General features: G+C 73.3%; 99 protein-coding genes and 1 pseudogene. 48 read left to right on the forward strand and 52 right to left on the reverse strand.

The features are described 5' to 3' along the window. Window positions 1-296: 296 nt before the first annotated feature. The gene (locus AB0B02_RS21635; protein WP_357303162.1) at window positions 297-674 is read left to right on the forward strand and encodes an RDD family protein; all 378 of its coding nucleotides are present in this window, start codon (window positions 297-299) and stop codon (window positions 672-674) included. Between the two features lie 63 nt (window positions 675-737). Here AB0B02_RS21635 and AB0B02_RS21640 read toward each other — a convergent pair whose 3' ends face one another. From AB0B02_RS21640 to lipA, 3 genes are all read right to left on the reverse strand, one after another. Beyond that, the gene (locus AB0B02_RS21640) at window positions 738-1,427 is read right to left on the reverse strand and encodes a DUF4191 domain-containing protein (RefSeq protein WP_281936818.1); all 690 of its coding nucleotides are present in this window, start codon (window positions 1,425-1,427) and stop codon (window positions 738-740) included. Window positions 1,428-1,516: 89 nt separating this feature from the next. Then, entirely contained in the window at window positions 1,517-3,181 is a 1,665-nt protein-coding gene (locus tag AB0B02_RS21645) for a DUF423 domain-containing protein (protein ID WP_357302854.1), read from the reverse strand. 60 nt (window positions 3,182-3,241) lie between these two features. Then, the gene (lipA, locus tag AB0B02_RS21650; protein ID WP_357302857.1) at window positions 3,242-4,231 is read right to left on the reverse strand and encodes a lipoyl synthase; all 990 of its coding nucleotides are present in this window, start codon (window positions 4,229-4,231) and stop codon (window positions 3,242-3,244) included. A gap of 413 nt (window positions 4,232-4,644) precedes the next feature. On the opposite strand from lipA, the gene aspS reads away from it, so the two are divergent. Next, window positions 4,645-5,931 (forward strand): aspartate--tRNA(Asn) ligase, encoded by a 1,287-nt coding sequence (gene aspS / locus AB0B02_RS21655; protein ID WP_357302860.1) that lies wholly within the window; start codon window positions 4,645-4,647, stop codon window positions 5,929-5,931. A gap of 57 nt (window positions 5,932-5,988) precedes the next feature. On the opposite strand, the gene AB0B02_RS21660 is transcribed toward aspS, so the two are convergent. The 3 genes from AB0B02_RS21660 to AB0B02_RS21670 all read right to left on the reverse strand — a co-directional run bounded on the left by AB0B02_RS21660 (window position 5,989) and on the right by AB0B02_RS21670 (window position 9,287). Continuing rightward, window positions 5,989-6,594 carry a lytic polysaccharide monooxygenase gene (locus tag AB0B02_RS21660; RefSeq protein ID WP_357302863.1) on the reverse strand — a complete coding sequence of 202 codons (606 nt, stop codon included), beginning with the start codon at window positions 6,592-6,594 and terminating at the stop codon, window positions 5,989-5,991. A 187-nt stretch (window positions 6,595-6,781) separates the two neighbouring features. Continuing rightward, the gene (gene lipB / locus AB0B02_RS21665) at window positions 6,782-7,423 is read right to left on the reverse strand and encodes a lipoyl(octanoyl) transferase LipB (protein WP_281936805.1); all 642 of its coding nucleotides are present in this window, start codon (window positions 7,421-7,423) and stop codon (window positions 6,782-6,784) included. A 52-nt stretch (window positions 7,424-7,475) separates the two neighbouring features. Continuing rightward, window positions 7,476-9,287, reverse strand: coding sequence for a DUF2079 domain-containing protein (locus AB0B02_RS21670; protein ID WP_357302866.1), 1,812 nt, complete (start codon window positions 9,285-9,287; stop codon window positions 7,476-7,478). 146 nt (window positions 9,288-9,433) lie between these two features. On the opposite strand from AB0B02_RS21670, the gene AB0B02_RS21675 reads away from it, so the two are divergent. After that, window positions 9,434-10,666 (forward strand): PHB depolymerase family esterase, encoded by a 1,233-nt coding sequence (locus AB0B02_RS21675; RefSeq protein WP_281936801.1) that lies wholly within the window; start codon window positions 9,434-9,436, stop codon window positions 10,664-10,666. A 33-nt stretch (window positions 10,667-10,699) separates the two neighbouring features. On the opposite strand, the gene AB0B02_RS21680 is transcribed toward AB0B02_RS21675, so the two are convergent. The 9 genes from AB0B02_RS21680 to lpdA all read right to left on the reverse strand — a co-directional run bounded on the left by AB0B02_RS21680 (window position 10,700) and on the right by lpdA (window position 20,435). Beyond that, complete coding sequence (locus AB0B02_RS21680) at window positions 10,700-11,599, reverse strand: TIGR01777 family oxidoreductase (protein WP_281936799.1); 900 nt, start codon at window positions 11,597-11,599, stop codon at window positions 10,700-10,702. Window positions 11,600-11,691: 92 nt separating this feature from the next. Continuing rightward, on the reverse strand, window positions 11,692-12,087 hold the full coding sequence (locus AB0B02_RS21685; RefSeq protein WP_357302871.1) for a type II toxin-antitoxin system VapC family toxin: 396 nt from the start codon (window positions 12,085-12,087) through the stop codon (window positions 11,692-11,694). Between the two features lie 16 nt (window positions 12,088-12,103). Further along, complete coding sequence (locus AB0B02_RS21690; RefSeq protein WP_107161628.1) at window positions 12,104-12,373, reverse strand: type II toxin-antitoxin system prevent-host-death family antitoxin; 270 nt, start codon at window positions 12,371-12,373, stop codon at window positions 12,104-12,106. Window positions 12,374-12,644: 271 nt separating this feature from the next. Further along, a complete protein-coding gene (locus AB0B02_RS21695) occupies window positions 12,645-13,655 on the reverse strand; it encodes an aldo/keto reductase (protein ID WP_357302875.1) in 1,011 nt (336 codons plus the stop codon). 4 nt (window positions 13,656-13,659) lie between these two features. After that, on the reverse strand, window positions 13,660-14,613 hold the full coding sequence (locus AB0B02_RS21700; protein ID WP_281936797.1) for an LLM class flavin-dependent oxidoreductase: 954 nt from the start codon (window positions 14,611-14,613) through the stop codon (window positions 13,660-13,662). A gap of 122 nt (window positions 14,614-14,735) precedes the next feature. Further along, the gene (locus AB0B02_RS21705) at window positions 14,736-15,614 is read right to left on the reverse strand and encodes an oxidoreductase (RefSeq protein ID WP_281936794.1); all 879 of its coding nucleotides are present in this window, start codon (window positions 15,612-15,614) and stop codon (window positions 14,736-14,738) included. Window positions 15,615-15,687: 73 nt separating this feature from the next. Next, window positions 15,688-17,025, reverse strand: coding sequence for a low temperature requirement protein A (locus AB0B02_RS21710; RefSeq protein ID WP_357302880.1), 1,338 nt, complete (start codon window positions 17,023-17,025; stop codon window positions 15,688-15,690). A 92-nt stretch (window positions 17,026-17,117) separates the two neighbouring features. Next, complete coding sequence (sucB, locus tag AB0B02_RS21715) at window positions 17,118-18,977, reverse strand: 2-oxoglutarate dehydrogenase, E2 component, dihydrolipoamide succinyltransferase (RefSeq protein ID WP_357302883.1); 1,860 nt, start codon at window positions 18,975-18,977, stop codon at window positions 17,118-17,120. Between the two features lie 66 nt (window positions 18,978-19,043). Further along, window positions 19,044-20,435: a dihydrolipoyl dehydrogenase gene (lpdA, locus tag AB0B02_RS21720; protein ID WP_281936789.1), complete on the reverse strand. Its 1,392-nt coding sequence runs from the start codon at window positions 20,433-20,435 to the stop codon at window positions 19,044-19,046. A 177-nt stretch (window positions 20,436-20,612) separates the two neighbouring features. Between lpdA and AB0B02_RS21725 the strand changes: the two genes are divergently transcribed. Continuing rightward, window positions 20,613-20,942 (forward strand): hypothetical protein, encoded by a 330-nt coding sequence (locus AB0B02_RS21725; protein ID WP_107161658.1) that lies wholly within the window; start codon window positions 20,613-20,615, stop codon window positions 20,940-20,942. Between the two features lie 75 nt (window positions 20,943-21,017). Here AB0B02_RS21725 and AB0B02_RS21730 read toward each other — a convergent pair whose 3' ends face one another. Further along, window positions 21,018-22,586, reverse strand: coding sequence for a leucyl aminopeptidase (locus AB0B02_RS21730; RefSeq protein ID WP_357302888.1), 1,569 nt, complete (start codon window positions 22,584-22,586; stop codon window positions 21,018-21,020). A 164-nt stretch (window positions 22,587-22,750) separates the two neighbouring features. Between AB0B02_RS21730 and gcvT the strand changes: the two genes are divergently transcribed. After that, entirely contained in the window at window positions 22,751-23,875 is a 1,125-nt protein-coding gene (gene gcvT, locus AB0B02_RS21735) for a glycine cleavage system aminomethyltransferase GcvT (protein ID WP_357302892.1), read from the forward strand. 10 nt (window positions 23,876-23,885) lie between these two features. Here gcvT and AB0B02_RS21740 read toward each other — a convergent pair whose 3' ends face one another. The 3 genes from AB0B02_RS21740 to AB0B02_RS21750 all read right to left on the reverse strand — a co-directional run bounded on the left by AB0B02_RS21740 (window position 23,886) and on the right by AB0B02_RS21750 (window position 28,025). Beyond that, window positions 23,886-25,175 carry a DUF2314 domain-containing protein gene (locus AB0B02_RS21740; RefSeq protein ID WP_281936782.1) on the reverse strand — a complete coding sequence of 430 codons (1,290 nt, stop codon included), beginning with the start codon at window positions 25,173-25,175 and terminating at the stop codon, window positions 23,886-23,888. A 62-nt stretch (window positions 25,176-25,237) separates the two neighbouring features. Next, complete coding sequence (locus AB0B02_RS21745) at window positions 25,238-26,011, reverse strand: adenosylcobinamide-GDP ribazoletransferase (RefSeq protein WP_281936780.1); 774 nt, start codon at window positions 26,009-26,011, stop codon at window positions 25,238-25,240. Continuing rightward, window positions 26,001-28,025: a bifunctional adenosylcobinamide kinase/adenosylcobinamide-phosphate guanylyltransferase gene (locus AB0B02_RS21750; protein ID WP_357302896.1), complete on the reverse strand. Its 2,025-nt coding sequence runs from the start codon at window positions 28,023-28,025 to the stop codon at window positions 26,001-26,003. Before AB0B02_RS21750 ends, AB0B02_RS21745 begins: the two co-directional genes overlap by 11 nt. 213 nt (window positions 28,026-28,238) lie before the next feature. Here AB0B02_RS21750 and AB0B02_RS21755 point away from each other — a divergent pair, with 213 nt between their 5' ends. Beyond that, window positions 28,239-28,439: a hypothetical protein gene (locus AB0B02_RS21755; protein WP_107159991.1), complete on the forward strand. Its 201-nt coding sequence runs from the start codon at window positions 28,239-28,241 to the stop codon at window positions 28,437-28,439. Then, entirely contained in the window at window positions 28,436-29,233 is a 798-nt protein-coding gene (locus tag AB0B02_RS21760) for a site-2 protease family protein (RefSeq protein WP_357302899.1), read from the forward strand. Before AB0B02_RS21755 ends, AB0B02_RS21760 begins: the two co-directional genes overlap by 4 nt. A gap of 88 nt (window positions 29,234-29,321) precedes the next feature. On the opposite strand, the gene AB0B02_RS21765 is transcribed toward AB0B02_RS21760, so the two are convergent. Further along, complete coding sequence (locus tag AB0B02_RS21765; protein WP_281936773.1) at window positions 29,322-30,320, reverse strand: aldo/keto reductase family protein; 999 nt, start codon at window positions 30,318-30,320, stop codon at window positions 29,322-29,324. A gap of 50 nt (window positions 30,321-30,370) precedes the next feature. Next, on the reverse strand, window positions 30,371-33,160 hold the full coding sequence (locus AB0B02_RS21770) for a WG repeat-containing protein (RefSeq protein ID WP_357302903.1): 2,790 nt from the start codon (window positions 33,158-33,160) through the stop codon (window positions 30,371-30,373). A gap of 2,747 nt (window positions 33,161-35,907) precedes the next feature. Here AB0B02_RS21770 and AB0B02_RS21775 point away from each other — a divergent pair. The 3 genes from AB0B02_RS21775 to AB0B02_RS21785 all read left to right on the forward strand — a co-directional run bounded on the left by AB0B02_RS21775 (window position 35,908) and on the right by AB0B02_RS21785 (window position 38,685). Next, window positions 35,908-36,759, forward strand: a complete 852-nt coding sequence (locus AB0B02_RS21775; RefSeq protein WP_308447823.1) for an ABC-2 family transporter protein — start codon at window positions 35,908-35,910, stop codon at window positions 36,757-36,759. A 100-nt stretch (window positions 36,760-36,859) separates the two neighbouring features. Beyond that, a complete protein-coding gene (locus AB0B02_RS21780; protein WP_281936767.1) occupies window positions 36,860-37,702 on the forward strand; it encodes an ABC-2 family transporter protein in 843 nt (280 codons plus the stop codon). After that, window positions 37,699-38,685: an ATP-binding cassette domain-containing protein gene (locus AB0B02_RS21785; protein WP_357302906.1), complete on the forward strand. Its 987-nt coding sequence runs from the start codon at window positions 37,699-37,701 to the stop codon at window positions 38,683-38,685. Before AB0B02_RS21780 ends, AB0B02_RS21785 begins: the two co-directional genes overlap by 4 nt. A gap of 25 nt (window positions 38,686-38,710) precedes the next feature. On the opposite strand, the gene AB0B02_RS21790 is transcribed toward AB0B02_RS21785, so the two are convergent. The 3 genes from AB0B02_RS21790 to nadA form a co-directional block, all read right to left on the reverse strand. Continuing rightward, window positions 38,711-39,319 carry a DUF3043 domain-containing protein gene (locus AB0B02_RS21790; protein ID WP_357302910.1) on the reverse strand — a complete coding sequence of 203 codons (609 nt, stop codon included), beginning with the start codon at window positions 39,317-39,319 and terminating at the stop codon, window positions 38,711-38,713. A 69-nt stretch (window positions 39,320-39,388) separates the two neighbouring features. Continuing rightward, window positions 39,389-40,744 (reverse strand): UDP-N-acetylglucosamine 1-carboxyvinyltransferase, encoded by a 1,356-nt coding sequence (gene murA, locus AB0B02_RS21795; RefSeq protein WP_308447822.1) that lies wholly within the window; start codon window positions 40,742-40,744, stop codon window positions 39,389-39,391. A 214-nt stretch (window positions 40,745-40,958) separates the two neighbouring features. Then, window positions 40,959-42,134: a quinolinate synthase NadA gene (gene nadA / locus AB0B02_RS21800; RefSeq protein WP_357302914.1), complete on the reverse strand. Its 1,176-nt coding sequence runs from the start codon at window positions 42,132-42,134 to the stop codon at window positions 40,959-40,961. A 43-nt stretch (window positions 42,135-42,177) separates the two neighbouring features. Between nadA and AB0B02_RS21805 the strand changes: the two genes are divergently transcribed. From AB0B02_RS21805 to AB0B02_RS21820, 4 genes are all read left to right on the forward strand, one after another. After that, complete coding sequence (locus AB0B02_RS21805) at window positions 42,178-43,338, forward strand: glycerate kinase (protein ID WP_357302917.1); 1,161 nt, start codon at window positions 42,178-42,180, stop codon at window positions 43,336-43,338. A gap of 136 nt (window positions 43,339-43,474) precedes the next feature. Then, the gene (gene erpA / locus AB0B02_RS21810; RefSeq protein ID WP_107159973.1) at window positions 43,475-43,846 is read left to right on the forward strand and encodes an iron-sulfur cluster insertion protein ErpA; all 372 of its coding nucleotides are present in this window, start codon (window positions 43,475-43,477) and stop codon (window positions 43,844-43,846) included. A gap of 173 nt (window positions 43,847-44,019) precedes the next feature. Further along, window positions 44,020-44,994, forward strand: a complete 975-nt coding sequence (locus AB0B02_RS21815) for a carbohydrate kinase family protein (protein ID WP_281936756.1) — start codon at window positions 44,020-44,022, stop codon at window positions 44,992-44,994. Continuing rightward, a complete protein-coding gene (locus AB0B02_RS21820) occupies window positions 44,991-45,554 on the forward strand; it encodes an AAA family ATPase (RefSeq protein ID WP_281936754.1) in 564 nt (187 codons plus the stop codon). Before AB0B02_RS21815 ends, AB0B02_RS21820 begins: the two co-directional genes overlap by 4 nt. A 40-nt stretch (window positions 45,555-45,594) precedes the next feature. Here AB0B02_RS21820 and AB0B02_RS21825 read toward each other — a convergent pair whose 3' ends face one another. Together AB0B02_RS21825 and AB0B02_RS21830 are read right to left on the reverse strand one after the other, a co-directional pair. Further along, entirely contained in the window at window positions 45,595-45,846 is a 252-nt protein-coding gene (locus tag AB0B02_RS21825) for a sulfurtransferase TusA family protein (protein ID WP_357302922.1), read from the reverse strand. Between the two features lie 56 nt (window positions 45,847-45,902). Further along, entirely contained in the window at window positions 45,903-47,054 is a 1,152-nt protein-coding gene (locus AB0B02_RS21830; RefSeq protein ID WP_357302925.1) for an aminotransferase class V-fold PLP-dependent enzyme, read from the reverse strand. Window positions 47,055-47,224: 170 nt separating this feature from the next. Between AB0B02_RS21830 and coxB the strand changes: the two genes are divergently transcribed. Both coxB and AB0B02_RS21840 read left to right on the forward strand, forming a co-directional pair. Continuing rightward, window positions 47,225-48,196 carry a cytochrome c oxidase subunit II gene (gene coxB, locus AB0B02_RS21835; protein ID WP_281936748.1) on the forward strand — a complete coding sequence of 324 codons (972 nt, stop codon included), beginning with the start codon at window positions 47,225-47,227 and terminating at the stop codon, window positions 48,194-48,196. Window positions 48,197-48,206: 10 nt separating this feature from the next. After that, the gene (locus AB0B02_RS21840; protein ID WP_281936746.1) at window positions 48,207-48,635 is read left to right on the forward strand and encodes a cytochrome c oxidase subunit 4; all 429 of its coding nucleotides are present in this window, start codon (window positions 48,207-48,209) and stop codon (window positions 48,633-48,635) included. A 178-nt stretch (window positions 48,636-48,813) separates the two neighbouring features. Here AB0B02_RS21840 and AB0B02_RS21845 read toward each other — a convergent pair whose 3' ends face one another. The 4 genes from AB0B02_RS21845 to AB0B02_RS21860 all read right to left on the reverse strand — a co-directional run bounded on the left by AB0B02_RS21845 (window position 48,814) and on the right by AB0B02_RS21860 (window position 51,678). Then, complete coding sequence (locus AB0B02_RS21845; protein ID WP_281936744.1) at window positions 48,814-49,020, reverse strand: hypothetical protein; 207 nt, start codon at window positions 49,018-49,020, stop codon at window positions 48,814-48,816. Window positions 49,021-49,138: 118 nt separating this feature from the next. After that, window positions 49,139-50,185, reverse strand: coding sequence for an anthranilate phosphoribosyltransferase (gene trpD / locus AB0B02_RS21850; protein WP_357302930.1), 1,047 nt, complete (start codon window positions 50,183-50,185; stop codon window positions 49,139-49,141). Between the two features lie 78 nt (window positions 50,186-50,263). After that, on the reverse strand, window positions 50,264-50,662 hold the full coding sequence (locus AB0B02_RS21855; RefSeq protein WP_281936740.1) for a hypothetical protein: 399 nt from the start codon (window positions 50,660-50,662) through the stop codon (window positions 50,264-50,266). Window positions 50,663-50,709: 47 nt separating this feature from the next. Next, window positions 50,710-51,678, reverse strand: a complete 969-nt coding sequence (locus AB0B02_RS21860) for a cytochrome c oxidase assembly protein (RefSeq protein ID WP_281938507.1) — start codon at window positions 51,676-51,678, stop codon at window positions 50,710-50,712. A gap of 126 nt (window positions 51,679-51,804) precedes the next feature. Here AB0B02_RS21860 and AB0B02_RS21865 point away from each other — a divergent pair, with 126 nt between their 5' ends. The 5 genes from AB0B02_RS21865 to AB0B02_RS21885 all read left to right on the forward strand — a co-directional run bounded on the left by AB0B02_RS21865 (window position 51,805) and on the right by AB0B02_RS21885 (window position 56,938). Continuing rightward, complete coding sequence (locus AB0B02_RS21865; RefSeq protein WP_281936738.1) at window positions 51,805-52,404, forward strand: heme-copper oxidase subunit III; 600 nt, start codon at window positions 51,805-51,807, stop codon at window positions 52,402-52,404. Window positions 52,405-52,476: 72 nt separating this feature from the next. Further along, the gene (locus AB0B02_RS21870; protein ID WP_107159950.1) at window positions 52,477-53,310 is read left to right on the forward strand and encodes a c-type cytochrome; all 834 of its coding nucleotides are present in this window, start codon (window positions 52,477-52,479) and stop codon (window positions 53,308-53,310) included. Window positions 53,311-53,377: 67 nt separating this feature from the next. Beyond that, entirely contained in the window at window positions 53,378-54,466 is a 1,089-nt protein-coding gene (locus AB0B02_RS21875) for a Rieske 2Fe-2S domain-containing protein (protein WP_357302936.1), read from the forward strand. Continuing rightward, window positions 54,463-56,094, forward strand: coding sequence for a cytochrome b N-terminal domain-containing protein (locus AB0B02_RS21880; RefSeq protein ID WP_357302939.1), 1,632 nt, complete (start codon window positions 54,463-54,465; stop codon window positions 56,092-56,094). Before AB0B02_RS21875 ends, AB0B02_RS21880 begins: the two co-directional genes overlap by 4 nt. A 169-nt stretch (window positions 56,095-56,263) precedes the next feature. Next, on the forward strand, window positions 56,264-56,938 hold the full coding sequence (locus tag AB0B02_RS21885) for a DUF4142 domain-containing protein (protein ID WP_281936731.1): 675 nt from the start codon (window positions 56,264-56,266) through the stop codon (window positions 56,936-56,938). A gap of 63 nt (window positions 56,939-57,001) precedes the next feature. Here the strand turns inward: AB0B02_RS21885 and AB0B02_RS21890 are convergent, their stop codons facing one another. The 5 genes from AB0B02_RS21890 to AB0B02_RS21910 all read right to left on the reverse strand — a co-directional run bounded on the left by AB0B02_RS21890 (window position 57,002) and on the right by AB0B02_RS21910 (window position 62,480). After that, complete coding sequence (locus AB0B02_RS21890) at window positions 57,002-57,289, reverse strand: Lrp/AsnC ligand binding domain-containing protein (RefSeq protein WP_107159942.1); 288 nt, start codon at window positions 57,287-57,289, stop codon at window positions 57,002-57,004. A gap of 52 nt (window positions 57,290-57,341) precedes the next feature. Continuing rightward, window positions 57,342-58,223: a sugar phosphate nucleotidyltransferase gene (locus tag AB0B02_RS21895; protein WP_357302942.1), complete on the reverse strand. Its 882-nt coding sequence runs from the start codon at window positions 58,221-58,223 to the stop codon at window positions 57,342-57,344. Continuing rightward, the gene (locus AB0B02_RS21900) at window positions 58,220-58,759 is read right to left on the reverse strand and encodes an NUDIX domain-containing protein (protein WP_357302945.1); all 540 of its coding nucleotides are present in this window, start codon (window positions 58,757-58,759) and stop codon (window positions 58,220-58,222) included. Before AB0B02_RS21900 ends, AB0B02_RS21895 begins: the two co-directional genes overlap by 4 nt. Before the next feature lie 49 nt (window positions 58,760-58,808). Continuing rightward, window positions 58,809-60,596 (reverse strand): HD domain-containing protein, encoded by a 1,788-nt coding sequence (locus AB0B02_RS21905; RefSeq protein ID WP_281936727.1) that lies wholly within the window; start codon window positions 60,594-60,596, stop codon window positions 58,809-58,811. Between the two features lie 126 nt (window positions 60,597-60,722). Continuing rightward, on the reverse strand, window positions 60,723-62,480 hold the full coding sequence (locus tag AB0B02_RS21910; RefSeq protein ID WP_357302948.1) for a DEDD exonuclease domain-containing protein: 1,758 nt from the start codon (window positions 62,478-62,480) through the stop codon (window positions 60,723-60,725). Window positions 62,481-62,606: 126 nt separating this feature from the next. Between AB0B02_RS21910 and AB0B02_RS21915 the strand changes: the two genes are divergently transcribed. The 4 genes from AB0B02_RS21915 to AB0B02_RS21930 all read left to right on the forward strand — a co-directional run bounded on the left by AB0B02_RS21915 (window position 62,607) and on the right by AB0B02_RS21930 (window position 66,916). Further along, window positions 62,607-64,004, forward strand: coding sequence for an NYN domain-containing protein (locus AB0B02_RS21915; RefSeq protein ID WP_281936723.1), 1,398 nt, complete (start codon window positions 62,607-62,609; stop codon window positions 64,002-64,004). A gap of 161 nt (window positions 64,005-64,165) precedes the next feature. Continuing rightward, window positions 64,166-64,393, forward strand: a complete 228-nt coding sequence (locus AB0B02_RS21920; protein ID WP_281936721.1) for a hypothetical protein — start codon at window positions 64,166-64,168, stop codon at window positions 64,391-64,393. A 142-nt stretch (window positions 64,394-64,535) separates the two neighbouring features. Next, entirely contained in the window at window positions 64,536-65,795 is a 1,260-nt protein-coding gene (locus AB0B02_RS21925) for a M48 family metallopeptidase (protein WP_281936719.1), read from the forward strand. Next, window positions 65,792-66,916 (forward strand): glycosyltransferase family 4 protein, encoded by a 1,125-nt coding sequence (locus AB0B02_RS21930; RefSeq protein WP_281936718.1) that lies wholly within the window; start codon window positions 65,792-65,794, stop codon window positions 66,914-66,916. The genes AB0B02_RS21925 and AB0B02_RS21930 overlap by 4 nt, the downstream gene beginning before the upstream one ends. Window positions 66,917-67,090: 174 nt before the next feature. On the opposite strand, the gene AB0B02_RS21935 is transcribed toward AB0B02_RS21930, so the two are convergent. Next, window positions 67,091-69,214 carry an MMPL family transporter gene (locus AB0B02_RS21935; RefSeq protein WP_357302954.1) on the reverse strand — a complete coding sequence of 708 codons (2,124 nt, stop codon included), beginning with the start codon at window positions 69,212-69,214 and terminating at the stop codon, window positions 67,091-67,093. A 151-nt stretch (window positions 69,215-69,365) separates the two neighbouring features. On the opposite strand from AB0B02_RS21935, the gene AB0B02_RS21940 reads away from it, so the two are divergent. Both AB0B02_RS21940 and AB0B02_RS21945 read left to right on the forward strand, forming a co-directional pair. Then, entirely contained in the window at window positions 69,366-70,670 is a 1,305-nt protein-coding gene (locus tag AB0B02_RS21940; protein ID WP_357302958.1) for a histidine kinase, read from the forward strand. Continuing rightward, the gene (locus AB0B02_RS21945) at window positions 70,622-71,290 is read left to right on the forward strand and encodes a response regulator transcription factor (protein WP_281936710.1); all 669 of its coding nucleotides are present in this window, start codon (window positions 70,622-70,624) and stop codon (window positions 71,288-71,290) included. Before AB0B02_RS21940 ends, AB0B02_RS21945 begins: the two co-directional genes overlap by 49 nt. Before the next feature lie 33 nt (window positions 71,291-71,323). Here AB0B02_RS21945 and AB0B02_RS21950 read toward each other — a convergent pair whose 3' ends face one another. From AB0B02_RS21950 to AB0B02_RS21975, 6 genes are all read right to left on the reverse strand, one after another. Then, complete coding sequence (locus AB0B02_RS21950; RefSeq protein WP_281936708.1) at window positions 71,324-71,524, reverse strand: hypothetical protein; 201 nt, start codon at window positions 71,522-71,524, stop codon at window positions 71,324-71,326. 87 nt (window positions 71,525-71,611) lie between these two features. Next, entirely contained in the window at window positions 71,612-73,285 is a 1,674-nt protein-coding gene (locus AB0B02_RS21955; protein ID WP_281938505.1) for a bifunctional diguanylate cyclase/phosphodiesterase, read from the reverse strand. Window positions 73,286-73,376: 91 nt separating this feature from the next. Further along, window positions 73,377-74,189 (reverse strand): SAM-dependent methyltransferase, encoded by an 813-nt coding sequence (locus AB0B02_RS21960; protein ID WP_281936706.1) that lies wholly within the window; start codon window positions 74,187-74,189, stop codon window positions 73,377-73,379. A gap of 197 nt (window positions 74,190-74,386) precedes the next feature. Beyond that, the gene (locus AB0B02_RS21965; protein WP_007072219.1) at window positions 74,387-75,055 is read right to left on the reverse strand and encodes a response regulator transcription factor; all 669 of its coding nucleotides are present in this window, start codon (window positions 75,053-75,055) and stop codon (window positions 74,387-74,389) included. Window positions 75,056-75,062: 7 nt separating this feature from the next. Next, window positions 75,063-76,757: a GAF domain-containing sensor histidine kinase gene (locus AB0B02_RS21970; protein ID WP_281936703.1), complete on the reverse strand. Its 1,695-nt coding sequence runs from the start codon at window positions 76,755-76,757 to the stop codon at window positions 75,063-75,065. Between the two features lie 14 nt (window positions 76,758-76,771). Continuing rightward, complete coding sequence (locus tag AB0B02_RS21975; protein WP_281936702.1) at window positions 76,772-78,571, reverse strand: long-chain fatty acid--CoA ligase; 1,800 nt, start codon at window positions 78,569-78,571, stop codon at window positions 76,772-76,774. Window positions 78,572-78,669: 98 nt separating this feature from the next. Between AB0B02_RS21975 and AB0B02_RS21980 the strand changes: the two genes are divergently transcribed. From AB0B02_RS21980 to AB0B02_RS22005, 6 genes are all read left to right on the forward strand, one after another. Next, window positions 78,670-79,125, forward strand: a complete 456-nt coding sequence (locus AB0B02_RS21980) for an SRPBCC family protein (protein ID WP_107159917.1) — start codon at window positions 78,670-78,672, stop codon at window positions 79,123-79,125. Between the two features lie 41 nt (window positions 79,126-79,166). After that, entirely contained in the window at window positions 79,167-79,874 is a 708-nt protein-coding gene (locus AB0B02_RS21985) for a hypothetical protein (RefSeq protein WP_357302965.1), read from the forward strand. Window positions 79,875-79,947: 73 nt separating this feature from the next. Beyond that, complete coding sequence (locus tag AB0B02_RS21990; RefSeq protein WP_281936697.1) at window positions 79,948-80,895, forward strand: ROK family glucokinase; 948 nt, start codon at window positions 79,948-79,950, stop codon at window positions 80,893-80,895. 1 nt (window position 80,896) lies between these two features. Beyond that, the gene (locus AB0B02_RS21995; RefSeq protein WP_281936695.1) at window positions 80,897-81,592 is read left to right on the forward strand and encodes an endonuclease/exonuclease/phosphatase family protein; all 696 of its coding nucleotides are present in this window, start codon (window positions 80,897-80,899) and stop codon (window positions 81,590-81,592) included. Between the two features lie 398 nt (window positions 81,593-81,990). Next, window positions 81,991-83,397, forward strand: a complete 1,407-nt coding sequence (locus AB0B02_RS22000; RefSeq protein WP_281936693.1) for an NAD(P)-binding domain-containing protein — start codon at window positions 81,991-81,993, stop codon at window positions 83,395-83,397. Then, window positions 83,394-84,218, forward strand: coding sequence for an alpha/beta fold hydrolase (locus tag AB0B02_RS22005; RefSeq protein ID WP_281936691.1), 825 nt, complete (start codon window positions 83,394-83,396; stop codon window positions 84,216-84,218). The genes AB0B02_RS22000 and AB0B02_RS22005 overlap by 4 nt, the downstream gene beginning before the upstream one ends. A gap of 15 nt (window positions 84,219-84,233) precedes the next feature. On the opposite strand, the gene AB0B02_RS22010 is transcribed toward AB0B02_RS22005, so the two are convergent. The 6 genes from AB0B02_RS22010 to AB0B02_RS22035 form a co-directional block, all read right to left on the reverse strand. Next, a complete protein-coding gene (locus AB0B02_RS22010; RefSeq protein WP_281936689.1) occupies window positions 84,234-85,652 on the reverse strand; it encodes a trehalose-6-phosphate synthase in 1,419 nt (472 codons plus the stop codon). A gap of 171 nt (window positions 85,653-85,823) precedes the next feature. Beyond that, window positions 85,824-86,657, reverse strand: coding sequence for a DUF308 domain-containing protein (locus tag AB0B02_RS22015; protein WP_357302973.1), 834 nt, complete (start codon window positions 86,655-86,657; stop codon window positions 85,824-85,826). Window positions 86,658-86,822: 165 nt separating this feature from the next. Next, on the reverse strand, window positions 86,823-88,073 hold the full coding sequence (locus tag AB0B02_RS22020; protein ID WP_357302976.1) for a site-specific integrase: 1,251 nt from the start codon (window positions 88,071-88,073) through the stop codon (window positions 86,823-86,825). After that, window positions 88,070-88,363: a hypothetical protein gene (locus AB0B02_RS22025; RefSeq protein ID WP_357302979.1), complete on the reverse strand. Its 294-nt coding sequence runs from the start codon at window positions 88,361-88,363 to the stop codon at window positions 88,070-88,072. Before AB0B02_RS22025 ends, AB0B02_RS22020 begins: the two co-directional genes overlap by 4 nt. 67 nt (window positions 88,364-88,430) lie before the next feature. Then, the gene (locus tag AB0B02_RS22030; protein WP_357302982.1) at window positions 88,431-88,835 is read right to left on the reverse strand and encodes a hypothetical protein; all 405 of its coding nucleotides are present in this window, start codon (window positions 88,833-88,835) and stop codon (window positions 88,431-88,433) included. Further along, entirely contained in the window at window positions 88,832-88,957 is a 126-nt protein-coding gene (locus AB0B02_RS22035) for a hypothetical protein (protein ID WP_357302985.1), read from the reverse strand. The genes AB0B02_RS22030 and AB0B02_RS22035 overlap by 4 nt, the downstream gene beginning before the upstream one ends. Before the next feature lie 481 nt (window positions 88,958-89,438). Here AB0B02_RS22035 and AB0B02_RS22040 point away from each other — a divergent pair, with 481 nt between their 5' ends. From AB0B02_RS22040 to AB0B02_RS22080, 9 genes are all read left to right on the forward strand, one after another. After that, complete coding sequence (locus AB0B02_RS22040; protein ID WP_357302989.1) at window positions 89,439-89,654, forward strand: helix-turn-helix transcriptional regulator; 216 nt, start codon at window positions 89,439-89,441, stop codon at window positions 89,652-89,654. After that, window positions 89,651-89,884, forward strand: a complete 234-nt coding sequence (locus AB0B02_RS22045; RefSeq protein ID WP_357302992.1) for a DNA-binding protein — start codon at window positions 89,651-89,653, stop codon at window positions 89,882-89,884. The genes AB0B02_RS22040 and AB0B02_RS22045 overlap by 4 nt, the downstream gene beginning before the upstream one ends. 194 nt (window positions 89,885-90,078) lie before the next feature. Then, window positions 90,079-91,401, forward strand: coding sequence for an AAA family ATPase (locus AB0B02_RS22050; RefSeq protein ID WP_357302995.1), 1,323 nt, complete (start codon window positions 90,079-90,081; stop codon window positions 91,399-91,401). A 210-nt stretch (window positions 91,402-91,611) separates the two neighbouring features. Further along, complete coding sequence (locus AB0B02_RS22055; RefSeq protein ID WP_357302998.1) at window positions 91,612-92,160, forward strand: hypothetical protein; 549 nt, start codon at window positions 91,612-91,614, stop codon at window positions 92,158-92,160. Between the two features lie 64 nt (window positions 92,161-92,224). Next, complete coding sequence (locus AB0B02_RS22060) at window positions 92,225-92,755, forward strand: hypothetical protein (RefSeq protein ID WP_357303001.1); 531 nt, start codon at window positions 92,225-92,227, stop codon at window positions 92,753-92,755. A gap of 278 nt (window positions 92,756-93,033) precedes the next feature. Beyond that, window positions 93,034-93,444, forward strand: coding sequence for a helix-turn-helix domain-containing protein (locus tag AB0B02_RS22065; protein WP_091059404.1), 411 nt, complete (start codon window positions 93,034-93,036; stop codon window positions 93,442-93,444). A gap of 70 nt (window positions 93,445-93,514) precedes the next feature. Continuing rightward, the gene (locus AB0B02_RS22070) at window positions 93,515-93,940 is read left to right on the forward strand and encodes a hypothetical protein (RefSeq protein ID WP_175441227.1); all 426 of its coding nucleotides are present in this window, start codon (window positions 93,515-93,517) and stop codon (window positions 93,938-93,940) included. A 286-nt stretch (window positions 93,941-94,226) separates the two neighbouring features. Then, window positions 94,227-94,505: a hypothetical protein gene (locus AB0B02_RS22075; RefSeq protein ID WP_357303006.1), complete on the forward strand. Its 279-nt coding sequence runs from the start codon at window positions 94,227-94,229 to the stop codon at window positions 94,503-94,505. 3 nt (window positions 94,506-94,508) lie between these two features. Further along, entirely contained in the window at window positions 94,509-94,835 is a 327-nt protein-coding gene (locus AB0B02_RS22080; protein WP_357303009.1) for a hypothetical protein, read from the forward strand. A 262-nt stretch (window positions 94,836-95,097) separates the two neighbouring features. Here the strand turns inward: AB0B02_RS22080 and AB0B02_RS22085 are convergent, their stop codons facing one another. Both AB0B02_RS22085 and AB0B02_RS22090 read right to left on the reverse strand, forming a co-directional pair. Then, on the reverse strand, window positions 95,098-95,646 hold the full coding sequence (locus AB0B02_RS22085; RefSeq protein WP_357303012.1) for a hypothetical protein: 549 nt from the start codon (window positions 95,644-95,646) through the stop codon (window positions 95,098-95,100). 153 nt (window positions 95,647-95,799) lie between these two features. Further along, complete coding sequence (locus tag AB0B02_RS22090) at window positions 95,800-96,012, reverse strand: AlpA family phage regulatory protein (protein ID WP_091059422.1); 213 nt, start codon at window positions 96,010-96,012, stop codon at window positions 95,800-95,802. Between the two features lie 157 nt (window positions 96,013-96,169). On the opposite strand from AB0B02_RS22090, the gene AB0B02_RS22095 reads away from it, so the two are divergent. From AB0B02_RS22095 to AB0B02_RS22105, 3 genes are all read left to right on the forward strand, one after another. After that, window positions 96,170-96,421, forward strand: a complete 252-nt coding sequence (locus tag AB0B02_RS22095) for a hypothetical protein (RefSeq protein WP_357303016.1) — start codon at window positions 96,170-96,172, stop codon at window positions 96,419-96,421. 107 nt (window positions 96,422-96,528) lie between these two features. Then, window positions 96,529-97,620: a hypothetical protein gene (locus AB0B02_RS22100; protein WP_357303019.1), complete on the forward strand. Its 1,092-nt coding sequence runs from the start codon at window positions 96,529-96,531 to the stop codon at window positions 97,618-97,620. Between the two features lie 274 nt (window positions 97,621-97,894). Further along, window positions 97,895-98,587 carry a lysophospholipid acyltransferase family protein gene (locus AB0B02_RS22105; protein ID WP_281936685.1) on the forward strand — a complete coding sequence of 231 codons (693 nt, stop codon included), beginning with the start codon at window positions 97,895-97,897 and terminating at the stop codon, window positions 98,585-98,587. Between the two features lie 3 nt (window positions 98,588-98,590). Here AB0B02_RS22105 and AB0B02_RS22110 read toward each other — a convergent pair whose 3' ends face one another. Continuing rightward, on the reverse strand, window positions 98,591-102,058 hold the full coding sequence (locus AB0B02_RS22110) for an adenylate/guanylate cyclase domain-containing protein (RefSeq protein ID WP_357303166.1): 3,468 nt from the start codon (window positions 102,056-102,058) through the stop codon (window positions 98,591-98,593). Window positions 102,059-102,197: 139 nt separating this feature from the next. On the opposite strand from AB0B02_RS22110, the gene AB0B02_RS22115 reads away from it, so the two are divergent. Further along, window positions 102,198-102,443, forward strand: coding sequence for a hypothetical protein (locus tag AB0B02_RS22115; RefSeq protein WP_357303023.1), 246 nt, complete (start codon window positions 102,198-102,200; stop codon window positions 102,441-102,443). Window positions 102,444-102,546: 103 nt separating this feature from the next. Here the strand turns inward: AB0B02_RS22115 and AB0B02_RS22120 are convergent, their stop codons facing one another. Further along, a complete protein-coding gene (locus AB0B02_RS22120) occupies window positions 102,547-103,239 on the reverse strand; it encodes a Crp/Fnr family transcriptional regulator (RefSeq protein ID WP_091059444.1) in 693 nt (230 codons plus the stop codon). A gap of 248 nt (window positions 103,240-103,487) precedes the next feature. Here AB0B02_RS22120 and AB0B02_RS22125 point away from each other — a divergent pair, with 248 nt between their 5' ends. Next, window positions 103,488-103,985, forward strand: coding sequence for a polyadenylate-specific 3'-exoribonuclease AS (locus AB0B02_RS22125; protein WP_281936680.1), 498 nt, complete (start codon window positions 103,488-103,490; stop codon window positions 103,983-103,985). 4 nt (window positions 103,986-103,989) lie between these two features. Continuing rightward, a pseudogene (locus tag AB0B02_RS22130) lies at window positions 103,990-104,227 on the forward strand (hypothetical protein); the annotation flags it as partial.

Below are 104,227 nucleotides of genomic sequence, written 5' to 3' on the forward strand. Positions count from 1 at the left end.
AGGTCACAGAAACGTACGTCGACGAACTTCACGTCCTCGTTGCTGAGGTATCGCAGGAGTTCCTCGGAATTGGCGAACACACGTCCTCCTGGCAGGTCCACTCCGGTGGCTGACTGTTGGCGACGCTATGGCCGGGCGGTTGCCCGGCCGTGTCTCCTCTGTTTCCGCCGTGTTACGTCGCTAGCGGAGCGTCATCGCCCGCGTATTATGCCCAGCCTTGCGCGCCTTGTCGGATTTTTCGATGGGCGTCGAGACGGCGCTACCCTGGCCGCGTGACCGATACCGCCGCCGCACCGGTGCCACCCGCCACCGATCCCGCCTTCACGCCCCCGAGCCTCGGCCGCCGGTTCGGCGCGCTGATCATCGACTGGGTGCTCTGCCTGATGGTCGCCCGGTCCTTCGCCGACCCGGTCCGCGACGGGTGGCCGCCGGTCCTGGTGCTGATCCTGGAGTACGGCTTCTTCCTCGGCCTCTTCGCCCAGACCCCCGGCATGTACCTGACCCGGCTGCGCTGCGTCGCCTGGGCCGACGGCGGCCGGATCGGGCTGGTCCGCGGGCTGCTGCGGGGCCTGCTGCTGTCCCTCGTCGTGCCGGCCCTGATCATGGACCAGCACCGTCGTGGCCTGCACGACCGGCTCACCGGCGCGGTCGTCACCGACGCGCCGCGCCGCTGACCGCACACGAAAAAGGAGCCGGCCCCGCGCAGGGCCGGCTCCTTCCTCCGCGTACGCCGGGAGTCAGCGCCCCCGGGTCTGCCGGAACGCGCCGCGCGCCGGCCGCATGTTCTTCGGGACCGCGCCCTTGGGCATCTGCGGCCGGGCGGTCAGCGCCTTGAGCCGCTTGTCGAGCGCGTTGACGTCCTTCGGCGAGAGGGACCGGGGCAGCCGCATCAGCGTCATCCGCAGCTTGCGGACCGGCAGCTCGCCCTCGCCCTGACCGATCACGTAGTCGTGCAGCGGGGCCGAGCCGATCACCTTGGCCAGCCGGCGCTTCTCCTGGCCGAGCAGGCCCCGGACGCGCTGCGCGTTCCCCTCGGCCAGCAGGATCACGCCGGGGCGGCCCACCACCAGGTGGACCATGTCCATCTGCGTGGTGGAGCTGACCGCCGGGGTGACCCGCCAGTCGCCGCGCATGCTCTCCATGATCTGCGCCGCCGCGCCGGGCTGCCCCTCGGCGGCGTTCATCATCGCCTTGTTGGACCGCAGGTTGAGCACGATCAGCACGGCGAGCAGGGTGAGCAGGATGCCGATGGGCAGGAAGAGCCAGCCCCAGGCGAGCACCGCGACCACGGTGAGCGCGAGCGGGATCAGCACCGCCGCCGCGGTCAGCGGCGCGAACCACTTGTCCTGCTTGGCGGTGAACTTGAACACCATCCCGATCTGCTTCAGCCGCTGGCCGAACGAGACCTTCTCCTGGGGCTTTGCCATGCCGCAGAGTCTAGTGGTCGGCGCTCGGCCGGTTGATCCGTGGCCACCCGTTCCGTGCGGACCGGTCACCTCGCGACCGCGCGGCCCGGTCAGCGGCGGGGCAGGTAGATCCGCCAGCCGTCGACGGTGACCACGTCGAGCGTGCCCGGTGCGGTGCCGAGCCGCCGGTCGAGCAGCGCGGCAAGTGGCGAGGCGTCCGGGGCCACCCAGCCCGCGTCCGGGTCCGCGGCGACGGCCCGCCGGTACGCCGGCAACCGATCGAAGCCGGGACGCAGCCGGTCGTCGACCACGGCGCAGACCACGTCCTCGCCGGTGGCGAACGCGATCCGGTTGCAGGTCCAGTAGCCGCCCCGCACGTGCCGGACACCGAGCGCGCCGAGCATGTCGACGAGCGCCCGGTGCCGGTCGGCCTCGGCGTGCACGGCGGGCGCCGCCCGGACGGTGTCCACGGTGGCGACCCCGCCGGTCCCGAGCACCCCCACCAGCACCACGACCGCCGCCGTCCCTACCGCCACGGCTCCGGCCGCAGCCGGTCCGGCGCGGTGGCGGGGCCCGACGAGCGGGCGGGCGGCCCGCCACAGGGGCCAGAGCAGGGCGGGTACGGCCACCGCGAGGCAGGACAGGTAACGGCTGCTCTCGACAGGTGTCCGCCCGGCCGCGTCGCTCACCGCGTACGCCGCCAGCACCGCCGCCGCGCCGGCCAGCAGCGCCAGCCGCACCCCGGCCGACACCCGGTGGGCCGGCGGGTCGCCGGGGCGGGGACGGGGGGAGGGCCCGTGATCCGGGACGACGGACGCGCGGCGGAGCGTGCGCCAGGCGGCGCACGCGGCGATCAGCAGCAGGACCGGGAAGACCGCCGCCCACCAGAGCTGCCACGGTGCGCAGTGACCGGGGGAGCAGAAGCCCATGGCCAGCGACGGGCCGAGGACCAGCCCGCCGTGCAGCCGCTCGGCCCAGCCCGCCGCCACGTCCGAGCCGCTGGCCCGCAGCACCGCGGTGAGCGGGTTGCGACCGTGGCGCAGGCTGTCCAGCACCATCGGCGCGGCGCCCAGCAGCAGCGCGCCGGCGAGCACCGCCCCGGCCCGGCCGGCCAGTTCCCGCCGTCGCCAGGCCAGCAGCAGCGCGCCGAGCGTCGCCACGTACGGCAGGATCAGCGGGTCGACCCAGAGCAGCACCCCGGCGACCAGCCCCCAGGCCGCCCAGCGGGGCAGTCGCGCGCCCGGCCCGCCGACGCACAGCCCGACCGTGAGCAGCGCCAGCGCCGCCCCGGCCGGATTCAGCTCCGGGTAGCCGCCACCGGCGATGAGCTGGTTCTTCACCACCCGGTCCGCGCCGAGCGCGAGCACGGCGACGACCAGCAGGGCGTACCAGCGGTCGCCGCCGAGCCGGCGGGTCAGCCGCCAGGACAGCAGCAGGAACAGCGCGTACAACGCCAGCGTGGGCAGCCGCAGCACCAGCACGGACGGCCCGGCGACCGCGACCAGCGGCGCGGCCAGGTACGCCTCCAGCGTGCCCATGTACGCCTGGCCGTAGAACCAGACCGGGAACGCGTCGCCCCGCGCGATGTGCAGGGCGGCCAGCCCCATGGTCGCCTCGTCGCTGTTGGTGGGCGGCGCGTCGGCGAGCAGCAGCGCCAACCGGTAGCCGACACCGATCCCGCCGATCAGCAGGGCGAGCAGCGTCGGCAGTCGGAGCCGCCGGGGCGTACGCGCCGGGTCGGCCTCGCGTGGCTCCTGGCGTACCCCGGCGGTCATGCCTGCGATCATGGCATCCGGCGGGTGGCCGGCGGTGGGTGACGCGGTCGACGGCCGGCCTCAGCCGGCGACGGCGATCCCCTCGCGGGCGGCGAGCGCCTGCTGGTAGAGGCGGCCGGCCCGGTACGACGAGCGGACCAGCGGGCCGCTCATCACGCCGGCGAAGCCGATCTCCTCGGCCTCCTCGCGCAGCTCGACGAACTCCTCCGGCTTGACCCAGCGGGTGACCGGGTGGTGCCGGGGGGTGGGGCGCAGGTACTGCGTGATCGTGATCAGCTCGCAGCCGGCCTCGTGCAGGTCGCGCAGCGCCTGGGAGACCTCGGCGCGCTCCTCGCCCATGCCGAGGATGAGGTTGCTCTTGGTGACCAGGCCATCGGCCCGGGCCTGCCGGATCACGTCGAGCGACCGCTCGTAGCGGAACGCCGGACGGATCCGCTTGAAGATGCGCGGCACGGTCTCCACGTTGTGCGCGAGCACCTCGGGGCGCGAGCCGAAGACCTCGGCGAGCTGCTCGGGCACCGCGTTGAAGTCGGGGATCAGCAGCTCGACGCCGCAGCCGGACCGCAGGGCGTGGATCTGCCGGACCGTCTCGGCGTAGAGCCAGGCGCCGCCGTCGGGCAGGTCGTCGCGGGCCACGCCGGTGATGGTCGCGTAGCGCAGACCCATCGCGGCGACCGACTCGGCGACCCGGCGCGGCTCGTCGGCGTCGAACTCGGCCGGCTTGCCGGTGTCGATCTGGCAGAAGTCGCAGCGCCGGGTGCACTGGTCGCCACCGATGAGGAAGGTGGCTTCCCGGTCCTCCCAGCACTCGTAGATGTTGGGGCAGCCGGCCTCCTGGCACACCGTGTGCAGCCCCTCGCGGGAGACGAGCCCGCGCAGCTCGGTGTACTCCGGGCCCATCTTGGCCTTGACCTTGATCCACGGCGGTTTGCGCTCGATCGGCGTCTCGGCGTTGCGCGCCTCGATCCGCAGCATGCGGCGCCCCTCGGGCGCGACCGTCGCGGTGGACGCGGGCTGCTGAGTCGTCGGCGCAGAATGCTCGATCGTCACAAAACCGAGCCTACGCCGGTCGGCGACGGTCGATGAACGTCAGGCGACGGCCGTCACGCCGGAAACGTTGTGACGCCGGACACGGATGCCGAAAAAATCCCCGTCACACCGGGGCGGTCGCGGTGCTAGCGTGCCGGGCAGAGCTGCGACGGAGCCGAGTAGCGGACCGACCGCCAGCCCAGAGAGCCGCCACCTGCTGCGAGGCGGTCTGGCGCCGGCCCCGCGAAGACCCTCCCGAGCTGCGGGAAGAACGGCGTCCGCGCCCAGTAGACCCCGCCCGGCTGGCCCCGGTGAAAAGGCGACGAACGAGGCCCCCGCTCCGGCGGGGGCGAAGGTGTGGTGGCACCGCGAGGTTTCCCGCTCGCCCACACCTCCCGGGGATCGCGTTGCGATTGATCGAGGAGGTAACCGCCGTGCAACGCATCCTGTCCACCGAACTCCCCGCCCAGGTCGGCGCGACCGTCCGGCTCGCCGGCTGGGTCCACCGCCGCCGGCTGCTCAAGTCGGTGGCCTTTCTGATCGTCCGCGACGCCACCGGGCTCGCCCAGGTGGTGGTCGCCGCGCCCGCCGTGCGCGCGCAGGTCGAGGCGCTCGGCGAGGAGACCGTCGTCGAGGTGGTCGGCACGGTGGTCGCGAACCCCGCCGCGCCCGCCGGGGTCGAGGTCGTCGAGCCGACGGTACGTCCGCTCGGCCCGCCCGCCGTGCCGCCCCCGTTCGACCTGTACCGGCCGGTGCTGACCGCGAGCCTGCCCACCCAGCTCGACCACGCGCCGACCGCGTTGCGTCATCCGACCCGGTCCGCCGCGCTGCGGATCTCGGCGGCGGCGGTGGCCGGCTTCCGGGCCACGCTCGACCGGCGGCGTTTCGTCGAGGTGCACACGCCCAAGGTGGTCGGCTCGGCCACCGAGAGCGGCGCGAACGTCTTCACGCTGGACTGGTTCGGCCGGCCCGCCTACCTGGCCCAGTCGCCGCAGTTCTACAAGCAGCTCATGGTGGGCGTCTTCGAGCGGGTGTACGAGGTGGGGCCGGTGTTCCGCGCCGAGCCGCACGACACGGTGCGCCACCTCGCCCAGTACACCTCGCTCGACGTGGAGCTGGGCTTCGTGACCGACCACCGGGACGTGATGGCCGTGCTGCGGGACACCCTCGCCGGGATGCTGGCGGGCGTCGCGGACCGGGCCGGCGGCGCGCTCGACACGCTCGGTGTGACGGTGCCGCAGGTGCCCGCCGAGATCCCCGCGGTGCACTTCACCGACGCGCTGGCGATCGCCGGGGCGCCGGCCGACGAGCCGGACCTGGCCCCCGCGCACGAGCGGGCGCTGGGGGAGTGGGCCCGGGCCGAGCACGGCAGCGACTTCCTGTTCGTCACCGGCTACCCGATGGCGAAGCGCCCCTTCTACACCCACCCGGACCCGGCCCGGCCGGCGTACTCGAACGGGTTCGACCTGCTGTTCCGGGGGGTCGAGCTGGTCACCGGCGGGCAGCGGCTGCACCGGTACGCCGACTACCGGGCCGCGCTGGCGGCCCGCGGCGAGCCGGTCGAGCCGTACGCCGGTTATCTGGACGCGTTCCGGCACGGCATGCCGCCGCACGGCGGGTTCGCGATCGGTCTGGAGCGGTTCGTCGCCCGGCTCACCGGCGCGGCGAACGTCCGGCAGGTGACCGCCTTCCCGCGCGACCTGCACCGCCTCACCCCGTGAGGCACGGCTCCGGCCCAGGAACACGGGTCCTGGGCCGGAGCGACGTGCGGTACGCGATCAGGTGAAGTTGACGTCACTGCACCACATGTACGCCTGGTCGAGGTGGGATGCCTGCCAGATGACGAACAGGATGTGGTGTCCGGTGTATCCGGAGGTCGAGACGTTGAAGCTGATGTTCTGCGACGGCGCGTACCGGCCGGTCTGCGTGATGTAGTCGAGGTTGCCCCAACCGAGCGTCTGGGTGGTCGGGTTGAACCCCTGCTTGCTGACGTAGACCTTGAAGTAGTCGGCGCCGTGGCTCGCCTGGTCGTAGAGCTGCACGGTGAAGTTGCGGCTGATGTTCGTGGTCTTCCACGCCCCGGGCCGGTTCAGGCTGTCGTTGCGGGACAGCGCGTTGCTGCACAGCTGCCCGTCGGGCGTGCGGGCCTGGAACTGCCCGCCGAGGCCGTCGCGCAGCGCGCTCATCCAGTTCCACATGGTGTCGGCGTTGGCCTGGAACGCCTGCCAACACATGGGGTCCTGCTGCTGCATGGCCGGGTTGGTGTGCTGGCTGCCCCAGGTCTGCCAGCACTTGTAGGCGCGGGTGGCCGGGCTGACGATCGTGCCGTGGGCCTGGGCGGCACCGGGCACGGCCAGGATGCCGGCGATCAGGGCGAGCGCCATGACGAGCGCGCGGACGGCTGATCGCGGTCGTCCGGATTGGTGGTGGGAACGCACGGTTACGTCCTCCTTCGGCGCATAGGATGGGAGTGGGAGCGCTTCCATGCCCAGCGTCGCATTTATGACTCTAGATATCAATGGTCATCTATATCTTTGTCCGCATTGATGGAGTCTGCGCAGGTGACAGCGGTCAGACCTGGGTCAGCGTGGGCAGGTGCCGCTCCACCACCGGCAGCACGTCGGCGACCGTGACCGGTCGGCCCAGCTCGGCGGTGAGCGAGGTGACCCCGGCGTCGCGGATGCCGCAGGGCACGATCCGGTCGAAGAAACCCAGGTCGCAGTCGCAGTTGATGGAGAAGCCGTGCAGCGTCACGCCCCGGGCCACCCGGATGCCGATGGCGGCCACCTTGCGGGCCGGGCCCCGGTCGTCCGCCGGCACCCACACGCCGCTGCGCCCCTCGACCCGGCCGGCGGTCAGCCCGACCTCGGCGCAGACGTCGATCAGGAGCTGCTCGGTGCGCCGGACGTACGCCACCACGTCGACCGGGTCGGGCAGGCGGACGATCGGATAGCCGACGAGCTGCCCCGGACCGTGCCAGGTGATCTTGCCGCCGCGGTCCACGTCCACCACCGGGGTGCCGTCCATCGGCCGGTCCCACGGCTCGGTGCGCTTGCCGGCGGTGTAGACGCTCGGGTGCTCCAGCAGCAGCACCGTGTCGCCCCGCTCGCCGGCCACCACTGCCTCGTGCAGCCGGCGCTGCTCGTCCCAGGCGGCCTGGTAGTCCAGCCGGCCGGCGAGGATGGCGGTCAGTCCGGAAGTCGTCACGCTCACCCGTCCAGCCTAGTCCCGTCGGCCCGGCCGCCGACCCGTGACGCTCGTCGCGTCACGCGCCGGGCACCCGCCACACCCAGACGTCCTCGACCCGTTCCGGCGGGCCGAGCAGCGCGGTGGCGGTGCGGCGCAGCGCCTCCTCGTCGACGTCGTACTTGGCGCCGTGCACCCGGTCGGCCAGCACCACCGCCCGCACCCCCCAGTACCGCAGGTCGGCCCGGGACTCCTCGATGCTGCCCTCGGTGATGATCGGCACCAGCCCGGTCCGCCCGGCCTGGTCCATCAGCGTGTCGAAGGTACGCGGCACCGGGCCGATCCGGCCCCGGCCGTCCGGGCCGCCCGGGCCGAGGAAGAAGCCGGCCGGGATGCGGAACTCGCCCTGCCGGTGGGCCAGCGCGTACGCCTGCCAGCGCTGCCCGTCCGGATAGACGTCGACGGTCAGCGGCAGCGGCGTGAGCACCCCGTCGGGCGGGACGTAGCGCTGCCAGGCCCCGGTGGTGACGAACGCCGGGACCGGCTCGCGGACGCTGGTCAGCAGCGGGGTGGGCAGCAGCGGCAGCAGCGCGGCGACGAACCCGACGACCCAGGCCGCGCCGGTCACCCGCCGCCGGGGCGGCCGGGCGCGCAGCGTGTCGATCGCGTACGCCAGCAGCAGCCCGATCACCGGCGCGACGACGAGCGCCAGCCGTGACGGCAGCGCCGCGTTGACCACCGGCAGGTTGTCCAGCACACCGAACGGCAGCAGTTGGTCGGTGCGCCGGCCGTTCCACTTCGCCGTCGGCCCCCAGGAGAGCACCGCGAAGACCACCGCGGTCACGCCGAGCGCGAGCAGCGTGGCCCGGAACGCCCGGTCGGCGCGTCGCCAGAGCAGGGCGAAGCAGGCGACCGCGAGCAGCAGCAGCGGCACGCCGAAGAACGAGTTCTCCTCGGTCGGGTTGGGCGCCAGCGACGTGCCGAACCCGGCCCAGCCGGCGAGCGACCGGCGCGGGTACGACAGGTACGCGGCGATGTCCTCGGAGTGGATCAGCGGGTCGAAGCCGGTGCCGTGGAAGCGCTGCGGCCCGGCGAAGTGCAGCCAGAGCGGGTACGCCAGCAGCACGCCGGCCACCAGCGCGGTCACCCCCAGCCCGGCCGCCATCCGGGGCAGCGCGGCCCGCGCCTCCGCGCGCCGGGCCGGGTGCAGCGCCCAGACCAGCAGGAACACGGCGAGCGCCAGCGCGGTGAAGAACAGCCCCTCGGCGGCGATCGAGAACGCGGCGGCCACCAGCAGGCCGAGCACGATCCCGCCGCTCACCGCGCGGCCGGGCCGGCGCAGCCGGAACACGCCCCAGATGAGCAGCGGCACCAGCCAGCCGGCGGTCCAGTTCAGGTGCGCGTTGGCGTGCGACACCATCGCCGGGCAGTAGGCGATGAACAACGCCCCCACCCCGGCGGCCAGCCGGCTGCCGACCAGGTGCCGGCTGAGCAGCCAGTACCAGGCCACCGCCGTGGCGGCCAGGTTGAGCGTGAGGATCACCAGGAACGTCGCGGGCGGCCCGACGAGGTACGTCAGCGGCGCGAAGACCGCCGCGTACACGGTGATCGAGGTGTTGACCGCGAGGTTCACCCCGTCCGGGACGTTGATCAGGTGGGTGAAGAGCGGGTTCTGACCGTGGGTCAGCGCGTGCCCGCCGAACGCCAGCAGCCACTCGAACAGCGCCTGGTCGCTGGAGTTGACGGTGATCGTGCGGGTGTTCGGGTCCCGCCACATGCCGCTGGTCACCCAGAGCGCAAGCGCGACCGCGGCGAGTGTCACCAGCAGGTCGGCGCGCCGGTCGCGGGCGGCGGTGGCGGGCGGCGGGTCGGCGACCGGGGAGGACGGCACGCAGCGGACGTTACCAACCGGACCCGGGCACACCGCCCGGACGGTGAATGTGTGACCGACAGCCATTCCCGTCGATGAAACACGGACGTAACGTTCCGGCAACTCGGAGAGTGACCCAGTTCACATTCCATGATCGGGAGGTCCCCGTGTCCCGCTCCTCATCCCTCATCACCCGTCTCGCCGGGGCGGCGGCCGGGGTCGTGCTGGCCGCGGCCGGCGTCCTGACCGCCGCGCTGCCCGCGCAGGCCGCCTCGCTGACCCAGGTCACCGGCTTCGGCTCCAACCCCGGCAACCTGGCCATGTACGCCTACCGCCCGGACGGCCTGCCCGGCAACGCGCCGGCCGTGGTGCTGCTGCACGGCTGCACCCAGAACGCCTCGACCTACTTCACCAACTCCGGCTGGCAGAAGTACGCCGACCAGTGGAAGTTCACGCTGATCGTGCCGCAGCAGCCCTCCGGCAACAACGCCAACTCCTGCTTCAACTGGTTCGAGACCGGCGACACCGCCCGGGGCCAGGGCGAGGCGCTGTCGGTCAAGCAGATGGTCGACTACGCGAGGACCAACTACGGCACCGACGCCGGCCGCGTCTACGTCAGTGGCCTCTCCGCCGGCGCGGCGATGAGCGCCGTCATGCTCGCCACCTACCCCGACGTGTTCGCCGCCGGTTCGATCATCGCCGGCATCCCGTACCGCTGCGCGACCAGCACCACAAGCGCGTTCAGCTGCATGAACCCGGGCGTGGACAAGAGCCCGGCGCAGTGGGGCGACCTGGTCCGCAACGCGTACCCGGGCTATTCCGGCAAGCGGCCCCGGGTGGCCGTCTGGCACGGCACCAGCGACTACACGGTCAACGTGGCCAACGCGACCGAGTCGCGGGACCAGTGGACCAACGTGCTCGGCGTGTCGACGACCCCGACCAGCACCTCGTCGCTTCCGGGCGGCACCAGCCTGGAGGTCTACGGCAGCGACCAGGTCCGCGTCTACCGGGTCTCCGGCATGGGCCACGGCACCCCGGTCGACCCGGGCTCGGCGGCGGACCAGTGCGGCACCGCCGGGGCGTACTTCCTGGACACCATCTGCTCGACGTACCGTGACGCGCTCTTCTTCGGTCTCGGCGGCGGCGGCACGCCGAGCCCGACCCCGACGGCGACCGCGACCGCCTCGCCCACCCCGACCGCGTCGCCCTCGCCGACGCCGACCACCGCGCCGGTCTGCGTCACCGCCAGCAACTACGCGCACGTCACCGCCGGCCGGGCCTACCAGTCCGGCGGGTACGCCTACGCGCTCGGCAGCGGCCAGCGGATGGGCCTCTACAACACGTTCTACACCACTGTGCTGAAGCAGACCGGGCCCGGCTACTGGGTCATCGGCTGCTGACCCGCCCGCCCGCGCCGCGCCGTCCCCGCCGGCTCACCCGGCGAGGGCGGCGCGCAGCGCGCCCGGCAGGTCCGGGTGGGTCCAGGTGAAGCCCGCCTTGCCGAGCACGCCCGGCAGCACCCGGGTGCTGGTGAGCGCCTCGTGCGCGAACCCGCCGAGCACGACCTGCAACGCCAGCGCCGGGATCGGCATGATCGCCGGCCGGTGCAACTGACGGGCCAGCTCCCGGGTGAACTCGGCGTTGGTGACCGGCGCCGGACCGACCACGTTCACCGGGCCGGCCACGTCGTCGCGGGCCAGCAGGAACGCGGTCGCGTCCAGCCAGTCCGGCATCGAGATCCACGGCACCCACTGCCGGCCGTTGCCCAGCTTGCCGCCGAGACCCAGCCGGAACGGCAGGAGCTGCGGCTTGAGCAGGCCGCCGTCGCGGTGCAGCGGCAGCCCGGTCCGCAACCGCACCACGCGTACGCCGGCGTCCTCGGCCGGCCGGGTCGCCGCCTCCCAGACGCGGCAGACGTCGGCGAGGAACCCCTCGCCGGCCGGCGCGTCCTCCTCCACCGTGCGGTCCCCGGTGTTGCCGTACCAGCCGACCGCGGAGGAGTTCAGCAGCGCCGCCGGCCGGTCCGCGGCGGGCAGGCCGGCGATCGTGATGGCGAGCGTGGAGGTGCTGTCCACCCGGCTGGTCCGGATCAGCTTCTTGTAGTCGTCGTTCCAGCGCTTGTCACCCACCCCCGCGCCGGCCAGGTTCACCACCGCGTCGGCGTCCGCGACCAGTTGCGGGTCGAGCTGCGCGGCGGACGGATTCCACTGCCGCTCGTCCGCGGTGCGCGGCGGGCGGCGGACCAGGCGGATGACCTGGTGCCCGTCGGCGGTGAGCCGGTCGACCAGTCGGGTGCCGAGGAAGCCGGACACGCCGGCCATGAGGATCCGCATACTCACATCTTCGGGTACGCGACGCGATCCGGATGCGTGGAGCGAAATCACTCACGCGTCACGCCCGCCGGACACCTGATCGAACCCGAACGTCAGCCGGACGGCCGACTGACTGGGCGAACAGCTACCAGCTCATCCAGCCCGACAAAGTCGGCGGGATTGGTGGTGTAGAGAGGAAGGGCGTTGGCATGCGCGACGGAAGCGATCATCAGGTCAGCCATTCGGCGGCGTGTCCCACGCCCGGCGGCACGCACGGCTGCTGAGATCAGACCGAAAGCCCGTGCTGCCTCCGCGTCGAACACAAGCGGCTCGAAAGTGGCCTCGACACGCTGCAACACACTCATCCGGCGGGCCCGCTCGCCGGGGTCGTCGGTGTGATGCGGGCCGGCCGAGAGTTCCGCAAGGGTAACCGCGCTGATCACCATCTCGTCGGGCAACTCCGACGCGACCAAGCCGCTCAGATGGATGACGATGTTGGTGTCGATCAAGCCCCGGACGGAGTTCTCACCAGTCACGACTGAGGAGATCCTGGTCGATCGCGGCATCGAGGTCAGCTCGCAGCCGTGCCTCGTCGAGTCTGGGGGCGCTGGCAAAGGTCGCGAGCACCTCGGCTCTGGGTACGAACATGCGCCGTCGGATCGGAATCAACCGCCCGATCGGCGTGCCGTTGCGAGTGATCGTGAAGGATTCGCCGCGCTCCACCCCACGCATGATGGCACCGGAGTCGTTTCGCAGCTCACGTTGAGTGATCTCTCGATGGGCGTGCTCAGCCACGTCGAAATCCTATCCCACAGTTGCTACAAAGTGCTACACAGTGCGTGGCGTCGCATGGGCGTGTCGCGCCCGCAGCCGAGACGTCTCGGCTGCGGTATGCCTCAGCGTCATAATCATGACGCTGAGGCATACCGGATTCGACGAGAAACGTCTCCCGTCCGCGACACGTCCGGCACCGGAACGGTCGCGCACTCCCCGGTGCGGCCCTCGATGGCCCCTGCGGGATGTCACCCCGGCCCGGGTGCCGGGCGCACTCGTCACCCTGCCGCACTCACGCGGTCGCCGGGGTGCTGCGCAGGTCGGCGAGGAGGCGCTCCACCTCGGCGAACGCGGCCTCCGGCAGCGGCCCGTGCGCCAGCGCGCCGAGGTTCTCCCCGGCCTGGTCGACGGTCCGGCAGCCGGGGATCGGCAGCGTTCGCGGGCTGCGGGCGAGCAGCCAGCCCAGCGCGCCCTGGGCGAGCGTACGACCGTCGGCGGTGAGCGCCTCCCGGACCCGGGCCACCCGGTCGGCCCACTCGGCGCGCGGGACGCCGTCGCTGAACCAGTCCAGCCACTCGGGCGCCACCCCGCGCACGTCGTCACCGCCGCGGGCGGTCGGCGCGTCCTGGTACTTGGCGGTGAGCAGGCCCATCGCCAGCGGGCCGCGGTTCAGGCTGGCCAGGTCGAACTCCGCGCAGACCGCGAGCATCGCGGCGTTGTCCCGCAGCACCGACTGGTCGTGCTGGATCGCCGCGCAGTGCGGGCCGGCCTCGGCGAACGCGCGCGCCGAGGCGGGGTCGTCGGTGCTCCAGCCGTACGCCCGGATCTTCCCCTCGCCGACCAGTTCCTCCAACGTCTCGACCAGATCCAGCGCCTGCGGCACCGGCAGGCCGCCCAGGTGCAGCTGGTAGAGGTCGACGTGGTCGGTGCCGAGCCGGCGCAGCGAGCCCTCCAGGCTGCGCCGCGCGTACCCCGGGCTGCCGTCCTCGCCGGCCGCCTGTCGGGTCGCCTCGTCCGAGGGATAACCGAACTTGGTGGCGATCACCGCCCGGTCCCGGCGGCCGGCGAGCGCCCGGCCGAGCACCCGCTCGCTGTGCCCGGCCCCGTAGTTGCTGGAGGTGTCGAAGAGGGTCGCGCCCAGCTCCAGCGCCCGGTGGATGGTGCGGATCGACTCGTCGTCGTCCACCTCGCCCCAGCCCAGGGGCTGGGTGCCCGCCCAGAGCGGGCCGCCGATCGCCCAGCAGCCCATGCCGATCGCGCTGACCTCGATGCCACTGCGGCCCAACCGTCGTGTCGTCGTCATGGAATCAGTGTCCTGTCTCGAGTGCGCTCGAAGTCGACCCGTTTTCGGCCAGCCGGGGCAGGAGCGGCGCGAGCGCGTCGACGGCGCCGGCGCGTACCACGAAGCGGGTGACGCCCCAGCGGCGCCGGTGCCCGGCCACCGCCGCCACGACCTCGTCGGCGGTCCCGATCAGCACGAACGGGGTGGCCAGCACCTCCGCCGGGGTGAGGCCGGTCTCGGCGGCCGTCTCGGCGGCGACCGCCTCGGCGTCGTCGGTGATCGCGACGTGCTGGACCAGCGCCTCCAGGGCCGGCGGCGTGTGCCGACCGGCGGCGCCGGCCGCCACGTGGGCGAGCTGCGCCTCGAGCTGGTCGGCCCGCCACCGCACCTCGTGCGCGTGCCCGTCCGCCAGCGTGCGTCCGAAGCCGGTCAGGCCGACCACGTCGGCGTGCGCGCCGGCCCACCGCAGCAGCGTGGAGTTGGCCGTGCCGAGGGTGAGCGGGATCCGGTCCTGGACCGGCCGCGGATCGTCGAGGCGGGCGGCGTGCGCGGCCAGCTCCGGCGTGTCGACGGTGACCTCCTCGCCGGCCAGCAGCGCCCGGACCGCCCCGGCCACCGCCAGGCAGCGGCGGACCCGCCCGGCGACGTCGGGGCGCTCGCGCCCGACCGCCCGCCACTCACCCGGCGTGTGCCCGGCGCCCAGGCCGAGCCGCGCCCGGCCGCCGGAGACCACGTCCAGGGTGGCCACATCGGCCGCGAGCAGCATCGGCTCCCGGACCCCGGCGTTCGACACGTACGAGCCGAGGCCCAGCGTGCCGGTCACCGCCGCGGCGGCGGCCAGCGCCACGAACGGGGCCGGGCCGAAACCCGGATGGTCGGCGGCCAGCAGCGCGTCGAAGCCGGCGGCCTCGACGGTGCGGGCCAACTCCACCCAGCTTGTCGCGTCGGTGGGCCGGGCCTGCACGGAGAAGATCGCCATCGGCCCAGTCTCCGGCCCCACCCCGCTTCCCACCGCACCCTTCTGCCCACGGCCGAAGATGTAAGGAGGGGCCCCTGCTTAACGCCTGGTGCATAACAGGGGGCCCCTCCTTACAACCAACCTCAGACCGCGTCGAGCCGCGCCAGGTCGGCGGCGGAGAGGCGGAGCGCGCCGGCCGCGACGTTCTGCGCCAGGTGCGCCGGGTCGCCGGTGCCCGGGATGGCGAGCACGTTCGGTCCCCGGGCCAGCGTCCAGGCCAGCCGGACCTGGGCGGCGGTGACGCCGTGCTCGCGCGCCACCGCGAGCACCTCCGGGTGCTCCTCGCCGGTGACCCCGGCCTCCCGCCCGCTGGTGGCGAGCGAGAAGAACGGCACGAACGCGGTGCCGTGCGCGGCGCAGTCCCGGATCAGCTCGTCGTGGATCCGGCGGTAGCCGAGGCCGTACGAGTTCTGCACGCAGACCACCGGGGCGATCGTGCGAGCCTCGGCGACCTGGTGCCGGCGCACCGCCGAGACGCCGAGGTGCCGGATCAGCCCGGCGTCGACCAGCTCGGTGAGCGCGCCGAAGTGCTCGGCCAGCGGTTCCGGCCCGTGCACCCGCAGGTTCACCACGTCCAGGTGGTCCCGGCCGAGCTGGCGCAGGTTCTCCTCGACCTGCCCGCGAAGCTGCTCCGGCCGGGCCGCCGGCAGCCACTCGCCGGACGGGTCCTTGCCCGGCCCGACCTTGGTCACGATGACCAGATCCTCCGGGTACGGCGACAGCGCCCGGTTGATCAGCTCGTTGGCCGAGCGCAACGGCGAGAAGTAGAACGCGGCCGTGTCGATGTGGTTGACGCCCAACTCGACCGCGCGGCGCAGCACGGCGACGGCCCGGTCCCGGTCGCTCGGGCTGCCGTCGGCGTTCGCGGTCAGCCGCATCGCGCCGAGGCCGATCCGGTTGACGGTCAGGTCACCGAGCTGCCAGGTGCCGGCCGCGTCGGCGTGGACGGTGTCGATGGTCATGCGGGTCCCCGTTCCTCGTGTCAAGGCCCCATGGTGGGCCCGAGCGGTGACACGCGGGCCGTCCGGAACCGGTTCAACCGCCGGGCCGCTCACCCTCGTCGGGCTGCTCGTGCCAGCGGGCCCGCCAGGCCGCCTCGTGCGCCTCATGGCTGGTCCGCTCCTCGAAGACGAGCTTCCGCAGCGCCTGTCGGCTCTCGCCGAAGACGATCACCTCGGCCGCCACCATGCCCACCGTGACGGCGGTCAACAGCGCCATCGCGATCAGGCCCGGCACCCGCTGCGCGACCGGGATCGCCGCGCCGAGCAGCAGCACCGTCGCGACCCGGGTCCAGCTCACCGTGCGCAACGTCCGCGCCTGGAACAGCATGTTGCCGCAGAGGTAGCAGGCCACCCCGCCGAAGAGCAGCGGCACGGCCGGCCAGTGCGCGGACTCGGTCGGCGGCACCCGCGGGTCGGCGATGTCGTGCACGATCATCTCGGCGCCGAGCGCGAACAGGATGATGCCCGCGATCATCGGCAGGAACAGGTACGCGTACGCGTCGCGGGCCATCGCCACCCGCGGCCCGTCCCGGGCGGCGTGCAGGGCGATCCGCGCGGCCGGCCCGATCATGTCGTAGTGCGCCCACCAGAGCGCCGCGGTGAAGAAGATACCGAGCACCGCCGCCACCACGGCCGGCCAGGTGGGCGGCTGCCCGAGCAGGTTGCTGCCCACGCCCACCGAGATGACCGACTCGCCCAGCGCGATGATCAGGATGAGGTCGTACCGCTCGGTCCAGTGCTCGGCCGAGGCGACGCCCCAGCCCCAGGTGCCGACGAGCATGCCGGTGCCGTACTGGAGCAGGACGACAGTGGCCCACAGCCCGTCCCGGACCACCGCCGCCGAGGCGAGCCCGTCGATCTTCGGCGGCACCAGCGCGGCGACCAGCAGCAGCGCGGTGCTGCCGATCGCCTCCGGGGCGAACCGCATCAACTGCCGGCGCTCGTTCGGGCTGTCCCGCACCACGTGCCGGTAGAGCAGCAGGTGCACCACGCGTAGCACGGTGTAGCTGACCGCCGCGACGATCGGTCCGGCCGCGTTGCCACGCGGGTCGCGGAACGCGTTCGGCAGCGACAACGCGAACGTGAACAGCGACGCCATGCCGACGGTCATGAGCACCGGGACGAAGCCCTCGCCGAGCCGGACCCGGGTGGCGACCACGCTGTGCACCACCCACGACCACCACAGCACGGCGAGCACCAGCAGCGCGTGCAGCAGCGCGCCGCCGGTCACCTGGAGCGCGGTGGCCCGGGTGATGATGAAGAACGAGAAGACGAAGACCAGGTCGAAGAAGATCTCGAACCGGTCCACCCGGGCGCCCGGGGCCACCGGCACCGCCGGCCCGAGGCGCCCCCGCCACCCGTACCCGCCCACCGGCCGAGTCTGTCAGCGTACGGTCCGCGCCGTGGCGGAAACGACGAAGGGGGTACGCGGCCGGTGCCGCGTACCCCCTGTCGCCTCGGGCGTCAGAGACCGAGTTCGGCCTCGAAGTTGCCGGCCTCCAGCCGCTCCTTGACCGCGGTCAGGAAGCGGGCGGCGTCCGCGCCGTCGATCAGCCGGTGGTCGTACGACATGGCCAGGTAGACCATCGACCGGACCGCGATGACCTCGCCCAGCTCCGGGTCGTTGACCACGACCGGGCGCTTCACCACGGCGCCCGTGCCGAGCATCGCCGACTGCGGCGACGGCACGATCGGGGTGTCGAAGAGCGCGCCCCGGCTGCCGGTGTTGGTCAGCGTGAAGGTCGCCCCGGCCATCTCGTCCGGAGTGATCTTGTTGGACCGGGTGCGCTCGGCCAGGTCGGCGATCCGCTTGGCGATGCCGCCCATGTTGAGGTCACCGGCGTTGTGGATGACCGGCACGAGCAGCCCGCGCTCGGTGTCCACGGCGATGCCGAGGTGCTCGGCGGCGGGGTAGGTGATGGTGCCGCCGTCCAGGTCCATGCTGGCCTGGATGATCGGGTAGGTCTGGAGCGCCTCGATGGCGGCGAGCGCGAAGAACGGCAGGAAGGACAGCTTCACGCCGTGCCGGGCCTGGAACGACTCCTTGGCCCGGGCCCGCAGCTTGGCGACCTTGGTGACGTCGACCTCGACGACCGTGGTCAGCTGCGCCGTCTCGTGCAGCGACTGCTGCATCCGCTTGGCGATGGTCGCCCGGATCCGCGGCAGCTTCTCCGTGGTGCCCCGCTTGGCGCTCGGCTGCGGCTTGGCGGCCGGCTGGGCCGGTGCCTTCGCGGCCGGCTGCTGCTCGGCGGCGGCCGGCGCGGCCTTGGCGGCCTTCGCCTTCTCGGCCGCCTCCAGCACGTCCTGCTTGCGGATCCGGCCGCCCACGCCGGTGCCGTTGACCGAGCCCAGGTCGACGCCGTGCTCGGCGGCGAGCTTGCGGACCAGCGGCGTCACGTAGCCGGCGGCCTCCTCGCCGCCGCCCTGGGCCGGGGCGGTCGGGCGCTGCGGCGTGGCGGTCGGCGCGGCCGGCTGGGCGGCCCGCTCCGCCTTGGCCGGCTCGGCGGCCTGCTCCGCCTCGGCGGACGGCTCGTTGTAGGACATGCCCGGGGTGGGCTCCTCGACCTTCGGCTCGGGCTTCGGCTCGGCCTTGGGCTCCGGCTTCGGTTCGGGCTTCGCCTCCGCCTTCGGCTCGGGCTTGGGCTCGGCCTTCGGCTCGGCCGGCGCGGCGCCGGCCGCCCCGACGATCGCGAGCACGCCGCCGACCTCGGCGGTCTCGTCCTCGGCGACCTTGATCTCCAGCACGGTGCCGGCGACCGGCGACGGGATCTCGGTGTCCACCTTGTCGGTGGAGACCTCCAGCAGCGGCTCGTCCACCTCGACGGTCTCGCCGACCTGCTTGAGCCAGCGCGTCACCGTACCCTCGGTGACGCTCTCGCCCAGGGCCGGCATGGTCACCGGGGTGCCCTCGCCGGACGACGCGGCGGGCTGGGCCGGCTCCTCGACGGCCGGCTGCTCGGCCTCGGCCCCGGGCTCCGCGGCGGCCTGTGCGGCCTGCTCCGGCTCGGGGCCGGTGCCCTCGGCGGCGGCGGTCGGCTCGGTGTCCGGCTCGACCTCCTCCTTCGGGGCGCTGCCCGCGTCCTCGCCCTCGCCGGCGATGACCGCCAGCTCGCTGCCGACCTCGGCGGTCTCGTCCTCGCCGACGACGATCCGGCTCAGCACGCCCGCCGCGGGGGACGGGATCTCCGTGTCGACCTTGTCGGTCGACACCTCGAGCAGGGGCTCGTCGACCTCGACGGTGTCACCCTCCTGCTTGAGCCAGCGCGTGACGGTGCCCTCGGTGACGCTCTCGCCGAGCCGGGGCATGGTGACCGATACCGGCATGTTCTCCAGACTCCTTCATTCCCCTGGTGGGATCATCGCCCGTCGCCGGACGCCGCGGTTGTCGTGTCAGGCGTGCGCGTGCAGCGGCTTGCCGGCCAGGGCCAGGTGCGCCTCGCCCAGGGCCTCGTTCTGGGTCGGGTGGGCGTGCACCAACTGCGCCACCTCGGCCGGGTAGGCCTCCCAGTTGTAGATGAGCTGCGCCTCGCCGATCAGCTCGCCGACCCGGGCGCCGACCATGTGCACGCCGACCACCGGGCCGTCGTCCACCCGGACCAGCTTCACGTGGCCGGCGGTCTTGAGGATCTGGCTCTTGCCGTTGCCGCCCAGGTTGTAGTTGTAGGTCTTGATCTTGTCGGCGCCGTACTGCTCCTTGGCCTTCGCCTCGGTCAGGCCGACCGACGCCAGCTCCGGGTCGCAGTAGGTGACGCGCGGGATGCCGGCCTCGTCGATCACGGCGGGGTTCTTCCCGGCGATCTCCTCGGCGACGAAGATGCCCTGCTGGAAACCGCGGTGCGCGAGCTGGAGGCCGGGCACGATGTCGCCGACCGCGTAGACGTTCGGCACGCTGGTGCGCAGCCGCTCGTCGGTCAGCACGTAGCCGCGGTCCATCTTGACGCCCTGCTCCTCGTAGCCGAGGTTGGCGGTGGTCGGGCCGCGGCCCACGGCGACCAGCAGCAGCTCGGCCTCGACCGTGTCGCCGCCCTGGATGGTCAGCTTGACGCCGTTGTCGGTCTTCTCGACCTTCTCGAACGGCTTGCCGACCTTGAAGTTGATCTTCCGCTTGCGGAACGCGCGCTCCAGCGCCTTCGACGACTCCTCGTCCTCGGCGGCGACCAGCCGGGGCAGCGCCTCGACGATGGTCACGTCCACGCCGAAGGACTTCCAGACGCTGGCGAACTCGACGCCGATCACACCGCCGCCGAGCACGATCGCCGACGACGGGACGCGGTCCAGGGTGAGCGCGTGGTCGCTCGTGATGATCCGCTCGCCGTCGACCTCCAGGCCGGGCAGGCTCTTCGCGTACGAGCCGGAGGCCAGGATCACGTTGCGGCCGGTGTAGCGCTTGCCGTCCACCTCGACCACGTTCTTGCCGACCAGCTTGCCGGCGCCGGCCACGAAGGTGATCTTCTTGGCGCTGCCCACCAGGCCCTGGAGGCCCTTGTAGAGGCGGGAGATCACGCCGTCCTTGTACGAGTTGACCGCCGCCATGTCGATGCCGACCAGCTCGGCCTTCACGCCGAACTGCTCGGACTCACGGGTCTGGTCGGCGATCTCGGCGGCGTGCAGCAGCGCCTTGGTCGGGATGCAGCCGTTGTGCAGGCAGGTGCCGCCGAGCTTGCCCTTCTCGATGAGCGCGACGGAGAGATCCAGCTGGGCGGCACGCAGCGCCGCCGCGTAGCCGCCGCTACCACCTCCGAGGATGACGATGTCGAAGGTCGTGTCGTTCGGCTCGCTCACATCCAACTCCCAGGTCGCGTCGCTGCATCGGGGGTTACGGCGGAGTAACAGGCACACCCCACCTCGGTCATCTTGTCACCACCCCGGCCCGAGCGCGTACCGAGGTGCCCAACGACACGTCGGCGGCACGTACCCTTGGCATCGTCTTCGATGACGTCCGGGGGAGGAGTGGGTCCGGTGGCGCTGTTCCGACGACGCAAGCGGGTGGCCGCGGTGAGCCGTGACCGTGCCGCCGAGCGCGCCGATCTGGACCATCTCGAGAACTTCGTCCGCACCCGACGGGGCGTCGAGGCGTTCCTGGAGCCACGGACGACGGTCACCGAGACCACCGTCATGCTGATCGCCGACGACGGCGAGTGGACCCGGCGGCGGGTCGGCAGCCCGGAGGACGCCCGGCGTTGGGCGCACCGGACCGCCATCCCGATCTACGACGTGCGGCTGATGGGCTACCCCCAGCGCATGCGCGACTACAACGAGCGCCGCAAGCGCCGTCCCGAGCTGTTCTGAGCGCCTCGGGCCGCAGGTGTCAAAAAGGGCCCCCTGTCATGCGGAATGCGTCAACAGGGGGCCCCTCCTTGCACCTCAGCCGTTGGCGGCTACGTCGTCGACCAGGTGGAGCAGGGTGCGGACCGGCACGCCGGTGCCGCCCTTGGCCCAGTAGCCGGTGGCCTCGCCGGAGTGGTAGCTGGGACCGGCGATGTCGATGTGCGCCCAGGCCACGTCGTCGGTGACGAACTCCCGCAGGAACACGCCGCCCTGGAGCATGTGACCGGCGCGGTCCATCCCGGCGTTGACCTGGGAGATGTCCGCGACGTCGGACTCCATGCCCTTGCGCACGTCGTCCGGCAGCGGCATCGGCCAGGCCGGCTCGCCGGTCGCGTCACCGGCCACCCGGACCCGCTCGCACAGCTCCGGGCTGCCCATCACGCCGGCGATCCGCTTGCCCAGCGCGATCACCTGGCCACCGGTCAGCGTCGAGGTCTCGAACAGGTAGTCGGCGCCGTCGGAGCAGGCCCGGGCCATCGCGTCGGCCAGGATCATCCGGCCCTCGGCGTCGGTGTTGAGCACCTCCACCTTCTTGCCGTTGAACATGCTGATCACGTCGCCCGGCCGGTAGCTGGCACCCGACGGCATGTTCTCCGCCATCGGCAGGTAGCCGGTGACCGTCACGTTCGGCTTGAGCGCCGCCACCGCCAGCATGGCCGCGCCGACCGCCGCCGCGCCGGCCATGTCCGACTTCATCTCCCACATGCCCTGCGCCGGCTTGATCGAGATGCCGCCGGTGTCGAACGTGATGCCCTTGCCGACCAGCGCGACCCGCTTGCCGTTGCCGCCGCCGGGCGGCGTCCAGGTGAGCTTCACCAGCCGCGGCGGCGCCTCGGAGCCCTGGCCGACGGCGAGGATGCCGCCGTACCCGCCGGCCGCCAGCGCCGCCTCGTCGAGCACCTCGACCTCCAGCCCGGCCTCCCGGGCGGCGGTCGCCACGGCGTCGGCGAACGCCGGCGGGCGCAGCTCGTTCGGGGCGGTGTTGACCCAGTCCCGGCTGGTCCGCACCGCGCCGGCCACCGTCTGCGCGCGCTCGACCTCGGCCAGGGCGGTCGCGTCGGACGCGTCCGGCACCGCGACCAGCAGCTCGGACACCGGCTCGCGCCGGGCCGGCTGCGGCTTCGTCTTGTAGCCGGCGAACCGGTAGCCGCCGAGCAGCGCGCCCTCGGCGACCGCGCGCAGCGCGGCCGGCGCGTCGGCGTCGTCCGGCAGCGGCAGGGCGAGGGCGACGCGGGCCGCGCCGGCCAGCGCCCGGACCGCCGCGCCGGCGGCCCGGCGCAGGGACTCGGGGGCGGGCGCGGCGCCGGCGGGCTCCGGACCCAGCCCGACGGCGGCGACCACCGGGGCGGTCACCGTGCCGAGCGTGGCCAGCTTGATCACCTCGCCGGGGCCACCGGTCGCGCCGAGCAGGGTCAGCGTCTCGGTCAGCTTTCCGTCGAACGCGGCGGCGATGCTCTCCGCGCCGCTGGCCAGCAACAGGGCGCCGGCGGGTGCGCCGTCGCCCGGTCCGTTCGGCTGGCTGTGCACGCCGATCACGATCGCGTCGACGGGAAGTTCGGCGGGGTCGGTGTCGACCAGGCTGAGGGTGGTGCGGGGCGATGTCACGAAAGCTACTCCGGGCGGGCCGGGCCGGCCGCGTCGTCGCGTACCGGCGATGAAGGTCTCTCCGGCGGCAACCTACCCGCCGGAGGCGTGGCTGTCCCGCCGATGCGTACCGACGGGATCCCGCCGATGCTAACCACAGGGGTCCCGGCCGGTAAGTTGCCACCATGACCGAGGTGACCTCCGACGCTGCCGAGACCCGGCTGCGCCGTTCCCCGCTGCACGAGCGACACACCGCGCTCGGCGCGAAGTTCGCCCCCTTCGGCGGCTGGCAGATGCCGCTCGAGTACGCCGGCGGCGGCGTGCTCAGGGAACACACCGCCGTACGGACCGCTGTGGGCGTCTTCGACGTCTCGCACCTGGGCAAGGTCCGGGTCACCGGGCCCGGCGCGGCCGACTTCGTCAACGCCTGCCTCAGCAACGACCTCGGCCGGATCGCGCCCGGCCAGGCGCAGTACACGCTCTGCTGCGACGACGCCACCGGCGGCGTGGTGGACGACATCATCGCCTACCTGCACGCCGACGACCACGTCTTCCTGGTGCCCAACGCGGCGAACACCGCCGAGGTGGCCCGCCGGCTGCGCGCCGCCGCGCCGGCCGACGTGACAGTCACCGACGAGCACGAGGCGTACGCGGTGCTCGCGGTCCAGGGACCGGGCTCGGCGGCGCTGCTCGACGCGCTCGGGCTGCCCACCGCCCACGACTACATGAGCTTCTCCACCGCCACGTCGGCCGGCGTCGAGCTGACCGTCTGCCGCACCGGCTACACCGGTGAACTGGGCTACGAGCTGGTCGTGCCCGCCGAGCACGCGGTCGCCGTCTGGGACGCGCTGTTCGCCGCGGGCGACGACGTGCGGGCGTGCGGGCTGGCCGCCCGGGACACGCTGCGCACCGAGATGGGGTACCCGCTGCACGGGCAGGACCTGTCCCTGGAGATCACCCCGGTGCAGGGCCGCTCCGGCTGGGCGGTGGGCTGGGACAAGCCGGCCTTCTGGGGCCGGGCCGTGCTGCGCGCCGAGAAGGCCGCCGGACCGGCCCGTACGCTGCGCGGGCTCGCCGCGGTCGACCGGGCCATCCCGCGCCCCGGCATGGCCGTCTACGCCGGGGACCGCCGGGTCGGCACCGTCACCAGCGGCACGTTCAGCCCGACGCTCAAGCACGGCATCGCGCTCGGGCTTGTCGACACCGACCCGAAGCTGCCCGACGGCGAGGAGTTGACGGTGGACATCCGTGGCCGGCGGGCCCGGATGCGCCTGACCAGGCCGCCGTTCGTCCAGCCCTCGGTGCGCTGACCGACCCGGGTCAGCCCTCGCCGCGCTCGCCGGCGTCGAGGACGGCCTGGGTCCAGCCGCCCTCCAGCACACCGGTGCCGTCCAGCACGGCCCAGTCGACCACGTCGGACGCCTCGACCACGACCGGCGAGCCGATCCGCACGCTCGGGTCGGTGGTGGCGTCGGTGGCGCTCGCGCCGACGATCCGTTCCGGGGCGTCCCACGAGGTCACCCCGGCCCAGACGTACTCCGGGCCGTCGTCGCCGGGCAGGCCGTACTTGACCACGAGCTGGCTCTCCGCCGGCAGCCCGCCGGCCAGGAACCGGGCCCGGATGTCGCCGAGCGCGGACCGGGCGGTCGCCACCGCCCGGCTCATCGCGTCGTCCGTGCGGGTGTAGCGGACGTCGGGCTGGATGCCGTTGAACAGCGTCGCGCAGGCGGCGGCGAAGTAGCGGCCCGGCGGCCCGGGATGCCCCGGCGGCGGGTTCAGGCTGAGGAACGAGTCGGCGTCCGGGTCGGTGGCCGGGTCCAGTTCCAGCCGGAGCAGCACCGGCGCGGTCGCGCCGTGCTGTTCCGGATTGCCGTACGCGACCGCGATGTCGTGCCCGGTCACCGTGGCCAGCACCGGGAGCTGCACGAACGCCGGCACCTCCTCGCCGGCCAGCCCGTCGGTCCAGTCCCGCAGCAGCCGCCGGGCCGCGCCGGTCATCACCGCGCCCCAGGCCCGGGTGAGGTGGTCCGGCACGCCTTGGGCCTGCAACTCCAGCAGCCCGAACCGGCGCAGCCCCTTGGTGGTGAACCAGAGCCCGTCGGCGTCGGACGAGTAGGGCACCAGCACCCAGTCGACCAGCCGGATCCGGCCCTGCTCGTCCGGCAGCGAGCGCAGCGCCGCCGCCGGGTCGAGGAACTGGAGACCGAACACGTCGACCACGTCCCCGCCGACCGTCTCGGCGATGGCCGCGGCCACCGCCCGGGCCGCCCACTCGTGCGCCGGCGGCCAGCCGGGCCGGTACTCCGCCTGCACCACCACCAGGTGGGTGGCGGCGGCCAGCCGGGCGAGCTGCTCGTCGGTGGCGCCGAACGCGGCCAGCAGGTCCGGCGGAAGCTCCGGGAACTCGCTTATCGATCGCGTGTCCACGCTCATCAGCGGGCTGTCCAGCATCTGCTTGGCCAGCCCGTGCACCGGCCCGGCCAGCCGGCCGGTCAGCCCCTCCACCGCGGTCTTCGGGCTCACCCGGGGCAGCCCGTCGATCGGCACCAGGTAGGTCGCGTCGAGCGACTCCGGCACCGGTACGGGCAGGAAGTCGTCCGTGATGAGCATGCCGTCTCCCTCGACCACGCCGGTGCACTCACCCGAACGCTACCCGGCCGACCGGGCGACGATCAGCCGGTCAGCACCAGTCCCAGGTAGGACAGCGTGGTGACGACCTCCACCAGGGCCCCGAGGACGTCGCCGGTGATGCCGCCGAAGCGGCGTACCAGGTGCCGGAGCAGCCCGGCCGCGACGGCGAGCGCGCCGAGCACGGCGAGTGGCCCCTGCCACGGGCGGCCCGGCGCCGCCGGCACGGCCAGCAGCGCCACGGCGACCGCGCCGAGCGCCACGACGCCCCACCCCACCGTGCCGGCGACCAGCGCGCCCAGCCCGTCCGGCCGGGCCGCCGGCACGCCACGGCGGCAGGCCAGGGCGACTGCCAGCCGTCCGGCCGCGGTGGCCGCGACCACCGCGGCGAGTGCCGCGACCGCGTCCCGCCCGACCAGCTCCGCCAGCACCGTTGTCTGGAGCAGGAGGACGACCACCAACGCGACCACCCCGAACGGGCCGACGTCCGGCTGCTTCATGATCGCCAGCGCGGCCGGCCCGCGCCGGTACGACCCGAGCGCGTCCACGGTGTCGGCCAGCCCGTCCAGGTGCAGACCCCGGGTGAGCAGCGCGCCCAGCCCGACCGTCACCCCGGCGGCGACCAGCGGCGGGGCGAGCGCCCCGGCCAGCAGCAGCGCTCCGCCGAGCACCGCGCCGAGCAGCGCGCCGACCGCCGGGGCCAGCGCCATCGCGGTGCCGGCGGTGGCCCGGTCGACCCGGCCGGCGCGTACCGGCGCGGTGGTGAACGTGGTCAGCGCCAGCCGGACGCCGTCGGCGAGCCGGCGCTCAGTCGGCACGTCGGCTGGGCGAGACCGGCTGGTCGTACCCGACCGTGGTCGGACCCGGTCCGGCCGGCTCCGGCTCGGCGAAGTCCGGCTCGTCGAACCCGGTCGTGGTCGGGCCCGGTCCGGCGGGCGTCGGCTCGGCGAAGGCCGGGCCGGCCGGCGCGTCGGAGTCGGCGCCGCCCAGCGACGGGTGCACCGGCAGCGAGGCGGCGAGCGTCAGCGCCGAGCGCAGCAGCGGCAGCGCGGCCAGCGCGGTCGCCCCCTCGCCCAGGTCGAGGCGCAGATCCAGCAGCGGAGTCAGGCCGAGCACGTCGGCGGCGAGCCGCACCCCGGGCCGGCCGCCGTGGTCGGGCAGCAGGCACCAGTGTCGGGCCTGCCCGGCCAGGTCGCGGCTGACCATGCCGGCGGCGGTGCCGACCGGCCCGTCGAGCAGCACCGGGACGCGCCGGGCGGTGGCCCCGAGCAGCACGCCGGTGGCTGTCGCGATGTCGCCGCCGCCCAGCTCCGCCAGGATGTCCTTGGCCTCCCGGGGGGAGCGTCGGGTGCGGTGCAGCGCGTCCCGGACCGCCGCGCAGCGGACCATCCAGGCGTTGTCGTCGATCTCGCCCTGGTCGTTCACCACCCGACCGAGCACCGCCGGTGGTTCCGCGCCGGCGGTGGCCGCCAGCACCGCCGCGGCGGCCGCCTCGGCGCCGGCCCCGCACGCCGCCAGCACCAGCAGCTGTACGCCCGCGTCGGCGGCCTGCTCGGCCAACCGCCACCCGTAGCGCAGCGCGGCCTCGACCTGCTCGCCGGTGAGCGCCGGGCCGTCCTCGAACGGCGCCGAGGCGGGTGCCTCGACGACCTGGAGGCTGGCGCCGTTCTCGGCGGCCAGCCGGGCCAGCGCGCCCCGGCCGGCGCGCGCCTGGCGGGCGCGCCGCGCCGACTCGCCGGCCACCGCGCCGGCCGACGCGCCGCCTTCGTGGTCGCCGTGCAGCAGCAGCACCCGGACGGCGGCCCAGGGACGCGGGTTCGCGCTGCCCTGGGTGGCGGCGGCGAAGCCGACGACCTGTTCCAGCACGCCCAGACCGGCGCCGGGAACGTCGAGCGTGGCGAGCCGGTCGACCGCCTGCGGGCCGGTGTAGTCGTCCGGCATCGGCAGTTCCATGCCCGGCTGGATGACCAGGCCGGTGGCGATCATCGGCAGCGCCATCGTGGGTGCCGCCCAGTCGCCGGCGCCGGCCGGGCCGGCCGGCACGCCGGCCGGTGGCGGCGTCGCGGCCGGGGTGAGCACCTCGGGCAGCGCCACGTCGTCGACGCCCCGACCGCCGGCCGCGTGCCGTGGCTCGGGCGGCGCGCCGACCGTGCCGGCCGGGTGGATTCCGCCCGTGGCGGCGGTTACGGCTCCGGCTCCGCCCGTGGCGGCGTCGGTCGCGGCCCCGGCCGGGGCGGTGGCGTCAGCCGGGGCGTGGGCCGCCGGCACGGTCGGGAGCGACGCGGCGGGCGGCTTGAGCCAGGCGGTCTGCCCGGCCACCACGAGCGCGACCGCGTCGCAGGCGTCGGCCACCGCCCGGTTGGTGGCGCCCAGCGCGTCGGTGAACGCCCGGCCCAACGGCGTGGTGGGCACCAGGGACAGGCCCACCTCCGGGCTGACCAGCACCAGCCGGGCCTCGCTCGCCCGCACCGCGGCGGCCAGCTCGGCGACGGTGGCGGTGTCGTCGGCCGGCTGGTGGGCCGGGTCGAGCAGCACGGTGACCCAGCCGCCCAGGTCGTCCACGAGCAGTGTGTCGTTCGGGCCGGCGGCGGTGATCACCTCGGCCAGCCGGCCCGGATCCGTCGCGGTCTCCTCGGTGGTCCAGCTTCCCGGCCGCCGGGCGCGGTGCGCCGCGAGGCGGGTCGCCCACTCGGTGTCATCAGGATCCCCGGCCGGGGCGGTGGCCACGTAGCGGACCATGGGCGCGTCGGCGACCAGGGACTCGGCGAACTCGGACTTGCCGGAGCGGATACCGCCGAGCACCAGGAGGGTGTGCCACCCGTCAACGGACATGTCCGTACCTTAGTTCTCCCGCCCCCGTCCCGCCCCACCCCCTCCCAGCGCCGATCTTGCGGTTGCTGCCCGCCGGACGCGGCAAATGCCCCGTTCTGTCGGGGCAGTAACCGCAAGATCGCGGGAGCGGTGAGGGCTGTGGCGCGACGGGCCGACTAGGCTTGCGGGGGTTTCCGGTCCTGCGGGGCGACGGGCGGCGAGGGGAGACGCGGCATGGCGTGGAGCTGGCGGTACGAGGGCGCGAACGGCGACCCGGTTGACGGGCCGGGCGAGTCGTTCCCGAGCCAGGCGGACGCCGAGTCCTGGATCGGCCAGACCTGGCGGGAGCTCGCGACATCCGGCGTCACCTCCGTCGTGCTGGTCGAGGACGACCGGGTGGACTACCGGATGAGCCTGCAACCCCCGGCCGAATGACGGGCTACGACCGCCCGGGCGACCCGCTGATCCTCGGCGTGCCCCGGGCGGCGTTCCGGCCCAGCCCCATCTTCCTGGCCCTGGTCGCGCTCTTCGCGGCCGGCGGGGTGATGACCTGGAACCGGTACGGCAACGTCCGGTTCGACGTGTTCCTCTTCGTGGTCGCCGGCTGGCTGGTCTCGCTCTGCCTGCACGAGTACGCGCACGCCGTGGTCGCGTACCGGGCCGGCGACCGGGACATCGCCCACCGGGGCTACCTGACGCTCAACCCGCTGAAGTACACCAGCCCGCTGCTGTCGATCGTGTTGCCGGTGGTCGTGGTGCTGCTCGGCGGCATCGGTCTGCCCGGCGGCGCGGTCTGGGTGGACCGGCACGCCATTCCCGGGCGGCTGCGGCACACCCTGGTCAGCCTCGCCGGGCCGGCCACCAACGTGGTGTTCACGCTGGTGCTGGTGGCGGCCGTGACGTGGGGGCCGGCGCTGGGCGGGTCGCTGGAGTTCTGGGCCGGCGTCGGGCTGCTCGCGTTCCTCCAGCTCATGGCCAGCGTGCTCAACCTGCTGCCGGTGCCGGGCCTGGACGGCGGCAACATGATCCAGCCCTGGCTCAGCCCCGCCTACCGGCGGATGTACGACCTGTTCGCCCCGTACGGGTTCATCCTGCTCTTCGCGTTGCTGTGGAGCCCGCGCATCGGCGGCGCGTTCTTCGGCGGGGTCTTCGCGGTCGGCGACGCGCTCGGCCTCCCACCGGACCTCTACCGGCTTGGCCTCTACCTGATCCGGTTCTGGCAGGGCTGACGGGCCCGCCGTCCGGGCGACCGGCCCGGCGGGGTGTGCGCCGGTCGTCCCCGGGCCGACGGCGACGCCGGCCCGGGGACGACGGACGTCACGGACGCCGCGCCGGGCTGTCCGTCTTCGCCGGGTCCCGCTCGACGACCGGCTCGACGATGTCGTCGATCGCCTTGAGCAGGCCGGCGTCGAGCTTCACGCCCGCCGCCTTCACGTTGTCGTGCACCTGCTCGGGCCGGGACGCGCCGATGATGGCCGAGGACACGTTCGGGTTCTGCAGCACCCAGGCGACCGCGAGCTGCGCCATGGTCAGCCCGGCCTGCTCGGCGAGCGGCTTGAGCTGCTGCACCCGGGTCAGCACCTCGTCGGACATCCACCGGGCGATGAAGTTCGCGCCGGACTTCTCGTCGGTGGCGCGGGAGCCGGCCGGCGGCGGCTGGCCGGGCAGGTACTTGCCGGAGAGCACGCCCTGCGCCATCGGCGACCAGACGATCTGGCCGATGCCCAGCTCCTCGCTGGCCGGGATCACCTCGGCCTCGATGACCCGCCACAGCATCGAATACTGCGGTTGGCTGGAGACCAGCGGGATGCGCAGCTCACGGGCGAGCGCGTGCGCCTCGCGCAACTGCGCTGCCGTCCACTCCGAGACGCCGATGTAGTGCGCCTTGCCGGCGTGCACGACGTCGGCGAACGCCTCCATCGTCTCTTCCAGCGGGGTGCTGACGTCGAAGCGGTGGGCCTGGTAGAGGTCGACGTGGTCGGTCTGCAGGCGGCGCAGCGAGCCGTCGATCGACTCCATGATGTGCTTGCGGGACAGGCCACGGTCGTTACGGCCCGGCCCGGTCGGCCAGTAAACCTTGGTGAAGATCTCCAGCCCCTCGCGGCGCTCGCCGGCCAGCGCGCGGCCGAGCACCGACTCGGCGCGGGTGCCGGCGTAGACGTCGGCGGTGTCGAACGTGGTGATGCCGTTGTCGAGGGCGGCCCGCACGCAGGCGACCGCCGCGTCCTCCTCGACCTGCGAGCCGTGGGTGATCCAGTTGCCGTACGAGATCTCGCTGACCATCAGGCCGGAGCGGCCCAGGTGTCGGAATTCCATGCTCCGACCCTAACTCCGCCCGGCGGCGGGCACCCGTTGTGGCTCCCCGGTCAGAGCACCGGGTTCGCGTCGGCGAGCAGTCGGTCGATCTCGGCGGCCACCGCGGCCCGGCCCGGGTGCACCGGGTCGATCAGCGGCTCGCCGTGCCGGTCAAGCGCGCCCCAGCGACCCGCCTCGGTGGTGACCAGGAACGCCACCGGATGGATCACCAGGGTCGGGTACGCGGGCGCCACCCGGACCCGGCCGTGCCGGTCCACCACGCCCCGCCGGCCGGCCAGCTCGACCACCGCCAGCCCCTCCTCGGTGAAGCCGTCCAGGTGCCGGCCGTCGGCCAGAAGCGTGCCAAGACCGTGGTAGCGGGTCGGCACCACCACCTCGCCGGCGTGGTCCACCGCCCCCCAGCCGCCGTTCTGCCGCACCGCGGCCAGACCGTTGCGGAACGGCCGGACCTCCTCGTAACCGGGCGGGATCTGCACGATGTTCGTCCGGTCGACGGCCATCCACCGGCCCTTGCCGTCCATGCTCACCCACGACAGGCCCTCGGCGAACGCGCCCACCGAGCGGTAGCCGTTGTTCGCCTCGATCAGCGCCGCCCCCGACGTGTCGATCAACGCCCAGCGGGACGCCTCCGGCCGCCGTACCCAGGCCAGTCCCTCGTGGAACGGCTGCACCTCGGCGTACCGGTGCCGGATCACCAGCTCACCGTCGGCGTCCGCGTACCCCCAGAGCTCCTGCTCCTCGTCGAACGTCGCCACCGGGTACCGCGGCGTGCCGAGCACCTCCGCCCGCCCGCGCGGCGCCGGCCCGAACCCGTCGCGCGCCGCCCGCGCCGCGACCGCGTCCAGTGCGACCAGGGTCCGGGCGTTCAGCGCCGCGTCCTCGCCCCGGCGCAGGTCCAGCGCCCGCTCGAAGTGCAGGCACGCCTCGGTCAACCGACCCTGGTCGTAACAGCAGCGACCGGCGTGCTCGTGCAGCAGCGCACGCAACCGGTCCGGCAGTTCCGCCGAGTTGGCCTCGGCGAAGAGCCGGTCGGCCTCCGCGTACTCGCCCCGCCAACGCAGCACCTCGGCCAGCCGGGCGCGGGCCAGCGCGGTCCGCCGCAACTCGCCGGTGGCCTCCGCGTACGTGAGGGCCAGCCGCGCGTCGGCGACCGCGTCGTCGGCGTCACCGAGGACCCGGGACGCCACCGCACGCAGGCTGAGCAGCCGGGCCCGGCTGCGGTTGTCCAGCGCGGTGTCGAGCTTGCCGGTGAGCCCGTCCCGGATCTGCCGCAGCTCCGCCGGATCGGGCGCCTCCTCGCGCAGCGTCTCCGGGTGCAGCCGCCAGCCGACCGCGGCCAGGGCCCGCTCCGGGTCCACCGGACGCGCCGGCGCCGGTTCGTCGCCCGCCGGCCCCGATTCCGGGGTACGCGCGCCAGCCGGCCCGTCGGCCTCGTCCACACGTACCGGTCCGGCGTCGGCACGTGTCGACGCCGGACCGGTCGGCTCGGGTGCGCCCCGCCCTCCGCCGGTCGTGTCGGTGCTGCCGGTGCTGGCCGTGCTGGTCGTGTCGTCGGCTCGGGTCGTGTCGGTGGTGCTGGTCGTGTCGTCGGCTCGGGTCGTGCGGGGGAGAGGGAAGCCGGCGGGCGTGGCGTGGGCCTGGGCCGTGCCGGAGACTTCGGTGCCGGTGCCGGTGCCGGTGCCGGTGCCGGTGCCGGTGCCGATGTCGATGTCGCCGGTCCGGGGCGTGCCGGTGGGGCTCGTGGCGGTCGGGGTCGGGCTGCCGGCCAGGGTCGTGCCGGGGGCACGCGAGCCGGTGGTAGCGCCGTCCATCCGGGTCGGGCCAGCGGGCTCCGGGTCGGTCGCGGCGCCGCTCCGGGCGGCGTCGGGCGAACTCGCGGACGCCCCAACCGAATTTTCTCCGGCCGGGGCGGCGCCGCTGGAATCCACGGCGGTCGACAGCAGAGGAGCCGAATCTTCTGCGGCAGCGGCTGGACGACGCGGCTCTTCCTCAGCGCGGGTTGCCCCGACGGGTCGCTCCTCGCCGGCCCTCGTGACACGTCGGTCCGGTACCGGTCGGAAGCCGTCTCCCGGCTCACTGCCGCGCGCGCCGTCCTCGACCGCCCTGTCGTCGCTCGGGGCGTCGCCGGTCAAGCTGTCGTCGGTCGGGACGTCGTCGGGCAGGGTGTCGTCGGTCGCGTTGTCGGCGGCCCGCTCGTCACCGGTCGGGGCGTCCATGATCGGCGCGGAGCCGGGTGCGGCGGCGTCAGCGGGCAGATCGCCCGGCCCCACCCGCCCGCGCCCGTCGCCGTCCGCACCGGTGCTCCCGGTCCCCGACGACGGCGTGGCCGGGTCCGCTGTCGCTCCCGAAGGGACGGTCATGCCGGCGACCGCCGTGACCTGCGCCGTGGCATCCGGGTACGCCACGGCGTCGGTCCCGGTACCCGGCTGGACGTGGGCGACCGCGTATGCCGTGGCGTCGGTCTCGGCGCGCGGTTCGTCGGCGACGATCGCGTGCGGTGGGTCGTCGGTCACCGCGTCTGACCCGAGGTCGGTCCCCGGGCTCGCGTGCGGCGCATCGTCGGCCACCCTGACCAGCGCGTCGTCGACCACCGTGACCGGCGCGTCGTCGGTGCCCGTGTGTGGCGTGTCGCCGACCAGCGCGTCCGGCGCATCGTCGGCCACCGCGTTCGGCGTGTCATCGGTGCCCGTGCCCGTGAGCGGCGCGTCGTCGGCCACCGTGACCGGCGCGGCGTCGGCCCCGGTGCGGGTCGCCGCGGCATGGCTGGTCGTGCGGGCGTCCCGGTCGTCGGTGAACGCGTCGCTACGGGTGGCGGTGCGGGCGTCCTGGTCGTCGGTCAACGCGTCGACCTGGCCGGGCCTGACGGTGTGGTCCGCGGTCGGCTCTCCGGCCGGTGCCGGCCGGTCGTGACCGGCGGAGGGTACGGAGCCGGCGGTCGGGACAGCCGGCGTGGGGGTTCGAGGGTTGGCAGACGGAGTGGGCGGTGTCGGCGTCGGGGATTCAGCAGGCACCGACGCCGGGGACGCCGACGGACGCGCGTCGGGAAGCGTCACCTCGGTTGCCGCGGCGGCGACCGGTTCGGCCGGCGGGTCGACATGGTCGACGGAGGTGGAGGTGGGCCCGGTGTCTTCGGCTCGTTCGGTGGTCCGGGACGCGGTGCCGATTCCGGACACGACCGCCGAGTCGTTCACGCTCTCAGGTCGATAGCGGTCGCCGGTCACACCCGTCGGTTCGGCGGGCGCGATCGAAGCGACCCGCCGCTCCGGTCCGGCCTGCGCGGCAGCCGGGTTCTCGTCCGCCGGCACGACACCCGGGTCCTGATCCGCCGGTGCGGCAGTCCGGGCCTGGTCGGTCGGTACGGCAGTCTGAAGCCGGTCCGTCGGCGCGTGGCCGGTCGGGGAAGGGGCGGGGACAGGCTCTGCCGGCAAGGTCGCCCCGGCGGAAACGGACGGCGCAGCCTGTGCTTCGGCACGGTCCGTGTCGCTGGGCTGGCCGTCACGCCCGCCGGTCGTCGTCGGCTTGCTCGGCCGGAACCATGCCTCCGAACCGGAGTCCTTCGGCTGCGGTGCCGGATCCGCCTCGGGTACCGGCGGGCGGTACCGGACAGGCTCCCGCCGGTCCTGATCCGGGTCGGCAGCCGTGCCGCCGGTTGTCGCGCCGGTTGTCGGGCGTTCATTCCCGGCCGAAGTGGCCGGCCCGGTGTGGGGCGTTCGAACCTCGGCCGGACCGGAGGAGCCGGATCGGGCCGTGCCACTTTCGGATGTCTGCCCGGATGTGGGGCCGGCATAGGCAGGCGGAGCCGGGCGAGCGGGAGCGGTCGGGGCCGGCGCGTCGGCCGCCACCCCGGGCGCGGACGCCCGTGCCGCGGGTGCCGCCGACCGGCCGGTTCCGGGCACGCCGGTTCCGGGCACGCCGGTTCCGGGCACGCCGGAAACCGGAGCGGTGGCGGCCGGTCCGGTGGGGACCCGGCGATCCTGTTCGGCAGCCGGCCGGCGGACCTCGTCGTAGCGACCAGGCGCCGGGGGAGCGGACCGCCGTGGCTCGTCGGGTCGGCTCGGCGGTACCGGCCGCGTCGGGGCCTCACCGGCACGGACCGGTGGGTGCTCGTCGGGGCGTACCGGCCACTGGGCCGGCCGAGGCCGGTGGTCGGGGCGCGCGGCGGGCGGTCGGGCATCCCGGGACTCGGGGTGGGGGCGGGCCGGGCCGTCCTGCTCCGGACGGTGGCCGTCGCGGCGCCGGTCGTCGGTCGGGCCGCCCGGGTACCCGTCGCGCGCCGGCCGCTCCGCGTGCGGGCGGGACCGCTCGTCGGGCTGGTACGCGGCCGGCTCGGTACGCGACCGCCGCTCGATCACCGGCCACTCGCCCTGCGGCGCGTGGGTCCGGTCGAGCGGCGGGCGCTGACCGTCCCACCGCTGGTCGAGCGCGGGGCGCGGGTCGCCGTACCGGTCGGTCCCGGTGGGGCCGGCGGCGTCCCGGCGCGGCGTGCCGTCGGCCCACCGTCCACCGGTCGGCTCGCGCCGGTCCGTCGGAGGCGGTCCCGGTTCGCGCCAACCGTCACGACCCGGCTCGCCCCGTGCCGCGGTGCCACGCTCGCGCGCGGGGCCGGCCTGGCCGTGGCGTTCCGTGGGTCGGCCCGGTACGGCATTCCGCCCCGCGTCGGCCGCCGGAGCCCAGCGACCGTCGGGTCCGGCCTCGCGGCGGTCGGGTCCGGCCTCGCGACCGTCCACCGGGGCGCGGCGGTCGTCCGCCGGCCGGCGGCGTTCGGACCAGCTCGCGGCGGGTTGCGGGGCCTCGCTCGGCTCCGGCATCCAGCCCGGCGCCGGTGGGGTCGACCGGTGCGACGGCGCCCCGGGGTGGGTCCAGCGCTGGTCGAAGCGTTCGGGTGCCGGGGGCGGGCCGGGCGGGGTCCGGTCCGCCGGCCGAGGCGGTCGGCCGTCCGCGCCGGGGCGGTCCGGACGGCCGCGCCACTCGCCCGCCGCACCGACCGGCCGCTGCCCGCGTCGCTCGTCCGGCCCGGCCGGGCTGACCGGGTACGTCCCGCGCGGCCCGGCCGGGCTGACCGGGTACGTCCCGCGCGGCCCGGCCGGGCTGACCGGGTACGTCCCGCGCGGCCCCGCCGGGCTCACCGGGTACGTCTCACGCCGTCCAGCGGGGCTGACCGGGTACGTCCCGCGCGGGTCGGCCGGGCCGGCCGGGTACGCGTCGGTCGGCGCCGGGCTGGTCGGATGCGCGTCCTCGGGCCCGGGGCTGACCGGGCGTACCTCGGCGCGTCCGACCACGGCCCGGCGACGCGGCGGCGGCGTCAGGTGTTCGAGGCCGATGTCACCCGGGTAGCGCTGCCCGGGGAACTGCGGCTGCCACTCGTGGGTGGGCTCCAGCGCCCAGGCCGGTTCGGCCGGCTCACGCCAGCTGCCCCAGCCACTCATCGGCAGCCCCTTCCGTGGCTCGCGCGGCGCGGCCCCGGAACCGGCTCGCGTCGCTCGCTCACGGCGGTGTCACCTCGTCGGAAATTGTCGCGCTGGGGCGGCGGACGTGCCGGTAGAGTCGCCCGGCCAGCAGGTCTTGGCTGCGGAAGGAGGGTAACGGCGTGGGCTCGGTCACCGCCACTGTGGCGTCACCCACCGACGGACACGTTACCCCATGGTTTCGGACATTCGGCGCGATAGTGGCGGCCGGGTTCCGGCGACACGCCACCTACCGCCAGGCGGCCGTGGCCGGCGTGGTGACCAACACCGTTTTCGGCTTCCTGCGCTGCTACATCTTCCTCGCCGCCACCGACGCGGCCGGCACCGTCGCCGGCTACGACCGGGCGCAGCTCGCCACGTTCGTCTGGGCCGGGCAGGGGCTGCTGGCGGTCATCGCGATCTGGGGCTGGACCGAGCTGGCCGACCGGATCCGCTCCGGCGAGGTGGCCGCCGACCTGCTGCGACCGGTGCACCCGGTGACCAACTATCTCGCCGTCGACGTGGGCCGGGCCGGGTTCGCCGCGCTCGCCCGGCTGGTGCCCCCACTGGTGGTCGGCCCGTTCTTCTTCGCGGTGTACCTGCCCCGGCACTGGGCCACCGTGCCGCTGTTCCTGCTCTCCGCGCTGCTCGCGGTCGTGGTCTGTTTCGGCTGCCGCTACCTGGTCAACGCCACCGCCTACTGGTTGCAGGACGTCCGTGGTCCGATGATCCTCTGGACGCTCGGCTCGGGCGTGCTGGCCGGGCTCTACTTCCCGCTCGGCTTCCTGCCCGGCTGGCTGGAGGCGACCCTGCGCTACGCCACCCCGTTCCCGAGCCTCCTCCAGGTGCCGCTGGACGTGCTTGTCGAGCGGGAGCCGATGTCGACGGGTCTCGACCTGGTCGGGCTCCAACTCGGCTGGGCGGTGCTGCTGCTGGCGCTCTGCCGGCTGGTGCAGCGCCGGGCCGAGCGCCGCCTGGTGGTGCAGGGTGGCTGAGCACGATAGTGCGCCCAGGGTGGCTGAGCACGATAGTGCGCCCAGGGTGGCCGAGCACGGCAGTGCGCCCAGGGTGGCCGAGCACGGCAGTGCGCCCAGGGTGGCTGAGCACGATAGTGCGCCCGGGGTGGCCGAGGTCGGCGGCGGGGCGCTGCGGGCGTACCGGGCGCTGCTCGGGGCGCAGGCGCGTTCGCAGGCGGCCTACCGCACGTCGTTCGTGGTCGACCTGGTCGGCAACCTCGGCGCGACCGTGTTCGACGTGGTCACCGTCCTGGTGATCTTCGGGGTGACGCGTGAGCTGGGCGGCTTCACGCTGCGCGAGACGCTTGTCGTGGTCGGGCTGTCGTCGTGCGGGTTCGCCGCCGCCGACCTGCTGGTCGGCAACGTCGAACGGCTGCCCCGGTACGTGCGCGCCGGCCTCTTCGACGCGGTGCTGGTCCGCCCGCTCGCCGCGCTGCCCCAACTGCTGCTGATGGACCTGCCGCTGCGCAAGGTGTCCCGCGCGGTGTTCGGCCTGGCGGTGCTCGGGTTCGCGCTCGCCTCGGCCGGGATCGACTGGACCCCGGGCCGGGTCGCGCTGGCCGTGGTCGCCCCGCCGGCCGCGGTGGTCTTCTTCGCCTCGGTCTTCGTCACCACGGCCACCGTGTCGTTCTACTGGGTCGACTCCGGCGAGCTGGCCAACTCGGTCACCTACGGCGGGCGCGACTTCACCTCGTACCCGGTCACCGTCTACGGCGGGTGGTTCCGCGCGCTGTTCGCGTACGGGATGGGGTTCGCGTTCGTCAGTTACCACCCGGCGCTGGCGCTGCTCGGCCGCGCCGACCCGCTGGGCCTGCCGGCCTGGGTGGGCTGGGCGTCGCCGGCCGTCGCGCTGGTCGCGGCGACGGTCGCGGTCGTGGCCTGGCGCGTCGGGGTCCGTCACTACCGGAGTACGGGGTCATGAACGTCATCGAGATGGACGGGCTGCGCAAGGAGTTCACGGTGCGGGTCAGGACCGGGACGCTGCGCCGCGAGAAACGGACGGTGACCGCGGTCGACGGCGTCGACCTGCGGGTGGAGCGCGGCGAGATGCTCGGCTACATCGGGCCGAACGGCGCCGGGAAGTCGACCACGCTGAAGATGCTCACCGGTGTGCTCATGCCGTCGGCGGGCCGCGCGCGGGTCTGCGGGCTGCGGCCGGTGGCCGACCGGACCCGGCTGGCGCTGCGCATCGGGGTGGTGTTCGGGCAGCGGTCGCAGCTCTGGTGGGACCTGCCGCTGCGGGACTCGTTCGACCTGCTGCGGCACGTCTACCGGGTGCCGGCCGGCGCGCACGCGGCGCGACTGACCCGCTGCCGGGACCTGCTCGACCTGGACGCGTTCCTGGACACCCCGGTCCGGCAGCTCTCCCTGGGACAGCGGATGCGCGGCGAGCTGACCGCGGCGCTGCTGCACGGCCCGGAGGTGCTTTTCCTGGACGAGCCGACCATCGGGCTGGACGTGGTCAGCAAGCAGGCGGTCCGCGGCTTCCTGGCCGAGCTGGGCCGGGCCGGTGACACCACACTGGTGCTCACCACGCACGACCTGGCCGACATCGAACGGCTCTGCCGGCGGCTCGTGGTCATCGACCACGGCCGGGTGGTGCACGACGGGTCGATCGCGGAGCTGCACCACAGGTACGGCTCACGCCGGATGGTGGTCGCCGAGCTGGACACCGCGCTGCCCGAGCCGCCGGTGCTGCCGGGCGCGCCGGTGCAGCGGGTGGAGGCGGACGGGCGGCGGCTGGTGTTCGCGCTGGAACGGGCGAGCGTCGCCGAGGTGGTGGCCGGGCTAGCCGGCCTGGCCACGCTGCGCGACATCTCGATCGTGGAGCCGGACATCGAGGAGGTCGTCGCCCGCCTCTACCAGAGCGAAAGGAAGGGCCCTCTGTTAACGCCTGGCGTATAGCAGGGGGCCCTTCTTGACGCGTCGCTCAGACCTTGTCGCCGATGTTGACCCGGGGGGCGGGCGCGCGCATCTTGCGGAACGTGATCGACCGCATGATCGCGTAGAAGTAGAGCGAGCCGAGCTTCTCGGTGCTCTTCGGGAAGCGCTGGCGGACCAGCTTCTTGATCTTCCGGGAGATCAGCACCGAGTCGATCAGGACGCCCAGGGCCAGCGCGCCCCAGAGCAGGTTGGAAAGCAACCGCACGATCGGCGGCATGGCCTGGTTGGAACCGACCAGCACGATCAGCGCGCCGCCGAAGAACCAGGTGCCGACCGTACGCCGGGAGTCGACCACGTTGCGGGCCAGCAGGCGCTCCGGCCCCCGGTCCCGCGGACCGCCCTCGCGGCGGAACTCGGCGGTGGCCTCGGCGCGCGTGGCGCGGCGCTGCTCCCGGGCCTCCTCCTTGGTCAGCGGCCGGACCGGCGCGGCGGCCCGGCGACCGGCGGCCGGACGTTTCGGAGTGGTCCGCCCCAACTCCTTCTTGCTGGGCGTGTAGCCCCGGGGGCGGGCGGCGGCGGACTCCTCGTCGGTCGTCACCGTGGTGACGGACTCCTCGACGGGGTCGGCGGACTTGCGGCGAAACAGCGACGGCACGCCGGCAAGGGTAGCCAACCGGTGCGGCCCGGCGCACATCGCGGTGCGCCGGGCCGGTGACCGGGTGGATCAGGGACGCTCGACGTGGGCGCCCAGGTCAGCCAGCTTGGCCTCGAAGTCCTCGTAGCCCCGGTTGATCAGGTCGACGCCGTACACCCGGGAGGTGCCCTCGGCGGCGAGTGCCGCGATGAGGTGGCTGAACCCGGCCCGCAGGTCCGGAATGACCAGGTCGGCCGCGTGCAGCTTGCTCGGGCCGGCGATCACCGCCGAGTGCTTGAAGTTGCGCCGGCCGAAACGGCACGGCGTGCCGCCGAGGCAGTCCCGGTAGACCTGGATGTTGGCGCCCATCGTGTTCAGCGCCTCGGTGTAGCCGAGCCGCTGCTCGTAGACCGTCTCATGGACGATCGACAGGCCCCGGGCCTGGGTGAGCGCGACCACCAGCGGCTGCTGCCAGTCGGTCATGAAGCCGGGGTGCACGTCGGTCTCCAGGGCCACCGCGTTCAGCTCGCCGCCCGGGTGCCAGAACCGGATGCCGCCCTCCTGGCCCGGGTCGCCGAGCTTCGGCGGCCGGCTGTCGGTGACCTCGTACTCGCCGCCGACGGAGCGGAAGATGTTCAGGAACGTCATCATGTCGGCCTGCTGCGCGCCGAGCACCTCGACGTGGCCGCGGGTGGCCAGCGCCGCCGCCGCCCAGCTCGCGGCCTCGATGCGGTCGGGGATCGGCCGGTGCGTGTAGCCGTGCAGCTTCTTGACGCCCTGGATCTCGATCACCCGGTCGGTGTGGACCTTGATGATCGCGCCCATCTTCTGCAGGATGCAGATCAGGTCGATGATCTCCGGCTCGACGGCGGCGTTGCGCAGCTCGGTGACGCCCTCGGCCATCACGGCGGTCAGCAGCACCTGCTCGGTGGCGCCGACGCTCGGGTACGGCAGCGCGAACTTGGTGCCGTGCAGCCCGTTCGGCGCCGACAGGTGCAGACCCTCGGGGGTCTTGTCGACGGTCGCGCCGAACTCGCGCAGCGCCTGCAGGTGGAAGTCGATCGGGCGCGGGCCGATGTGGCAGCCGCCCAGGTCGGGGATGAACGCGTGGCCGAGCCGGTGCAGCAGCGGGCCGCAGAACAGGATCGGGATCCGACTGGACCCGGCGTGCACGTTGATCTGGTCGGTGCTGGCGCTCTCGACGTTGGACGGGTCGAAGACCAGCTCGCCGTCCTCGGTGCCGTCGGTCACCTTCACCCCGTGCAGGCCGAGCAGCCCGCGGACCACCTCGACGTCACGGATCCGCGGCACGTCGAACAGCCGGCTGGGTGTGTCGCCGAGCAGGGCGGCCACCATCGCCTTGGACACGAGGTTCTTCGCGCCGCGCACGCGGATCCGCCCTTCGAGCGGAGTGCCTCCGTGTACGACCAGGACGTCGTCGGTCAACGCAACCTCCAGCGCGTTGGGTGTTGCCGTGTAGGTGAGGGCTCGCGATTGGTCATCGCTACCCGGATCGCGGCCATGGGAAAACCGGCACGCGTATGTCGTCGCCCCGGCAGCATAGCCCTCCGTGACGAGAATGGAATCGGTCACATCGCCAGCGGGGGCACGAACCGGGGTGTCCGGTACGTTTCCGTGCCAGCGATCTCACCGAGGGTGATCAGGCGCCGGGCAGCGCCAGCATCTGGTCCAGCGCCGCGCGGGCGTGCCCGGCGGTCTCCGGGTCCACCGTGATCTGGTTGACCACGCGGCCGGCGACCAGCTCCTCCAGCGCCCACACCAGGTGCGGCAGGTCGATCCGGTTCATCGTCGAGCAGTAGCAGACCGCCCGGTCGAGGAACATGATCTGCTTGTCCGGGTGGGCCAGCGCGAGCCGCCGGACCAGGTTCAGCTCGGTGCCCACCGCCCACGCCGAGCCGGCCGGGGCCGCCTCGATGGCCTTGATGATGAACTCGGTGGAGCCCACCAGGTCGGCGGCGGTGACCACCTCGTGGCGGCACTCCGGGTGCACCAGCACGTTCACGCCGGGCACCCGCGCCCGCACGTCGTGCACGCTGTCGAGGGTGAACCGGCCGTGCACCGAGCAGTGCCCGCGCCACAGGATCATCTTCGCGTCGCGTACCTGCTCCGCGGTGAGCCCACCGCCCGGCTTGTGCGGGTCGTAGAGCACGCAGTCGTCGAGCGAGAAGCCCATCTCCAGCACCGCCGTGTTGCGGCCCAGGTGCTGGTCGGGCAGGAACAGCACCTTGCGGCCCTGCTCGAACGCCCAGTCCAGCGCCCGCTTGGCGTTCGACGAGGTGCAGACCACGCCGCCGTGCCGGCCGACGAAACCCTTGATGTCGGCCGAGGAGTTCATGTACGTCACCGGGACGGTGTCCGCCGCCACGCCCAGGTCGGTCAGCGTCTCCCAGGCGGTCTCGACCTGCGACAACACGGCCATGTCGGCCATCGAGCAACCGGCGGCGAGGTCGGGCAGGATCACCTTCTGCGCGTCCGAGGTCAGGATGTCCGCGCTCTCGGCCATGAAGTGCACGCCGCAGAAGACGATGTACTCCGCGTCCGGGCGGGCCGCCGCCTCCCGGGCCAGCTTGAACGAGTCGCCGGTCACGTCGGCGAACTGGATCACCTCGTCGCGCTGGTAGTGGTGGCCCAGCACGAAGACTCTGGTGCCGAGCGCGGCCTTCGCGGCGGTCGCGCGGGCCACCAGGTCGGGATCGCTCGGCGCGGGGAGGTCACCCGGACACTCCACGCCACGCTCGGTGGCGGGATCGCTGCCGCGGCCGAGGAGCAGCAGCGCAGTGGCCGTGTTGGAGGGCTCAACCCAGGTCGAAGTCACGTCCCCATGGTCCCACAGCCCGGCCACCGCGCAGCCGCCACGGATGTGGCCTGCCACACTGCTCGGCATGCGGATGCTGCTCTGCCCGGACAAGTTCGCCGGCACCCTGTCGGCCCCGGAGGTGGCCGCCGCGGTGGCCGAGGGCTGGCGGACCGTCGCCCCCGACGACGACCTGCTGCTCCGGCCCCTCGCCGACGGTGGGCCCGGGTTCGTCGAGGTGCTCGCCGGGGCGCTGCCCGGGCGGCGGTTGGCGGTGCCCACGGTCGACCCGCTCGGCCGTCCCGCGGCCGGTGAGATCCTGCTCACCGACGACGGCGTGGCGTACCTGGAGAGCGCGCAGGCGTGCGGCCTGCACCTGCTGTCCGCCGCCGAACGGGACCCGAAGGCCACCACGTCGTACGGGCTGGGACTGCTGGTCGCCGCCGCGGTCGAGGCGGGCGCGCGGACCGTGGTGCTCGGGCTGGGCGGCTCGGCCACCAACGACGGCGGCGCCGGGATGCTCGTCCCGCTCGGCGTCACCCCGCTCGACGCGGACGGCCGGGCGCTGCCGTACGGCGGGGTGGCGCTGGCCGGGGTCGCCGCGCTCGACGGCGTACCCCGGTTGCGGGGCGCGACGCTGGTCGCCGCCACCGACGTGGACAACCCGCTGCTCGGGCTGCACGGCGCGAGCAGCGTCTTCGGGCCGCAGAAGGGCGCCGACCGGGCGGACGTGCTGCTGCTGGACGCCGCGCTGGAGCGCTGGGCGGCCGTGCTGGTCGAGGCGCTGCCCGGGTGCCCACCCGACCTCGGCGCGCTGCCCGGCGGCGGCGCGGCCGGCGGCCTCGGCGCGGCGGTGCTGGCCCTCGGCGGCCGGCGCGAGTCGGGCATCGGCCTGGTCACCCGCGCGGTCGGGCTGGACGCCGCGCTGGACGCCGCCGACCTGGTGATCACCGGCGAGGGTTCCTTCGACCACCAGTCGCTGCGCGGCAAGGTGGTCGCCGGCGTGGCCGGGGCGGCCCGCGACCGCGGTGTGCCGTGCGTGGTGCTGGCGGGACGGGTGAGCACCGGGCGGCGGGAGGCCGCCGCGGCCGGCGTGACCGAGGCGCACAGCCTGGTCGAGCACTTCGGCGGTGAGGATCGTGGGGGAGTGGCGGCGGCGATGGAGCGGCCGGCCGAGGGGCTGCGCGCGCTCGGCGCCCGGCTGGCCGGCCAGTGGAGCCGCTGAGGCGTTCCGCTGGTCACGCCGCCGGGTGATCACGCCGACAGCGGCGTACGATCGGAGGCGGACCACCGGGAATACTGGCGGACGTGCGGCGTTGGCCAGTACGTCCGGACCTCATACCGCGCAGGGAGACTTCCACGTGACCACGCCAGCGCAGACCGAGTCGACCGAGGCCAAGGAGGCCCCCAGCACCGTCGTCCTCACCGACGTCGCGGCGCAGAAGGTCAAGGCCCTGATCGAGCAGGAAGGCCGCGACGACCTGCGGCTCCGCGTCGCCGTGCAGCCGGGTGGCTGCTCCGGCCTGCGGTACCAGCTCTTCTTCGACGAGCGGTCGCTCGACGGTGACGTCGTCACCGACTTCGGTGGTGTCGAGGTCGTCGTCGACCGGATGAGCGCCCCCTACCTGACCGGCGCCACGATCGACTTCGCCGACCGGATCGACGCCCAGGGCTTCACCATCGACAACCCGAACGCCGGCAGCTCCTGCGCCTGCGGCGACTCGTTCAGCTGAGTCGCCGGGCCGAAACGCCTGCCGAACGGCGGAACCATCCCTTCCGGGGTGGTTCCGCCGTTTTCGTTACTACGCGAACGTGCGGTGAACGGCCGGTTCACGACCGACATCGGCCGGAGCGCCGGGACGCCCGGTAGTCTGACCGCGCCGTGCTCCCGACCACGAGGGTTGACATGAAGATCGCCGTGACCGGCTCGATCGCGACCGACCACCTGATGAGCTTTCCCGGCCGCTTCGCCGACCAGCTCATCGCGGACCAGCTCGACAAGGTCTCGCTCTCCTTCCTCGTCGACGAGCTGGTGCTCCGGCGCGGCGGCACCGCGGCCAACATCGCGTTCGGCATGGCCCAGCTCGGGCTGCGTCCGGTGCTGCTCGGCGCCGTCGGGGCGGACTTCGCCGACTACCGGTCCTGGCTGGAGCGGCACGGCGTCGACTGCGACTCGGTGCACGTCAGCGACGTGGCGCACACCGCCCGCTTCGTCTGCACCACCGACACCGACATGTGCCAGATCGCGTCCTTCTACGCCGGGGCGATGAGCGAGGCCCGCAACATCGAGCTGGCCCCGGTGGCGCAGCGCCTCGGCGGCCTCGACCTGGTGCTGGTCAGCGCCAACGACCCGGCCGCGATGATCCGGCACTCCGCCGAGTGCCGGGAGCGCGGCTACGCCTTCGTCGCCGACCCGTCCCAGCAGCTCGCCCGCATGGACGGCGCGGACGTGCTCGGCCTGGTCGAGGGCGCCGAGTACCTGATGACCAACGAGTACGAGAAGTCGCTGCTGCAGAGCAAGGCCGGCCTGACCGACGAGCAGCTGCTGGACCGGGTCAAGGTGCGGGTCACCACGCTGGGCAAGCACGGGGTGGAGATCGCCGGCCGGGAGATCGGCACCATCCGGGTGCCGATCGCGCGGGAGATCCAGGCGGTCGACCCGACAGGCGTCGGCGACGGCTTCCGGGCCGGCTTCTTCGCCGCGCTCGACTGGGGCGTCGGGCTGGAGCGCGCCGCCCAGGTCGGCTGCCTGCTGGCCACCCTGGTGCTGGAGAACTTCGGCGGCCAGGAGTACGAGGTCCGGCGGGACCTGTTCGTGAAGCGGCTCGCCGAGTCGTACGGGGACGCGGCCGCCGAGGACGTCCGGCCGCACCTGCTGTGAGCGTCCCGGCCGGCCCGACCGGCGGGGTGGGCCCGGCGGCGGCCCGCCCCGGCTCGGGCGGAGGGCCGCTGCTTGTCGCCTTCGCCGGGCTGCCGGGCGTGGGCAAGAGCACGCTCGCCGTGCGGGTCGGCGCCGCGCTGCGCGTCCCGGTCCTGCCGGTCGACCCGGTCGAGCGGGCCCTGGGCCACTACGGACTGGTCGGCGACGTGCCCGGGATGGCCGCGTACGGCGCGGTCGCCGGGCTCGCCGAGGTGCAGCTCGGCCTCGGGCTGAGCGTGGTGATCGACGCGGTGAACCCGGTCGCGTCCGCCCGCGGCCTCTGGCACGACCTGGCCGAACGGGCCGGCGTCCCGCTGCGGGTGATCGAGGTGCACTGCGGTGACGAGGCGGAGCACCGGCGTCGCGTCGAGGCCCGGCCAGCCGGCGGGCAGGCGCCCGCGACCTGGGAGCAGACGCTGGTACGCCGCGCCGAGTACGAGCCGCTGATCGGCCCCCGCCTGGTGGTCGACACCGCCGTGGCGACCGACCCCCTCCCCGGCATCCTCGCCTACCTCACCTGAGCATCCCCGTTAACCGGGGCGCACTCCTCTACCGCAGGCGTTAAGCGGGGGCCCTTCCTTGCGCCCGCACGTCGTAGGCGGGGCCGGCGTCGGGGTGGGCGGCGACGAACTCGTGGCCGCGCATGCGGCAGAAGGCCGGGATGTCCACGGCCGCCGCCGGGTCGTCGGCCAGCACCCGGACCACCGCCCCCGCCGGCAGGTCGGGCAGCCGGCGGGCCAGGTTGATCACCGGCAGGGGGCAGCGCTGGCCCCGACAGTCGAGCACCTCGTCCGGCTCGCTCCCCGCGCTCACCGGCTCGCCTTCGTCCGCGGCTGCGGGACTCGCCGGACCGGGCTCGTCCGCGGAGTTCACAGGCCGGACACCCCCGCCTCGGCGCGCAGGTCGGCGACGATGCCGGGCAGTTCGGCCAGGAACCGCTCCACGTCCGCCTCGGTGGTCTCCCGGTGCAGCGACACCCGCACGTTGCCGTGCGACAGCACCCCCATCGCCTCCAGCACGTGCGACGGGCGCAGCGTCGACGCGGTGCAGGACGAGCCGGAGGAGACCGCGAAGCCGCGCCGGTCCAGCGCGTGCAGCAGCGCCTCGCCGTCCACGTACAGGCAGGAGAACGTCACCAGGTGGGGGAGTCGGTCCACCGGGTCGCCGACCACCTCCACGTCCGGCACCTCCGCCGCCACCCGGGCCCGGACCCGGTCCACCAGCGGCGCCAGCCGGGCCGCCTCGGCCGCCGCGTCGGCCACCGCCGCGCGCAGGCTCGCCGCCGCGGCCACCACCGCCGGCAGGTTCACCACCCCCGGGGTACGCCCCGACTCCCGCTCGTCGGCCGGGTACGGCGACTCCCACCGGGTGCCCTTGCGCACCACCAGCAGGCCGACGCCGGGTGGGCCGCCCCACTTGTGCGCGCTGGCGGTCAGCACGGACCAGCCCGCCGGCAGCGGCGCCCGGCCGACCAGTTGGGCCGCGTCCACGTACAGCGGGACGCCCGCCTCGGCGCACACCTCGGCCGCGGCCGGCACCGGCTGCACGGTGCCGACCTCGTGACTGGCCCCGATCAGCGCGGCCAGCGCCACACCGGGGGCGGTCACCGCCGTCGCCCAGGCGTCCAGGTCCAGCCGGCCGAGCCGGTCCACGGGTACGGAGACCGCGTCGCCCCCGCCGGCGGTGTGCCGTTGGGCCGCGTGCAGCACCGCCGAGTGTTCGATCGCCGAGTGCGCCAGCGTCGTACCGGCCCGGCGTCGCCCGGCCAGTCCGCCCAGCACGGCGGCGTGCGCGGCGGCCGTACCGCTGGGGGTGAAGGAGAGTTCGTCGGCGCGGACGCCGAGTGTCTGCGCGGCGGCCTCCCGGGCGGCGTCGAGGAGTTGGCGGGCCCGGCGGGCCGGCGCGTAGAGCCGGGCCGGGTCGGCCCAGCCGTCGTCCAGGGCGGCCAGCAGCGCCTGCCGCGCGACCGGATGGAGCGGGACGGCGGAGGCGGCGTCCAGGTAGACGGGGGAGGCGCTCATGGTCCTCAACGCTATCGCCCGGGTCCGCCCACGATCTCCCCGAAGGGGGCGGACAGTGACCCCAAGACCGCCTGGCCCGCCATGGTCGAGTAATCTGCGACCGTCGGTGACGCCTTTGCCGTCGGTGTCAGGAAAACAACCGCCGCGGCGCGCTAGGGAGGCAGGACCAGGTGGTCGCAAGGAGTTCGGAGGTACGGCCGTCGGCCGTACGGCACAGCGCCTCCCCGGGGGCCGGTGGGCGCCGGCGGCGTGGTGCTGGTCGACTCGCCGGGCTCGGTCTCGGTGGAGCGGCGCTGCTGGTCGCGCTCACCGGCTGTGACGTCGGCAAGACGTTCGGCGGCTTCGGCTGGCCGCAGGGTGGCATCACGCCCGAGTCGCACCGGATGTACGACCTGTGGATCGCGTCCTGCATCGCGGCGCTGGCGGTCGGCGTGTTCGTCTGGGGCCTGATCTTCTGGTGCGTGGTCCGCTACCGCAAGCGCGGCAGCGAGCTGCCGGTGCAGACCCGCTACAACCTGCCGATGGAGTTCCTCTACACCATCGCGCCGATCCTCGTGGTCTCCGTGCTCTTCTACTACACCGCGGTCGTGCAGACCGACGTGAACAAGGAGACGAAGAACCCCGACGTCACCGTCGAGGTCGTCGCGTTCAAGTGGAACTGGCAGTTCAACTACCGCGACGGCCAGGGCCGGGACGCGAACACGGTCGCCTCGACGCTGGGCACCAGCGAGGTCATCCCGGTGCTGGTGCTGCCGAGCGGCCGGTCCATCCGGTTCGAGGAGCAGAGCCGCGACGTCATCCACTCGTTCTGGGTGCCGGAGCTGCTGTTCAAGCGTGACGTCATGCCGGGCAACGTCCGCAACACGTTCGAGGTCTCCAGCATCGACCAGGAGGGCGCGTTCGTCGGCCGCTGCGCCGAGCTGTGCGGCAGCTACCACGCGTTCATGAACTTCGAGCTGCGGGTCGTCTCGCCGGAGAAGTTCGACCAGTTCCTGGCCGCCAAGAAGTCCGGCAACTCGACCCAGGACGCGCTCAAGGCGATCGGTGAGCCCGAGTACGCCACCGAGACCAAGCCGTTCGACACGCGGCGCAACACCGCGAACTTCAACCCGTCCGACGCGTCGGCCGGCGCGGGAAGCTGAGGGGTTCGGCATGAAGACCGAGTGGAAGATCTTCCTCACCATCGCCACGTTCCTTCTCGGCGCGACCGTGCTCTACGGCGCCTGGACGTACGGCGACAGCGGCGGTCACGTCGAGTGGGTCGGCACCGTGGCGCTGCTGCTCTCCTTCCTGCTCTGCGCGATGTGCGGTGGCTTCTTCTGGTTCGTCTCCCGGCGGATCGACCTGCGCCCGGAGGACCGGGCGGACGGCGAGATCGCCGACGGCGCCGGTGAGATCGGCTTCTTCAGCCCGGGCAGCTACTGGCCGTTCGGCCTGGCGCTGGCCGCCGCGATCGCCGGCCTGGGGCTCGTGTTCTGGCAGTTCTGGCTGCTGGGCCTGGGCCTGGTGGCGGTGGTCTTCGCCGCCTGCGGGCTGCTCTTCGAGTACTACTCGGGCACCCGCCGCACCGCCGAGCACTGACCCGCACCAGCTCCGCCGCAGGCCCGCGCCCCCTCCCGGGGGTGCGGGCCTGCTGCTTCCCACGCTCCGGCCCCCAACTCGTCGATCATGACGATGGCGGCGTCGACTGTCCGAACTGTCGCCGCCAACCTCATGATCACCAACTGCGGGCCGGCTGCGGGGCGGCGCGGGGGTGAGGTCAGGCGGCGTGGCGGTGGGCGGGGCGCGGCACGCGCCGGCGGGACCGCGTCGCGGGGCGGAGCGTGCCGGCGGCGATCAGCACCGCCGCGCCGCAGCCGGTGCAGGCCAGCTCCGGGCAGTCGGCGCCGTGCCCGTCGCCGCAGTGCGGCGTCTCGAACAGCACGACGCCCTCACAGAGGTCGCAGTAGAGTTCGCGGTCCGACACGGGCGTCTCCTCTCGCTCCGGTGCCGGCCGGGGCGGACGCCACCGACCGACAGAGCTATCAACCGAAAACGGAAAATTACTCCCCTGTAGTTTGGCACGGGAGTCCGACAGCCACCGTTCAGGCGGAGCGCGCGACCTCCAGCCAGCGGTCCAGCACCGCTGCGGCGGCGCCCGAGTCGACCGCCTCGGCGGCCCGCTCCAGGTTGACCCGCAGCGCCGCGTGCAGGTCGCCGTCGAGCGGGCCCTGGGTGGCCAGGGCGACGGCGGCGTTCACCAGCACGCTGTCGCGCACCGGGCCGGTCTCGCCGGCCAGTAGCCGGCGGACCACCTCGGCGTTGTGGACGGCGTCTCCGCCCCGCAGGTCGGCGAGGGTGGCCCGGGGCACCCCGAGCTCCGCCGCGTCCAGCACCGACTCCCTGACGGCGCCCTGCTGCGCCACCCAGACCCGGGTCGGCGCGGCGGTGCTGAACTCGTCCAGCCCGTCCTCGCCGCGCAGCACGATCGCCGAGTCGCCGCGGGCCGCGAAGACGGCGGCCATCACCGGCGCCATCCGCCGGTCGAAGCAGCCCACCGCACCCGCGCGGGGCCGGGCCGGGTTGGTCAGCGGGCCGAGGAAGTTGAACGCCGTGGGCACGCCGATCTCGCGCCGGACCGGGCCGGTGTGCCGCATGCCGGGGTGGAAGCGGGCGGCGAAGCAGAAGCCGATCCCGGCCTCGGTGACGCAGCGGGCCACCTGCTCCGGAGCCAGGTCGAGCGGCACGCCGAGCTGCTCCAGCACGTCCGCGGTGCCGCAGGAGGAGGAGGCGGCCCGGTTGCCGTGCTTGACCACCCGGACACCCGCGCCGGCGACCACAAGCGCCGCCATGGTGGAGATGTTGACCGTGTGCGCGAGGTCGCCGCCGGTGCCCACCACGTCGAGTGCGGTGGCGCGCACCTCCTCGGGCAGCTCGACCGGCACGGCGCGGGTCAGCATCGTCTCGACCAGGCCGCCCAGCTCGGCCGGGGTCTCACCCTTGGTGCGCAGCGCCACGGCGAAGCCGGCGATCTGCGCCGGCGTGGCCGAGCCGGCCATGATCTCGCCCATCGCCCAGGCGGTGTCGGCGGCGGAGAGCTCCTCGCCGCGCAGCAGCGCGTTGAGCAGAAGCGGCCAGGTCCGTTCGCCCATGGCGGGCCTCCCGAGCGGCGTGAAGTGAAGCGGTTGGGGGCGCGCCACGGCCGCGTCGCCGTGGCGCCGCAGGGTGGATCAGGCGGCGGCGTGGGTGCGGCGCAGCAGCTCCGCCACGGTGCTGCCGGCGAGCACCGGGTCCAGCGGGTGGGTCAGCGTGGCGTCGACCTCGGCGTACGCGGCGAGCCAGCGGTCCGCGGCGCGGGCCAGCACCACGCAGGTCGGCGGCGCGTCATCCCGGTCGTCCTTGATCTGCCGGGCGATGCCGATGCCGCCGCCCGGGCTCGCCTCGCCGTCGAGCAGGAGCAGGTCGATCTCGTAGTCGTCGACCAGCCGGACGCAGCCGGCGTAGTCGGACGCCTCGACGAACTCGATCTCGATGCCGGGCGCCGGCCGGGTGCCGACGGCGAGCCGCATCCGGTCCCGGACCTTCGGGTCGTCGCTGTAGAGCAGGACGGTGCAAAGACGATCGCTCATCGTGACGTGGCTCCCACCTCGTAGCTGCCCGCTGATCGTAGCGGTCGTCACATTCCGCCGGTGGGCCCGGTCCCGGCCCCGGCGTTCGCCTCGGCCGCGCGCTGGCGGGCCTCCTGGCGGTCCAGCTCGCGGTCCAGCCGGCGGGCCTCACGCTCCGACTGTTTGATCCACTGCACCACCAGCACGGCCAGCATGGTGACGCTGACGAACTCGCCGCCGGCCCAGAGGACGCCGCCGGCGACCACCTGGTCGTTGCGCGGATCGGACCAGGCCAGGTTCAGCGACGGGTACCAGTCGCCGCCGAGCAGCGTGGTGCTCTGCATGATGGTGAGCCCGAGCACGGTGTGGAACGGCACCGAGAGCAGCATGAGCAGCGCGCGGGCCGGGTACGGCCAGCGCCCGGGCAGCGGGTCCAGGCCGAGCAGCGGCCAGAAGAAGACGCAGCCGGTCATGATGAAGTGCGCGTGCACCAGCTCGTGCGCCCACTCGTGGCGCAGCGTGAACTCGTAGAGGTTGGTGAAGTAGAGCACGAACGGGTTCGCCACGAAGATGGCGAACGCCACCAGCGGGAAGGTGTAGACCCGGGCCACCCGGCTGTGCACGACCGCGAGCAGCCGCTTGCGGGGCCGCACCGGCAGGGTGCGCAGCGCCAGCGTCACCGGGGCGCCCAGCGCCAGGAAGATCGGCGCGATCATCGACAGCACCATGTGCTGCACCATGTGCACCGAGAGCAGCGCGGTGTCGTACGCGCCGAGCCCGCTGACCGTGACCGCGGCGATGCCGCCGAGCCCGGGGCCGAGGAACGCGACGGTACGCAGCACCGGCCACCGGTCGCCGCGCAGCCGCAACCGGTGCACCCCGTAGAGGTAGAGCCCGGCGGCGAGCACCAGGCCCAGCGTGAGCCAGCTCTCCAGCCGGGTCTCGGTGAGCACCCGGGCCACGGTGAACGGCGGTGGGGCGGCCTCGCCTCCCGCCGCCAGGGTCGCCGGGGCGGCGGCCGAGGTGACGGCGAGGATCTGATCGACGTGCAGCACGCTTTTCAGGGTAGGTCAGGCGAAGCGGACGACCACGATCGGGCCACTGCGGGCACCGGTTTGCCACCCCGCTGATCGTCGGTCCCGGTCAAGGGCAATAATGACCGCGTGACTGCGGCCCCAGCCATTGACAAGAGCCGGATCCACTCCCTGACGCGGCCGAACATGGTCAGCGTCGGGACGATCGTGTGGCTCTCCAGCGAACTCATGTTCTTCGCGGCGCTGTTCGCGATGTACTTCTCGATCCGCGCGGCGGCGCCGGAGCAGTGGGAGAAGCACACCGAGGTCCTCAACATCCCGTACGCGACCACCTTCACGGTGATCCTCGTGCTCTCCTCGGTGACCTGCCAGCTCGGTGTCTTCGCGGCCGAGAAGGGTGACGTCCACGCCCTGCGTCGGTGGTTCACGATCACCTTCGTGATGGGTCTGATCTTCGTGCTCGGTCAGGCGAACGAGTACCGGACCCTGGTGCACGAGGGCGTCAAGATCAACGAAGACGGTTTCGGGTCGATGTTCTACCTGACCACCGGCTTCCACGGTCTGCACGTGACCGGCGGGCTGATCGCCTTCATCATCTTCATGGTCCGCACCACCATGGGTCGGTTCACGCCGGCCCAGGCGACCTCGGCGATCGTGGTGTCCTACTACTGGCACTTCGTCGACGTCGTGTGGATCGGGCTGTACGCCATGATCTACTGGCTTCAGTGATCTTGGCGCGTTCCGAACCGCGCCGCTGCTCCGTCCCCTGAGACAAGGTCCAACCGGTTAAGGACACAGGTCATGACTTCTGACAACGACCGCCGACGCGGTCTGCTCGCGCGGCTGCGCGGGCGGCCCGTGGCGCGCAGCAGGGGCCGCCGCCGGCTGGGTGCCGCGGTCCGGCTGGCCGCCGCGCTGATGCTGGCCGGCGGCGCCTACACCGTCTTCGCCCCGGGCGTGCAGGCGCAGGACAACCCGCCGCTGACCGCCGCCGGTAACGAGGGCAAGGCGCTGTTCGATGTGAGCTGCGTGACCTGTCACGGTCGCAACGCCCAGGGCGTCGAGGGTCGGGGCCCGAGCCTGATCGGCGTCGGGTCGGCCTCGGTGGAGTTCCAGGTCGGCAGCGGCCGCATGCCGATGGCCCGGCAGGAGGCGCAGGCCATGCGCAAGCCTCCGCAGTTCACCGACGAGCAGGTGCGCCAGCTCGGGCAGTACATCCAGGAGCTCGGCGGCGGCCCGCAGGTGCCGTCGGGCAACCTGCGCGACGGCGCCAACATGGCCACCGGTGGCGAGCTGTTCCGGATCAACTGCTCGCAGTGCCACGCGTTCGGCGGCGGCGGTGGGGCGCTCTCCTCCGGCAAGTACGCCCCGAGCCTCAAGCCGGCCAGCGACCGGCAGATCTACGCCGCCATGCTGAGCGGCCCGCAGAACATGCCGGTGTTCGGCGACAACCAGATCACTCCGCAGGAGAAGGCGGACATCATCGCCTACATCCAGGAGACGCTGAAGAGCGACCAGGACCAGGGCGGTTTCAACCTGGGCCGGTACGGCCCGTCGACCGAGGGTCTGGCGATCTTCCTGGTCGGCATCGTCGCGCTGGTCTTCGCGAGCCTGTGGATCGCGGGCAAGTCGTGACCGAGGCGAACATCTGTATCATTGCCCTGGTGCCGGCCACCGGCGCCACGCGTAGCGAGGTGACGGCATGAGCACCCACACCGAGCACCAGGCCCCGCAGGGTCCGGAGCCGGTCGACGTGTACGACCCCCGGCTCTCCCGGTTCGACATCGTCCAGGAGGGCGCCCGGCGGGACGACATCGAGATCGTCCACTACGAGGAGCAGGTCGTCCCGGGCAGCAAGGCGGAGCGCCGGCTGACCCGCACGGTCGCGCTGATGTTCCTGCTGACCGGCGTCGCCGCCACCGCCTTCCTGGTGATCTACATCTGGTGGCCGTGGCAGTGGGAGGCCGGTCGCGGCGGCGACAAGCTCTACACGCCGCTGCTCGGCCTGACCCTGGGCCTGGCCCTGCTCGGCATCGGCTTCGGCATCCTGACCTGGGGCAAGAAGCTGCTGCCCAAGGAGGTCTCGATCCAGGACCGGCACGACCAGGGCGGCAACCCGGAGGATCGCAAGATCACCGGCGAGACCATGCTCTACCTGGCCGACGAACTGGGCGTGAAGCGGCGTCCGCTGCTCGGCATCTCGCTGCTGGCCGGCCTGGCGCCGGTCGGCGCGGTCGCCGCGGCGCCGCTGATCGGTGGTCTGATCGAGCAGCCGCACAAGAACAACCAGATGTTCACCACCGGCTTCGCACCGGCCGAGGGCGGTGAGAAGATCCGGCTGATCCGCGAGGACGGCCGGCCCATCCGCCCGGCGGACGTCAGCGTCGGCGGCCAGCTCACCGTGTTCCCGGGCATCGAGGGCGGCGTCAGCAACCGGCACGCCGACTCCCCGACCCTGCTGATCCACCTGCGCGAGGACGACGCGCAGAAGTCGCGCGCGGCCAACGAGCGCAAGGGCCGCGGCGACTACATGTGGGGCAACTACGTCGCGTTCTCCAAGATCTGCACGCACGCCGGTTGCCCGGCCAGCCTCTACGAGCAGCAGACCAACCGGCTGCTCTGCCCCTGCCACCAGTCCCAGTTCCTCATCACCGACAACGCCAAGCCGATCTTCGGCCCGGCGAACCGGCCGCTGCCGCAGCTGCCGATCGAGGTGGACGAGGAAGGCTTCTTCGTGGCGAGGTCCGACTACACCGAGACCATCGGTCCCGACTTCTGGGAGCGGCCATGAAGCGCCGAAAGTTCGATGCGGCCGCGCTGCCGGCCAAGACCGCCGGGGCGGTGGACGACCGTTTCCAGGTCGCCACGCCGCTGCGCAAGCTGCTGAACAAGGTCTTCCCCGACCACTGGTCCTTCCTGCTCGGCGAGATCGCGTTGTTCTCGTTCGTGGTGCTGTTGCTGACCGGTGTGTTCCTGACCTTCTTCTACGAGCCGGCGATGACCGAGGTGACCTACGACGGCAGCTACGCGCCGCTGCGGGGCACCCCGATGTCGGCCGCGTACGCCTCCAGCCTGGACATCTCGTTCGACGTCCGGGGCGGTCTGATCATGCGGCAGATGCACCACTGGGCGGCCCTGCTGTTCATGGCCGCGATCGTGGTGCACATGCTCCGGGTCTTCTTCACCGGCGCGTTCCGCAAGCCGCGTGAGACCAACTGGATCATCGGCTCGCTGCTGTTCTGGGTCGGCTTCCTGGCCGGCTTCACCGGCTACTCGCTGCCCGACGACGGCCTCTCCGGCACCGGCCTGCGGATCGCCTCCGGCATCATCCTGTCGATCCCGGTGGTCGGTTCCTGGGTCAGCTCGTCGATCTTCGGCGGCGAGTTCCCCGGCATGATCATCATCAGCCGCTTCTTCATCGCCCACGTGCTGCTCATCCCGGGCCTGCTGGTGGCGCTGATCAGCGTGCACCTGGGCCTGGTGTTCAAGCAGAAGCACACCCAGTGGCCCGGCCCCGGCCGGACCAACGAGAACGTGGTCGGCGAGCGGATGTTCCCGCGCTACGCGCTCAAGCAGGGCGGCTTCTTCATGGTCGTCTTCGGCGTGATCGCGCTGATGGGTGGCCTCTTCCAGATCAACCCGATCTGGTATTTCGGCCCGTACGAGGCGTGGGTGGTCTCGGCGGCCAGCCAGCCCGACTGGTACGTCATGTTCCTCGACGGCTCGACCCGACTCATGCCGGGCTGGGAGATCCACATCCCGATCGGCAACGGGTACGTCATCCCGCCGCTGTTCTGGCCGACGGTCGTGCTCCCCGGCATCCTGGTGGGCCTGTCGACGATGTACCCGTTCCTGGAGGCCCGCCGCCTCAAGGACTACAAGCACCACAACCTGCTCCAGCGGCCCCGGGACGTGCCGGCCCGGACCGCGGTGGGCGCGATGGCGGTCGCCTTCTACGTCGTGCTGACGCTCTCCGGCGGCAACGACGTGATCGCCGACAAGTTCCACATCAGTTTGAACGCGATGACGTGGGCCGGCCGGGTCGGTCTGCTGGTCATCCCGCCGCTGGCCTACTACGTCACCTACCGGATCTGCCTGGGTCTCCAGCAGCACGACCGGGAGGTGCTGGCCCACGGCGTGGAGACCGGCATCATCAAGCGGCTGCCCGACGGTCGGTTCGTCGAGGTCCACCAGCCGCTCACGTCGGCGGACGGGCACGACGGCCACGCGCCGGCGCTGGACTACGTCGGCTGGGTGGTGCCCAAGAAGATGAACCGGCTCGGTGCCCTCGGGCCCGCCATCCGGGGCTTCTTCTACCCGATCGAGAAGCCGGCCGAGGCGCCGGTCTCGCCGGGCCACCCGCCGGTCGAGCCCCGAGGAGAGCGGAAGGAGGTCGGCAGCGGCGAGAGCCGACGCTGACCCTTCCGGGTACGACTGACCGTGGCGCCCGCCGGATTCCTCCGGCGGGCGCCACGTCCGTTTCTCCGCCCGATCGGCGGATCGGTGCGCCCCGGACGGGTGGAATCGCAGGAATAACCCCGGTCAGCCGGGTATCCGTGCGGTCCGACGTCTCATGGGGGAGGAACGCATGTGGGGAATCAAACGCCTGGGTCTGCTGGCTGCGCTGGTGGTCGTGGGGCTGGCGCCCGCCACCGCGGCTCAGGCCGCGGCGCAGCCGTCGACGCAGGACACCCAGTATCTGCAGGCGGTGCACCAGGTCAACCTGTTCGAGATCACCGCCGGTAACCTGGCCCAGCAGAAGGGCCAGAACCAGCAGGTCAAGGACCTGGGCAAGATGTTCGTCACGGACCACACCCAACTGGACCAGACGGTCAAGTCGACCGCGCAGCAGCTCAACGTGCAGTTGCCGGCCGACCCGACCGCCGACCAGCAGAAGGTCCTCGACAAGCTGAACGGGCTCAACGGCGCCCAGTTCGACAAGGCGTGGGTGACCGCCCAGCTCGCCGGCCACGTCCAGGCCATCCAGGCCACCCAGACGGAGATCTCGCAGGGCTCCGAGCAGTCGGTGGTGCAGCTCGCCCAGGACGCGCTGCCGGTCCTGCAGGCGCACTACGACGCGTTGGTGGCGCTGGCCCAGACGCTGGGCGTCCCGGTGCCGCAGACCAGCGCCAGCGGCACGGCCAGCCCGGGCGGCACCACGTCGCCGGCACCGGGCGGCACCGAGTCGTCCGCGCCGGGCGGCACCGGAACCGAGGAGCCCGCTCCGGGCACCACGGAGACCCCGGCGCCCGCGCAGAGCTGACCCGACCGCACGACCGACGGTGGCCGGTCCGCCCCTCGCCGGGGTGGGCCGGCCACCGGCGTCTCAGTCGGCGCTGGCCAGCCCGATCGCGAACGCCTCCTCCAGGTCGTGCTGCGAGTAGGCCCGGAACGCGATGTGCGACTCGGTGTTGAGCACACCGGGCACCTTGGAGATGCTCCCGGCGATGACCTGGGCGATCTGCTCGAACTCGCGGACCCGGACCATGGCGATCAGGTCGACGTGCCCGGCCACCGAGTAGACCTCGCTGACGCCGGGCAGGGCGGCCAGGTTCTCGGCCACCTCGGGGATGGAGTCGGTGGCGCAGTCGATCAGCACGATCGCGGTGATCACGGGACGTTTCTCCGTTCGTCGGCGACGAGCCCCATGCTAGAGCCCACGCTGGTCACCGCGCGGCCGGGACGGTCAGGTCGGCGCCGGCCCGGATCACGCCGTCGAGGCGTTCCCCGGCGGCGACCGTCGCGCCCGGCCAGATCACCGACCGGTCGACCGCGCCGTGGACCCGCGCGCCGGCGCCGACCACCGAGCGGGTGACCGGCCCGTCCACCGTCGCGGACGGGTCGACCAGCCCGGCCGGACCGGCGGCGTGCAGGTTGGCGGCCAGGTAGTCGGCCGGTGTGCCGGTGTCGTAGAACGTCCCCCGGTAGCGGACCACGGTCAGCGCGCCGGCCGCCTCGGCCGGCCGCCACACCGCCCGGACCAGCTCGTCGAACGTGGCCGGCAGGTCCCGGACCAGCCGCCAGGGCAGCAGCGACAGACCGGCGAAGCGGTGGCCGGCGAAGGTGCCGGGGGCGGCCGGATCGTCCGCCGGCCGACCGAGCAGGCGTACGCTCCGCCCGTCCCAGCCGTCGCACAGCGCGGCCACGTCGGGGCCGGGTGGCGCCGCCGGGTCGGCCAGGTACGCGTCGGCGTTGGCGACCAGCACGCCCCGCCCGGCGATCCAGTCGCGCAGCCGGCCGACGCCGCCGGCGGTGCCAAGCGGTTCGCCCGGTTCGACGGAGAGGTGGGCCCGGTCGCCGACCCACGCGGTCACCTGGTCGCCCAGGTAACAGGCGTTCACCGCGACCAGTTCGGGGCCGGTCAGGCCGAGGCCGGCGAGCCGGGCCAGGGCCCGGTCGAGCAGCGGCACGTTGCCGACCGGGCAGAGCGCCTTGGGCACCCGCTCGGTGAGCGGGCGCAACCGGGTGCCGGCGCCGGCCGCCAGCACCACCGCGCACACCTCGGCCCTGCGTGCCGGGCCGGACGAGTCGGGGACCGGTCCGTTCACGCGCTCGGTGGCGTCGCCGGCGGGACCTCGCCGGCGCGCGGGCCGATGCCGTAGTAGGCCAGCAGGTTGGCGGTGGCGCGGCTGAGCCGGGGCAGATCGTCGAGCGGGTGCCAGGCGGCCTCCAACACCTCGGCCCCGTCCACCTTCAGCGTGGTGCTCGACGCCGGCACCGTCACCTCGAAGACCACGTCCACCCAGCCCTTGGCGTGCACCACCGCGTTCGGCACCGCGGGCCGGAGCCGGTCGGGGGAGAGTCGGACGCCGGACTCCTCGTGCAGCTCCCGGGCGGCGCCGACCACCGGGGGCTCACCGCGTTGCAGCAGGCCGGCGGGGAGGCTCCAACTGTGGCCGGGGGGTTGGCGCAGCAGCAGGATCCGTCCCGCGCCGGTGGCCTCCGCGTCCCGGACCAGCGTGACCGCGCCGACGATGTACTTCGGCACGGCCAGCCGGACCAGCCGCCGCCGCAGCGGGACCGGCAACCGGTAGAAGAGGCGGTAGCCGAAGGCCCGTCCGGTGGCACGTGCGCGGGGGATCATGCGTTCAGGCTAGTGGCCGGCGGGTCGGCGGGGGCGAAGGCCCTTCACCTTACTGCCGGTGGTCGACCAGGTCGATGAGCTGCTGGACCACCGCGTCCGGCTCGACCGAGCGGTCGAAGACCGCGACCAGCAGCGTCTCCAGGTCGGGATAGCCCAGTTCCTCGGAGAGCCGCAGCAGGGGCAGGTCGCTGGCCAGGCCCCGGTTGTGCTTGCGCAGCGCCAGGCCGATCGAGGCGCGGCCGAGCCGGACCTTGTCGGCGATCGAGATGCCCGGCTCGGTGTGCTCGGCGAACCACCTGTTGATCTGCATCTGGGCGTGCGGGGACTTGACGAAGCCCAGCCACTCCCGGCGCGGACCGCGGGGCGCGACGTCGGCCTCGAAGCCGCTCTCCGCGTCGCTCTCGGTGAAGATCTCCACCACGTCGCCCTCCTCCAGCTCGGAGGAGAGCGGGGCCAGCCGGCCGTTGATCCGGGCGGCGAGGCAGTGGTCGCCGCGTTCGGTGCCCAGCTCGTACGCGAGGTCGACCGGGGTGGCCCCGGCCGGCAGCACCAGCTGGCGACCGTCGGCGACCACCTGGATCTGCGCCTCCGCCAGGTCACAGCGCAGTGACGCCATGAACTGGGTCGGGTCGACCGTGTCCTGCTCCCAGTCGAGCACCCGGCGCAGCCAGGCCAGCTCGTCCGCCCGGTCGGCGGCCCGGCCGGCGGCGCGCGGGAAACGGTAGTGGGCGGCCACGCCGTACTCCGCGGAGCGGTGCATCTCGGTGGTGCGGATCAGCACCTCGACCGTGCGGTCCTGCGGGCCGCAGACGCTGGTGTGCAGCGACCGGTAGAGGTTGTTCTTCGGTGAGGCGATGAAGTCCTTGAAGCGGCCCGGAACCGGTCGCCAGAGCCCGTGCACAGCGCCCAGCGCGGCGTAGCAGTCGGTCGCCGGGCCGTCCACCACGATGGCGATGCGGGGCAGGTCGTACGGGGCGGCGTGGCCGCCGGCGACGGTGTCCTTCCAGATCGAGTAGAGGTGCCGCGGGCGGGGGGAGACGTCGGCGTCCACCCGGCTGCGGCGCAGCGCCGCCCGGGTGCGGGCCACCACGTCGGCGAGGTAGGCGTCCCAGCCGGGCCGGTCGTGCACGAACCGGGCGATCCGCGCGTGCTCCTCGGGCCGCAGGTGCAACAGCACCACGTCGTCCAGTTCGCGTTTGAGCGTCTGGATGCCCAGCCGGTCGCAGAGCGGGACCAGCACGTCGAGGGTCTTGCGGGCGATCCGTTCCCGCGAGGCGGCGGAGCGGACGCCGAGCGTCCGCATGTTGTGCAGCCGGTCGGCCAGCTTGATGACCAGCACCCGGACGTCCTTGCCGGCTGCCACGATCATCTTGCGGACGGTCTCCGCCTCGGCGGCCTTGCCGTAGAACGCCTTGTCGAACTTGGTCACGCCGTCGACCAGGTGGGCCACCTCGCGGCCGAAGTCCTCCTGGAGCGCCTGGAGCGTGTAGCGGGTGTCCTCCACCGTGTCGTGCAGCAGCGCGGCGACCAGCGTGGTGGTGTCCATGCCGAGGTCGGCGCAGATCTGCGCCACCGCGAACGGATGGGTGATGTAGGGCTCGCCGCTCTTGCGGAACTGGCCGCGGTGCATGTTCTCGGCGATCGTGTACGCCCGGCGCAGCACCGAGACGTCGGCGCTGGCGTGGATGCCGCGATGGGCGCGGACCAGCGCGGTGACCGGGTCGCCGTCGGCGGTGGGCCAGGTGAGCAGTGAACGCAGCCGGCGGGTGAGCGGTAGCTCGCCCTGGTTCGGAAGGGCGCCGCCCAGGGCGGCGCCGTGTCCGGCGTCGACGTCCACCTGGGACACCTCCTCACCCGGCCCGCGGTCACCGGGGCCGGTGACCGGGAGCAGACCCGCGAATCGGGCAGTGCTGCACTTCTTCAACAGCCTAAGGGAGTCGGCGTCGTCCGATCGGACACTTGGTCATGAGCGTTCGGTCGAGAGTTGGTGGGATCCGCCGTTCTCGGCCTTCGCCAGCAGGTCGCGGAAGCGCCCCGCGCCGGCCACCGGCGAGGCCCATCCGGCGGTGGCCTCGACCAGTCGCGTCTCCGGCCGTTCCAACCAGGACAGGATCCGCTCGGTCTCCTCGGCGGTGGCCGCCGGCACCGGACCGTGCCCGGGCAGCACCGTCTCGGCGGTGGCCCGGATCGCTGCGATGGTCGGTCGTGGGTGGACACCGGGTGGCGACACGCCGGCCCCGGCGAGCCGCCCGTGTCGGACCAGCGCCAGCTCCCAGCCGCCCCGGGCGGCGGGCCGGGCGGCGGCCAGCTCGGTGATGCCGGTCAACGCCGCCAGGCGCTGCATCCGGACCGCCGCGCGCAGCACCGCGACCAGCCGGCCCCGTGCCACCGCCGCCTCCTCGTAGCGCTGGGCGGCGGACAGCACCTCGATCCGGGCGAGCAGGGCGTCGACCACCACGGCGGGATCGTCGCGGGTGGCGGTGCGGAACGGGGTGGCGGCGGCGTGTTCGTACTCCTCCGGGGTGATCCGGTGCTCGCAGGGCGCCGGGCAGCGACCCAGCTCGGCCAGCGCGCAGGCCGGCATGGTGGTGCGTCGGGAGAGCCGGTGGGTGCACTGACGCAGCGGCACCGCGTCGTGGAAGCCGGCGGCGGCCAGCTCCGCGGCCTGTTTGGACCGGAACGGGCCGAGGTAGGCGGTGTCGGTGGGGCCGAGGTCGCGGACGACCGACAACCGGGGGTACGCCTCGTCGGTGAGCTTCAGCCAGACCTGGCGCTCCGGGTATTTCGACCGGCGATTGTACGGCGGGGCGTGCGCGGCGATCAGCCGCAGCTCGCGGACCTCGGCCTCCAGCGAGTGGGCGCACTCGACCGCCTCCACCCGCTCGGCGGTGGCCAGCATCTCGGAGATCCGGGCCCGTTTCTCGCCGGCGGTGAAGTAGCTGCGCACCCGGGTGGCGATGTCGACGGACGTGCCGACGTAGAGCGGTCGGTCGTCGGCGGCCCGGAAGATGTAGACGCCGGGCACCTTCGGCAGCCCTTCGGCGAGGTGCCGCTTGCGGCGCTGGGTCGGGGTGACCGCCCGGGCGAACTCGATCGCCTCGCCGATCGTGTCGACCCGGTGCCCGCCCAGGCGGCCGATCAGCCCGTGCAGCACGTCGACGGTGGCCTTGGCGTCGTCGAGCGCCCGGTGGGTGGGCTGGGTGGCGGTGCGGAAGTAGCCGGCCAGCGTGCCCAGCTTGCGGTTGGGCACCTCGTCGCGGGTGAGCACCCGCCGGGCCAGCGCGGCGGTGTCCAGCACCCGCGGGTTGGGCCAGCGGTAGCCGTGCTTCGCGCAGGCGGCCTTGAGGAAGCCCACGTCGTACGGGGCGTTGTGGGCGACCAGCACGGCGTCGGTGAGGAACTCCAGGAAGCTCGGCAGCACCTGCTCGATCGGCGGGGCGGGCACCAGCATCGCCTGGGTGATCCCGGTCAGCACGGTGATGAACGGCGGGATCGGCACGCCCGGGTTGACGAGCGTGGCGAGCACGCCCAGCTCCTCGCCGCCGCGGACCTTCACCGCGCCGATCTCGGTGATCCCGCCGCCGTCCGGCGCGCCGCCGGTGGTCTCCAGGTCGACCACCACGAAGGTGGTCGCGTAGAGCGGCAGCGCGGGGTCGACGCCGCCGCCCGCCGCCCGGTCCAGACCGGCCAGCGACTCCTGGACGTACTCCGTTCCCGTCACCAGCGGGACGGTAACGGCACGGTCCGACACTCGCGTCACTCCGGCCCCGCTGATACCACGGGGGTACGATGAGAGATCGGCTCACTCACCGGGCGGTGGGCCCGTTCGGGGTGGGAGACTTGCCACATGCCCCTCACCGAGCCGCACGACGACCGCTCCTCCGCGGAGGAGCCGGTGGTCGGCGCGCCCGAGCCCGGTGAGGACCCGTCGCCGCCCGAGCCCGAGCCCACGCTCCCCGAGCCGGTCCGCCAGCGGATCGTCACGCTGACCGCCGCGGTCCTGCCCGGCCTGCCCGCCGACGAGGTGCCGGTGCCGCTGCGCCGGGTCGCCAAGTTCGCCCCCAACCGCCGTGCCCGGCTCGGCGCTCCGGTGATCGCCGCCCAGCTCACCGCCGACCCGCTGTTCCGGCAGCGGGTCACCGCCCGGGTGCTGGCCGACGCCGGTGACCTCGGCGCGGCGGTGGTGGAGGGCACCGCGCCGGCCGCCGCCGACCCGGTCGAGGTGGCCGCGCTGGCCTACCTGGCCCGGCCCCGGGGCTGGCGCGAGCTGATCGAGGCCAGCGGCGAGGCGGTGCGCGCCGAGGCGGACAGCGCGGTCGTGGCCGAGCTGGTCCGGGAGGCCGAGCAGCGGGCCACCCGCGCCGAGCACGACCGGGCGGTGGCCCGGGTCGAGGCCGAGAAGCTCCGCGACGAGCTGGCCCGGGTCCGCGAGGAGCTGGGCCAGCTCCGCGAGGAGGCCCGGCAGTTGGCCCGTACCCTGCGGGAGACCCAGGCCCGGGAGCGCCGGGCCACCGAGCTGCTGGCCACCGAACGGGGCCGGGCGGCCCGCGCGGCGGCCGACGCGGACGCCGAGCTGCGCCGCGCCCGGGCCCGGCTGGCCGAGGCGGAGGCCGCCGCCGGGGTGGCCCGGGCCAGCGCCAAGGAGGCCCGCTCCGTCGACGACGCCCGGCTGTGGCTGCTGCTGGAGACGATCGGGCAGGCCGCGGTCGGGCTACGCCGGGAGCTGGCACTCGACCCGGTGGACACGCTGCCGGCGGACTTCGTCGCCGACGCGTTCGCCGACCAGCCGGGCGCCGCCCAGGTCGGACCGGCGACCCGGGCCCGCGACACCGACGACCCGGCCCGGCTCGACCAGCTCCTCGCGCTGCCCCGGGCGCACCTGGTGGTGGACGGCTACAACGTCACCAAGCGCGGCTTCGGGGAGATGTCGCTGGAGCAGCAGCGCAAGCGGCTGATCACCGGGTTGGGCGGGATCGCGGCGCAGACCGGGGACGAGGTCACGGTGGTCTTCGACGGCGCCGAGCGGATCCACGGGCTGCCGCCGGCGCCGCGCGGCGTGCGGGTGCTCTTCTCCCGCAAGGGCGAGACGGCGGACGAGCTGATCCGGCGGCTGGTCCGCGCCGAGCCGGCCGGCCGGCCGGTGGTGGTCGTCTCGTCGGACCGCGAGGTCGCCGACGGGGTACGCCGGCACGGCGCGTACCCGCTGGGCGCCGACTCGCTGCTGCGCCGGCTCGCCCGCTCCTGACCCGCTCGCGCCGCTTCGGCGGACTGGTGACTGGATGATCGTTTTCGGGGTGGGTGCTGCCTCGTTGTCCGGTTCTGTCGTACCCGACGCATAGCCTTCCGGTGACCGACGGTGGTGGACCCTTCCCCGACCGCCACCGGCGACCGCGTCAGGAGGCGTTCATGCTCATCGACTGCGACGGCTGCGGCATCCGCGGCGCCGGCTGCGCCGGGTGCCTGGTGACCGCGCTGCTCGACGCCGACTCCCCGGCGGCCGACCTGGGCCCGGCCGAGCACCGGGCGATCGAGGTGTTCGCCCGGGCCGGCTTCGACGTGGAGGTGCTGCCACCGGCGGCCACCCCCGCATCCGCACCCGCACCCCACCGCGCCACCCGCCGCCGGGTGGCCTGACCCCGCCGGCCGTCGTCCAAGCCCCACCCAGGCGGCGGCGCCCGGGCACCGGGCCGTCCCGCCGCGCCCGGGCCATAGGATGGGCGGTCACAGCGGGAGGGAGCGGCATGACGCGGACGGGTGGCGACGGCGGGGTGGGGCGGTGAGCCCGCGCGGCTGGGCGCTGCTGACCCTGGCCGGGCTGGCGGTGGCGCTCGTCGTCACCGTGGCGCTGCTGGTGCCGTGGAGCCGGCCGCCGGCGCCCCGCGCCGACCAGCTCGCCGCGTTGCGGGCGCTCCCGGTCGAGCAGGTGGCCCGAGGCCGGGCGTTCAGCGGCGCGTTGCGCCCGGCCGGCTGGTCGGCGCTCGTGGTCGGTCTGGTGGTGGCGCTGCTGCTCGGGCTCACCCCGCTGGGCGGGCGTCTGGTCGAGCTGGCCGGCCGGCCCTTCGGCGGGCACTGGGTGGCCCAGGCCGTGCTCGGCGGGTTGGGCGTCATGTTCCTCGCCGACCTGCTCACCCTGCCGTTCGCGGCCTGGCGGCGCACCGTGCTGGTCCGCTACGGGCTGAGCACCCAGGGCTGGGGCGGCTGGACGGTCGACCTGCTCAAGTCGTACGCGGTCAGCGCGGTCATCGGCGCGCTCGTCCTGCTCGCCTTCTACTCGGTGGTCCGGCTCGCCCCCCGGTGGTGGTGGGCGTACGGCGCGGCCGGCGCCGCCGCCCTGGTGGTGATCCTGTCGTTCGTGCTGCCGGTGCTCGTCGAACCGGTGTTCAACAGGTTCACCCCGATGGAGCCTGGCCCGCTGCGCACCGAGCTGACCACCATGGCCGCCCGGGACGGCGTCCCGGTCCGCGACGTGCTGGTCGCCGACGCGTCCCGGCGGACCCGGGCGGTGAACGCCTACGTCTCCGGGCTCGGGCCGACCCGGCGGGTGGTGGTCTACGACACGCTGCTGCGCGAGGCGGAACCGGCGGAGGTGACAAGCGTGGTCGCCCACGAGCTGGGGCACGCCAAGGACCGCGACGTCTGGACCGGCACGCTGATCGGCGCGTTCGGCGCCGCCGCCGCGGTGGTGGCGCTGTACCTGGTCGGCTCCTGGGCCCCGCTGCTGCGGCTGGCCGGCGTCGACTCCATCGCCCAGCCGCGGGCGTTCCCGCTGCTCGTCGCGCTGGTCACGGTGGTCGGGCTGGTGGCCACCCCGGTGCAGGCGCTGGTCTCCCGACGGGTGGAGGCCCGGGCCGACGCGCACGCGCTGGCGCTCACCGGCGACCCGGCGACGTTCGAGGCGATGCAGCGCCGGCTGGCCGGGGTGAACCTGGCCGACCCCGACCCGCCGCGCTGGGAGTACCTGTGGTCGGCGTCCCACCCGTCCACCGTGGAGCGGATGGCCGCCGCCCGCGCCTACGCCAGGGAGCACGGCCGATGAGCCGCACCTTGCTGATCACCAACGACTTCCCGCCCCGCCCCGGCGGCATCCAGTCCTTCGTGCACAACCTCGCGGTGCGCCAGCCGCCCGGCTCGGTGGTGGTCTACGCGTCGAGCTGGCGGGACGCGGAGAAGTTCGACGCCGACCAGCCGTTCGAGGTGGTCCGGGAACGCACCCGGGTGCTGCTGCCCACGCCGCTGATCGCCCGTCGGGCGGCCCGGCTGGCCCGGGCGTACGACTGCGACACGGTGTGGTTCGGCGCGGCGGCGCCGCTGGGGTTGCTCGCGTCGGGGCTGCGCCGCCGGGCCGGGATCCGCCGGGCGGTGGCGCTGACGCACGGGCACGAGGTCGGGTGGGCCGCGTTGCCCGGCGCCCGGTCCGCGCTGCGACGCATCGGCCGGGGCGTGGACGTGACCACCTACCTCGGCGAGTACACCCGGGTGCGGCTGGCCCGGGCGTTGGACGGGCTGACCGAGCTGCGCCGCCTCGCGCCCGGCGTCGACGTGGAGACCTACCATCCCGGCGTCGACGGCGAGCCGGTCCGGGCGCGACTCGGCCTCGCCGACCGGCCGGTGGTGGTGTGCGTGTCGCGACTGGTGCCGCGCAAGGGGCAGGACGCGCTGATCCGGGCGCTGCCGGAGATCCGCCGCCGGGTGCCGGACGCCGCGCTGCTGGTGGTCGGCGGCGGGCCCTACCGGGCCACCCTGGAGAAACTGGCCCGGCAGGCCGGGGTGGAGCGGGACGTGGTCTTCACCGGCTCGGTGCCCAGCGCCGAACTGCCCGCGCACTACGCCGCCGGCGACGTCTACGCGATGCCCTGCCGCACCCGCAACCGTGGCCTGGACGTGGAGGGCCTGGGCATCGTCTACCTGGAGGCGAGCGCGACCGGGCTGCCGGTGGTGGCGGGCGACTCCGGTGGCGCGCCGGACGCGGTCCGCGAGGGGGAGACCGGGTACGTGGTCCGGGGACGGGACGTCGCCCAGCTCGCCGACCGGGTGGCGACCCTGCTCGCCGACCGGGACCTGGCCCGTCAGCTCGGCGCGGCCGGCCGGGCCTGGGTCGAGCGGGAGTGGCGCTGGGAGACCCAGGCCGAGCGGATGGCCACGCTGCTCGCCGGCTGACCGGCGCCCGAGCGGTTCACCGGCCACCGCCGTCCCGTCTCCGCCTCACCCGTGCGCCGCTTCCCGCCCGGACACGTCGAGCGCGCCGCCCGCCCGCCCCCGAACCGCGTCCCGCCCCGAGGGCGAGGTCGTGGCACTCCGGGCGGACGGCGCGGGCTCGTCGGCGGCGACGTGTCAGGCGGGGGCCGCTTCTCTCCTCGACGCGGTGGGCGGGGCCTCCTCCTGACGCTCGGCCGTGCGACGCGACAGCCGTCCCGGCCACCAGACACGCACGCCCAGGTCCAGGGTCAGCGCCGGGATCAGCAGGCTGCGAACCAGGAACGTGTCGAGCAGGATCCCGACCGCCACGATCACCCCCATCTGCACCGACGGCACCAGCGGCAGCACCAGCAGGGCGCCGAAGGTGGCCGCCAGCACCACCCCGGCGCTGGTGATCACGCCGCCGGTGACAGTGAGCGCCCGCAGCGTCCCGGGCCGGTGCCCGATCGACGCGGTCTCCTCCCGGGCCCGGGTCATCAGGAAGATCGTGTAGTCCACGCCGAGGGCGACCAGGAACAGGAACGCCTGCAACGGCACGCCGACGAACAGCCGCGGGTGGCCCAACGCGTCGAGCAGCAGCCCGGCGCCGCCCATCGCCGCCGCGTACGACAGCACCACGCTCGCCATCAGCAGCAGCGGCGCGACGAGCGCGCGCAGCAGGAGCATCAGGATCACCAGGACCACGGCGAGCACCAGCGGGATGACCACCCGGTTGTCCCGGTCCACGGTGCGTCGCTCGTCGAGCAGCGTCGCGGTGCGCCCGCCGACGAGCGTCTGCGACCCGGGCACCGCGTGCACGGCGGTGCGCAGCCGGCCCACCGTGTCCCGGGCCGCGGCGCTGTCCGGGGCGGCGGCGAGCACCGCGGTGACCCGTACCCAACGACCGTCGGCGGACGGCTGCGGACCGCCCACCTCCGCGACGCCCGGCACCGCGCGGACCGCGCCGGTGACCAGGTCGGCCGTGCCGGCGGCGGCCAGCACCTCGACCGGCGCGACCGACCCGCCCGGGTAGTGGGCGGCGACCAGCCGCTGACCGGCGACCGAGCCGACCTCGGTGGTGAACGACTCGTCGTCGGGCAGGCCCAGGGTGAGATTGCCGATCCCGAGGGTCAACGCGACCAGGGCGACGGCGGTGCCCACCCAGACCGGGCGCGGCCGGCGACCGACCAGGCCGGCGATCCGCCGCCACACCCCGTGGTCGGCGCCGAGGTCGCGCTCGTCCGCGCCGGGCGTGTGGCGCGGCACGAACGGCCAGAACAGCCACCGCCCGCACACCACGAGCACCGCCGGCAGCAGCGTGGTCATCGCCAGCAACGCGGCCACGATGCCGACCGCGCCGACCGGTCCCAGGCCGCGGGTGGCGGGCAGGTCCGCCGCGACGAGGCAGAGCAGCCCGAGCGCGACAGTCGCCGCGGAGGCGCAGACCGCGCCGTACGACCGGCGCAGCGCCACCGCCATCGCGGCGTGCCGGTCGGCGTGCCGGCGCAGCTCCTCGCGGTAGCGGGCGATGAGCAGCAGGGCGTAGTCCACGCCGACGCCGAAGACCAGCACGGTGAGGATGGTCTGGCTCTGGAAGTCCACCGCCAGGCCGGCGTGCCGGGCCAGCAGGTAGACGGTGGCGCCGGCGAGCTGGTTGGCGACGCCGACCGCGAGCAGCGGCACCAGCCACAGCACCGGGCTGCGGTAGGTGACGAGCAGGAGCAGGGCGACGGTGACGGCGGTGGCCAGCAGTAACGCGCCGTCCATCCCGTCGAACGCGTCCCAGACGTCGCTCTCGGCGACCGCGTCGCCGGTCAGCGCGGTCCGCAGGCCGGGCGCCGCGTCGACGAGCCGGTCCTTCATGGCGCGCACCGCGTCGGCGCGTCGCTCCTCGTCGAGGGTGACCGGGAGCGAGAACAGCAGCGCCCGGCCGTCCGCGCTCGGCGCCGGCGCGGAGACCGCGCCGCCGTCGGCGTACCCGGCGAAGGCCGCCCGGTCGGCGTCGACCCGGGCCCGGTCGGCGGCGGTGAGGCCGGTGTCGCGGACGTACACGGCGACGGCCAACTGCCGGCGGGACTCGGGGAAGGCGGCTTCGGCCCGCTGTGCGGCGCGGCTGCTCTCGACGCCGGGCGGCAACGCGCCGAGCGTCGAGTTGTCCTGCGTCTCGCCCAGCTTCAACGCGAGCGGCCCGGCGACCGCGAGCAGCGCCAGCCAGAGGACGAGGACGGCGTACTTGCCGCGGCGGCCGGCGGGCAGCCGGGCCGTTCGGTGCGGGGACATCAGGGTTCCTCTCACTCGTCGCCCGGCGTGGACCGCGGGCCCTGACTCGATCCTTCGGGCCGGCGGCCCGCCGGTCAGGGGTGCCGCCCCGACTCCACGGGTGGTGCCAGCACCACCGGCGGACCGGCGGTGATACCGGAGAATGGAACTCGTGGACGCATCGGTACGGGTACTGCTCCGGACCCGGCTGCGGCCCGCCGCGGTGACCGCCGCCCAGGGGCTGCTGACCGCGCTGCTGTCGTTGACCACGCACGTGGCCCTGTTCGTGCTGTCGCTGGTCGCGCTGCTGCTGATCCCGGCGTTCGGCGTCGGCTTCGCCCTCTTCCCGGTGGTCACCGGCGCGGTCCGGATCTGCGCCGGGCTGCACCGCCGGCTGGCCCGGTGGAGCGGCGTCGAGATGCCCACGCCCTACCTGCCCACGCCGGCCGGTGCCCAGTTCGGCACCTGGCGGCGGTTCCGGTGGGTGGTGGGCGACCCGGCGACCTGGCGGGATCTGGCCTGGCTGCTGCCCGGCGCGGTCACCGGCGCGGTGTGCCTGGCCGCGTTCGTCCTCCCGCTGTACGGGCTGGAGGGGTTGATCGGCGTGCCGCTGGTGCTGCGTGCCGCCGGCGTCTGGTACGGCTACGGCCCGTTCTGGCCGCTCGACAACCTCGTCGAGGCGGTGCTCTGCGTCCCGTTGGGCGCGCTGCTGCTGGCCGCCGGGGTGGCCGCCGGGCGCTGGCTGGTCTGGCTGCACGTGACGTTCGCCGGGTTCTTCCTCACCCCGACCCGCGGCGCCGCGTTGGCGCTGCGGGTGCGTCAGCTCACCGTCACCCGGGCCGAGGCGGTGGACGCGCAGGCCGCCGAGCTGCGCCGGATCGAACGGGACCTGCACGACGGGGCGCAGGCCCGGCTGGTCGCGCTGAGCATGAGCATCGGGCTGGCCGAGCAACTGGTCCGTGACGACCCGGAGGCGGTCCGCCGGCTGCTCGCCGAGGCCCGGGAGACCAGCGGCCAGGCCCTGGCCGAGCTGCGCGGGCTGGTTCGCGGCATCCACCCGCCGGTGCTCGCCGAGCGCGGCCTGCCCGGCGCGGTACGGGCGCTGGCGCTGGCCGTGCCGCTGCCGGTGGAGGTCACCGTCGACCTGCCCGGCCGGGCCGCCGCCCCGGTCGAGTCGGCTGTCTACTTCGCGGTCGCCGAGGCGCTGGCCAACGTGGGCAAGCACAGCGGGGCGACCCGGGCCTGGGTGGAGCTGCGGCACGCCGACGGGCGGCTGACCGCCGTGGTCGGTGACGACGGCCGGGGCGGGGCGGCGCCGGCGGCCGGCGGCGGTCTGGCCGGGACCGGACGCCGGCTGGCCGCGTTCGATGGGACGATGGCAGTGACCAGTCCGGTCGGTGGACCCACCGTCATCAGCATGGAGCTGCCGTGCGCGTTGTCATCGCCGAGGACCTCGCCCTCCTCCGGGACGGGCTGACCAGGATCCTGGAGGCGTTCGGCTGCCAGGTGGTGGCCGCCGTCGACAACGGACCGTCAGTGCTGCCCGCGCTGGCCGCGCACCGGCCGGACGTCGCGGTGATCGACGTACGGCTGCCGCCGACGTTCAGCGACGAGGGGTTGCAGGCGGCCGTGCGGGCCCGCGCCGAGCTGCCCGGGCTGCCGGTGCTCGTGCTGTCCCAGCACGTCGAGCAGCTCTACGCTCGTGAGCTGCTCGCCGACCGGCGCGGCGGCGTCGGCTACCTGCTCAAGGACCGGGTGTCGCACGTGGACCAGTTCGTCGACGCGGTGCGCCGGGTCGCCGCCGGCGGCACCGTGATGGACCCGGAGGTGGTGGCCCAGTTGCTGGCCCGCCGCGACGGCGCCGGGCCGCTCGCCGAGCTGACCGCGCGGGAACGCGAGGTGCTCGGCCTGATGGCCGAGGGCCGGTCGAACGCCGCGGTGGCGGCCCGGCTGTTCGTCACCGAGAAGGCCGTCGACAAGCACATCAACAGCATCTTCAGCAAGCTGCGGATGCCGCCGTCCGGTGACGACAACCGGCGGGTGCTGGCCGTGCTGGCCTATCTGGACGGGGCGGACACCCGCCGCCAGGCAGGTTGACCGCGTGCGGCGACCGGGGTGCGTTCACCCAGCTCATCCATCGATGCCCTCGGATTCGGGGCTGGCTCGCCGCCACAGCCAGACACCCACCAGTACGCAGGCGGCTCCAGCCACCGCGATGCCAACCTTTGCCGCACCGGGGACGTCGTCCAGGAAGGGGAAGGCGCGGGAGGCTGCCAGCGCCAGGAACGCGACGACGAAGAGCACGAGGGCAAGAACGCGCTGACCGGTCATGGGTGCCTCCGGGGTCGGGAAAAGGTTCGGCCACGTTGTTGGGCGGGGCCCCCTCCTATACCTGAAGCGTTAGGAAGGGGCCCCTCCTTACGCCGCGGGCGCGCGGGTGAGGTGTTGCCGCGCCGAGCCGGGGCGGCCGAAGTGCCAGCCCTGACCGGCGTCGCAGCCGATGGCGCGCAACCGGTCCGCCTGGCCGGCCGTCTCCACCCCCTCGGCGGTGACCGTGAGGTCCAGGGCGTGCGCCAGCGAGACCAGCGAGGCGAGGATCCGCTCGTCGGTACGGCCGCCCGGGTCGCCGGCCGGCGCGCGCAGCCCGGTCACGAACTCGCCGGCCACCTTCAACTCGGTCACCGGCAGGTCCCGCAGGTACGCGAGATTGCAGTAGCCGGTGCCGAAGTCGTCGATGGCCACCCGGACGCCGAGATCGCCGAGCACCCGCAGGGCCCGGACCGGCTCGACCACGGTGCTCATCATGGTGCTCTCGGTGACCTCCAGTTGCAGCCGTTCCGGGGGCAGGCCGGTGCGGCCGAGCACGCCCCGCACCTCGGGCACCAGGTCGGCCCGGTGCAACTGGCGTACGGCCAGGTTGACGCTGACGAACGGCGCGTCGCCACCCGCCGCCGACCAGGTGCCCGCCTCGCGGCACGCCTCGGCCAGCACCCAGCTGCCGAGCCGGACGATCAGGCCGGTCTCCTCGGCCAGCGGGATGAAGCTGTCCGGCCGGAGCACCCCCAGCTCCGGGTGGCGCCAGCGCACCAGCGCCTCCATGCCGAGCACCCGGCCGTCGCGCAGCGACGTCAGCGGCTGGTAGTCGAGGTAGAACTCGCCCCGGTCCAGCGCGGCCGGGATCGCCGCGGAGAGCGCGTACCGGGCCAGCTCGCGGCGGTTACGGTCGGCGTCGAACAACGACCAGCGGGCCCCGCCGGCGGCCTTGGCCCAGTGCAGCGTGCTGTCCGCGGCGCGCATCAGCTCCATCGGCGAGGTGCCGGCCACCGGCCGCTCCACGATGCCGATGCTCGCCGACACCGTCAGCTCGTGCCCGTCGACGAGCGCGGGCTCGCGTACCGCCTCCAGCGCCGCCTCGGCGACCTTGACCACGTCGTCGGTGCCGGCGGTGCGCTCCACCAGGATCACGAACTCGTCGCCGCCCAGGCGGGCCACCAGGTGCTCGCCGAGCGTCCGGCGCAGCCGCTGCGCCACCGCCACCAGCAGCGAGTCGCCGACCTGGTGACCGAGGGAGTCGTTGACCACCTTGAACCGGTCCAGGTCGAGGAAGCAGACCCCGATCCGGTCCGCGCCCCGCCCGGGCGCGACGATCGCGGCGGTCAGCCGCTCGGTGAACAGTGTGCGGTTCGGCAGGTCGGTCAGCGGGTCGTGGGTGGCCTGGTGCCGGAACCGGGCCTCGCTGTCCCGCAACGCCCGTTCGGCCTGGGCGCGCGCCATCATGGCGGCCCGCCGGATGGACTCCTGCTCGTCAAGCGTGCGGTCGCGCAGCGCCCGGGCGTACCCGGTGGCGACGGTGGCGAGCAGCCGGGACATCCGGTCCTCGACGTCGTCGACGTCCAGGTCGAGGTCGCGGACCAGCCGGAGCTGGATCACCTCGACGGTGCGACCCAGGCCCTCGGCGGAGGCGATGTGCGACTGCACCAGCTCCGCGCCCACCTGCTGGCCGATCCGCAGGTCGAACGGGTCGGCGCGCATCGCCTGGGCGAGCCGCTCGGTGAGCCGTTGCAGCATCTCCTCCAGCTGCGCCTGGGTCATCGGCAGGTAGCTGGTCCCGGAGACCGCCTTGGCCCAGGCCCGGGCGAAGACGCCGGGGCGGCAGCGGCCGGCCGTCACGGTGGCCACGTCGTCAGGCACCGAGCCGCCCGACCCCGCCCATGAAGACCGCCCGTTCGGCGTGTTCCGCCTGGTCGGGGGCGTCCGGTCGCCACTGCGGCACCCACACCACACCCGGGTCGACCAGCTCGAACCCGGCGAACAGCGCGGTCAGCTCGGCCCGACCGCGGATGAAGAGCTGGCTGTCGGTGCGCCGGTAGACCCGTTCCGCCTCGGCCCGCTCGCCGGTGCCGTCCCGGCCGTCGTCGCTGGCCTGGGAGAGCACCAGGTGGCTGCCGGGCGCCAGCGCCGCGCGCAGCGTCCGCAGGACCTCCTCCGGGCGGTCGGAGTCCGGGATGAAGTGCAGTACCGCCACGACCATCACCGCGACCGGCTCGGTGAAGTCGATCAACCGGGTGACCTCCGGATGGCGCAGGATCGCCACCGGGTCGCGCAGGTCCTCCCGGACCACGGCGGCCCGCTCGTTGCCGGCCAGGATCTCCTGGCTGTGCGCGACCGCCACCGGGTCCACGTCGACGTAGACCACCCGGGACCCGGGGTCGATGCCCTGGGCGATCTCGTGCACGTTGCCCACGGTCGGGATGCCGGAGCCGATGTCCAGGAACTGCCGCACCCCGGTCTCGGCCAGGTAGTGCACCGCCCGGCGGAGGAAGGCGCGGTTGGCCTGGGCCATCAGCGGGGCCTCCGGCACCGCCTCGACCATCGCCCGCGCGGCGGCCCGATCGGCCGCGAAGTTGTGCGAACCGCCCAGGTAGTAGTCGTACATGCGGGCCACGCTCGGGCGCTCGACGTCGATGGTCTCGGGTGCCCAGTCCGGCCGCTGCATGTCCCTGCCCCTTGGGTGTCGGCGACGCGCGGCGTCACCGCCGCGCGGATCACCCGGGTATTCTGCCCGGCCGCTGTCGCGGTGCAAAGACCACCGCCGTTCCGCGTCCGGCCGTTCACCGTACGCGGTCGACCCGCGCCCGGAATGCCGGAGAGGCCCGCGTCCGGCGTGCGGACGGGGCCTCTCCGGCGGTGCCGTCAGAACTTCGGCGCGTCGGGGGCCTCCAGCAGCCCCAGCCGCAGCGCGGTCATCAGCGCCTGGGCCCGGTTGGCCGCGCCCAGCTTCTCGTAGAGCTTGGAGATGTGGGTCTTGGCGGTCGACTCGCTGACGAAGAGCTGCTTGGCGATGCCGGCGACGCTCATGCCGTCGGCGAGCAGACGCAGCACCTGCCCCTCGCGGGGGGAGAGCTGCGGGCCGGACGGGGCCAGCCGGCGCTTCATCGCCTCGGCCAGGTCGGCCGCGGTGAACGCGCTGGGGGAGGAGGCGGCGTGCCGGGCGGCGGCCACCACCTCGTCGGCCGGGGCGGTCTTCGGGACGAACGCGCTCGCCCCCGCCTCCAGCGCGCCAAAGAGCTGGTCGTCACCGGCGTACATGGTGAGCACCACGATGCCCATCGAGGCGCTGGACTTGCGCAGCGCGCGGGTGGCCTCCAGACCGCTGCCGTCGGGCAGTCGCAGGTCCATGATCACCACGTCGGGCTGGAGCGCGCCGGCCTGGCGCACACCCTCCGCGGCCGTGGCGGCCTCACCCACGACCTCGAACTGCCGGTCCCGCTCGAAGGCGTGCCGCAGACCCTTGCGGATCAGGTCGTGATCGTCGACAAGGAGAACCTTGGTCCGGGTGGCCGGTGTCGGGCTAGTGGTCATCCTCGGGTTACTCCCCTTCTGCTGCTGCGGCGCTGCCGCGCACCTTATCGCGCCGGGGCGACGAGCCGAGTACCACCGCCACGGTTGTGCCGCTGGGTTGCCGCGGCCTGATCTCCAACCGGCCTCGGATACGTTCCGCCCTCTCCGCCATGATCGCAAGACCATAGTGCCCCTCGGGCCGCTGGTCACCGATGCCGTGACCGTCATCCGACACTTCGATCCGGGCGTACGGGGGATCCACCTCACAGGTGACCCAGAGGTTCGACGCGCCGGCGTGCTTGCGCGCGTTGGTCACCGCCTCCTGGGCGATGCGCAGCAACTCGGCCTCGGTGGCGGCCGGCAGCCGGGCGGTGGACTCGTCCAGGGACAGGTTCACCCGCAGCCCGCCGGAGGCGCCGACGGTGCGGGCGTACTCGGCGATCGCCGCCGCCAGGCCACCGTGCCGGTCCACCTCGCTGCGCAGCTCGAACAGGCTCAACCGCAGCTCCTGGATCACCCGGGTGACCTCGTGCCGCAGCGTACGCAGCGCCTCGGCGGTCTCCTTCGGGTCCTCGTCGACGTACGCCAGGGCGTTGTCGATGCCGTACCCGACCATCACCAGCTCCTGGGCGACCCCGTCGTGGATCTCCCGGGCCAGCCGCTGCCGCTCCTCGTTGGTGGCCAGCGAGCGCACCTCGTCGAAGAGCAGCGCGGCCTCCAGCCGCAGCGCCGCCGGGCCGGTCAGCGCGGTCACCCGGGACACCACCGGCGGCGGGTACGCGGCGCCGGTGTCCGCCTCGATCACCACCAGGCCGACCGTGCGGACGCCGGCGACCAGCGGCACGATCAGCGCGGACACCTCACCGGAGTGCCGGGACCGGGCCTGCGAGCGGGCCGAGACGGTCGGCTGCTGGCTGGCCCAGGCGTCGGCGATGGCCGAGTCGGCGTCGAGCGTGGTCTCCCAGTCGACCCGGTCCGCGCCGATCTGGGCGAGCACCACCAGCCGGCCGCCGCCGCTGGCGGAGAGCACCGCGCCCCGGTCGGTCTTCGCCACCACCCGCAGCTCCTCCAGCAGGTGCTCGGAGATGCCGCCCGGGTCCAGGGTGGCGCCGGGGAGCTGCCGGGCCACCGTCCGGAGCTGGGTCAACAGCCGGGTGGCCTCGGCGTACGGCTGGGGTTTGCCCTCGCCGCGGACCCGCATCACCCGCTGGAGCGTGCCGGCGGTGTAGAGGCCGAGGCCGGCCAGGATCAGCCACTGCGCGCAGACCGCGAGGTAACCGAGCTGGCCGAGCTGCGGCTCGCCGCCGACCTCGGTGAACGCGGCGCTGACCAGCAGCGTCGCCGCGGTGACCGCGAGCAGCGCGGCACCCTCGGAGAACCGGCGGCGCAGCGCGGTCACGGTGACCGGCACGGCCAGGTACGGCAGCACCGCCGACGCGCCCATCCCGTCGGTGACGCCGGTGAGGTGGGCGTCGGCGGCGACCTGGCTGGCGGCCAGCCCGAGCACCACCACCTCGGCGAAGCGGCTGATCGGGGTGAGCAGCCGGTGCTGCGGGGCCAGGACGGCGGGCAGCCCGGCGACGCCGAGCAGGGCGATCCACCAGAGTTCGGTGGCGTCGCGGGTGGCGAACAGGGTCAGGGCGGCGACCAGCGCGAGGAGAACCGCGCGGGCCGCGACCGCGAGGAGCTGCGTCTGCGGCTGTCCGGATGTGGAGGCGGGCACCTGACGGATCGTAGTCAGCGCCGGTAGATCTCCGCGATCTCCGTGGCGTACGTCTTGTGGACGACCTGCCGCTTGACCTTCAGCGAGGGGGTCAGCTCGCCGGTCGCCTCGGTGAAGTCCTGGGGCAGGATCCGGAACACCTTGATCGCCTCGGCCTTGGAGACGGACTGGTTGGCCTGGTCGACCGCGCCCTGCACCTCGGCCCGCAGCGCCTCGTCGTCGCGCAGCTCGGCGGCGCTCGTGGTCTCCGGGCGCCCCTGCCCGGCCAGCCACTTCGGCAGCGCCTCCTCGTCGATGGTGACAAGCGCCGCGATGAACGGCTGCCGGTCGCCGACCACCACGCACTGGCTGACCAGCGGGTGCGCCCGCACCTGGTCCTCCAGCACCGCCGGGGCGACGTTCTTGCCGCCGGCGGTCACGATGATCTCCTTCTTCCGGCCGGTGATGCTGAGGTAGCCGTCCGCGTCGAGCTGGCCCAGGTCGCCGGTGCGGAACCAGCCGTCGGTGGTGAGCGCCTCGGCGGTGGCCGCCTCGTTGTGCCAGTACCCCTGGAAGACGATGTCGCCGGAGATCAGGATCTCGCCGTCGTCGTCGATCCGGACGGTGACGCCGGGCAGCGGGCGGCCGACCGTGCCGATCCGGGTGCCGGTGGGCAGGTTCGCGGCGGCGGCCGGCGACGTCTCGGTGAGGCCGTACCCCTCGCAGACGGTCACCCCGACGCCCCGGAAGAAGTGCCCGAGCCGGGCGCCGAGCGGTGCGCCGCCGGAGATCGCGTCGCGGCACCGGCCGCCCAGCGCCGCCCGCAGCCTGCCGTAGACCAGCCGGTCGAAGAGCGCGTGCTGGGCGCGCAGCGCCAGGCCCGGCCCGCCCGGCGTCTCCAGCGCCTCGCTCCAGGCGATGGCGACCTTCTCCGCGCGGTCGAAGATCTTGCCCTTGCCGTCCGCCTCGGCCTTCTGCCGCGCGCCGTTGTAGACCTTCTCGAAGACCCGGGGTACGGAGAGCACGAACGTCGGCTTGAACTCCTGGAGCGCGCCCACCAGGTCGCTGGTGTCCGCGCAGTGCGCCATGGTGGCCCGGGCCTGCACCACGCCGACCTGGATCAGCCGGGCGAACGCGTGGGCCAGCGGCAGGAAGAGCAGGGTGGAGGCGCCCTGGCGGAACAGGTTCGGCAGCACCGGCACCGCGTTGGCGATGTCGGCGTAGATGTTGCGGTGGGTCAGCACGCAGCCCTTCGGCCGGCCGGTGGTGCCGCTGGTGTAGATGATCGTGGCGAGGTCGTCGGCCCGGAGCGTCGAGCGGCGCACCTCGACCTCGGCCGGGTCCACCGAGGCGCCGGCGGTGACCAGTTCGTGCACCGCGTCCAGTTCGATCTGCCAGACCTCGCGCAGGTCGGGCAGCCGGTCCCGGACGCCGGCGACGAGCGTCGCGTGCGCGGTGCTCTCCACCACCACGGCCACCGCGCCCGAGTCACCGAGGATCCAGGCGGCCTGCTCGGCGCTGGAGGTCTCGTAGATCGGCACGGTGACCGCGCCGGCCGCCCAGATGGCGTAGTCGAGCAGGGTCCACTCGTAGCGGGTGCGGCTCATCAGAGCGACCCGGTCGCCGGGGGACACGCCGGCCGCGATCAGGCCCCGGGCCACCGCGACCACCTCGTCGCGGAACTGCCGGCAGGTCACCTCGACCGGCCCCGCGTCGCCGGCCGGCCGGACGAACTGCACGGTGTCCGGGGCGACCTCGGCGTTTTCCCAGACCGGGTCGGTCAGGTTGGCCGCGTCGCCGACGGTGACGATCGGCGGGACGGAGAACTCGCGCACCTGCACTCCCTCGTGCTCGCACCGGCGCCGGGCCGGCCTGGTCGGCTCTGTCGAAACCTACCCGCCCGCCCGGGTGGGGAGCCGGGTAGCCTCCCCCCATGGCGGACTCCTCCACCCAGTCGATCATCGTCGGCGCGTCACCGGAGCAGGTGGCGGCGGTCATCTGTGACTTCCCCCGTTACCCGGAGTGGACCGAGTCGGTGCGCCGGGCCGAGGTGATCGAGGAGTACGAGGACGGCTACGCCAGTCAGGTCCGGTTCACGCTGGACGCGGGCGTGCTGGCCGACGAGTACGTGCTGGCGTACGAGTACGCCGAGGACATCTCCCGGATCGAGTGGCACCTGGTCGCGCCGTCGACGATGCAGCGGTCCCAGCGCGGGTCGTACGACCTGGTCGGCAACCCGGACGGGACGACCACGGTGACCTACACGCTGGAGGTGGAGCTGTCCGTGGCGATGCTCGGCATGTTCCGCCGCAAGGCCGAAAAAATGATCATGGATACGGCGTTGAAGCAGCTCAAGCGCCGGGTAGAAGCACCCGGTGCGGCCAACTGATCCGATCGCCGTCCCGGTCGTCACGCTGGAGGAGCCGAACCATGGGCACCACTGATCCGGGTTCGGCCCGGGAAGAGGCCGAGCGCCTCGTCGTCACGCTGCTGGCCACCGCGCGGATGGCCGCCGCCTCGTCCGGCGCCGGGGACCGCGGCCCGCTCGGTGGGATCCTCTCGGGTGTCCTCGGTCACATCCCGACCGGCACCGGCGCCGGTTTCGCCACCGGCTCGCCGGAATGCTGCGTCTGCCCGGTCTGCCGGGGGATCGCGGCGTTGCGGGACCCGAGTCCGGAATTCGCCGAGCGGCTCGCCACCGGCGCCGGTGACCTGGCGGCCGGTGTGGCAAGCCTGCTGCGGGCGTTCGCCCTGGCGGAACCGGCCGCTCCGGCGACACCGGCCGACCCGCCGGCCCCGGCGGCGTCGACCGGCCCCGGCGGCCCCGCGCCGACCGGGTCGGGAGATCACGTGTGGCGCGAGGCGACCCGTACCGGGCATGATTCTCAGCCGGCACCCGAGCAGGACGTGTGGTCCGCCGCCACCCGGGGGGAGGGCGCGGCCGATCCGGGTGCTTCCGACGGCTCGGGGTCGCGGCGTGGCGGCAGGCACGCCGAGCCGGAGCCGTCGCAGCCGCCCGTCGACGCCGCCGGGCCGGCGGGGCCGGCGACGAGCCGGCCGCCGGCCGGCCGGCCCACGGTGCCCGCCTCGCGGGCGCCCGGCGAGGCGGGCGCGGACGCACCAGGCGACGGGGCCTGACCACCGGACATCCCGGATCGCACGGCCGGTTCGGCCGGCGTCCGGGGCAGCACAGCAGAGGGGAGTGGCAGCGGTGACGCTGACCATCGGAGTCGACGTCGGTGGCACGAAGGTGGCCGGCGGTGTCGTGGACGACACCGGCGCGGTACTCGTGCAGACGCGACGGGACACCCCCGCCGACGACGTGGCCAAGACCCGGGACGTCATCATCGAGGTGGTCACGGAGCTGACCACCGGCCGGACCGTCGAGGCGGTCGGCATCGGCGCGGCCGGCTGGATCGACGCCACCCGCTCCACCGTGCTCTTCGCGCCCAACCTGGCCTGGCGGGACGAGCCGCTGCGCGAGTACGTCAGCAACGCCACCGGGCTGCCGGTGATCGTGGAGAACGACGGGAACGTGGCCGCCTGGGCGGAGTTCCGCTACGGCGCGGCCCGGGACGCCGACGACTCAATGGTCATGTTCACCATCGGCACCGGCGTCGGCGGCGGCATCGTGCTCGGCGGCGAGCTGGTCCGCGGCGCCAACGGCATCGCCGCCGAGCTGGGGCACATGCTCACCGTGCCGGACGGCCACCAGTGCGGCTGCGGCCGGCTCGGCTGCATCGAGCAGTACGCCAGCGGCAGCGCGCTGGTCCGCTTCGCCCGCGCCGCCGCCCGGCAGGAGCCGCACCGGGCCACCGCGTTGCTGAAGCTGGCCGACGGCGAGGCGGAGGCGATCACCGGTCCGATGGTGACCGCCGCGGCCAAGGACGGCGACCTGGTCTCCACCGAGGCGTTCGCCCAGGTCGGGCGCTGGCTCGGCACCAGCCTCGCGGACATGGCGCAGATCCTGGACCCGCAGGTGCTGGTGGTCGGTGGCGGCGTGATCGACGCCGGCGACCTGCTGCTCGGCCCGACCCGGCGGTCGTTCACCGACGCGCTGGCCCAGCGCAGCCGCCTGCCCGTCGCCGAGGTGCGCCCGGCCGAGCTGGGCAACACCGCCGGCGTGATCGGCGCCGCCGACCTGGCCCGGAGGATCTGACGTGTCGGGTGTGCCGCTGCGGGTGCTGTCCTACAACGTCCACAGCCAGCGTGACGACACCGCCGCGCTGGCCGAGGTGGTCCGCGAGGCCGCGCCGGACGTGGTGATCGTCCAGGAGGGGCCGCGCCGGTTCCGGTGGCGGCAGAAGTGCGCCACGCTGGCCGACTCGTTCGGCCTGGTGGTCGCCGCCGGTGGCCTGCCGTCGCTGGGCAACCTGCTGCTGACCAGCCTCCGGGTACGGGTCACCGAGACCCGGTGCACGCGCTACCCGCTGACGCCGGGCCGGCACCTGCGCGGGGCCGCGTACGCGCGGTGCCGGGTGGGCGGCGTCGACTTCCTGCTGGCCGGCTCGCACCTGTCCACCGACCCGGCCGAGCGGCCGGCCCAGGCGGCGGCGTTCAAGCGGGAGCTGGCCGCGTCCCCGCTGCCGGTGGTGGCCGGCGCCGACCTCAACGAGGGGCCGGACGGACCGGCCTGGCGGACCGTGGCCGAGGGGCTGACCGACACCGCGGTCGCCGCCGACCGGGCCGACCGGCACACGTTCTCCTGCGCCGATCCCCGGCGCCGCATCGACGCGCTCTTCGTCGACCCGCGGATCACCGTGGTCGACTACGACGTGGTGGACACGCCGCGGACCCGCCGGGCCAGCGACCACTTCCCGGTCCTGGTCGACCTGCTGCTGCCCGCCGCCGGCTGACCGCCGCGCCTCGGTGTCCCGGGGTCGCGACCCCGGCCGTGACGGAACGTGAGGTGTCGGCGGCGAGGTGACCATCCCGGTGGCCCCTTTGCTCTGCAGCCCCATACGCATCGGCTACCCGCAGTTATCGGAGCGACGCGGCTCGCCTCACCGAGCTTTTCGGACCCGTGCAGCTCACAGGCGGTGCTGCGGTAATGGCTGCAGAGCAAAGGCGCCGGACGGATGTGACTGCCGCGCCGGTCGACCGGCACACTGAGTGAAGGATCGGTCGGTCACCCAGCGTCAGGCGGCCCACCGCGACGAGCCACGTCGGCGCCGAGGCGGCTGGACAACGGCGGGCATTCTCGGCAGGATTTCGCACCGACCCGGCACGCGTGCCGCACAAAGGAGATTTCCCGGTGTCCTCCTCCACCGATCTCGGCCGCCCCGAACCGGACCCCACGGCCGTCCCGAGCCGGGACGACCGCCCGGTCTCCGACCGGGGCGACACGGTCTGCGTCATCGGCGCCGGCGCCAGCGGGCTGACCGCCGTCAAGAACCTCCGCGAGGCCGGCTTCGGCGTGGACTGCTACGAGCGGGAGACCGGCGTCGGCGGGGCGTGGAACTGGCGGCACGACCGCAGCCCGGTCTACGGCAGCACACATCTCATCTCGTCCCGCCCGTTCACCCAGTTCCCGGACTTCCCGATGCCGGACGACTGGCCGGACTACCCGCACCACAGCCAGCTGCTGTCCTACTTCGAGCGCTACGCCGACCACTTCGACCTGCGCCAGCACGTCTGGTTCGGCACCGAGGTGGTCCGGGTCGAGCCGGTCGAGGGGGACCGGTGGGACGTGACCACCCGCAGCACCGGCGGCTACGGCCCGGAGCGCACCTCCCGCTATGCCGCCGTGGTGCTGGCCAACGGCCACAACTGGTCGCCCAAACTGCCCCGGTACGAGGGGCTGGCGGAGTTCCGCGGCGAGGTCATGCACGCCTCGTCCTACAAGGACCCGGCCCAGTTGCGCGGCAAGCGGGTGCTGGTGGTCGGCGCCGGCAACACCGGCTGCGACATCGCGGTCGAGGCGGCCCAACAGGCGTCCCACTGCTGGCACTCCACCCGGCGTGGCTACTGGTACGCCCCCAAGTACGTCCTCGGCCGCCCGGCCGACCAGGTCAACGACACGTTGCTGGCGTTGCGGGTGCCGCTGCGGGTGCGGCAGTGGCTCTACCACTGGACGCTGCGGCTGACCGTCGGCGACCTGACCCGGTTCGGCCTGCCGAAGCCCGACCACCGGGTGTACGAGACGCACCCGATCGCCAACAGCCAACTCGTGTACTACGTCGGGCACGGCGAGATCACCCCGGTGCCGGACGTGGCCCGCTTCCACGACCGCGCCGTCGAGCTGAGCGACGGTCGACGGATCGACCCGGAACTGGTCGTCTTCGCCACCGGGTACCTGCCGCGCTTCGAGTTCCTGCACGGCCGGGTGCTCGGCGACGAGGACGGCTCCGGCCGGCCCCGCCTGTGGCTGAACGCGTTCACCGCCGGTCACCCCACGCTGGCCGTGGTCGGCCTGGTGCAGCCGGACTCCGGCATCTTCACCATCTCGCACTGGCAGAGCGTGCTCTTCGCCCGGCTGCTCACCCTGCGCATCGCCCGGCCGGAGCGGGTCGCCGCGTTCGACCGGCGGGTCCGCGCCGGCCTCGGCGAGCGGTACTCGGCGAAGGTCAAGGACAGCACCCGGCACTGGTTCGAGGTCGGGCACGCCGACTACCTGCGCGCGTTGCAGCGTGCCCTGCACGAGCTGGAGGACAACAAATGACCAGCGAGCGGGTGCGGGTGGTCCGGGCCTGGGAGTGGGCCCGGCCGGAGCGGCCGGTACGCCGCGAGGTGCTGGCCGCGCTGCCCGAGCAGGAGGAGGCCAAGCCACCGCTGCTGTTCGTGCCCGGCTTCGGCCACGGCGCGTGGGCGTTCGCCGAACACTGGCTGGGCCACGCCGCCGGTCGCGGCTTCCCGGCGTACGCGCTGAGCCTGCGCGGACACGGCGACAGCGGGCCGGCGCCGGACGCGACGCTGCGCGCGTACACCCATGACGTGACGCAGGTGGCGGCGAGCCTGCCGCGGCAGGCGGTGCTGGTGGGGCACGGCGCCGGCGCCCGGGTGGTGGCGCATGCGATGTCCCGCTACCCGGCGCGGGCCGTGGTGCTGGTGGCGCCGGTGCTCGGCGGCTGGGGGACGTTCGGCGCGGCGCTGCGGCGCAACCCGGCCGGCACGGTGCCGGCGGTCTTCGGCGCCGGGCTGCGGCTCAACCGGCGGCAACTGTTCAGCCGGGAACTGCCCGACGCCGACGCGCGCCGGCACGTGGCCCGGCTCGGTCGGGCCGGCCGTCGCGCGCAGTGGCAACTGCTCACCGGCCGGCAGCCGGAGCCGGCGGTGGGCCGGCCGCCGGTGCTGGTGCTCGGTAGCCCCGACGACCGGGTGCTGCCGGCGACGGCGCTCACCCGGGCGGCCCGCCGGTACGCCTCGGCCCCGCTGCTCTTCCCCGGCATGGGTCACGACCTGATGCTCGACGCCCGCTGGCGGGAGCCGATCGACGCGATCCTGGACTGGCTGGACAAGGACCCGGCGCCCACCCCCGGCTGAGCGCCGGACGCCGGGTCACCGCAGGGTGGCCCGGCGGCCGACAAGCGACCCGCTCTCCTCCAGCGCGCTCAGGTAGGACGCCGCCCAGGCGTGGATGTCGTTGTGCGCCAGGTGCTCCCGCATCGCACGCATCCGGGTCGCGACGTCCTCCGGGCCGGCCCGCAGCGCGGCGAGCAGCCCCTGCTTGAGCCCGTCCAGGTCGTGCGGGTTCACCAGGTACGCCTGTTCCAGCTCGGCGGCCGCGCCGGCGAACTCGCTGAGCAGCAGCGCGCCGGTGCCGTCCACCCGGGCCGCCACGTACTCCTTCGCCACCAGGTTCATCCCGTCGCGCAGCGGCGTCACCGCCATCACGTCCGCGACCCGGTAGAGCGCCACCAGCTCGGCCCGGTCGAAGGGCTGGGTGAGGTAGTGGATCGCCGGCTCGCCGACCCGGCCGAACTCGCCGTTGATCCGCCCCACCTGGTGCTCCACCCGGTCGCGCAGGATCTGGTACTGCGCGACCCGGTCCCGGCTGGGCACCGCCACCTGCACCAGCACGGTGTCCCGTACCTTGACGTCGCCGCTGGCCAGCAGTTCCCGGTACGCCTTGAGGCGCTGCTCGATGCCCTTGGTGTAGTCCATCCGGTCGACGCTGAGGATCACCTGCTCGGGCTGGCCGAGATCCTGCCGGAGCCGACGGGCCCGCTCGGCCACCTCGGGTCGGGCGGCGAGCGCGGACATCTCGGCGGTGTCGATGGCGACCGGGAACGCGCCGATGCGCACCACCCGGTCGTCGACGCCGATCCGCCGGTCGCTCGCGGACAGGCCGAGCACCTTGGCGGCGAGCTGGGCGAAGTTGTGCGCGGCCTGGGCCCGCTGGAAGCCGATCAGGTCGGCGCCGAGCATCCCGCGCAGCAGCTCGGCCCGGCGGGGGAGCTGCATGAACAGCTCCGGCGGCGGGAACGGCACGTGCAGGAAGAAGCCGATCCGCAGGTCCGGGCGGAGCGCGCGGAGCATCCCGGGCACCAGTTGCAGGTGGTAGTCCTGCACCCAGACCAGCCCGCTCGGCTCGGCCACCTCGGCGGCGGCCTCGGCGAACCGCTGGTTGACCCGCTGGTACGCCTCCCACCAGCGGCGGTGGTACTCCGGTTGCTCGACCGCGTCGTGGTAGAGCGGCCAGAGGGTGGCGTTGGCGAAGCCCTCGTAGTGGTCGCGGAAGTCCTCGGCGCTCAGCGGGACGCTGCGCATCCGGACACCGTCCACGTCGGGCAGGTCGGGTGCCGGGCCGGTGCCGCCGGCCCACCCCACCCAGGTCGCGGGCGTGTGCCGGAGCAGGGGGTGCAGGGCGCTCACCAGGCCGCCAGGGCTGCGGCGCCACTCGAAGGCGCCGTCCGGCGCCACACTGTCGTCGATGGGGAGGCGGTTGGCCACCACCACGAGGGGGCTCTGTCGCATCTCGGGCAATCCGCTCAGCAGGGGTACCGGCCACCGGGGAAAGCGCAAACCGGACAGCCGGTGCGGGACGTGACGTTCAGCGGTATTCCTACTGACCGTAAGTTACACCCCTGTTACCGGATCGCCGCGGGGCGTACCGCGTCCCGCGATCCGGGCAACCGCCGCGGCGGCTCAGACGACCGCGCCGTCGTCCGGGTCGTGGTCGTCCCGGTCGCCGGGGCGCAGCCGCCAGATCAGCATCACGAAACCGGCCAGGATGCCGGTGAAGCCGAGCACGGTCACCACCGACGGGTCGACGAGCGACATCACGGTCGGCGAGAGGAAGAACAGGAACCCGACCACGATGCAGAGCACGCCCAGCACCGCGTACTTCGAGAAGCGCGGCAACGGCGGCGGCGGAGGCGGGGTGTAGTGCTCCTCCTCCGCGTCCTCCGGCAGGTCGGCGCCGAACGTGTCCAGCCCGTCCAGCAGGGACGGCTCGTCGTGCCGACCGCGGCTCACCGAGACGCCGGACACGTCCGCGGCGAACGGCAGGCGGCGCACGTCCGTGGCGGTCGGCCCGGCCGGCTCCTCGGCGCGGCCGGCGGCGGCGCCGCCCGGCGCGGCCGGGTCGTCGACGTCCTCGGCGGCCGGCCAGGGGTGGCTGCCGGCGGCCGGCGCGGTGTGGAAACCCGCCACGATCTTGGCCCACTCGGCCTCGATGTCGGGCTCGTCGGCGCGGGACGGCTCGGCCCCCTCGTCGGCGAGCTGGGTGAGGTAGTCCCGGGCGGTGGTGAGGTGGGACCGGTCGACGTAGAGCCGGTCGACCGGTCGGGCCGGCACCGTGGTGGTGCGGGTCACCGGGTTGAGGTCGGCGGAGGGCTGGAGATAGGCGGCGATGCCGCCGGCGGCCAGCACGTCGAGCAGGTGCTCACCGACGCGCGGATCCACGTCGCCCGCGACCGCGTACTCGGCCGCGTCGAGCCCGTTGTCCCGCCGCCCTCGACGGGCCCCGCCCCCTGACACCGGCCACCCCCTTCGCCACGGCCTGACGTCGTGCCCTGAATCCTGACACGTCGGGGCCCGGTTCCGGGAGTGCGTTGTGGCGCGGCGTACGAAGTCAGAGGCCCTGCCGCAGGTCGCGACAGGGCCTCTATGTCGGTTTTTGCTAATCCTTTGCTAACAGGAACATCAGCCGGTGGCGTCGCGCATGGCCTCGCCGATCTGGTTGATGAGCTGCCGGTGTGCCTCAATCGAGACGTGGGCGTACCGGTCGTTGGTGATCTTCGGGCTGGAGTGGCCCATGATCTTCGATAGGGTGGCCATGTCGCTCCCGGCAGTCCGCGCGGTGGTGGCGAACGTGTGCCGCAGATCATGGAACCGCAGCCGGGGCAGCCCTGCCTGGTCGGCGAGCTTCCGGAAGGTCCGCCCAACCGTGTCTGGGTACAGCGGCTGCCCGTCTTCGTGGGTGAACACCCACCCGCCGTCGTTCCAAGCCGGCCCCCACGCCAGGCGCTCCCGGTTCTGCTGCGCCCGCCAATGCCGTAGGACGGCGGCAGTGTCGGGGAACAGCGGCACCGGCCGGTCGCCCGCTTCGGTCTTCGGCTTCTCGACCACCGACACCGCTCCGGCGACGGTGGTCCGCTGCCGCCACACCTGCAACAGCTCGTTGTCCAGGTCTACGTCTGCCCAGCCGAGCGCGAGCAGCTCACCGCGCCGCAGACCGGCGTGGATCGCCAGGTGGATCAGCGGGTACAGCCGGTCGCCGCGCTCGTGTAGCCAGTCCAGGAAGTACCGGCCCTGCTTGGGTGTCCAGTAGGCGGGCTTCGGGTTCTCCGCCTTGGGCAGCTCGACCAGCCGGGCGACGTTGCGGACGACGAGGCCGTTCTTCTCGGCGCTGGCCAGGCAGTTGGTGACGATCGAGTGCATCCGGTGGATGGTCGACGGGGAGATCGGCCTTGGGGCTGGCTGGCCCGCCTGGGTCGCAGCTTCGATCTCGCGGTGGCGGTTTCGCATGATCGCGCCGTAGGCCCGCTCGATGTGCGAGGCTGTGAGGTCCTTGAGCTTGTACTTCCCGAGCTGGGGCCGCAGGTGCAGATCCAGCGCGATCTGGTTGGCCTTCGCGGTCGAGGGGCGGAACTTGCCGAGTTCCGTCTTGCCGTCGAACCAGGTCTTGGACCAGTCGGCGAAGGTCAACCCGGGTTTGCTGCTGACCTTCCCGCTGCGGGCGGCGGTCGCGGCGTCTTCGCGGGCCTTCTTCGCTTCCTGGCCGCTGGCGAATCCCCCCTTGGTGACCTGGGGCCGTCGGCCATCCGGTCCGGCGGGCAGCACCAGGTGGAACGACCACGTGTGGACTGTGCAGCGGCTGGCCGGGCAGTTGCGGTTGCACCGCTGGAACACGCCGGGGATCTTTTGGCCTCGGTAGATGTACGGCCGGTTCACCGCTGGTTCCTCCTCTTGTCGCGGGTGTTGATCGCGGTGCCGTGGACGCCGGGAGGCAGCGGCTGCCCGGTCGGGGTGTCTTCTTCGCGTTCGTATTCCTGCGGGTCGGGTCGGGGGCCGTAGATGAACGCGCGGACGGCGGTCCGCAGGTCGTCGAGGTCCGCGCTGGTCAGTTCGGGGTAGCCGTGCCGCAGTAGGACGGTCCGCAGATCGACCAGCAGCCCGAAGGACAGCCGCAGGTCGGAGTCGCGATGGGGGACGGGGTAGTTGGTTGTGGTTTCCTTGCTCACGGGTCGCCTCCTTGGTAGGCGGTCAAGGCCCCGGGCGGGTGTGTGGAGCACCGGCTCGGGGCCGCTCTCATCGCTCGTCGCGCAGCGCCTGATTGATTCGCTTCCAGACGGTGGTTCGGTCGATTCCGACGTCCTTTGCAATGCTGGCGATAGTCATTCCGTCGCGCCGCAGCGCGAGGCACTTATCCGCCTGCTCTTTCCTCTGCTCGGTGCTGTACCGCCAACTCGGCTGATCAAGGCTGGGTTGCCAATCTGGATCTGCTGCTTGGGCAATCCGCTTTTTGACGGTGCGCTCAGCAAGACCAGCATCCCGGGCGATCTTCCCGACCGCTTCGCCGGCACTGAATCGAGACAGGCAATAACGCCCTTGCTCAATCTGCGCTTCCGGTGGGTACGGCTCGTGCAGACTGCGCCGCACCACAAGCGCGTCTGCGACCCGCTCGGCGAGGTCGTCGGATGGTTCCTGGCTCATCTTGCGGGCTCCTGGTCGCGGCGGTTGAGGTACTCGGTGATGGCCTCGCGGATCAGGAAGTTGACCGGCCGGCGGTCCTGCCGGGCGGCCTGCTCCAGATTGGTCTTCATGGGGGTGGGCATCAGCAGCCACACTTTGGCGTCGTTCTTAGGGGTGGGGTCCAATTCGGGTGCTCCTCGAATAGGGTTCGATTTGCGGAACCCCTCGTTCCCCAGGGTGGGTAGGGAACGAGGGGTCCCACAGAAAATCTCACCACCGGATCACATCCGGACACAATCCTGTGCTGATCCGGATGCATTGGATTCGCTGGGCAGCGAGGGGAAGCCTTGCTGTTTCACGTGGAACTCTCAACACGCGGTGTGTGGGGTAAGCATCACATTGCCCCGAAGTCAATCGGCAGGATTGACTTGGAGTCACAACAGAGCGTCAGTGGCCCAGAGGACCCTTCGGGGAGAAGCACAGGCCCAACGGCTACGGCCCGAGGGAGCGCCGGAGACGGCGTTGCCAGCGAGACGTCCCGCGTAGAGGGGCGGCACTGCCGAGACCAACCGCCCACCCGGGCGGAGGCTCGGCCGTGCGCTCCCGACACCGGGAGGACTCTCCATGACCAAAAGGCGCTTCTCGCCCAGCGCGCTCCGCACTCGCCGTACCCAACTCGGGGTCAGTCAGACACAGCTCGCCGGAGCGCTGGCCGTTGTCCCCTCCGCCGTCTGCTGCTGGGAGAACGGCCGGAAGACCCCGGCCAACCACCGGCTGCCCGACCTGGCGTCCATCCTGTTCTGCTCGATGGACGACCTGTTCGAGGCGGTGGCCGAGTGACCGTCAACGTCCCGACCCCCGAAGAGATCCGCACCTGGTCCGCGACCGTCTCCGTAGTTGACGCCGGCAGGTGCTTCGGCGCGGGCCGCAACCTGTCGTACGACCTCGCCCGCCAAGGTGCGTTCCCGTGCCCCGTCCTGCGGCTCGGCCGCCGGCTGGTCGTCACCCGCGCCGCACTGCTCCAAGCCCTCGGAGAGCCCACCGGAGCCACGGACGGCGGTGCCCCGTGAGCCAGGTAGAGAGAAGCCCCCAGGAAGCCGCCACCACGGAAGGCGACCACCTGAGGGCAACCCCAGACCCGTTCATCACCAACAGGACCTCGGACGAGGCGAACCCCAGTTTACCAGGGCAGACGTCCACACAGGACCTCTTAGGGCTGGACCCAACGCGGTACCGCGAGCTGTGCGAGCAACGCGACGCTTGGGTGGCCGAGAAGAAGGCTGGCTTCCTTGCCATGCACCCGGGCGCGACCGACGAAGACTGGGAGTGGCAGACCCAGACGCTGCACTTCTTCGACGGCTGCCAGGCCGAAGACAACCTGCGGTTCCTCCGCGCTTGGGCGAACTGGGAAGTCAGCCCAAGCAGCCCCAGGGGGCGGGAGCTGTGGGACGAGTGCTTCCCCAAGCAGCCCCGCACGCTGCTGACCGACGCCCGAACCGTCTGGGAGGCCGCCGAGGCAGCCCGGGAGCAGCAGCGGCACGCCAAGGTCGTCCGCGAGAAGGCCAACGCCAAGCGGGTCGATCGAGACGCAGACAAGCTTCTGCGCGACGAGCTGTTCGCCGAGAGCTGGCGGGAGCCGGTCAGCCACGGCACCCTCGCCGAGGAGCTGCTACTGCCCGACCCCGAGGTCATCTACCGAGTTGACCGGCTCATTCCGGTCGACGGGAACGTCACCATCACCGCCCAGTACAAGACCGGCAAGACGACCTTGGTCAACGAGCTGGTCCGCAGCCTGGTCGACAACCAGCCGTTCCTCGGCCAATACCGCGTCGACCCAGAAGACGGGCGAGTCGCGATCTTTAACTACGAGGTCGCCGAGCCCATGTACCGCCGTTGGCTCCGAGACCAGCAGATCGAGAACCCCGACCGGGTGGTCGCCCTACACCTGCGTGGCAAGCGGCTCCCGCTGACCAACCCGCAGGTCGAAGACTGGGTCGTCCGATGGCTCGCGGAGCGAGAGGTCACGGTCTGGGTGGTCGACCCCTTCGCAAGGGCGTACGTCGGCTGCGGCGAGGAGAACGACAACAGCGCGGTCGGCCAGTTCCTAGACACCCTAGACGTGATCAAGGACCGAGCAGGGGTCCGAGAGCTGATCCTGCCCCTGCACACCGGCCGAGCGGAGCAGCAGCGCGGTGAAGAGCGAGCCAGAGCGGCGACCAGGCTCGACGACTGGGCCGACGTCCGCTGGCTACTGACCCGCGACAGAAACGCCAACCGGTTCCTGTGGGCCAACGGACGAGACGTCAACGTCGAGGAGCAGCGGCTCACCTTCGACCAGCAGACCCGCCGGCTGGCTGCAGCAGGCGAAGGGACCGGACGCAGCGCCACCCGCGACGACGAGCTGGACGGCCGAATCGTCGCAGTGGTCACGGCCGAGCCTGGAATCGGGTTCAACGAGCTGCACCGTCGGCTCGGAGGCGACAAGCAGGCGGTCCGCGCTGCGGTCAACAGGCTGGTCCAGGCCGGACGGCTCCGCAAGGAGGTCGGCAAGAACAACACCCACCACCTGCACCCCACCACCCCATAAATGGGTCGGTGGGTTGCGGTGGGTTGGAGGTGGGTCGCAACCCACCGCGCCACGGGGGAGTGGTGGTGGTGGGTCGTCTAAGAACGACGACCCACCCACCCACCACCCGCCCGCCCCCGCTGGCTTGCGCCGCACAACCCACTCCACCCGCCCGTCGAAGCGCTCCGAACAAAAAGATCAAAATCAACCGCGGAAGGACCAACCCAACCCATGGACAGCAAGCTCCACGCACTTCGAGGCACCGCCACCAAACCACAGAAGACCGAACACGCCAGCCAAACCGCCGTCCGGTTCCTACTGGCACCCGCCGACGGCAGCACCCCCGAACCCGTCCTGGTCATAGGCAGCCTGTTCGACCGGTTCCGACCCGCCGTTGCGGCCAGCCCTCAGCAGACCTGGACGGTCGCCGGCAGGTGGGAAACCCAAGCCACCCAGAGCGACGACGGCACCCGCACCACCACCAGAGTGCTCGTCGCCCAACACATCATCGAACTCGACGGCTGGACCCTCTGGGAGGCCCGACAGTTCCACCCCGCCAACGTCGCGCACCTTGCCAACCCGGGCGGCGATCCGCCCATCGGCGTCATCACCGAAGCCGAGCTGGAAATCGAACCCGACACCTGCACCGTTCAGCCCACAGGCAAGATCCGACACCGCGTCGCCTTCTGCACGCCCAGCGGCGCAGTGACCACAGAGCCCACCGGAAGCGTCTACCTTCAAGCGCAGCCGACACACGTAACCGTGCAGCACGACTGCTAACCCCCCACCGCGCAGCCCCGCGCAACCCCCGGCGCCAACCCCAACCCGAGAAAGCGAGACCCCGTTGACCACCTACAGCCCCGACCGCGAGTGGCAGTTCACCTACCACCCCAACGGACACACCCGCACTGTCCCCCTGGAGCTGTACTGGGAACTTGAAAACGACCCCATCACCGACGACTACATGCTCAACCAAATCACCGCCGCCGAACTGTGGGACCAGTGGATCAAGAACTACGTCAACCTGCGCGACGACGCCCGCCGCCACCCCCACACCGTCCGCATCCTCTGGGCAGTCCACGGCCCCGGAACCGCCGAAGCCGCCCCCTTCCAGACCTGGGACAGCCGCCTGTACCCCGGCGGTAACGACGACTTCCTGACCTACTACACCTGGCCCGTCGACCCCAAGACCGGCGAACGCCTCCAATGGACCCGGCTGCCCGTCGTCGACAAGCTCTGGCGGCCAGGACAGGCGGACAAGGGCGGGTTCATCCAGGAGCACACCGGCTGGAAGCCCTCACCCCTCCAACCCACCGTCAACATCGACCACATCGCCCAAGCCGCCGGCACCACCCGACCCGACCCCGTCGAGTAGACCGGGACCGGGCGACCCCCACTCGCTGCCGGAGCCGTGGACCTGTCGGTCGACGTTCGGCCGGGTGCCGGTGGCCGTCGAGACCCGCCCGGAGAACCGCTCCTGTTAGCACCGGGGCGTAGCAACGGCTCTCCGCCGCAGGTCGGACCCGGTCGGACGTGCCAGGAGGTGGCGCACGGCGGGGTTCGGAAGGTGCCTCCGGGCCTGTCGCGGGTGCCGGCTCCTGTCTGGTCGGTGTGTTTTCCTGGACGCCGGAGTTGATCTTGAGGAGGGGTCTGGTGGCGGGGAAGACGCGGTTGCAACGCGCGGCGGAGGAACTGCGAGCGCTGGAGATGCGCCGCAAGGGGCTGCGGCTGGAGGACATCGCCAAGGAGTTGGGCGTCGACGAGCGGACTGTCTCCAGGCGACTGGCGGCGGCGTTCCACCGGATGGGGAGCGAGACCTTCGACCAGATCCGGCGGCGGGTCGAAGACCAGATCGACGGGGTCCTGCGGGAGGCGCACCGGCTGCTCGCCAACCCCGACCTGTCGGTGAACGAGCGGACCCGGGTCCTCGGGATCGTGTTGCAGTGCGAGCGGGACCGAGCGGCTCTGCTCGGGGTGCGGGTGCCGGCCCATGTGGTGGCGACGGTGGAGTTCGGGAACGAGTTGGAGGTGAGCCGAGGTGCCGATCGCGCTGGCCGGCAGTAGGGCCACACACCGGGCCTGCGGGCCGCGCTGCGCCGATTGGTGGGCGGCTGCCAGGGAGCAGGAGCGGGATTTGGCGAAGCTCCTACACGAGGCGCGGCGGGACGTGGCGGTGCGGGAGGGCCGTCCGGACCCGGGGCCGTTCGCGGAGCCGCGCAAGCCGTGCAGCGAGGCGTCGCGGAAGCGGGCGGCTCGGGAGCTGGCGGGGCTGCTGGCCGAGGCGGAGCGGGAGGTCGAGCGGCGGCGGGCGGAGCTGCGGGCGGCGCACGAGCCGGCGATGTTGGCGGAAGCTGCGGCGGCGGAGGCTGCCGCGTTGGAGCGACGACACCGGGCGGTGATGCACGACGACGGCCCCTCGGAGCTTTTCGGTGCCCGACCCCGCCCTGAACCCCGGCAGGCGGCTCCCGTGGCCCCGGAGGGCAAGGGAGAGGGCACGGAGACCCCACGGAAGCGCCGGCCCCGCCGCAGGCCCTGGTTCGACGTAATCGACGTGACGTAGCGACGGCGACCGGCAGGCCGACCATCCTGCGAGCACGTCCGAATTGGTAGAATTGACACACCCGTTCGATATCCGGTCGAGTCGACCCGGACGGCTGCCGCACCGAGCACTGGCCAGCGAGGTCCCGCAGCGACGACGACCCGACCACCCCGCCCGACCAGCAACAACCGTGCCCAGACCAGCGGCCGGCCCGGCTCGACGAGCCCGCCCGACCCGCGCTCCTCGCCACGGATGCCCAGGGCAACACCCGCAGGCACCGGACCACATTCGATGTGAGGACTGAGGCATGAGTTTGCAGGACGACGCGACCGCCGCCCTCGACTGGGCGACCGCCCGGGAGCAGGAGCTGACCGCCGAGCTGACGACCGCGCAGCAGATGCGCCGGCTGGTCGAGGCGAAGATGGCGCAGTTGCAGCACCCGAAGTGCGAGAACCGCCGCGCGCAGGAGCGGGAGGTCCCCGACCAGTACGTCGAGCTGCGGATCACCGCGCTCGACCGTGAGCTGACCGAGGTGCGCCGGCTGCGGTGTTTGGCCGAGCAGACGCTGAACCCGCAGGAGGGCTGAGCGATGCGCAGGAGCAGGGGCCAGTACGTCCCGACGCCCCGCGAGCAGGAGGAGCTGACCCGCCGGTACATCGCCGAGCAGCAGCAGGCGATGGAGCGGCTGGTTCCGACGGCGACCCGCAGCCTGGAGCGGGAGCTGGAGGCGAACGAGCGGGCGATGCGGCAGGTGCTCGGTAGCAGCGATGACGGCCGGGCGTGGGCGCGGGAGGTGGCGGCGAAGGAGCCGCGTGCCAGCCACGGGCCGCAGGACGTACGGCCGGCGTGGGTGACGAAGGCGGCGGCGCGGAGCCGGCCGCTGGACCAGGACGTCTACAGCGACGAGGAGTGGTGACGGTGGGCAAGGTGGTTCGGGGCGGCCAGAGGTCGCCGAGGGCGACGGCGATGGGTCAGGTGCGGCCGGCGGAGGACGTTGCGGCGTCGGGTCGGGCGTTGGACCGGGAGCGGTCGCGTCAGGATTCGGCGGATGCGCGTGGCCGGGAGGCGCACTCGCGGACGGTTGAGGGCACGCAGCACACGACGTACTGACCGGCAGGGACTCCGGCTCCCACCTGGCTACCTCGGGCCGCAGGTGGGAGCCGGTCTGTATTCACGGTCTACTCCGCCAGATCGGGGTCGGCCATCGCGGCGCGGAGGCTGAACTGCAGTTCCGCCATATCTTGGTGGATGCCCATGACGAAGGCACTTTCAGAGTCGAGGTAGGGGCTGCCTTGGGGGGTGTGGTTGGGGCTGCCCTCGTGCAGCTCCCAGTTCATGTCGTACTCGGCGCGGAGAAGTCGGACCCACGCATCCCGCACAGCTTTCGGTGCCAAGAGCTTGACCTGGGCGGAGAGTTTGTCTTGGTGGATCGCATCGTTGGACCTTCTGGGTTTCGTGATCCCAAGTTCGTCGGTGACCGCATCTAGGGTCGCGGCGAAGTTCTCGGAGTACTCGGCCAGGTCGAGGTAGAGCTTCACTCGGAGTTCGCGAAGCCGGTCCGCTTTCTCGCGTTGCCAGCGGATCTCGTCGACCTCCCGCTCTCGTCGCCACCGTTCGTCTTCTCGCTTCTTGCTGGCGCGCTGGGTGAGCCAAGCGGCGGCGACGGTCCCGCTGACGCCGACCGCAGCTACGACGATCGGCACCCACAGGGGGGTGCTTGCTTCCATCTGGTCAGTCTGGCGGCTGCCTGCGACGCTCCGCGCGGCCCGTGGGGTCGCTTGTGGGTCTCCCGTGGCTCCCGGCGGCCTCGCGGCGCGCGGGCGGGGTGCAGGCGGGGCTGGCTGGCTGGGGCCGACGGAGAGGCTCTCAGGGCGGGTCGGCTACTTGGGGTCTGCGTCGATCGGGCGGGGTGGCCGGTGTTCGGCGATCCACGCCTCGACGTCGGCGCGCAGCCAGACGGTCATCCCGTGCAGGCGCTGGAACGGTTGCGGGAAGGTCGGGTAGCGCACGAGCTGGCGCATCCGGGTTCGGCTCACGCCGAGCAGCTCTTGCAGCTCGTGGGGGCCGACCAGCGGCCCCGGGACCTCACCCACACGGCGACCGTATTTGCGGCTGGACTGCCGGTTTAGGACTACCTACTTGCGCAGACCCGTTCGAGTGGTCAAAGTAATCCTGTGGTGACCGTCCGGTGGAGGACCCGAGGCCCGGCGGGCGGTCGCCCACTTCAACACCGACCGGAGGGAGCCGCCCGTGGACCAGGCAACCGAGTTGGAGTGGCTGCGCGAACGGGTCAAGGGGCTGGAGACCGCGTTGCAGTGCTCGCGGCGGGAGTTGATCGACGTGCGCTGCCGGTTGGCGTTGATCGCCCGGGTGGCCGGAGATCTCGAACGGGCGAAGCGCGCCCCGGGTGTGGCGTTCGGCGCGATCAACGCGGCGCTGTACTCCGAGCCCCAGAGTCTGCGGCAAGTCGGACGGCACCTGTCGCGGCGGCGGCCGATGTAGTGCCGAGTTCGAGGGGTGGTCCTGCCCGGCTGGTGTGGACGGTGAGTTTTTGTCGCACCCGGTCGGTAGCGTGGCTGGTCGATATGGCCAGTGCCGAGGGGGGCAACGTGGGCAGCAGCTTCAAGCCCAACCCGAGAGGGTTGCGGGACATGCAGCGCAAGCTGGAGAAGGAACTCAAGAAGTACCCGGTCCGGGTACCGGTGCAGGCGGAAGTGACCGGCGGGGGCGGCTCCAGCGGTGGCGGCGGTGGTAACGGTGTCGGCGGGGGGTCGGTCGCCGGGTCGGAGTTGGAGTTGGTCGCTGGTTGGCTGCTGGACTGGGCGTACGTCTATTCCAAGAGCAAGCCGCATTCCGTCACCTCGGTGGCCGACGTGATGACCGAGGTCGGGGTCGAGCGGTTGGTGCCGTTGGTCGAGCCGCATGTCGACGTGGCTGTGGCTGGGCTTACGCAGGCGGGGCTGCTCAACGACGGCGCGAGGACGTTTGGCAGTCAGGGGATGCAACTGTCCCTCTGGCTCACCGATGCCGGCCAGCGCGAGGCGATGGTCCGGGTGGAACGTCGGAAGGACAGCCGCGCCCGTCGACTGGCTTGCCGCGACGCGGTTCTGCGGTGGGTGTACGAGCGGGACGCCAACGGGGAGTCGACCGAGATCACTCAAATCGGCGCTAGCCCGTACGGCTGGTTCAACGGAGAGCTGTACAGCGCGGCTGACCTGGTGACCGCCGTCCAATTCCTGCGGGAGCGGCGTCTGCTGGGCGGGACCGACGAAATCCCGACTATCGAGCCGGCCGGAACCGAATGCATCGAGCAGTACGGGAGTGTTGTGGACTACCTGAACCGGGGAGACGGGGCCGGCGTGAACGTCACGATCATGGGGAACAACAGCGGCCAGCTCGCGGTGGCGAACCGGGACGTCGCCCAGAACCAGACCAACGCCAACGAAGGCCAGGTGTTGGCCATCTTCGCGGAGGCGCTGCGGGAGTTCGGCCGGCTGCTGCCGGAGGACCAGCGGTCCCGGTACGAGATGGTCGCCTCAGAGTTGGAGCAGGAAGCGGCCAAGGATGAGCCGAACAAGCCTTGGGTGCGGTCGCTGCTCGACCGGGGGAAGGACCTGCTGGAGAGCGCTCCGGCGAACCTGCAGCACCTCGCCCAGGTGGCGAAGATCGGGTTCGAACTCCACGGTCAGGGTTTGATCTGACCTGCTCGACGTACCGGGCCGTTGCTAATCCGGCTGCTACTCAACGGAGAGGGACGGCCCGGTACGGACAGGTGCGAGCCGGGATCGGCCGAGGACGGAGACGCACGTCCGGGCACTGCGGGACACGGCGGGGGACCGGCCGGGACACCTGACGGGCGATGAATCCTGACACGTCGGAGGCCGGTTCCGGGAGTGCGTTGTGGCGCGGCGTACGTGGTTCGTACCCTCGTCCCGCACGATCCCGCGTGTCGCCACCTCTCCCGGAAGGACCCCGGTGCTGTACTGGCTGCTGAAGTACATCATCCTCGGCCCGTTGCTGCGGTTGGTCTTCCGCCCGCAGGTCGAGGGGCTGGAGCACGTGCCGGCCACCGGCCCGGTGATCCTGGCCAGCAATCACCTCTCGTTCTCCGACTCGATCTTCACACCGTTGATCGTCGAGCGAAAAGTCACCTTCATCGCGAAAGCCGAATACTTCACCGGCAAGGGCCTCAAGGGGTGGCTGACCAAGATGTTCTTCGTCGGCTCCGGCACCATCCCGGTCGACCGCTCCGGCGGCCAGGCCGCCCGGGCGGCCCTCGACACCCAGCTCCGGGTGCTGCGCGCCGGAGGCATCGCCGGCATCTACCCGGAGGGCACCCGATCTCCGGACGGCCGGCTCTACCGGGGCAAGACCGGGGTGGCCCGGCTCGCGCTGGCCAGCGGCGCCCCGGTGGTCCCGATGGCCATGCTCAACTCCGACGCCATCCAACCCACCGGCCAGATCGTGCCCAACCTGGGTCGGGTCCGGATCCGCTTCGGCCCGCCGCTGGACTTCTCCCGCTACGCCGGCCTGGCCGGCGACCGGTTCGTCGAGCGGGCGGTCACCGACGAGATCATGTACGAGTTGATGGAGCTGTCCGGTCGCGAGTACGTCGACACGTACGCGCAGAAGGCGAAGAACCCGCCGCGGCAGCCGGTCCCCGCCTGACGCTCAACCCGCCCCGGCGACCCGGAGCAGGCCGGCGGCGGCGTGCCGGTCCGCGAACGCGCGTACCCGGGCCAGCGTCGCCGCCGCCGCCGGCGGATCCGCCTCGGCCAGCGGTCCCACCGCCAGCGCGGAGGCGATCATCTGATCGGTGACGTCGGTCATCCCCGCGTAGTCCGCCGCCGCGGTGGTGAACAGCCGGCCCGCCCGGGCGGCGTCCCCGTCGCGTCGGGCCAGCGCCGCGTCGGCGGACCGCCCGGCCGCGCGCGCCCAACGGGTGGCGCGCGGGGCGCGGAACAGCAGGTCGCGCACCAGCACCGCCGCGTCGCCGCCGAGCAGGCCGGCGACGTGACCGACCGCCGGCACCCACTCGGCGAACGGGATCATCCGGGTCCGCCGCCAGTCCTCGTCCAGCTCGGCGAGCAACGCCAGCGCCTCGTCCCGCCGACCCTGCACCGCCCGGCAGAGCGCGGCGTGCGCCACGGTGGACCGCAGCACCCGGTGGAAGCCGCTGCGCCGGGCCGCGACCAGCGCCTGGTCCACCAGGTCCGGGGCGGCGTCGCCGGCGTCGGGGTCGTCGCCGAGCGCCCGGATCCAGCCGGAGACCGCCACGATGTGCAGGTCCCACTCGTCGGTCGGCCGCCGCGTGGACCCCTCGGCCATCCGCAGCGCCGCGGTCCAGTCGCCGCGGTAGTACGAGCGGGCCCACTGGTCGCTGAAGCTGGCCGTCAGGCCGTGCTCGTCGGCGAGGTCGAGCGAGCGTTGCTCGTCGACCAGGCGGGCCGAGCCGGCCAGGTCCCCCTCCTCCTGCAACGCCCAGGCCAGGTTGTGCACCGCGCGGCGGCGGCTGGTGAGCCGTTCCACCCGGCACTCCTCGGTGACCTCGGCCAGCTCGGCGTACGCCGCCTCGGCGCCGGCCTGGTAGCGGGCCACCGCCAGGGTGATCCGGGCGTTGGCCCGCGCCTCGCGCAGCTCCAGCCGTTCGGCCAGCTCGGCGGCGCTGCGCGCGGCGGCGCAGGCCGGCTCGGTCTCCGCGTCGAGCATGTGCGCCCGGGCCAGCTCCAGCAGCGCGCCGACCTTGTCCTCGCTGTCCGGCAGTTCGGCGTGCAGCCGGATCGCGCGGTCCAGGCAGCGCCGCGTCTCCGACCGGTCGGCGCGGGCCCAGGCCGCGGTGGACAGCAGCCGCCACGCCTTCGCCGCGCCGGGCAGGTCGCCGGCGTCGGCCAGCCGCCCGGCGAGGCCGGTGAGGAGTTCCGCGCCGCCGTCGACCAGGAAGCCGTCGCGGTCGGTGTAGAACGCCAGCTCGGCCTGGAACAGCTCCAGCGCCGGGTCCGGCCCGCACTCGACACTGAGCGCGCGGGCGACAAGCGTCGCCGCGGTCTCCAGCGCGTGCAGCTCGTACGCCCGGCGGGCGGCCCGGTGCAGCGCGGACCGGGTGGCGACGGCGTAGGGCGCCTGGTCCAGCCCCACCGTCCGGGCGATCTCGTGGGCCGCCCACCGGTGGTTGGCCAGCACCTCGGCCAGGTCGTGCTGCCGGCCGTCGGTGAGCTGTTGCAGCCAGTCGGCGGCGCGTTGGTGCCGGACGACCCGCTCCGCCCGGGGCAGTCGCTGGTAGCAGACGTCCCGGACCAGCACGTGCCGGAAGCGGTACTCCGACTGGCCGGGCATGGTCGAGACCGGCAGCTCGAAGACCAGGTCGCGGCGCTGGAGGCGGTGCAGCGCCCGCTCCACCCACTCCGCCGGCCGGCCCAGGGCCAGCGCCACCGGCGCCGCCCAGAACTGCACGCCGACCACCGAGGCGGCCTGGAGCACCGCGCGGTCCGCCGGGTCGAGCAGGTCCAGCCGGTTGGCGATGACCGCCTGGACGGTACGCGGCATCCCGGCGCCAGCGGCCGGATCGAGCCGCCCGACGCCGGCCGAGCGCTCGACCAGCCCGCCGTCGAGCAGCATCCGGGCGTACTCCTGGGCGTAGAGCGGGTTGCCGTCGGCGAACTCGATCAACGGCGCGCGGGCCTCGCTGGGCAGCGTGGCCTGGCCGAGCAGCAGTGAGTAGAGCGTGTCGATGTCCCCGTCGTGCATCGGCGGCACCGAGATGGACATCGCGCCGCTGATCGTCCCGGTCCAGGCCGGGTGCCGCTCGCGCAGCTCCGGCCGGGCGGTCGCGACGACCAGCAGCGGCACGTTGCGGGCTGCCGCGCCGAGCTGCTCGACGAAGGAGAGCATCGCCTCGTCCGCCCAGTGCATGTCCTCGAAGACGAGCACGGTGGGGCCGGTCGCGGCCAGCGCCAGCAGGAAGCGCCGCCACGCCGCCTCGGTCTCGGCCGAGGTGAGCCGCTCGCCGGAGACGCCGACGAGCGGGCCGAGCGCCTCGGCGAGCCGGACCGCGTGCGGGTCGGCGAGCCGGCCCAGGCGCTCGCGCAGGCGCTCCCGGGTGCCGGCCGGGTCGTCGGCGCCGGTCAGCCCGGCCCAGCTTCGGACGATGTCGGCGAGCGCGGCGTAGGTGACGTTCTCGCCGAACGGCGGGCACTGGCCGGTCAGCCAGGTGACCCGCGCGCCGGGCAGGTTCGCCGCGTGCCGGGCCAGCTCGCGCAGCAGCCGGCTCTTGCCCACCCCGGCCGGGCCGAAGACGGTCAGCAGTTGGGAGGTGCGCTCGGTGACGGTGCGGTGCAGCGCGCTGACCAGCAACCCCCGCTCGTGGTCCCGGTCGACCATCGGAGTCAGCTCGGCGCCCTGCCCGTCGCGCCGGGGCCGGGCCCGCACCGCCAGCCAGATCCGGCTCACCGCCGACCGGCCGCGCAACGTCACCGGGGGCTGGTCGGCGTACTCCATCTCACGTCGGGTGGCGGACCAGGTGCTCTCGTCGACCACCACGCCGCCGGTCGGGGCCAGCGCCTGCAACCGGCTCGCGGTGTTGACCACGTCGCCGGTGACGAAGGCCTGCCCGCCGTCGCGCGCCGCGGCCAGGTCGACAAGGGCCTCGCCGGTGGCGATGCCGACCCGGAAACCGAGCGGCGGGTGCGGGCCGGCCGGCTGCCGGGCCAGGCTCCGTTGCAGCTCCAGACCGGCGCGTACGCAGCGCAGCGCGTCGTTGTCGGTCGCCACCGGCGCCCCGAACAGCGCCATCACCGCGTCGCCGATGTACTTCTCCACCACGCCGCCGTACTGGTGCACCAGCCGGCGCACCGTGGCGAAGTAGACCTGTTGCAGGCCGCGGGCCTGTTCCGGGTCGGCCCGCTCGGCGTAGGTGGTGAAGTCGACGATGTCGATGAAGAGCACGCTGACCTGCCGGCGGTCCTCCTGCACCGCGACCGCGTGGTCGCGCAGCGGCTGGCCGCAGCTGGTGCAGAAGTTGGTGCCGACGTCGTTGGCGTGCCCGCAGCCCGGACAGGCCGCCGCGAGCGGCCGGCCGCACCCGCCGCAGAAGCGGTCGTCCGGCCCGGCGGTCCGGGCGCAGTGTCCACAGGTGAGGTCGATGTCCGGCTCCGTACGCGTGAGGTCCCCATTGTCCCGCGCGGTCGGCCAGTCGGGTACCCGACGGGTCGGCGGGACGTCGCGGCTGTTCGGCCGGGTCTAGTCTCCCCTAGCAGGAAGTCCCGTCGACAGGGAGAGTGCCGTGCACGTCCGGCTTTCCGCCTCATGGACCGATCCACGGGGGACGGTGTGGGCCTCGGGCGACACGGTCGACGTGGACGCCGTCACACTCGCCGAACTGGAGGAAAAAGGCATGGTGGAGCAGCCCACGGGCACCGGATCGACCGAGACCACGACGACCACCACGACCACGCCGCCGAAGAAGACCGACCCGTCGAAGATCGGGCCCGGCCCGAGCGCGCCTCCGGCGGACACCAAGGACGACTGACGCGGCACGACGGTGCCATCGGGTGGGGTCCGGCGGGGTGACCGCCGGGCCCCGCCGTCGTCCGGCGGGCCCGTTCGTCGTCCGGCTGCCGGACCTGGTCGGGCTAGCGGTCGCTCATGCCGGCGCGGCGGCGCAGCGCGGCCACGTCGGTGACCACGATGCGGCGCCCCTCGGTGCGCAGCCAGCCGCGGCTGGCGAACGAGCCGATGGCCTGGTTGACGCTCTGCCGCGAGCCGCCGGCCATCTCGGCGAGCTGGCTCTGGTTCAACTCGATCGTGATCATCGGGGCCTGGCTCTCGCCGGCCAGCCGAACCAGCGTCTTGGCCACCCGGCCGGGCAGGTCGAGGAAGACGTGGTCGGCGTTCTGCTCGGTGAGTCGGCGGATGAGCTGGCCGAGCGAGCGCATCACCGCGTCCAGGATGCGTGGGTTGGAGTGCACCAGCTCCATGAAGGCGGGCCGGGACAGCGCCAGCGCGGCGCAGTCCTCGATCGCCTCCGCCGAGGCCGACCGGGTCGAGGCGTCCAGCAGGGAGACCTCGCCGAGCACGTCCGGGGGTCGGATCACCGACAGTACGGCGCGCTCGCCGGTGGGCGCGGTGCGGAACACCGCCACCGCGCCGCGCCGCAGCACGATCAGCGACTCGCCCGGGTCGTTCTCGACGAAGAGGAGCTGGCCCTTGCGGTACGTGCGCGGCACGGCCGCGGCGATGACCCGCTGCCGCACCTCCGGCTCCAGCCCGGCGAACATCTCCACGCCCGTGAGCGCGTCACCCGGCTCCGGCAGGCGAGACTCCACGGCTCAACCCCTCCCCGGTCAGAAGTCACCAGCTCGCACACCGGGTGAAGCGGTCAGTCCCGGTACGAGGCAGTTCAACCGGTTCGGCGCCCGACGGCGGTACACATCAGATCATGACGCGCCGGTAGCGTGCTGTACACCCCCGGAGACACTTCCGTGACCATGGCCGGCCGGGTGGCCGGTCCGCGCCGACCTCGGTGGACGCCCCGGCGACGGCCCGGCGGAGCCGATGGGCGAGGATGGGACCGATGGTCTACCGCTACTTCTACGACTGCGAATTCATCGAGGACGGCCGCACCGTCGATCTGGTGTCGATCGGCGTCGTCGACGAGTACGGCCGCGAGTTCTACGCGGTCTCCACCGAGTTCGACGACTCCCGGGCGGTGCCCTGGGTGCGGCGCAACGTGCTGGACAAGCTCCCCTCGCCGGCCGACCGGGCCTGGCGTTCCCGGGAGCGGATCCGGGACGACCTGCACGAGTTCCTGCTGGCCCCGGTGCGGGACCGCCCGGGCGAGCAGTTGGAGCTGTGGGCCTGGTACGCCGCGTACGACCACGTGGTGCTGGCCCAGCTCTGGGGCGCCATGCCGGCGCTGCCCCGGGAGATCCCCCGGTTCACCAAGGAGCTGCGGCAACTCTGGGACGACCGGGGCCGGCCGCGGCTGCCGGAGGCCGAGGCCGGCCGGCATGACGCGCTCGTCGACGCCCGGCACAACCTGGCCCGCTGGCGGGCGATGACCACGCGCTGAGGGCATGCCCGGTCGGCACGGCATGGGCGAACGCACCGAGCGCAGCGAGGGCCGTGAGGGCATGCCCGGTCGGCACGGCATGGGCGAACGCACCGAGCGCAGCGAGGGCCGTGAGGGCATGCCCGGTCGGCACGGTATGAGCGAATGCACCGAGCGCAGCGAGGGCCGTGAGGGCATGCCCGGTCGGCACGGCATGGGCGAACGCACCGAGCGCAGCGAGGGCCGTGAGGGCATGCCCGGTC

The organism is Micromonospora sp. NPDC049240, from assembly GCF_040647835.1.
Lineage (GTDB): Bacteria > Actinomycetota > Actinomycetes > Mycobacteriales > Micromonosporaceae > Micromonospora.

Bases quoted from the DNA above. Each gene is read 5' to 3' on its own strand.
- AB0B02_RS21640 (WP_281936818.1), bottom strand. From the start codon at position 1,427: ATGGCAAAGCCCCAGGAGAAGGTCTCGTTCGGCCAGCGGCTGAAGCAG.
- AB0B02_RS21645 (WP_357302854.1), bottom strand. From the start codon at position 3,181: ATGACCGCCGGGGTACGCCAGGAGCCACGCGAGGCCGACCCGGCGCGT.
- AB0B02_RS21660 (WP_357302863.1), bottom strand. From the start codon at position 6,594: ATGGCGCTCGCCCTGATCGCCGGCATCCTGGCCGTGCCCGGTGCCGCC.
- AB0B02_RS21680 (WP_281936799.1), bottom strand. From the start codon at position 11,599: ATGCGGATCCTCATGGCCGGCGTGTCCGGCTTCCTCGGCACCCGACTG.
- AB0B02_RS21695 (WP_357302875.1), bottom strand. From the start codon at position 13,655: ATGACGACGACACGACGGTTGGGCCGCAGTGGCATCGAGGTCAGCGCG.
- AB0B02_RS21700 (WP_281936797.1), bottom strand. From the start codon at position 14,613: ATGGCGATCTTCTCCGTGCAGGCCCGGCCCACCGACGCGACAAGCTGG.
- AB0B02_RS21705 (WP_281936794.1), bottom strand. From the start codon at position 15,614: ATGACCATCGACACCGTCCACGCCGACGCGGCCGGCACCTGGCAGCTC.
- sucB (WP_357302883.1), bottom strand. From the start codon at position 18,977: ATGCCGGTATCGGTCACCATGCCCCGGCTCGGCGAGAGCGTCACCGAG.
- gcvT (WP_357302892.1), top strand. From the start codon at position 22,751: ATGACCGAGGTGACCTCCGACGCTGCCGAGACCCGGCTGCGCCGTTCC.
- AB0B02_RS21740 (WP_281936782.1), bottom strand. From the start codon at position 25,175: ATGCTCATCACGGACGACTTCCTGCCCGTACCGGTGCCGGAGTCGCTC.
- AB0B02_RS21750 (WP_357302896.1), bottom strand. From the start codon at position 28,025: ATGTCCGTTGACGGGTGGCACACCCTCCTGGTGCTCGGCGGTATCCGC.
- AB0B02_RS21755 (WP_107159991.1), top strand. From the start codon at position 28,239: ATGGCGTGGAGCTGGCGGTACGAGGGCGCGAACGGCGACCCGGTTGAC.
- AB0B02_RS21760 (WP_357302899.1), top strand. From the start codon at position 28,436: ATGACGGGCTACGACCGCCCGGGCGACCCGCTGATCCTCGGCGTGCCC.
- AB0B02_RS21765 (WP_281936773.1), bottom strand. From the start codon at position 30,320: ATGGAATTCCGACACCTGGGCCGCTCCGGCCTGATGGTCAGCGAGATC.
- AB0B02_RS21785 (WP_357302906.1), top strand. From the start codon at position 37,699: ATGAACGTCATCGAGATGGACGGGCTGCGCAAGGAGTTCACGGTGCGG.
- AB0B02_RS21805 (WP_357302917.1), top strand. From the start codon at position 42,178: ATGTGGCCTGCCACACTGCTCGGCATGCGGATGCTGCTCTGCCCGGAC.
- AB0B02_RS21815 (WP_281936756.1), top strand. From the start codon at position 44,020: ATGAAGATCGCCGTGACCGGCTCGATCGCGACCGACCACCTGATGAGC.
- AB0B02_RS21830 (WP_357302925.1), bottom strand. From the start codon at position 47,054: ATGAGCGCCTCCCCCGTCTACCTGGACGCCGCCTCCGCCGTCCCGCTC.
- AB0B02_RS21840 (WP_281936746.1), top strand. From the start codon at position 48,207: ATGAAGACCGAGTGGAAGATCTTCCTCACCATCGCCACGTTCCTTCTC.
- trpD (WP_357302930.1), bottom strand. From the start codon at position 50,185: ATGGGCGAACGGACCTGGCCGCTTCTGCTCAACGCGCTGCTGCGCGGC.
- AB0B02_RS21855 (WP_281936740.1), bottom strand. From the start codon at position 50,662: ATGAGCGATCGTCTTTGCACCGTCCTGCTCTACAGCGACGACCCGAAG.
- AB0B02_RS21870 (WP_107159950.1), top strand. From the start codon at position 52,477: ATGACTTCTGACAACGACCGCCGACGCGGTCTGCTCGCGCGGCTGCGC.
- AB0B02_RS21875 (WP_357302936.1), top strand. From the start codon at position 53,378: ATGAGCACCCACACCGAGCACCAGGCCCCGCAGGGTCCGGAGCCGGTC.
- AB0B02_RS21880 (WP_357302939.1), top strand. From the start codon at position 54,463: ATGAAGCGCCGAAAGTTCGATGCGGCCGCGCTGCCGGCCAAGACCGCC.
- AB0B02_RS21885 (WP_281936731.1), top strand. From the start codon at position 56,264: ATGTGGGGAATCAAACGCCTGGGTCTGCTGGCTGCGCTGGTGGTCGTG.
- AB0B02_RS21900 (WP_357302945.1), bottom strand. From the start codon at position 58,759: ATGATCCCCCGCGCACGTGCCACCGGACGGGCCTTCGGCTACCGCCTC.
- AB0B02_RS21915 (WP_281936723.1), top strand. From the start codon at position 62,607: ATGCCCCTCACCGAGCCGCACGACGACCGCTCCTCCGCGGAGGAGCCG.
- AB0B02_RS21920 (WP_281936721.1), top strand. From the start codon at position 64,166: ATGCTCATCGACTGCGACGGCTGCGGCATCCGCGGCGCCGGCTGCGCC.
- AB0B02_RS21930 (WP_281936718.1), top strand. From the start codon at position 65,792: ATGAGCCGCACCTTGCTGATCACCAACGACTTCCCGCCCCGCCCCGGC.
- AB0B02_RS21935 (WP_357302954.1), bottom strand. From the start codon at position 69,214: ATGTCCCCGCACCGAACGGCCCGGCTGCCCGCCGGCCGCCGCGGCAAG.
- AB0B02_RS21950 (WP_281936708.1), bottom strand. From the start codon at position 71,524: ATGACCGGTCAGCGCGTTCTTGCCCTCGTGCTCTTCGTCGTCGCGTTC.
- AB0B02_RS21955 (WP_281938505.1), bottom strand. From the start codon at position 73,285: ATGACCCAGGCGCAGCTGGAGGAGATGCTGCAACGGCTCACCGAGCGG.
- AB0B02_RS21960 (WP_281936706.1), bottom strand. From the start codon at position 74,189: ATGCAGCGGCCGGACTGGGCACCCGAGACCATCGACGTCGAGCGCCCG.
- AB0B02_RS21965 (WP_007072219.1), bottom strand. From the start codon at position 75,055: ATGACCACTAGCCCGACACCGGCCACCCGGACCAAGGTTCTCCTTGTC.
- AB0B02_RS21980 (WP_107159917.1), top strand. From the start codon at position 78,670: ATGGCGGACTCCTCCACCCAGTCGATCATCGTCGGCGCGTCACCGGAG.
- AB0B02_RS21985 (WP_357302965.1), top strand. From the start codon at position 79,167: ATGGGCACCACTGATCCGGGTTCGGCCCGGGAAGAGGCCGAGCGCCTC.
- AB0B02_RS22005 (WP_281936691.1), top strand. From the start codon at position 83,394: ATGACCAGCGAGCGGGTGCGGGTGGTCCGGGCCTGGGAGTGGGCCCGG.
- AB0B02_RS22010 (WP_281936689.1), bottom strand. From the start codon at position 85,652: ATGCGACAGAGCCCCCTCGTGGTGGTGGCCAACCGCCTCCCCATCGAC.
- AB0B02_RS22030 (WP_357302982.1), bottom strand. From the start codon at position 88,835: ATGAGCCAGGAACCATCCGACGACCTCGCCGAGCGGGTCGCAGACGCG.
- AB0B02_RS22035 (WP_357302985.1), bottom strand. From the start codon at position 88,957: ATGCCCACCCCCATGAAGACCAATCTGGAGCAGGCCGCCCGGCAGGAC.
- AB0B02_RS22040 (WP_357302989.1), top strand. From the start codon at position 89,439: ATGACCAAAAGGCGCTTCTCGCCCAGCGCGCTCCGCACTCGCCGTACC.
- AB0B02_RS22055 (WP_357302998.1), top strand. From the start codon at position 91,612: ATGGACAGCAAGCTCCACGCACTTCGAGGCACCGCCACCAAACCACAG.
- AB0B02_RS22075 (WP_357303006.1), top strand. From the start codon at position 94,227: ATGAGTTTGCAGGACGACGCGACCGCCGCCCTCGACTGGGCGACCGCC.
- AB0B02_RS22080 (WP_357303009.1), top strand. From the start codon at position 94,509: ATGCGCAGGAGCAGGGGCCAGTACGTCCCGACGCCCCGCGAGCAGGAG.
- AB0B02_RS22085 (WP_357303012.1), bottom strand. From the start codon at position 95,646: ATGGAAGCAAGCACCCCCCTGTGGGTGCCGATCGTCGTAGCTGCGGTC.
- AB0B02_RS22125 (WP_281936680.1), top strand. From the start codon at position 103,488: ATGGTCTACCGCTACTTCTACGACTGCGAATTCATCGAGGACGGCCGC.